This is a genomic window from Siccirubricoccus sp. G192, assembly GCF_019084075.1.
In the GTDB taxonomy this organism is placed as follows: domain Bacteria; phylum Pseudomonadota; class Alphaproteobacteria; order Acetobacterales; family Acetobacteraceae; genus G192.
This window is the reverse complement of the sequence record NZ_JAHREN010000001.1, coordinates 5,327,648-5,435,633: the sequence shown is the minus strand read 5'-3', so window position 1 is coordinate 5,435,633 and position 107,986 is coordinate 5,327,648. Positions and strand designations below refer to the sequence as shown.

General features: G+C 71.3%; 120 protein-coding genes and 5 pseudogenes (2 of these 125 cut by a window edge). 45 read left to right on the top strand and 80 right to left on the bottom strand.

Features of this window, described 5'->3' with window-relative positions:
• Together KSF81_RS26250 and KSF81_RS26245 are read right to left on the bottom strand one after the other, a co-directional pair.
• Window positions 1–417, bottom strand: the start of a protein-coding gene (locus KSF81_RS26250; RefSeq protein ID WP_217377210.1) for a tripartite tricarboxylate transporter substrate binding protein. 552 nt of this gene lie to the left of the window's left edge; 417 of the gene's 969 nt are visible here — the first part of the coding sequence; the start codon lies at window positions 415–417; its stop codon lies beyond the left edge, outside the window.
• The gene (locus tag KSF81_RS26245; RefSeq protein WP_217381471.1) at window positions 414–1,904 is read right to left on the bottom strand and encodes a hypothetical protein; all 1,491 of its coding nucleotides are present in this window, start codon (window positions 1,902–1,904) and stop codon (window positions 414–416) included. Before KSF81_RS26245 ends, KSF81_RS26250 begins: the two co-directional genes overlap by 4 nt.
• A 48-nt stretch (window positions 1,905–1,952) precedes the next feature.
• Here KSF81_RS26245 and KSF81_RS26240 point away from each other — a divergent pair, with 48 nt between their 5' ends.
• Complete coding sequence (locus KSF81_RS26240) at window positions 1,953–2,381, top strand: gamma-glutamylcyclotransferase family protein (RefSeq protein WP_217377207.1); 429 nt, start codon at window positions 1,953–1,955, stop codon at window positions 2,379–2,381.
• Window positions 2,382–2,409: 28 nt separating this feature from the next.
• Here the strand turns inward: KSF81_RS26240 and KSF81_RS26235 are convergent, their stop codons facing one another.
• Complete coding sequence (locus tag KSF81_RS26235; RefSeq protein ID WP_217377206.1) at window positions 2,410–3,543, bottom strand: M20/M25/M40 family metallo-hydrolase; 1,134 nt, start codon at window positions 3,541–3,543, stop codon at window positions 2,410–2,412.
• A 131-nt stretch (window positions 3,544–3,674) separates the two neighbouring features.
• Here KSF81_RS26235 and KSF81_RS26230 point away from each other — a divergent pair, with 131 nt between their 5' ends.
• Complete coding sequence (locus KSF81_RS26230; protein WP_217381470.1) at window positions 3,675–4,643, top strand: TauD/TfdA family dioxygenase; 969 nt, start codon at window positions 3,675–3,677, stop codon at window positions 4,641–4,643.
• 21 nt (window positions 4,644–4,664) lie between these two features.
• Here KSF81_RS26230 and KSF81_RS30610 read toward each other — a convergent pair whose 3' ends face one another.
• The 7 genes and pseudogenes from KSF81_RS30610 to KSF81_RS26200 form a co-directional block, all read right to left on the bottom strand.
• Window positions 4,665–5,159 carry a tripartite tricarboxylate transporter substrate-binding protein gene (locus KSF81_RS30610; protein WP_254453760.1) on the bottom strand — a complete coding sequence of 165 codons (495 nt, stop codon included), beginning with the start codon at window positions 5,157–5,159 and terminating at the stop codon, window positions 4,665–4,667.
• Window positions 5,160–5,193: 34 nt separating this feature from the next.
• Window positions 5,194–5,640, bottom strand: a pseudogene (locus tag KSF81_RS30605) (Bug family tripartite tricarboxylate transporter substrate binding protein); the annotation flags it as partial.
• A 71-nt stretch (window positions 5,641–5,711) separates the two neighbouring features.
• Window positions 5,712–6,593, bottom strand: coding sequence for a tripartite tricarboxylate transporter substrate binding protein (locus tag KSF81_RS26220; protein ID WP_217381469.1), 882 nt, complete (start codon window positions 6,591–6,593; stop codon window positions 5,712–5,714).
• A 108-nt stretch (window positions 6,594–6,701) separates the two neighbouring features.
• The gene (locus KSF81_RS26215) at window positions 6,702–7,700 is read right to left on the bottom strand and encodes a tripartite tricarboxylate transporter substrate binding protein (protein ID WP_217381468.1); all 999 of its coding nucleotides are present in this window, start codon (window positions 7,698–7,700) and stop codon (window positions 6,702–6,704) included.
• Between the two features lie 5 nt (window positions 7,701–7,705).
• Complete coding sequence (locus KSF81_RS26210) at window positions 7,706–8,698, bottom strand: tripartite tricarboxylate transporter substrate binding protein (protein WP_217381467.1); 993 nt, start codon at window positions 8,696–8,698, stop codon at window positions 7,706–7,708.
• A 116-nt stretch (window positions 8,699–8,814) separates the two neighbouring features.
• A complete protein-coding gene (locus KSF81_RS26205) occupies window positions 8,815–9,699 on the bottom strand; it encodes a tripartite tricarboxylate transporter substrate binding protein (RefSeq protein ID WP_254453759.1) in 885 nt (294 codons plus the stop codon).
• A gap of 61 nt (window positions 9,700–9,760) precedes the next feature.
• Window positions 9,761–10,759, bottom strand: coding sequence for a tripartite tricarboxylate transporter substrate binding protein (locus KSF81_RS26200; protein ID WP_217377199.1), 999 nt, complete (start codon window positions 10,757–10,759; stop codon window positions 9,761–9,763).
• A 426-nt stretch (window positions 10,760–11,185) separates the two neighbouring features.
• Between KSF81_RS26200 and KSF81_RS26195 the strand changes: the two genes are divergently transcribed.
• The 6 genes from KSF81_RS26195 to KSF81_RS26170 all read left to right on the top strand — a co-directional run bounded on the left by KSF81_RS26195 (window position 11,186) and on the right by KSF81_RS26170 (window position 16,799).
• Window positions 11,186–12,745, top strand: coding sequence for an ATP-binding cassette domain-containing protein (locus tag KSF81_RS26195; RefSeq protein ID WP_309139679.1), 1,560 nt, complete (start codon window positions 11,186–11,188; stop codon window positions 12,743–12,745).
• 174 nt (window positions 12,746–12,919) lie between these two features.
• The gene (locus tag KSF81_RS26190; protein WP_217377198.1) at window positions 12,920–13,354 is read left to right on the top strand and encodes a CBS domain-containing protein; all 435 of its coding nucleotides are present in this window, start codon (window positions 12,920–12,922) and stop codon (window positions 13,352–13,354) included.
• A gap of 91 nt (window positions 13,355–13,445) precedes the next feature.
• A complete protein-coding gene (locus KSF81_RS26185) occupies window positions 13,446–13,712 on the top strand; it encodes a hypothetical protein (RefSeq protein WP_217381466.1) in 267 nt (88 codons plus the stop codon).
• An 83-nt stretch (window positions 13,713–13,795) separates the two neighbouring features.
• Window positions 13,796–14,791 carry a TRAP transporter substrate-binding protein gene (locus KSF81_RS26180; RefSeq protein ID WP_217381465.1) on the top strand — a complete coding sequence of 332 codons (996 nt, stop codon included), beginning with the start codon at window positions 13,796–13,798 and terminating at the stop codon, window positions 14,789–14,791.
• A gap of 162 nt (window positions 14,792–14,953) precedes the next feature.
• Window positions 14,954–15,490, top strand: coding sequence for a TRAP transporter small permease (locus KSF81_RS26175; protein WP_217377197.1), 537 nt, complete (start codon window positions 14,954–14,956; stop codon window positions 15,488–15,490).
• Between the two features lie 4 nt (window positions 15,491–15,494).
• Complete coding sequence (locus tag KSF81_RS26170; protein WP_217381464.1) at window positions 15,495–16,799, top strand: TRAP transporter large permease; 1,305 nt, start codon at window positions 15,495–15,497, stop codon at window positions 16,797–16,799.
• Window positions 16,800–16,916: 117 nt separating this feature from the next.
• Here the strand turns inward: KSF81_RS26170 and KSF81_RS31215 are convergent, their stop codons facing one another.
• Window positions 16,917–17,726, bottom strand: a complete 810-nt coding sequence (locus tag KSF81_RS31215) for a peptidoglycan-binding domain-containing protein (RefSeq protein WP_217381463.1) — start codon at window positions 17,724–17,726, stop codon at window positions 16,917–16,919.
• Between the two features lie 387 nt (window positions 17,727–18,113).
• Here KSF81_RS31215 and mscL point away from each other — a divergent pair, with 387 nt between their 5' ends.
• Window positions 18,114–18,608: a large conductance mechanosensitive channel protein MscL gene (gene mscL, locus KSF81_RS26160; protein ID WP_217381462.1), complete on the top strand. Its 495-nt coding sequence runs from the start codon at window positions 18,114–18,116 to the stop codon at window positions 18,606–18,608.
• On the opposite strand, the gene KSF81_RS26155 is transcribed toward mscL, so the two are convergent.
• The 3 genes from KSF81_RS26155 to KSF81_RS26145 all read right to left on the bottom strand — a co-directional run bounded on the left by KSF81_RS26155 (window position 18,577) and on the right by KSF81_RS26145 (window position 22,201).
• Window positions 18,577–19,251: a CBS domain-containing protein gene (locus KSF81_RS26155; RefSeq protein ID WP_217381461.1), complete on the bottom strand. Its 675-nt coding sequence runs from the start codon at window positions 19,249–19,251 to the stop codon at window positions 18,577–18,579. The two genes, mscL and KSF81_RS26155, sit on opposite strands and share 32 nt — an antisense overlap.
• A gap of 71 nt (window positions 19,252–19,322) precedes the next feature.
• Window positions 19,323–20,975, bottom strand: a complete 1,653-nt coding sequence (locus KSF81_RS26150) for a Na+/H+ antiporter (protein ID WP_217381460.1) — start codon at window positions 20,973–20,975, stop codon at window positions 19,323–19,325.
• Between the two features lie 218 nt (window positions 20,976–21,193).
• Window positions 21,194–22,201 carry a tripartite tricarboxylate transporter substrate binding protein gene (locus KSF81_RS26145; protein ID WP_217381459.1) on the bottom strand — a complete coding sequence of 336 codons (1,008 nt, stop codon included), beginning with the start codon at window positions 22,199–22,201 and terminating at the stop codon, window positions 21,194–21,196.
• A 275-nt stretch (window positions 22,202–22,476) separates the two neighbouring features.
• Between KSF81_RS26145 and KSF81_RS26140 the strand changes: the two genes are divergently transcribed.
• From KSF81_RS26140 to KSF81_RS30595, 3 genes and pseudogenes are all read left to right on the top strand, one after another.
• Window positions 22,477–23,271, top strand: coding sequence for a hypothetical protein (locus KSF81_RS26140; protein WP_254453758.1), 795 nt, complete (start codon window positions 22,477–22,479; stop codon window positions 23,269–23,271).
• Between the two features lie 156 nt (window positions 23,272–23,427).
• A pseudogene (locus KSF81_RS32520) lies at window positions 23,428–23,562 on the top strand (hypothetical protein); the annotation flags it as partial.
• An 88-nt stretch (window positions 23,563–23,650) separates the two neighbouring features.
• Entirely contained in the window at window positions 23,651–23,854 is a 204-nt protein-coding gene (locus KSF81_RS30595; protein ID WP_254453757.1) for a hypothetical protein, read from the top strand.
• 142 nt (window positions 23,855–23,996) lie between these two features.
• Here KSF81_RS30595 and KSF81_RS26130 read toward each other — a convergent pair whose 3' ends face one another.
• Window positions 23,997–24,164 (bottom strand): hypothetical protein, encoded by a 168-nt coding sequence (locus tag KSF81_RS26130; RefSeq protein WP_254453756.1) that lies wholly within the window; start codon window positions 24,162–24,164, stop codon window positions 23,997–23,999.
• Between the two features lie 184 nt (window positions 24,165–24,348).
• Here KSF81_RS26130 and KSF81_RS26125 point away from each other — a divergent pair, with 184 nt between their 5' ends.
• Window positions 24,349–25,152, top strand: a complete 804-nt coding sequence (locus KSF81_RS26125; RefSeq protein ID WP_309139678.1) for an SDR family NAD(P)-dependent oxidoreductase — start codon at window positions 24,349–24,351, stop codon at window positions 25,150–25,152.
• 16 nt (window positions 25,153–25,168) lie between these two features.
• Window positions 25,169–26,176 carry a tripartite tricarboxylate transporter substrate binding protein gene (locus KSF81_RS26120; RefSeq protein ID WP_217381456.1) on the top strand — a complete coding sequence of 336 codons (1,008 nt, stop codon included), beginning with the start codon at window positions 25,169–25,171 and terminating at the stop codon, window positions 26,174–26,176.
• An 81-nt stretch (window positions 26,177–26,257) separates the two neighbouring features.
• Here KSF81_RS26120 and pcaB read toward each other — a convergent pair whose 3' ends face one another.
• The 11 genes from pcaB to KSF81_RS26075 form a co-directional block, all read right to left on the bottom strand.
• Window positions 26,258–27,613, bottom strand: a complete 1,356-nt coding sequence (gene pcaB, locus KSF81_RS26115) for a 3-carboxy-cis,cis-muconate cycloisomerase (RefSeq protein ID WP_217381859.1) — start codon at window positions 27,611–27,613, stop codon at window positions 26,258–26,260.
• Window positions 27,614–27,618: 5 nt separating this feature from the next.
• Window positions 27,619–28,773, bottom strand: coding sequence for an alpha/beta fold hydrolase (locus tag KSF81_RS26110; protein WP_217381455.1), 1,155 nt, complete (start codon window positions 28,771–28,773; stop codon window positions 27,619–27,621).
• On the bottom strand, window positions 28,773–29,981 hold the full coding sequence (pcaF, locus tag KSF81_RS26105) for a 3-oxoadipyl-CoA thiolase (RefSeq protein WP_217381454.1): 1,209 nt from the start codon (window positions 29,979–29,981) through the stop codon (window positions 28,773–28,775). The genes KSF81_RS26110 and pcaF overlap by 1 nt, the downstream gene beginning before the upstream one ends.
• A gap of 71 nt (window positions 29,982–30,052) precedes the next feature.
• A complete protein-coding gene (locus KSF81_RS26100) occupies window positions 30,053–31,378 on the bottom strand; it encodes a TRAP transporter large permease (protein ID WP_217381453.1) in 1,326 nt (441 codons plus the stop codon).
• Window positions 31,378–31,656 (bottom strand): TRAP transporter small permease subunit, encoded by a 279-nt coding sequence (locus tag KSF81_RS30590; RefSeq protein WP_375293358.1) that lies wholly within the window; start codon window positions 31,654–31,656, stop codon window positions 31,378–31,380. Before KSF81_RS30590 ends, KSF81_RS26100 begins: the two co-directional genes overlap by 1 nt.
• On the bottom strand, window positions 31,631–31,873 hold the full coding sequence (locus KSF81_RS30585; protein WP_254454297.1) for a hypothetical protein: 243 nt from the start codon (window positions 31,871–31,873) through the stop codon (window positions 31,631–31,633). Before KSF81_RS30585 ends, KSF81_RS30590 begins: the two co-directional genes overlap by 26 nt.
• An 8-nt stretch (window positions 31,874–31,881) precedes the next feature.
• Window positions 31,882–32,310: a hypothetical protein gene (locus KSF81_RS30580; RefSeq protein ID WP_309139676.1), complete on the bottom strand. Its 429-nt coding sequence runs from the start codon at window positions 32,308–32,310 to the stop codon at window positions 31,882–31,884.
• Window positions 32,255–32,929, bottom strand: coding sequence for a TRAP transporter substrate-binding protein DctP (gene dctP / locus KSF81_RS30575; protein ID WP_254453755.1), 675 nt, complete (start codon window positions 32,927–32,929; stop codon window positions 32,255–32,257). Before dctP ends, KSF81_RS30580 begins: the two co-directional genes overlap by 56 nt.
• Before the next feature lie 70 nt (window positions 32,930–32,999).
• Complete coding sequence (locus tag KSF81_RS26085) at window positions 33,000–33,623, bottom strand: 2-dehydro-3-deoxy-6-phosphogalactonate aldolase (RefSeq protein ID WP_217381452.1); 624 nt, start codon at window positions 33,621–33,623, stop codon at window positions 33,000–33,002.
• Entirely contained in the window at window positions 33,620–34,525 is a 906-nt protein-coding gene (locus KSF81_RS26080; RefSeq protein ID WP_217381451.1) for a 2-dehydro-3-deoxygalactonokinase, read from the bottom strand. Before KSF81_RS26080 ends, KSF81_RS26085 begins: the two co-directional genes overlap by 4 nt.
• Before the next feature lie 43 nt (window positions 34,526–34,568).
• Entirely contained in the window at window positions 34,569–35,645 is a 1,077-nt protein-coding gene (locus KSF81_RS26075; protein WP_217381450.1) for an LLM class flavin-dependent oxidoreductase, read from the bottom strand.
• A 190-nt stretch (window positions 35,646–35,835) separates the two neighbouring features.
• Between KSF81_RS26075 and KSF81_RS26070 the strand changes: the two genes are divergently transcribed.
• From KSF81_RS26070 to KSF81_RS26055, 4 genes are all read left to right on the top strand, one after another.
• Window positions 35,836–36,990 carry a YncE family protein gene (locus KSF81_RS26070; protein ID WP_217381449.1) on the top strand — a complete coding sequence of 385 codons (1,155 nt, stop codon included), beginning with the start codon at window positions 35,836–35,838 and terminating at the stop codon, window positions 36,988–36,990.
• Between the two features lie 182 nt (window positions 36,991–37,172).
• Window positions 37,173–38,027 (top strand): DMT family transporter, encoded by an 855-nt coding sequence (locus KSF81_RS26065; protein WP_217381448.1) that lies wholly within the window; start codon window positions 37,173–37,175, stop codon window positions 38,025–38,027.
• 67 nt (window positions 38,028–38,094) lie between these two features.
• Window positions 38,095–39,291 (top strand): LLM class flavin-dependent oxidoreductase, encoded by a 1,197-nt coding sequence (locus KSF81_RS26060; protein WP_217381447.1) that lies wholly within the window; start codon window positions 38,095–38,097, stop codon window positions 39,289–39,291.
• Window positions 39,292–39,425: 134 nt separating this feature from the next.
• Entirely contained in the window at window positions 39,426–39,734 is a 309-nt protein-coding gene (locus KSF81_RS26055) for a hypothetical protein (protein ID WP_217381446.1), read from the top strand.
• Between the two features lie 49 nt (window positions 39,735–39,783).
• Here KSF81_RS26055 and KSF81_RS26050 read toward each other — a convergent pair whose 3' ends face one another.
• Complete coding sequence (locus tag KSF81_RS26050) at window positions 39,784–40,755, bottom strand: 2-hydroxyacid dehydrogenase (RefSeq protein WP_217381445.1); 972 nt, start codon at window positions 40,753–40,755, stop codon at window positions 39,784–39,786.
• Between the two features lie 100 nt (window positions 40,756–40,855).
• Complete coding sequence (gene ggt / locus KSF81_RS26045; RefSeq protein WP_254453754.1) at window positions 40,856–42,550, bottom strand: gamma-glutamyltransferase; 1,695 nt, start codon at window positions 42,548–42,550, stop codon at window positions 40,856–40,858.
• A 247-nt stretch (window positions 42,551–42,797) separates the two neighbouring features.
• On the opposite strand from ggt, the gene pncA reads away from it, so the two are divergent.
• Window positions 42,798–43,457, top strand: coding sequence for a bifunctional nicotinamidase/pyrazinamidase (gene pncA / locus KSF81_RS26040; RefSeq protein WP_217381444.1), 660 nt, complete (start codon window positions 42,798–42,800; stop codon window positions 43,455–43,457).
• Here pncA and KSF81_RS26035 read toward each other — a convergent pair whose 3' ends face one another.
• Window positions 43,458–45,494: a TonB-dependent receptor gene (locus KSF81_RS26035; RefSeq protein WP_217381443.1), complete on the bottom strand. Its 2,037-nt coding sequence runs from the start codon at window positions 45,492–45,494 to the stop codon at window positions 43,458–43,460.
• Window positions 45,495–45,609: 115 nt separating this feature from the next.
• Entirely contained in the window at window positions 45,610–47,271 is a 1,662-nt protein-coding gene (locus KSF81_RS31210; RefSeq protein ID WP_305801212.1) for a DUF4214 domain-containing protein, read from the bottom strand.
• 193 nt (window positions 47,272–47,464) lie between these two features.
• On the opposite strand from KSF81_RS31210, the gene KSF81_RS26025 reads away from it, so the two are divergent.
• The 3 genes from KSF81_RS26025 to KSF81_RS26015 are packed head-to-tail and all read left to right on the top strand — an operon-like array spanning window position 47,465 to window position 49,085.
• Window positions 47,465–47,881: a rhodanese-like domain-containing protein gene (locus tag KSF81_RS26025; protein WP_217381441.1), complete on the top strand. Its 417-nt coding sequence runs from the start codon at window positions 47,465–47,467 to the stop codon at window positions 47,879–47,881.
• On the top strand, window positions 47,878–48,615 hold the full coding sequence (locus tag KSF81_RS26020) for a hypothetical protein (protein ID WP_217381440.1): 738 nt from the start codon (window positions 47,878–47,880) through the stop codon (window positions 48,613–48,615). The genes KSF81_RS26025 and KSF81_RS26020 overlap by 4 nt, the downstream gene beginning before the upstream one ends.
• Window positions 48,612–49,085: a DUF3237 domain-containing protein gene (locus KSF81_RS26015; RefSeq protein ID WP_217381439.1), complete on the top strand. Its 474-nt coding sequence runs from the start codon at window positions 48,612–48,614 to the stop codon at window positions 49,083–49,085. Before KSF81_RS26020 ends, KSF81_RS26015 begins: the two co-directional genes overlap by 4 nt.
• Before the next feature lie 9 nt (window positions 49,086–49,094).
• On the opposite strand, the gene KSF81_RS26010 is transcribed toward KSF81_RS26015, so the two are convergent.
• The 4 genes from KSF81_RS26010 to KSF81_RS25995 form a co-directional block, all read right to left on the bottom strand.
• Entirely contained in the window at window positions 49,095–49,775 is a 681-nt protein-coding gene (locus tag KSF81_RS26010) for an amino acid ABC transporter permease (protein ID WP_217381438.1), read from the bottom strand.
• Window positions 49,776–49,843: 68 nt separating this feature from the next.
• Entirely contained in the window at window positions 49,844–50,524 is a 681-nt protein-coding gene (locus tag KSF81_RS26005; RefSeq protein ID WP_217381437.1) for an amino acid ABC transporter permease, read from the bottom strand.
• Window positions 50,525–50,549: 25 nt separating this feature from the next.
• Complete coding sequence (locus KSF81_RS26000; protein WP_217381436.1) at window positions 50,550–51,320, bottom strand: amino acid ABC transporter ATP-binding protein; 771 nt, start codon at window positions 51,318–51,320, stop codon at window positions 50,550–50,552.
• The gene (locus tag KSF81_RS25995; RefSeq protein WP_217381435.1) at window positions 51,301–52,158 is read right to left on the bottom strand and encodes a transporter substrate-binding domain-containing protein; all 858 of its coding nucleotides are present in this window, start codon (window positions 52,156–52,158) and stop codon (window positions 51,301–51,303) included. The genes KSF81_RS26000 and KSF81_RS25995 overlap by 20 nt, the downstream gene beginning before the upstream one ends.
• A gap of 302 nt (window positions 52,159–52,460) precedes the next feature.
• On the opposite strand from KSF81_RS25995, the gene KSF81_RS25990 reads away from it, so the two are divergent.
• Window positions 52,461–52,688 carry a hypothetical protein gene (locus KSF81_RS25990; RefSeq protein ID WP_217381434.1) on the top strand — a complete coding sequence of 76 codons (228 nt, stop codon included), beginning with the start codon at window positions 52,461–52,463 and terminating at the stop codon, window positions 52,686–52,688.
• A 42-nt stretch (window positions 52,689–52,730) separates the two neighbouring features.
• Here KSF81_RS25990 and KSF81_RS25985 read toward each other — a convergent pair whose 3' ends face one another.
• The 5 genes from KSF81_RS25985 to KSF81_RS25965 form a co-directional block, all read right to left on the bottom strand.
• Entirely contained in the window at window positions 52,731–53,948 is a 1,218-nt protein-coding gene (locus KSF81_RS25985; RefSeq protein ID WP_217381433.1) for an OprO/OprP family phosphate-selective porin, read from the bottom strand.
• Window positions 53,949–54,029: 81 nt separating this feature from the next.
• Entirely contained in the window at window positions 54,030–55,127 is a 1,098-nt protein-coding gene (gene mtnA, locus KSF81_RS25980) for an S-methyl-5-thioribose-1-phosphate isomerase (protein WP_217381432.1), read from the bottom strand.
• Window positions 55,124–55,588: a hypothetical protein gene (locus KSF81_RS25975; RefSeq protein ID WP_217381431.1), complete on the bottom strand. Its 465-nt coding sequence runs from the start codon at window positions 55,586–55,588 to the stop codon at window positions 55,124–55,126. The genes mtnA and KSF81_RS25975 overlap by 4 nt, the downstream gene beginning before the upstream one ends.
• A 44-nt stretch (window positions 55,589–55,632) precedes the next feature.
• The gene (locus tag KSF81_RS25970; RefSeq protein WP_217381857.1) at window positions 55,633–56,154 is read right to left on the bottom strand and encodes a UPF0262 family protein; all 522 of its coding nucleotides are present in this window, start codon (window positions 56,152–56,154) and stop codon (window positions 55,633–55,635) included.
• A gap of 19 nt (window positions 56,155–56,173) precedes the next feature.
• Entirely contained in the window at window positions 56,174–56,626 is a 453-nt protein-coding gene (locus KSF81_RS25965; RefSeq protein ID WP_254453753.1) for a DUF983 domain-containing protein, read from the bottom strand.
• Between the two features lie 186 nt (window positions 56,627–56,812).
• Here KSF81_RS25965 and KSF81_RS25960 point away from each other — a divergent pair, with 186 nt between their 5' ends.
• Together KSF81_RS25960 and KSF81_RS25955 are read left to right on the top strand one after the other, a co-directional pair.
• Window positions 56,813–57,487, top strand: a complete 675-nt coding sequence (locus KSF81_RS25960; RefSeq protein WP_217381429.1) for an aspartate/glutamate racemase family protein — start codon at window positions 56,813–56,815, stop codon at window positions 57,485–57,487.
• Complete coding sequence (locus KSF81_RS25955) at window positions 57,487–57,699, top strand: hypothetical protein (RefSeq protein WP_217381428.1); 213 nt, start codon at window positions 57,487–57,489, stop codon at window positions 57,697–57,699. Before KSF81_RS25960 ends, KSF81_RS25955 begins: the two co-directional genes overlap by 1 nt.
• A gap of 3 nt (window positions 57,700–57,702) precedes the next feature.
• Here the strand turns inward: KSF81_RS25955 and KSF81_RS25950 are convergent, their stop codons facing one another.
• From KSF81_RS25950 to KSF81_RS25930, 5 genes are all read right to left on the bottom strand, one after another.
• Window positions 57,703–57,999 carry a hypothetical protein gene (locus KSF81_RS25950; RefSeq protein WP_217381427.1) on the bottom strand — a complete coding sequence of 99 codons (297 nt, stop codon included), beginning with the start codon at window positions 57,997–57,999 and terminating at the stop codon, window positions 57,703–57,705.
• A gap of 56 nt (window positions 58,000–58,055) precedes the next feature.
• The gene (locus tag KSF81_RS25945; RefSeq protein WP_217381426.1) at window positions 58,056–59,024 is read right to left on the bottom strand and encodes an N-carbamoyl-D-amino-acid hydrolase; all 969 of its coding nucleotides are present in this window, start codon (window positions 59,022–59,024) and stop codon (window positions 58,056–58,058) included.
• A 14-nt stretch (window positions 59,025–59,038) separates the two neighbouring features.
• On the bottom strand, window positions 59,039–59,986 hold the full coding sequence (locus tag KSF81_RS25940; RefSeq protein WP_217381425.1) for an N-carbamoyl-D-amino-acid hydrolase: 948 nt from the start codon (window positions 59,984–59,986) through the stop codon (window positions 59,039–59,041).
• Between the two features lie 3 nt (window positions 59,987–59,989).
• Window positions 59,990–61,375 (bottom strand): dihydroorotase family protein, encoded by a 1,386-nt coding sequence (locus KSF81_RS25935; RefSeq protein ID WP_217381424.1) that lies wholly within the window; start codon window positions 61,373–61,375, stop codon window positions 59,990–59,992.
• Between the two features lie 81 nt (window positions 61,376–61,456).
• Window positions 61,457–62,482, bottom strand: coding sequence for a YeiH family protein (locus KSF81_RS25930; RefSeq protein WP_217381423.1), 1,026 nt, complete (start codon window positions 62,480–62,482; stop codon window positions 61,457–61,459).
• Window positions 62,483–62,587: 105 nt separating this feature from the next.
• Here KSF81_RS25930 and KSF81_RS25925 point away from each other — a divergent pair, with 105 nt between their 5' ends.
• The 4 genes from KSF81_RS25925 (at window position 62,588) to KSF81_RS25910 (ending at window position 67,761) form a co-directional block, all read left to right on the top strand.
• Window positions 62,588–63,502 carry a LysR family transcriptional regulator gene (locus tag KSF81_RS25925; RefSeq protein WP_217381422.1) on the top strand — a complete coding sequence of 305 codons (915 nt, stop codon included), beginning with the start codon at window positions 62,588–62,590 and terminating at the stop codon, window positions 63,500–63,502.
• Window positions 63,503–63,575: 73 nt separating this feature from the next.
• Window positions 63,576–65,114, top strand: coding sequence for an MmgE/PrpD family protein (locus KSF81_RS25920; RefSeq protein ID WP_217381421.1), 1,539 nt, complete (start codon window positions 63,576–63,578; stop codon window positions 65,112–65,114).
• Between the two features lie 151 nt (window positions 65,115–65,265).
• Window positions 65,266–66,402 carry a bifunctional 2-methylcitrate synthase/citrate synthase gene (locus tag KSF81_RS25915; RefSeq protein ID WP_217381420.1) on the top strand — a complete coding sequence of 379 codons (1,137 nt, stop codon included), beginning with the start codon at window positions 65,266–65,268 and terminating at the stop codon, window positions 66,400–66,402.
• 705 nt (window positions 66,403–67,107) lie between these two features.
• Window positions 67,108–67,761 (top strand): hypothetical protein, encoded by a 654-nt coding sequence (locus KSF81_RS25910; protein ID WP_217381419.1) that lies wholly within the window; start codon window positions 67,108–67,110, stop codon window positions 67,759–67,761.
• 96 nt (window positions 67,762–67,857) lie between these two features.
• Here KSF81_RS25910 and KSF81_RS25905 read toward each other — a convergent pair whose 3' ends face one another.
• From KSF81_RS25905 to KSF81_RS25875, 7 genes are all read right to left on the bottom strand, one after another.
• Entirely contained in the window at window positions 67,858–68,070 is a 213-nt protein-coding gene (locus tag KSF81_RS25905) for a hypothetical protein (RefSeq protein ID WP_217381418.1), read from the bottom strand.
• 3 nt (window positions 68,071–68,073) lie between these two features.
• The gene (locus KSF81_RS25900; protein ID WP_217381417.1) at window positions 68,074–68,736 is read right to left on the bottom strand and encodes a nitroreductase family protein; all 663 of its coding nucleotides are present in this window, start codon (window positions 68,734–68,736) and stop codon (window positions 68,074–68,076) included.
• 18 nt (window positions 68,737–68,754) lie between these two features.
• The gene (locus KSF81_RS25895; protein ID WP_217381416.1) at window positions 68,755–69,390 is read right to left on the bottom strand and encodes an aldolase; all 636 of its coding nucleotides are present in this window, start codon (window positions 69,388–69,390) and stop codon (window positions 68,755–68,757) included.
• Window positions 69,387–70,637, bottom strand: a complete 1,251-nt coding sequence (gene otnK / locus KSF81_RS25890; RefSeq protein ID WP_217381415.1) for a 3-oxo-tetronate kinase — start codon at window positions 70,635–70,637, stop codon at window positions 69,387–69,389. Before otnK ends, KSF81_RS25895 begins: the two co-directional genes overlap by 4 nt.
• A 13-nt stretch (window positions 70,638–70,650) precedes the next feature.
• Window positions 70,651–71,127 carry a cupin domain-containing protein gene (locus KSF81_RS25885; RefSeq protein ID WP_217381414.1) on the bottom strand — a complete coding sequence of 159 codons (477 nt, stop codon included), beginning with the start codon at window positions 71,125–71,127 and terminating at the stop codon, window positions 70,651–70,653.
• A gap of 119 nt (window positions 71,128–71,246) precedes the next feature.
• A complete protein-coding gene (locus KSF81_RS25880; RefSeq protein ID WP_254453752.1) occupies window positions 71,247–72,560 on the bottom strand; it encodes a ferric reductase-like transmembrane domain-containing protein in 1,314 nt (437 codons plus the stop codon).
• Between the two features lie 337 nt (window positions 72,561–72,897).
• Window positions 72,898–73,101 carry a hypothetical protein gene (locus tag KSF81_RS25875; protein ID WP_217381412.1) on the bottom strand — a complete coding sequence of 68 codons (204 nt, stop codon included), beginning with the start codon at window positions 73,099–73,101 and terminating at the stop codon, window positions 72,898–72,900.
• 201 nt (window positions 73,102–73,302) lie between these two features.
• Here KSF81_RS25875 and KSF81_RS25870 point away from each other — a divergent pair, with 201 nt between their 5' ends.
• Window positions 73,303–73,737 (top strand): RidA family protein, encoded by a 435-nt coding sequence (locus KSF81_RS25870; RefSeq protein ID WP_217381411.1) that lies wholly within the window; start codon window positions 73,303–73,305, stop codon window positions 73,735–73,737.
• Window positions 73,738–73,752: 15 nt separating this feature from the next.
• Here KSF81_RS25870 and KSF81_RS25865 read toward each other — a convergent pair whose 3' ends face one another.
• From KSF81_RS25865 to fdhD, 15 genes and pseudogenes are all read right to left on the bottom strand, one after another.
• Window positions 73,753–74,019: a Txe/YoeB family addiction module toxin gene (locus KSF81_RS25865; RefSeq protein WP_217381410.1), complete on the bottom strand. Its 267-nt coding sequence runs from the start codon at window positions 74,017–74,019 to the stop codon at window positions 73,753–73,755.
• Complete coding sequence (locus KSF81_RS25860) at window positions 74,016–74,282, bottom strand: type II toxin-antitoxin system Phd/YefM family antitoxin (protein ID WP_217381409.1); 267 nt, start codon at window positions 74,280–74,282, stop codon at window positions 74,016–74,018. The genes KSF81_RS25865 and KSF81_RS25860 overlap by 4 nt, the downstream gene beginning before the upstream one ends.
• A gap of 26 nt (window positions 74,283–74,308) precedes the next feature.
• A complete protein-coding gene (locus tag KSF81_RS25855; RefSeq protein WP_217381408.1) occupies window positions 74,309–74,689 on the bottom strand; it encodes a GNAT family N-acetyltransferase in 381 nt (126 codons plus the stop codon).
• A 69-nt stretch (window positions 74,690–74,758) separates the two neighbouring features.
• Window positions 74,759–75,661 (bottom strand): class I SAM-dependent methyltransferase, encoded by a 903-nt coding sequence (locus KSF81_RS25850; RefSeq protein ID WP_217381407.1) that lies wholly within the window; start codon window positions 75,659–75,661, stop codon window positions 74,759–74,761.
• A 16-nt stretch (window positions 75,662–75,677) separates the two neighbouring features.
• Window positions 75,678–76,283, bottom strand: a complete 606-nt coding sequence (locus KSF81_RS30560) for a glycosyltransferase family 4 protein (protein ID WP_309139675.1) — start codon at window positions 76,281–76,283, stop codon at window positions 75,678–75,680.
• Window positions 76,199–76,729: a hypothetical protein gene (locus tag KSF81_RS30555; protein ID WP_254453750.1), complete on the bottom strand. Its 531-nt coding sequence runs from the start codon at window positions 76,727–76,729 to the stop codon at window positions 76,199–76,201. Before KSF81_RS30555 ends, KSF81_RS30560 begins: the two co-directional genes overlap by 85 nt.
• Entirely contained in the window at window positions 76,726–77,139 is a 414-nt protein-coding gene (locus tag KSF81_RS25840; RefSeq protein ID WP_217381406.1) for a 6-carboxytetrahydropterin synthase, read from the bottom strand. Before KSF81_RS25840 ends, KSF81_RS30555 begins: the two co-directional genes overlap by 4 nt.
• Complete coding sequence (locus tag KSF81_RS25835) at window positions 77,096–77,749, bottom strand: hypothetical protein (protein WP_217381405.1); 654 nt, start codon at window positions 77,747–77,749, stop codon at window positions 77,096–77,098. The genes KSF81_RS25840 and KSF81_RS25835 overlap by 44 nt, the downstream gene beginning before the upstream one ends.
• Window positions 77,719–78,117 carry a hypothetical protein gene (locus tag KSF81_RS25830; protein ID WP_217381404.1) on the bottom strand — a complete coding sequence of 133 codons (399 nt, stop codon included), beginning with the start codon at window positions 78,115–78,117 and terminating at the stop codon, window positions 77,719–77,721. The genes KSF81_RS25835 and KSF81_RS25830 overlap by 31 nt, the downstream gene beginning before the upstream one ends.
• Window positions 78,114–78,905, bottom strand: a complete 792-nt coding sequence (locus KSF81_RS25825; RefSeq protein WP_254453749.1) for a RibD family protein — start codon at window positions 78,903–78,905, stop codon at window positions 78,114–78,116. The genes KSF81_RS25830 and KSF81_RS25825 overlap by 4 nt, the downstream gene beginning before the upstream one ends.
• Before the next feature lie 163 nt (window positions 78,906–79,068).
• Window positions 79,069–79,584, bottom strand: coding sequence for a permease (locus tag KSF81_RS25820; RefSeq protein ID WP_217381403.1), 516 nt, complete (start codon window positions 79,582–79,584; stop codon window positions 79,069–79,071).
• The gene (locus KSF81_RS25815; RefSeq protein ID WP_217381402.1) at window positions 79,581–80,150 is read right to left on the bottom strand and encodes a permease; all 570 of its coding nucleotides are present in this window, start codon (window positions 80,148–80,150) and stop codon (window positions 79,581–79,583) included. Before KSF81_RS25815 ends, KSF81_RS25820 begins: the two co-directional genes overlap by 4 nt.
• 173 nt (window positions 80,151–80,323) lie before the next feature.
• Window positions 80,324–80,449: a hypothetical protein gene (locus KSF81_RS31030; protein ID WP_256444284.1), complete on the bottom strand. Its 126-nt coding sequence runs from the start codon at window positions 80,447–80,449 to the stop codon at window positions 80,324–80,326.
• A complete protein-coding gene (gene mobA, locus KSF81_RS25810; RefSeq protein ID WP_309139674.1) occupies window positions 80,446–81,114 on the bottom strand; it encodes a molybdenum cofactor guanylyltransferase MobA in 669 nt (222 codons plus the stop codon). The genes KSF81_RS31030 and mobA overlap by 4 nt, the downstream gene beginning before the upstream one ends.
• Window positions 81,111–82,026, bottom strand: a pseudogene (gene fdhD / locus KSF81_RS25805) (formate dehydrogenase accessory sulfurtransferase FdhD). Before fdhD ends, mobA begins: the two are co-directional and overlap by 4 nt.
• Before the next feature lie 83 nt (window positions 82,027–82,109).
• Here fdhD and KSF81_RS25800 point away from each other — a divergent pair.
• Together KSF81_RS25800 and KSF81_RS25795 are read left to right on the top strand one after the other, a co-directional pair.
• Window positions 82,110–82,652 carry a BON domain-containing protein gene (locus KSF81_RS25800; RefSeq protein ID WP_217381401.1) on the top strand — a complete coding sequence of 181 codons (543 nt, stop codon included), beginning with the start codon at window positions 82,110–82,112 and terminating at the stop codon, window positions 82,650–82,652.
• 280 nt (window positions 82,653–82,932) lie between these two features.
• A complete protein-coding gene (locus tag KSF81_RS25795; RefSeq protein ID WP_217381854.1) occupies window positions 82,933–83,304 on the top strand; it encodes a DUF4189 domain-containing protein in 372 nt (123 codons plus the stop codon).
• 39 nt (window positions 83,305–83,343) lie between these two features.
• Here KSF81_RS25795 and KSF81_RS25790 read toward each other — a convergent pair whose 3' ends face one another.
• The 10 genes from KSF81_RS25790 to KSF81_RS25745 form a co-directional block, all read right to left on the bottom strand.
• Window positions 83,344–84,132 carry an ABC transporter permease gene (locus tag KSF81_RS25790; RefSeq protein ID WP_217381400.1) on the bottom strand — a complete coding sequence of 263 codons (789 nt, stop codon included), beginning with the start codon at window positions 84,130–84,132 and terminating at the stop codon, window positions 83,344–83,346.
• Window positions 84,129–84,908 (bottom strand): ABC transporter ATP-binding protein, encoded by a 780-nt coding sequence (locus tag KSF81_RS25785; protein WP_217381399.1) that lies wholly within the window; start codon window positions 84,906–84,908, stop codon window positions 84,129–84,131. The genes KSF81_RS25790 and KSF81_RS25785 overlap by 4 nt, the downstream gene beginning before the upstream one ends.
• Before the next feature lie 42 nt (window positions 84,909–84,950).
• Window positions 84,951–85,364 carry a BsuBI/PstI family type II restriction endonuclease gene (locus tag KSF81_RS25780; protein ID WP_217381398.1) on the bottom strand — a complete coding sequence of 138 codons (414 nt, stop codon included), beginning with the start codon at window positions 85,362–85,364 and terminating at the stop codon, window positions 84,951–84,953.
• On the bottom strand, window positions 85,365–86,012 hold the full coding sequence (locus tag KSF81_RS25775) for a hypothetical protein (protein WP_217381397.1): 648 nt from the start codon (window positions 86,010–86,012) through the stop codon (window positions 85,365–85,367). It abuts the gene before it with no gap.
• A 29-nt stretch (window positions 86,013–86,041) separates the two neighbouring features.
• Window positions 86,042–86,944 carry a hypothetical protein gene (locus KSF81_RS25770; RefSeq protein WP_217381396.1) on the bottom strand — a complete coding sequence of 301 codons (903 nt, stop codon included), beginning with the start codon at window positions 86,942–86,944 and terminating at the stop codon, window positions 86,042–86,044.
• Window positions 86,871–87,083 carry a hypothetical protein gene (locus tag KSF81_RS25765; RefSeq protein WP_217381395.1) on the bottom strand — a complete coding sequence of 71 codons (213 nt, stop codon included), beginning with the start codon at window positions 87,081–87,083 and terminating at the stop codon, window positions 86,871–86,873. The genes KSF81_RS25770 and KSF81_RS25765 overlap by 74 nt, the downstream gene beginning before the upstream one ends.
• 7 nt (window positions 87,084–87,090) lie before the next feature.
• Window positions 87,091–87,804, bottom strand: coding sequence for a hypothetical protein (locus tag KSF81_RS25760; RefSeq protein WP_217381394.1), 714 nt, complete (start codon window positions 87,802–87,804; stop codon window positions 87,091–87,093).
• Window positions 87,805–87,992: 188 nt separating this feature from the next.
• Entirely contained in the window at window positions 87,993–88,145 is a 153-nt protein-coding gene (locus KSF81_RS25755; RefSeq protein WP_217381393.1) for a hypothetical protein, read from the bottom strand.
• 148 nt (window positions 88,146–88,293) lie between these two features.
• Entirely contained in the window at window positions 88,294–89,331 is a 1,038-nt protein-coding gene (locus KSF81_RS25750; RefSeq protein WP_217381392.1) for an ABC transporter substrate-binding protein, read from the bottom strand.
• Window positions 89,332–89,428: 97 nt separating this feature from the next.
• Window positions 89,429–89,878 carry a hypothetical protein gene (locus KSF81_RS25745; protein WP_217381391.1) on the bottom strand — a complete coding sequence of 150 codons (450 nt, stop codon included), beginning with the start codon at window positions 89,876–89,878 and terminating at the stop codon, window positions 89,429–89,431.
• Window positions 89,879–90,005: 127 nt separating this feature from the next.
• Here KSF81_RS25745 and KSF81_RS25740 point away from each other — a divergent pair, with 127 nt between their 5' ends.
• The 10 genes and pseudogenes from KSF81_RS25740 to KSF81_RS25690 all read left to right on the top strand — a co-directional run bounded on the left by KSF81_RS25740 (window position 90,006) and on the right by KSF81_RS25690 (window position 102,881).
• Window positions 90,006–91,544 (top strand): acetolactate synthase large subunit, encoded by a 1,539-nt coding sequence (locus KSF81_RS25740; RefSeq protein WP_217381390.1) that lies wholly within the window; start codon window positions 90,006–90,008, stop codon window positions 91,542–91,544.
• A gap of 220 nt (window positions 91,545–91,764) precedes the next feature.
• Window positions 91,765–93,162, top strand: coding sequence for an efflux RND transporter periplasmic adaptor subunit (locus KSF81_RS25735; RefSeq protein WP_217381389.1), 1,398 nt, complete (start codon window positions 91,765–91,767; stop codon window positions 93,160–93,162).
• A 113-nt stretch (window positions 93,163–93,275) separates the two neighbouring features.
• Window positions 93,276–94,997: pseudogene (locus KSF81_RS25730) on the top strand (efflux RND transporter permease subunit); the annotation flags it as partial.
• Window positions 94,886–96,424, top strand: coding sequence for an efflux RND transporter permease subunit (locus tag KSF81_RS25725; RefSeq protein ID WP_254454270.1), 1,539 nt, complete (start codon window positions 94,886–94,888; stop codon window positions 96,422–96,424). The pseudogene KSF81_RS25730 and the gene KSF81_RS25725, both read left to right, overlap by 112 nt.
• Window positions 96,421–97,922, top strand: a pseudogene (locus KSF81_RS25720) (TolC family protein). The gene KSF81_RS25725 and the pseudogene KSF81_RS25720 overlap by 4 nt, the downstream one beginning before the upstream one ends.
• A 34-nt stretch (window positions 97,923–97,956) precedes the next feature.
• The gene (locus KSF81_RS25710) at window positions 97,957–98,730 is read left to right on the top strand and encodes a short-chain dehydrogenase/reductase (protein WP_217381386.1); all 774 of its coding nucleotides are present in this window, start codon (window positions 97,957–97,959) and stop codon (window positions 98,728–98,730) included.
• 7 nt (window positions 98,731–98,737) lie between these two features.
• Window positions 98,738–99,904 (top strand): acyl-CoA dehydrogenase family protein, encoded by a 1,167-nt coding sequence (locus tag KSF81_RS25705; RefSeq protein ID WP_217381385.1) that lies wholly within the window; start codon window positions 98,738–98,740, stop codon window positions 99,902–99,904.
• Window positions 99,905–99,907: 3 nt separating this feature from the next.
• Window positions 99,908–101,041, top strand: coding sequence for an ATP-grasp domain-containing protein (locus KSF81_RS25700; RefSeq protein WP_217381384.1), 1,134 nt, complete (start codon window positions 99,908–99,910; stop codon window positions 101,039–101,041).
• Complete coding sequence (locus KSF81_RS25695) at window positions 101,038–101,928, top strand: succinate--CoA ligase subunit alpha (protein WP_217381383.1); 891 nt, start codon at window positions 101,038–101,040, stop codon at window positions 101,926–101,928. Before KSF81_RS25700 ends, KSF81_RS25695 begins: the two co-directional genes overlap by 4 nt.
• On the top strand, window positions 101,925–102,881 hold the full coding sequence (locus KSF81_RS25690; protein ID WP_217381382.1) for a tripartite tricarboxylate transporter substrate binding protein: 957 nt from the start codon (window positions 101,925–101,927) through the stop codon (window positions 102,879–102,881). The genes KSF81_RS25695 and KSF81_RS25690 overlap by 4 nt, the downstream gene beginning before the upstream one ends.
• A 49-nt stretch (window positions 102,882–102,930) precedes the next feature.
• Here the strand turns inward: KSF81_RS25690 and KSF81_RS25685 are convergent, their stop codons facing one another.
• The 3 genes from KSF81_RS25685 to KSF81_RS25675 form a co-directional block, all read right to left on the bottom strand.
• A complete protein-coding gene (locus KSF81_RS25685; RefSeq protein ID WP_217381381.1) occupies window positions 102,931–103,755 on the bottom strand; it encodes an amidohydrolase in 825 nt (274 codons plus the stop codon).
• Window positions 103,756–103,759: 4 nt separating this feature from the next.
• The gene (locus tag KSF81_RS25680; protein WP_217381380.1) at window positions 103,760–104,071 is read right to left on the bottom strand and encodes a putative quinol monooxygenase; all 312 of its coding nucleotides are present in this window, start codon (window positions 104,069–104,071) and stop codon (window positions 103,760–103,762) included.
• Window positions 104,072–104,255: 184 nt separating this feature from the next.
• On the bottom strand, window positions 104,256–104,969 hold the full coding sequence (locus KSF81_RS25675) for an amidohydrolase (RefSeq protein ID WP_254453748.1): 714 nt from the start codon (window positions 104,967–104,969) through the stop codon (window positions 104,256–104,258).
• Between the two features lie 641 nt (window positions 104,970–105,610).
• Here KSF81_RS25675 and KSF81_RS25670 point away from each other — a divergent pair.
• The 3 genes from KSF81_RS25670 (at window position 105,611) to KSF81_RS25660 (ending at window position 107,289) form a co-directional block, all read left to right on the top strand.
• Window positions 105,611–105,922, top strand: coding sequence for a hypothetical protein (locus KSF81_RS25670; protein WP_217381379.1), 312 nt, complete (start codon window positions 105,611–105,613; stop codon window positions 105,920–105,922).
• Window positions 105,919–106,650, top strand: coding sequence for a 2OG-Fe(II) oxygenase (locus KSF81_RS25665; protein WP_217381378.1), 732 nt, complete (start codon window positions 105,919–105,921; stop codon window positions 106,648–106,650). The genes KSF81_RS25670 and KSF81_RS25665 overlap by 4 nt, the downstream gene beginning before the upstream one ends.
• Before the next feature lie 132 nt (window positions 106,651–106,782).
• Window positions 106,783–107,289 (top strand): methylated-DNA--[protein]-cysteine S-methyltransferase, encoded by a 507-nt coding sequence (locus KSF81_RS25660; RefSeq protein ID WP_217381377.1) that lies wholly within the window; start codon window positions 106,783–106,785, stop codon window positions 107,287–107,289.
• 46 nt (window positions 107,290–107,335) lie between these two features.
• Here KSF81_RS25660 and KSF81_RS25655 read toward each other — a convergent pair whose 3' ends face one another.
• Window positions 107,336–107,986, bottom strand: the 3' portion of a protein-coding gene (locus KSF81_RS25655) for a YggS family pyridoxal phosphate-dependent enzyme (RefSeq protein ID WP_217381376.1). It continues 135 nt past the right edge of the window; only the last 651 of its 786 coding nucleotides appear in the window; its start codon lies beyond the right edge, outside the window; it ends in the stop codon at window positions 107,336–107,338.

Here is a 107,986-nt window from a genome sequence, read left to right as displayed (position 1 = left end):
TTTCACGTCCAGCCGGGAAGGGTTCACCGAAAGCACATTCGCCATGTCGGCGATGGTGCCGATGGTGGCGAAGTCCCGCACCGCATCGACGCCGGAATTGGCATAGAGCACCGGGTTCACCCCATGCGTCGCGGCGGTGCCGAGCAGCAGGGTATAGCCGTCCGGATCGGCCTGGGCCGCGGCCTGCACGCCGATATTGCCGCCGGCGCCGGCCCGGTTCTCCACCACCACCGGCTGACCGAGGCGCACCCCCAGCGGCTCCGCCATGATGCGGCCCATGAGGTCGGTCACGCCGCCCGGCGGATAGGTGACGATGATGCGCAGCGGCCGGTTGGGGAAGCCTGGCTGCGCATGCAGGGCGGGCGCGGCCAGCAGCCCGGCCAAGGGGGCACCGAGCAAGGCGCGTCGTGTGGTCATGTGTTCTTTTCCTCCCGGCGTCCACTGATAGAGACGTAGCGCGGCCGGCCTAGCGCAGCAACCACACCGCCAGCGAGCCCAGCCCCACCACCAGCGCCATCGAGGGCAGCAGCAGCCGCCAGATCTGCCCCGGCCGCGTCCCGTCGGCCAGCAGGCCGCAGATCAGGGCCAGCACGCCGACGCTCATGCCCGCGCCCGCGCCGCCGGCGAATGTGCAGGCCCGGCGCAAGCGCCGCCGGCAGGCCCGCCGCCTGGCCGAGCCCCGCCTGCACCGGCATCAGCGCCGCATTCGATCCTACATTGCTGCCGGTGATCATGCCGGAGAGCAGCCCCATCGGCGTGATCGCATAGGGCGCCAGCGGCCCGAGCCCCGCCACCGCCGCCGCCGCCAGCGCCGCCGCCGCGCCGCTGCCCGCCAGCACCCGCCCCAGCACCACATAGAGCAGCATGGCCAGCGCCGGCCGCAGCGCCCGCCGCAGCGCCGCCCCCGCCCGGGGCCCGCCATCCCGGTGCCGCAGCAGCAGCGCCGCCGAGACCAGCCACAGCACCACGGCCACATGGGTCAGCGGCAGGCCCGGGAATTCGGCGAAGGGCCGGAAGGCCGGCGCATCCCGCCAGAGCCGCGCCAGCAGCAGGCAGGCGGTGAGCAGCAGATAGGGCGCGGCGGCGCCGAGCGCGGCCACCAGGTCGCGCGGCGGGTCGGCCCGCCACAGCGCCCAGACCAGCACCGGGCCGCTGGCGAGAATCCCCGCCACCTCGAAGGGCAAAGTGAGGTTCGCCAGGATCAGCAGCGTGGCCATGCTGCCCAGCATGGCAAGCTGCACGGCGCGCTCCCGCCCCGCCACCGGCACCCCGGCCCGCGCCGAAAGCCCCCAGAGCACCGGCCCCATCAGCACCAGCCAGGCGGCATTCGGCCAGGCCGCCACCATTGCCACCTGCTGCGCCGGCACCCCCGCCAGCACCGCGCCGAGCGCTGTCCCCGGCCCCAGCCCGCCCCAGGGCACCAGCACCAGCGCCTGCAGGGCCAGCGCCCCGGCCACGGCGCCGGAGCCCGGCGGGTGCGGCCGGGCGCCATCGCGCCCATGGTCATCCGCCCCGATCCCCATGCCGCGCAGCGCCGTCAGCGCAAAGACCGCGCCCACCGCGAAGCCGGTCACGCTCTCCAGGAAGGCGCCCATGGGCAGGGTGACGGCGAAGACGCGGGCGGCGGTGGCGGGGCGGGGCGCCGGCGCCCCATCGCCCGAGACCGCGGCATGGAACAGCAACCCGCCCGCCACCACCGCCACCGGTTGCAGCGCCAGGAAGGCGCCGCGCAGCACCTCCATCGCCAGGAAGCCCGGCAGCGCCGTGCCCGCGGGCAGCGAGACCAGCGCCGCCGGCACCGCCGCCACCAACGCCACCAGGCAGGCACCGACCGGCCCGGCCCGGCCGCTGCCGAGCAGCAACAGGAGAAGCAGCAGGGGCAGGGCCTGGAGCAGCAGGGTCATGCCGGCATCCTTGCCGGGGCGGGCCGCTCGCGCCAGGGTGGGGCCTGCATGACAGCCCCGAGCCTCTATGCCGCCTATGGCAGCAATCTCTGGTATGCGCAGATGGCGCGGCGCTGCCCCGGCGCCACGGTGGCGGGGCAGGCGCTGCTGCCCGGCTGGCGCCTGGTGCTGCGCCGCTTCGCCCTGGTCGAGCCCGACCCCGCCGCCGCCTGCCCGATCGGGCTATGGCATGTGACGCCCGGGCACCTGGCGGCGCTGGACCGCTACGAAGGCCCGCATTGCTACCGGCGTGACAGGCTGGCCCTGCCGGCGCCCGTGGCGGGTCTCGGCGAGGCCTGGATCTATCACGAGATCATCGACCGCCCCGGCCCGCCAGCCGCGGAATACATCCGGCGCCTGCGCGACGGCTACCGCGACTTCGGCTTCGACCCCGCCCCGCTGGAGGCCGCGCTGGCAGCCGCGTGCCGCGTGGCATAGGCCGCGCTGCCCAGGGCCAGCCCTCCGCTCACGCCACCTGCAACAGCCCTGCCAGCAGCCGCGCCCGCGGCACCAGGCTGTCGAGGATCAGGTGTTCCTCCAGCGTATGCCCGCCGGCGCCCTGCACGCCGAGCCCGTCGAGCGTCGGCACGCCCATGGCGCCGGTGAAATTGCCGTCCGAACCGCCGCCGCTGCTCTGGCTGCTGATGTCGAAGCCGATGCGCTGGGCGATGCCGCGGGCGGTGGCGTAGAGCGCCATGCCCCGCTCGTCCGGCTCCCAGACCGGCCGCGTCACGCCGCGCGTCACCGCGAGCTGCACGTCGTTGCCGGTGGGGCGGAGCGAGAGCATGCGCTCCACCGCCTCATCGAGGTCCTCCTGGCGCTTGGCCATGGAGAGGCTCTCGGCGTCGCAATGGGTGGCGACGCAATTCACCCATTGCCCGCCATGGATGACGCCGATGGAATAGGTGACGGCATCCGAGGTCATCGCCTCGATCGCCACCACCTGGCGGCACATCTCGCGGATCGCGCTGCGCCCGTCCGCCAGGCGCGCCCCGGCGTGGCTCGGCTTGCCTGTCGTGCGCAGGTTGAAGCGGGCGATGGCGTAGCGGCCCGTCACCACGCCGCCATCCGGCCGCGCCGGCTCCGGCACCAGCACCACGGCATGGCGCGCCGCCTCGGCCTCAATCAGGTCGCGGGTGGAGGGGCTGCCGACCTCCTCGTCGCTGGTCAGCAGCACCGTCACCGGCCGGCTGGTGGCGATGCCGGCGCGCAGCAATTGCCGGATCGCCTCGATGGCGATGTAATTGCCGCCCTTCATGTCGTAGATGCCGGGGCCATAGACCCGGTTGCCCTCGCGCCGCCAGGGCAGCGGCCCCAGCGTGCCGATCGGGTGCACCGTGTCGAGATGCCCCATCACCAGGATGCCGGGCTCATGCGCGCGCGGATGCGGGAAGCTGGCGCGGAGGCAGGGGCCATAGCCCAGCCGGCCCGGGATGGTCTCGATCCGCGCGCCCATCAGCGCCAGGTCGCGCCCCGCGATCTCCATCATGCGGGCCACCGCGGCGGCATCGAAGGTCGGGCTTTCGCATTCCACCCAGCGGCGGAGGCCGGGCAGCATGGCCTCGGCATCGAAGGGCAGGTCGAGGGCGGGCGCGTCCATGCGGGATTTCCTCAGATACGGTCGGGCCGGCAGCCTGCGGCCGCAGGGCCGTTGCATCAAGGGTGCCCGGCCGGCCTTTCTTCCGCCTTCTTTCTCTGCCGGCCAGGCGCGGGCACTGATAGAATGGGTCCATGACCCCACCCCCCCGTCTCGTGCCCCAGGCCGGTCCCGCTGTCTGGACCGGCGCCTCGCTCTCCCCCGCCGATTGGATGCTGCCACTGGGCGCGGAGGCCGCAGCCGAGCTTGCCGCCACCGTCGCCGCCCTGAACAACCGCCGGCCGGAGCGGCCGGAGGATGCGCCCCTGCCGCATCTCGGCCCGATCCTGCAGGGCGTGGCGGAGCGGCTGGAAAATGGCCGCGGCTTTGTCCTGCTGCGCGGCCTCAGCCTGGAGCGGCTGGAGGCGGAGATGGCGGTGGAAGCGGCGCTGCTGGTCCTGGCCGCGCATCTCGGCACCGCCCTGCCGCAGGACGGGGACGGCACCCTGGTCGGCCGCTTGGCCGGGCCGACGGCGGAGGCGGAGGCGCCGGCCCGCTTCCATGCCGACCCCGCCGATGCGGTGGGGCTGTTCTGCCTCGGCCAGCCGCGCGAAGGCGGCAGCATCACCCTGGTTTCGGCCCCCGCCCTGCACAATGCATTGTTGAAGGCGGACCGCACCGCGCTGGCGGTGCTGCATGCGCCGCTGCCGCACCGCGCCCCGGAACCCGGTGCCGAGCCACGGCTGCTGCCGGTCTTCAGCACCACCAGCGGGTGTTTCGTCGGCCGCTACGACCGCGAGGCGATGCCCGAGACCCTGCCCGAGCCGGCCCAGATCGCGGCGCTGGCGGCGCTGGACGCGGCGGCGGCGGCGCCGGGCCAGGCGCTGTCGATCCCGCTGCATGCCGGCGACCTGCTGCTCTACAACCCGCAACTGGTTTGGAAGCGCGTCCACGCCGGCGAGGCCAGCGCCGCCGATGCGGCGGAGCGGACCCTGCTGCGCCTCTGGCTCGCCACCCCCTTCTCCCGCGCCCTGCCGGAGAGCTTCCGCGCGGTCTTCGGCGAGATCACGGCCGGCGCCACCCGCGGCGGCGTGCCGGCGGCGACGAAGATGGTGGGAGGCTGAGGCCGGCGGGCAGCGCCGCCGCTATTCCAGCTTCGCCCCCGAAATCCGCACCACTTCAGACCATTTCGCGTTCTCTTCCGCGATGTAGCGGCTGAATTCGGCCGGGCCGAGCGGCCGCGGCTCGCTGCCGACCTCGCGCAGCTTGGCCTGCACCTCGGGCTCGGCGATGGCGGCGAGCGTGGTGGCGGCGAGCTTGTCGATCACCGGCTGCGGCGTGCGCGCCGGCGCCTGCAGGCCGAACCAGGCCACCGCCTCGAAGCCGGGCAGGCCGGCTTCAGCCACGGTCGGCGTCTCCGGCACGGTGAACCAGCGGTCCTTCGAAGTCACGGCCAGCAGCCGCAGCGCGCCCGAGCGGAGATGCGGCAGATAGGCCGGCAGGTTGTCCACCGCCAGTTCCAGCCGCCCCGCCAGCAATTCCGGCAGCACCCCGCCGGTGCCGCGATAGGGCACGTGCTGGATATCGATCCCGGCGCGGCTTTTCAGCAATTCTGGCGCAGAGATGGCCGGAGGTGCCATTGCCGGGGGTGCCGTAATCCATGCCCCCCGGGTCCTTCTTGGCCAGCGCGATCAGCTCGGCCAGGGTATTCGCCGCCGTATTGGGATTGACGATGATCCCATTGGCCACCTGGTTCACCTGCGCGATCGAGGCCAGGTCCTTCTGTGGGTCGAAGGGCATCTGCTTGTAGAGGAACTGGTTGATGCTGGCGGTGCCGATGGTCGCCATCAGCAGGGTGTAGCCATCGGGGTCGGATTTCGCCACGGCATCGGCGCCGATATTGCCGCCGGCGCCGGCGCGGTTGTCCACCACCACCGGCTGGCCGAGGCTCTGGCCCAGCCGTTCCGCGATCACCCGCCCCGTGACATCGGTGGCGCCGCCGGCCTGGAAGGGCACGACGAGGCGGATCGGCCGGTTCGGCCAGGCGGCCTGGGCCCGGAGCAGGGAAGGGGCGGCAAGGAGGGGCAGGGCACCGAGGACGGCGCGGCGATGCAGTGGCATGGGGGGCCTCCATTGGCAGGGGATGGCCTGCCACCGTAGCCCCAACGCCGGGGCGGCCGCCACGCTTCCGCTCAATCCAGCTTTATGCCCGCCGCCCGCACCACCTCGCCCCATTTCGCGTATTCGGCAGCGATGTGGCGGCCGAATTCCGCGGTGCCGAGCGGCGCCGCCTCCACCCCGAGCCCGTGCAGCCGCGCCCGCGTCGCCTCGTCCCGGAAGCCGGCCAGGGTGGCGCGGGCCAGGGTCTCGATGATGGGCGCTGGCGTGCGGGCCGGCGCCTGCACGCCCCACCAGGGGGTGGCGACGAAGCCGGGCAGGGCGGATTCCGCCACCGTCGGCACTTCAGGCGCGGCGAACCAGCGCTCGGCGGAGGTGACGGCCAGCAGCTTGAGCTTCCCCTCCCGCACATGCGGCAGATAGGTCGGCAGGTTGTCGACGCAGAGGTCGAGCCGCCCCGCCACCAGGTCCGTGATGAGCGGCGCGGTGCCCCGGTAGGGCACGTGCTGCATGTCCAGCCCGGCCTGGGATTTCAGGTATTCCGCGGTGAGGTGGCCGGAGGTGCCGTTGCCCGGCGAGCCATAGGTGAGCTGCCCCGGCCGCGCCCTCGCCAAGGCGAGCAATTCGGGCAGGGTCTTCGCCGGCAGGTCCGGCCGGGCCAGGATGCCGTTCGCCACCAGGCAGGTCTGGGCCACCGGGATGATGTCCCGCACCGGATCGAAGCTCAGCCGCTGATAGAGATGCGGCGCCATGGCGGAGACGCTGATGACGGCGATGAGCAGCGTGTAGCCGTCCGGCTCGCTGCGCGCCGCCGCCTCGGCGCCGATATTGCCGCCGGCGCCGCCGCGATTCTCCACCACGAAGGGCTGGCCGAGTTCCGCGGCAAGCCGCTCGGCCGTCAGCCGCCCCACCGCATCCGTGGCGCCGCCCGGCGGGAAGGGCACAATGACGCGCACCGGTCGCGCCGGATAGGTGCCCTGCGCCCGCAGCAGGCCCGGCGCGGCCAGGCTGGCGAGGGCGCCGAGGGCGGCGCGGCGGGGGGAGGGTCATGCGGGGCTCCGGGATCAGTCCACCTTGGCGCCGGAGACCTGCACCACCTCCGCCCAGCGCGCAATCTCGGCCTTGATGAAGGCTTCGAAAGCGGCGGGGGTGGTGCCGCCTTCCGGCGTCAGGCCCGGCGGGTCGCCGCCCAATTCGGTGATGCGGGCGCGATAGGCCGGGGTCCGGGTGATGGCGTCCAGTTCCGTCCCCAGCCGCTCGATGATCGGGCGCGGAGTGCGGGAAGGGGCCTGCACGCCGAACCAGGCGGTGGCCTCGAAATCCGGCACGCCGGCTTCGACCAGCGTCGGCACATCGGGCAGGGCCGGGGAGCGGCCCGCGCTGGTCACGGCCAGCGCGCGCAGCCGCCCGTCGCGGATATGGCCGAGGCAGGAGGGCATGTTGTCGCAGCCGGCATCCAGCCGCCCCGCCACCGCCTCGATCAGCATCGGCCCGGCGCCGCGGAAGGGGACATGCACCAGGCTGGTGCCGGTGCGCATCATGAACATCTCCATGCACATATGCGGCGAGCCGCCGCTGCCGGCGCTGCCGTAATTCAGCGCGCCCGGCCGCGCCTTGGCTGCCGCCACCAATTCCTGGGCGGTGCGGATCGGGGATTCGGCGGGCACGAAGATCACGTTCGGCACCCGGATCAGCAGCGCCACCGCCGCCAGGTCCTCCGGCTTCACCTGCATCCGCGCGCCCCAGAGGGAATAGTTGATGGCGGCGGTGGAGATGGTGCAGCAGAGCAGCGTGTAGCCGTCCGGATCGCTGCGGGCGACATGCTCGGCGCCGAGATTGCCGGTGGCGCCGGAGCGGTTCTCCACCACCATCTGCTGGCCGAGCCGGGGCGAGATCATCTCCGCCGCGATGCGGCCGGTGATGTCGGTGGTGCCGGCCGGCGGGAAGGGCACCACCAGGCGCACCGGCCGGTTCGGCCAGGCGCTGCCCTGGGCATGGAGAAGCCCGGGGGCGGCAAGCAATGCCCCCCCGGCCAGCAGGCTGCGACGGGGAAAGGCTGCCATGGGCTCTACTCCACCTTGGCGCCGCTGCGGCGCGCCACATCCAGCCAGCGGGCCCGCTCGGCCGTGAGGAATTGCTCGAAGGCTTCGGGCGAGGTGCCGCCATCCGGCGTCAAGCCGGGCAGGTCGGCGCCAAGCTGTTCCATGCGGCTGCGGAAGGCAGCGTCCTTCGCCACCGCGTCCAGCTCCCGCCCCAGCCGGGCGATGACGGGCTTCGGCGTCTGCGCCGGGGCCAGCACGCCGAACCAGGCGGTGGCCTCGAAGCCCTTCACGCCCGCCTCGTCCAGCGTCGGCACATCCGGCAGCACCTTGCTGCGGCGGGCGCCGGTGGTGGCGAGCGCGCGCAGCTTGCCGTCGCGGATGAAGGCGAGGGAGGAGGGAATGTTGTCCATCCCCGCATCCACCCGCTCCGCCATCAACTCGGTCAGCATGGGCGCGCTGCCGCGATAGGGGACATGGGTCATGGCCGCGCCGGTCATCAGCTTGAACAACTCGCCGCAGACATGCGGCGAGGAGCCGATGCCGGCGGTGCCGTAATCCAGCCCGCCCGGCCGCGTCTTCGAGAGTGCCACCAGTTCCGGCACGCTGCGCGCCGGCAGCGAATTCGCGACCATCAGCACATTCGGCACGCGGATCAGCAGCCCCGCCGCCGCCAGATCCTCCGGCTTGTAGGGCATGCGGTCGCCATAGACGGCGAAATTGATGGCGCCGGTGCCGATGGTGGTGAGCAGCAGGGTATGGCCGTCCGGCTCGCTGCGGGCGACGAATCCCGCCCCCACATTGCCGCCGGCGCCGGGGCGGTTCTCCACTACCACGGAATGGCCAAGCCGGGCAGAAAGCTGCTCAGCGGCCAGCCGACCCACCAGATCGGTGGTGCCGGCCGGGGTGAAGGGGATGACCAGGCGGACCGGCCGGCTCGGCCAGGCCTGGGCCCGCGCCAGGCGCGGTGCGGCGAGCAGCAGGGTGGCGCCGGCCAGCAGCCGGCGGCGGGATGCATGCATGGCGGCGGCTCCCTATTCGATGGTCGCGCCGGATTTCCGCACCACCTCGCCCCATTTGGCGATCTCGGCCTTGATGAAGGCCTCGAAGGTTTCGGGCGAGGTGCCGCCATCCGGCGTCAGGCCGGGCGCCATGCCGCCCAATTCGGCGAATTGGCGCGGGTGGCCGGCTCCTTCGTCACGGCGTCGATGGCGGTGCCGAGGCGTTCGATGATCGGCCGCGGCGTGCGGGCCGGCACCTGCACGCCGAACCAGGCGGTGGCCAGGATCTCGGGGTAGCCGGCCTCGGCCGTGGTCGGCACATCGGGCAGGGCGGGGGAGCGGACCTCGGTGGTGACTGCCAGCGCCCGCAGCCGCCCGTCCTGGATATGGCCGAGCACCGAGGGCAGGTTGTCCACCGCCACCTGGATGCGGCCGGAGATCACCTCCTGCAGCATCGGGCCGGCGCCGCGGAAGGGCACATGCACCATCTCGATGCCGGTCACCGTCTTCAGCAGCTCGCCCGTCAGGTGCAGGCTGGTGCCGAGGCCGGAACTGCCGTTGTTGAGCTGCCCCGGCCGCGCCTTGGCGTAATCCACCAGCTCCTTCAGGGTATGCACCGGCAGGCTGTTGGTGACGAAGATCGCGTTCGGCACCTTCAGCACCAGCCCGGCCGCCGCCAGGTCCTCCGGCTTGTAGGGCATCCGCGCGCCATAGAGGCTGTAGTTGATGGCGCTGCTGCTGACCGTGCACATCAGCAGGGTGTAGCCGTCCGGCTCCGCCTTCGCGACCGCGTCCGAGCCGACATTGCCGCCGGCGCCGGGCCGGTTCTCCACCACCACCTGCTGGCCGAGCCGCTGGGTCAGCCGCTCCGCCAGGATGCGCGCCGCGATATCGGTGGTGCCGGCCGGGGTGAAGGGCACGATCAGCCGGACGGTGCGGTTGGGATAGGCGGGCTGGGCGTGCAGGGCAGGGGCTGCCAGCAGGCTGGCGCCGGCGGCGAGGGTGGCGCGGCGGGTGATCATGGCGTGGAGGCTCTCCCGGGATTGCTTTGTTCGGCCTGTAGCATGGGCGCGGAGCGCCGGGTCAGTCCACCCTGGCACCGGAGCGGCGAATGACCTCCGCCCATTTCACGCTCTCGGTGCGGATGTATTCGGCGAAATCGGCGATGGAGCCGCCGCGCATCCGGGCGCCCACCTGCTCCAGCCGCTCCCGCGCCATGGGGTCGGCGACGATGCCATTCACCTCGGCGTTCAGCCGCTCGATCACCGGCTGCGGCGTGTGGACCGGCACCTGCAGGCCGAACCAGGCGGTGGCGGCATAGCCGGGCAGGCCGGATTCGGCGACCGTCGGCACATCGGGCAGGGCCGGCGTGCGCTCCGGCGAGGTCACCGCCAGCGCCCGCAACTGGCCGGACCGGATCAGGGTGATGACCGAGGGCAGGTTGTTCATGCCGATATCGATCCGCCCACCCAGGATCTGGTTCGCGGTATCGGCGCCGCCGCGGAAGGGGACATGCAGGATATCGACGCCGGCATCCGCCTTCAGCATCTCACCCGAGAGGTGCAGGCTGCTGCCGCTGCCGGAACTGGCATAGGTCAGTCCGCCCGGCTTCGCGCGCGCCGCGGCCAGCAGGGCATGCAGGCTGTGCCAGGGCGCGTCGCGCCGCACCACGATCACATTCGGCAGATCGGCGAAGAGCGCCACCGGCACCAGGTCCTCCGGCCGGTAGCTCAGCCGCTGGTGCAGGTTGGCATTGATGGAGGCGGTGCCGATCGAGGCGAAGAACAGGTTGTAGCCATCCGGCTCGGCGCGGGAGGCGAGTTCGGCGGCGATGACGCCGGCCGCGCCACCGCGATTCTCCACCACCACCGGCAGGCCGAGCCGGGCGCCCAGACGCTCGGCCATCACCCGCGCCAGCAGGTCGGTGGCGCCACCGGTCGGGAAGGGCACGATGAGGCGGAGCGGCCGGCTCGGCCAGGCCGGCTGGGCCCTGGCGGGCAGGAGGCCGGTCGCCGCGGCCAGGCCGAGGGCAATGCCCGGCAGGGCGCGGCGCGACGGGAACCCGATCGGGTCACGCGGCATTCTCGGCTGGTCTCCTTCCTGGCCGCGGGAACTCTTGTCCCGCTGGGCCGATCTTTCCCTGTTCCTGCCGCATCGGGCCGGCGCATGGCAAGCCTTGCCGGAGGGCGGGGCGGGCCTGTACGGACGGCTCTCACCCGCTCCGGCGCCGGCCGGGTGGGTATTGTCCGGGGAATTCGGGCAAGGGAGGCCATCGGGGGCGCGGCCGGATGCAGTTTCTGAAGCTCTATGGGCGGGTTCTCGGGCTCCTGGCGGCGGATCGCTGGGTGGCGATCGGCCTTACCGCCGCGAATGTCGCGCTGGCCGGCTTGCAGTTCCTGGAACCGGTGCTGTTCGGCCGGGTGGTGGACGTGCTGTCCCATGCCGCCGGCATGAGCCGCGATGCGGTCTGGGCGGAGGCGCTCTCCCTGCTGGCGCTCTGGGGGGGCGGTGGGCCTGTCCGGCATCGGCGCCAATGTCGCCGTCTCGCTGCTCTCGGACCGCATGGCGCATCGCAACCGGCTGATCTGGATGCAGCGCTATTTCGAGCATGTGCTGGCCATGCCGCTCTCCTTCCATGGCGACATCCAGTCCGGCCGGCTGATGAAGGTGATGCTGGTCGGCATGGATAACATGTTCGGCCTCTGGCTGGCCTTCTTCCGCGACCATCTGGTGACCTTCATCGCCGCCATCGTGCTGCTGCCGCTGACGCTCGCGATGAACTGGCGGATGGGCCTGCTGCTGATCGGGCTGGTGGTCTTCTTCTCCATCCTCACCGCCTTCGTGATCCAGCGCACCGAGACGGCGCAGAGCGTGGTCGAGCGGTTCCAGACGCGCCTCGCCGGCAATGCGCAGGACGCGCTCTCCAACGTGATGGTGGTGCAATCCTTCACCCGGCTGAACAGCGAGGCGCGGCTCTTCGGCGACATCGTCCGGCAGGTGCTGGACCACCAATTCCCGGTGCTGAACTGGTGGGCGGTGGTCTCGGTGCTGACCCGGGCCGCCAGTACCGTCACCGTCATCGCGATCTTCGTCCTCGGCACCGTGTTGCACCTCGATGGCAAGGCGACGGTGGGCGAGATCGTCAGCTTCATGGGCTTCGCCACCCTGCTGATCGGCAAGCTGGAGGGGGCGGTGGCCTTCGTCTCCCGGCTGGTCTTCCAGGCGCCCTCCATCGTCGAATTCTTCGAGGTGCTGGACGCCCGCAGCAGCGTGCCGGAGCGTCCCGGCGCGCTGACCCTGGACCGTGCCATCGGGGCGGTGGAGTTCGACCGGGTGGCCTTCGCCTATCCCGGCGGCACCCGCATCCTGACCGACATCTCCTTCGAGGCGCCGCCCGGCCGGACCCTGGCGCTGGTCGGCCAGACCGGCGCCGGGAAATCCACCGCCATGGCGCTGCTGCAGCGCCTCTGGGACCCGGTGGAGGGCCGCATCACGCTGGATGGCCATGACCTGCGCGACGTCACCCTGGAAAGCCTCAGGCGCAATATCGGCGTCGTCTTCCAGGAGAGCATGCTGTTCAACCGCACCATCCGCGACAACCTGCTGATCGGCCGCGCCGAGGCGACGCAGGAGGAGATCGAGCGCGCCTGCCGCATGGCGGAGGCGCATGACTTCATCCAGCGCCAGCCCCAGGGCTACGACACCATGGTGGGGGAGCGCGGCGCCAGCCTCTCCGGCGGCCAGCGCCAACGCCTGGCCATCGCCCGCGCGCTGCTGAAGGACCCGCCGGTGCTGATCCTGGACGAGGCCACCAGCGCGCTGGACGCGGCGACCGAGGCGCGGGTGCAGAAGGCGCTGGCCGCGCTGATGGCGGGCCGCACCACCTTCGTCATCGCGCACCGCCTCTCCACCGTGCGCGATGCCGACGAGATCCTGGTCTTCGAGGGCGGCCGCATCGCCGAGCGCGGCAGCTTCAACGACCTGGTGCAGCAGGGCGGCCGCTTCGCCGAACTGGTCCGCACCCAGCTCACCGGCCAGACCGCGGAGCCGGCCCAGGCGGCCGAGTAATGCCGGCGGAGTAGCACCGGCGGCGTATCGGCCGCCCACCGATCCTTGAGGCGGGACGGCAGCGGCTTTTGCTTGCCCGGCGGCCCGGACGGGGCGCAGGCTTCATGCGACGGCAGGTTCTTCGTGCCTCGCGCACGGTGCCACCGGCCAAGAAGGGCCCAAGGAGGGCAGCCCATGCTCATCGCCGCGATCCTCAAGCACAAGGGCACGGAGGTCGTGTCCGTCGCTCCGGCCGACCGGGTGGTGGACGTCGTGCGCATCCTGGATCAGCGCCGGATCGGCGCGGCGCTGGTGCGCGATGCCGAAGGCCGGATCATCGGCATCATCAGCGAGCGCGACATCATCCGCGGCATGGCCGGGCACGGCCAGGGCACCTCGCAGCTGCCGGCTGAGCAGCTCATGACCCGCGACCTCGTCACCGTCACGCCTGAGACCCTGGTGGTGGAGGCGCTCGGTCTCATGACCAACCACCGGGTCCGGCACCTGCCGGTGCTGGTGGACGGCCAGCTTGCCGGCCTGGTCTCGATCGGCGACCTGGTGAAGGCGCGGATCGAGGAGGCGGAATACGAGACGGAGACGCTCAAGACCTACGTCGCCTCGGCGGGGTGAGCGACTGCCGTTCATTGATCTGCCGCAAGGACATGGCGGCGCGGCGGCGCTCCACTGCCGCGCAGGCAATCCTGCCCGGAGCACCGATGCCATGAACCATCGCCACCGCAAGACGCTGCATGCCCTCTTCGCCCATCCCGTCAGCAGCAATATCGACCCGAAGCTGGTGCATGCCGCGCTTGCGGATCTGGGCGCCGAGGTGGTGCATGGCGGGCACGGCCAGGTCGTGGTGAAGCTGAAGGGCCACACCCAGGGCTTCCACGACACCCGCCACAGCCTCTCCAAGGAGGAGGTGGGCGGGCTCAGGAAATTCCTGGAAGCCGTCGGGGTGGACCCCGCGCGCGACTATCCGCTGTAGCGGGCCGCAAGCTTCCGCTTGCCGCGACGGGGCGACCCCTGCATCAATCGCAGAGGACAATGAAGGACAGGGGGCTTCCCGCCATGCCGATCACCCGCCGCGCCGCGCTCGCGGCCCCGGCCTTCCTGCTTGCGGGCCCAGTCCTGGGGGCGGGCGCGCATGCCCAGGCGCCGACCCGCTGGCAGATGGCCACGCCCTATCCGGACGGGAATTTCCAGACCCGGAACATCCGCGAGATGGCGGCGGAGATCGAGCAGTCCTCGGGTGGCCGCCTCGCCCTCCAGGTCCACAGCAATGCCAGCCTGCTGCCCATGGCGCAGATCAAGCGCGGCGTGCAGACCGGCCAGGTGCAACTCGGCGAGGTCCTGCTCACTGCCTATTCCAACGAGGACCCCTTCTTCGACGCCGACGCCATCCCCTTCCTGGTGCGGGATTTCGCCGAATCGAAGCGGCTGGCGGAATTGCAGAAGCCCTATATCGAGGCGCGCCTCCAGCGCCAGGGCCTGGCGCTGCTCTATACCGTCGCCTGGCCCGCGGCGGGCTTCTATACCCAGGTGCCGCTGAACAGCCTGGATGTGCTGCGCGGCAGCCGCTTCCGCACCTTCAGCCCGATGACCAACCGCTTCGCCGCGCTGGTCGGCGCCAATCCGGTGCTGGTGCAGCAGGCGGAGCTGGCCCAGGCCTTCGCCACCGGCATCGCCACGGCGATGGTGACCTCGGCCCAGACCGGCGTCGATACCTCGGCCTGGGACTATGCCAAGGTCTTCACCCCGGCCACCTTCTCCATGACCAAGAACGCCGTGCTGGTCTCCCGCCGGGCGCTGGAGGCTTTGCCGGCCGACCTGCGGGAGGTGTTCCTGGCCGCCACCCGCCGTGCCGAGGAACGCGGCTGGCGCTATGCGGAGGAGGCGCAGAAGGCCGCCGAGAGCCGGCTGGCGGAGAAGGGCCTCATCATCGGCACCATCCCGCCCGATGTCATGGCCGCGCTGCGCCAGGTCAGTGCCACCATGACCGAGGAATGGATCGCCAAGGCCGGCGAGGACGGCCGGAAGCTGATCGAGGCCCTGCGCGCCGGGTAGGGTTGTCCTCCGGCCGGGCCGCCACCCGCCGATCGCCCCTTGCGCCGCCCGAAGCCGGCGGCGCATGGTTTTCCCTGGAACGAATCACCAGGGGACTTCCGGCATGGCGCTTTTCCGCCGCATGCAGCTTGCGGTTGTCTCCGGCCGGGCCTTCCGGGCCGCATGATGCGCCGACTGCTGGATGCGCTCTACACCGCTGCGGCCGGCCTGGCGGCGCTGTCGCTGCTCGGCATCTTCCTGGTGATGATGGCGCAGGTGCTGCTGCGGGAGCTGCGGATGCAATTGCCGGCGGCCGATGACGTCAGCGCCTATCTCTGCGTCGCCACCACCTTCTTCGCCCTCGCCGCCACCTTCAAGCGGGGCGAGCTGATCCGGGTCGGCATGGTGATCGACCGCCTCCGGCCTTTCCCCCGCCGGGTGATGGAGGCGCTGGTGCTCGTGATGGCCGCCGTCATCATGGCCTATGTCACCTGGTGGACCGGCCAGGACATGCTCTTCTCCCTGGAAATCGAGGAGGTGGCGCAGGGCACCGTGCCCATCCCGCTCTGGATTCCGAAGCTCGCCATGCCGCTCGGCGCCGGGCTGCTGCTGGTGGCGATCCTGGACGAGCTCGTCACGGTGCTGCGCGGGGCCAAGCCGAGCTATGTCGTGGCGGCGGAGGAACGCGCGGCCTCCGGCGACTTCTCGGCGGAGCTCTAGGGGCATGGAACTGCTGAGCTTCGCCCTGCTGCTGCTGGTGGTGCTGTGCCTGCTGCTCGGCACCGGGCTCTGGATCGCCATGTCGCTTGCCGCGGTGGGCTGGCTGGCCATGGTGGTGGTGCATCCGAGTCCCGGCCTCTTCCTCGCCTCCGCCTTCTGGGAGGCGACCGGCTCCTGGACCCTGGCGGCGCTGCCGATGTTCATCTGGATGGGCGAGATCCTGTTCCGCACCCGCCTCTCGGAGGAATTGTTCAATGGCCTCGCCCCCTGGGTGCGGCGCATCCCAGGGCGGCTCCTGCATGTGAACATCCTGGCCTGCGGCATCTTCGGCAGCGTCTCCGGCTCCTCCGCCGCCACCTGCGCGACGGTGTCGAAGATCGCGCTGCCGGAATTGCGCCGCCGCGGCTATGACGAGCGCACCGCGATCGGCAGCCTGGCCACCGCCGGCACGCTCGGCATCATGATCCCGCCCTCCATCATCATGGTGGTCTATGCGGTGGCGGCCGAGGTCTCGATCGTGCGGGTCTTCATCGCCGGGCTGATTCCCGGGCTCCTGGTGATGGCGCTGTTCAGCCTCTACATCATCACCTGGGCGCTGCTCCGTCCCTCGAAGCAGCCGCCGGTCGAGCCGGGCATGCCCTTCGCGGCCAAGCTGCGGCAGAGCGCGCAGCTCATCCCCTGCGGACTGCTCATCATCGCCGTCATCGGCACCATGTTCGCGGGCTGGGCCACGGCGACCGAGGCCGCGGCCTTCGGCGTGCTGGGCAGCCTCATCCTGGCGGCGGTGACGGGCGCGCTCACCTGGCAGAACTTCCTGGACAGCCTGAAGGGCGCCACGCGGCTGTCCTGCATGATCATGTTCATCCTGGCCGGCGCCGCCTTCCTTTCCAAGGCCATGGCGCTGACCGGCATCCCCGCGGCGCTGGCCGCGGCGGTGGTGGCGCTGGATCTCGGGCCGTTCGGCATCATCGCCATGCTGACGGTGGTCTATATCGTGCTCGGCACCGCGCTGGATGGCGTGTCGATGATCGTGCTCACCACCTCCATCGTGGTGCCGATGGTGCAGCATGCCGGCTTCGACCTGGTATGGTTCGGCGTCTTCATCGTGCTGCTGGTGGAGATCGCCGAGATCACCCCGCCGCTCGGCTTCAACCTCTTCGTCATGCAGACCATGACGGGCAAGGAACAGGGGGAGATCGCGATGGCCTCCCTGCCGTTCTTCCTGATGCTGGTGCTGACGGTGGTGCTGATCACCCTGTTCCCGGTGACGCTGGTCACCGGGCTGGCGGACCTGCTGCTCTCACGCTGACGCAGATCGCGTGACTCCGGACCACAGGAGCCATCCGCCATGGCCTTCGTCCACGTCTGGACGAAAACCGCGGAAGGGTCGCGCCGCCGGGCGGAATCGGCGGCGCGGCCTGCCGGTTCAGCGCGGCGTGGTGCCGCCGGTGCCCGGCTGGGTGCCCGAGCCGACGCCGCCCATGGAGCCCGGGCCCGTCGTCGTGCTCGACCCGATGCCGCCGCCACCGACCCCCGGATTGCCGGTCGAGGTGCCGGTACCCATGGTGCCGGTGCCCGTGGTGCTGCGGGTATCGTTCATGCCCGGACCGCCGCTGCCGGTGGGCCCGGTGGTGGTGGTGGAGCCGGTCGCGCGATTGTCGGTGCCGGTCGTGCCGCCGCCCATATAGGCGCGGTTGCGATCGTCGCGCCGCTGCGCCGTGCTGCTGCGGCTCGCGTCCATGTTGAGCGCCTGCATGGTGCGGGAATCGAGGCGCCCGGTGGGATCCAGGTTGTTCGCCCGCTGGAAGGCCATCGCGGCCTGCGATGTCTGCGGCCCCCAGACCCCATCGGCGGAGCCGGCATTGAAGCCGCGCTGATTCAGCTCCCGCTGCGCCTGCTGCACGCTGCTCGAACCTGCATGGTCACGCCGTGCCGAGCGCGTTCCGGCCCGGCTGCTCCGGTCGTTGTCGAGCGGGGTCCGCACCTCGGGGTTGCTCCAGGGCGGCTCGCCGAGATTGACATCACGTGGGCTCGTGGCAGCGCCGGTCGCGGCACCGGCGCCGGCGCCGATCGCGGCACCCGCCAGCGCGCCGACCGGCCCACCCAGCGCCCCGATGCCCGCGCCGGTCGCGGCACCCGCCGCAGCGCCGCCGGTGGTGCGTTCCCGCGGTTCGGTGCCGCAGGCCGTAACGGCCAGGGCCATCACCGCCACACCGACCAGTTTCCAGGTCATCATCGCCCTCCTCATCCTGCGGCGATGCAGCGTTCGACCGGTCCCATGGGGATCGGCGCGCTCCCGCCTGCGCCGACCGGAACGTCCCCGGCCAGGGATGGTTGCGCGGACGGGATCGATCTCCCGGGGTCGGCAGGGCTCGCGGCGCCGGTCTCCGGCAGGGTGCCAGCCGGGTCGCGGAAGCAGGAATGCAACCTGCCGCCGGGTGCGGCAGCAGGCCGCCACAGCCGGGCCTCAGGGTCGGCACGGCGCCTTCCTGCGGCCGCGAGATATCCGCCTTGCGCGGGCCGCCTGCCTGCCGATCAATTGTTCCGGTTGGGCTGTGCCGCAGCATTCCTCCGGCAGGCGGGGGCGGCCTAAGCTGGCGGCAGCACGGGGGAGAGTCGCCGCATGTCCACCAGCCTCATCCGCGAGCCCGCCTGGATCAGGGAATTCAAGGCCTTCCTCATGCGCGGCAGCGTGGTGGACCTGGCGGTGGGCCTGGTCGTCGGCGCCGCCTTCACCACCATCGTCACCTCGCTGGTCGAGGATCTGATCAACCCGCTGATCGGCCTGGCGGTCGGCGGGGTGGATTTCTCCAACATCTTCCTGGTGCTGAGCGGCGAGCGCCGCGCCTCATTGGAGGCCACGCGCGAAGGTGGCGCGGCGGTGCTCGCCATCGGCAAATTCCTCAACACCATCATCAAATTCGTGATCGTCTCCTTCGCCATCTTCTGGGTGGTGAAGGCGCTGTCGCGGCTCCGGCTCAACGAGATCGGCAAGGCGCCGCCGGTGGCGACGCCAAGCGAGAAATTACTGGCCGAGATCCGCGACGAATTGCGCGCCCAGCGGCCCGGGCCTGCCCAGGCCGAGCTCAGAACTCCCGGTTCAGCGGCGCCTCCGTGATGCGGTCCTGCACCGCCTTCACCCCCGGCAGGCCGGCGGCGATGGTCGTTAGGCCGCGGCGCACCGCCGGGGAATGGCAGAAGCCGTGGAAAGTCACCGTGCCGCCCTGCACCTCGACCAGCACATAGGGTGCATCGGCCCAGGGCAGCCGGGCCATCTCCTGCCGCAGCGCGGCGCGGATCGCCGCATCCGAGACGTCCTCGGCCGGCGCCAGCATCGCCCGCAGCAGGTCGGCGCGGGAAAGGATGCCGACCAGCATGCCGTCCTGCACCACCGGCAGCCGCCGCACCGCATGCGTCTCGATCAATTGCGCGGCGTCCTCGGCGGTCATGGTCTCGGTCGCCGTCACCAGCTTCCGGGTCATGATGTCCTCGGCGGTCGCGCCATGCGCGCGGGTATAATCCGCCGCCGCCCGGTCGCGGTTGTAGAACAGCCGCTGCGTCAGGCCCACCTCCGGCGCCGCGCCGGTGGCCAGCCGCCGGATCAGGTCGGCCTCGGAGACGATGCCGAGCAGCATTCCCGATGCATCCGTCACCGGCACCGCGGAGACGCCACGCTCCGCGAGCAGCCGCGCCACGGCCAGCGCCGGCGTGTCCGGCGGCACGGAAATCACCTGGCGGGTCATGATGTCACCGACCTTCATGTTGCGGCTCCTGCATCCCTGGTTTCATCCCGAGGATACAGGCTGCACCGCGGCCCTGCCTCGACAGGGGGTCAACTCTGCGCGAAGAAGGCGGCCCAGCCAGTCTGCTCGCGCCGGCGCTGCTCCGCCGCGCGCCGTTCCGCCTCGGTCCGCTCGTCGCCCAGCGCCTGGCGGACGCGCAATTCCTCAAGGTCGAGCTCCAGTTCCAGCCGGGCCAGCCCCTCCTCATGCAGCCGGCCCTGGCGGTGCTGCTCGATCAGGCTGGCCCGCGCCGCTTCCAGCGAATCGAGGCGCAGCCGCCGCCGCGCCGCCCGTTCCGCCGCCACCGCGCCGCGATTCTCGGCAGTGCGGTGCAGATGGCGGGCGCGGTCGCGGAATTCCGGCACCAGATCGGCGGCGATGGCACCCTCCAGTGGGTCGGTCAGCCGCCGCTCGATCTCATCGAGTGCGGCCCGGGCGGAGAGGTGGCGCGCCTCCGCCTCCTCCGGGTCGATGCCGCCCGCATGCGCCGGCACCTCGGCGTGCAGCCGGCGGATCAGCCATTCCAGCGTCGTGCCCTGCAGCACCAGCGTCGCCAGGATGGCGGTGAAGGCGAGGAACACGATCAGGTCGCGCTGCGGAAAATCCATCGGCAGGGCCAGCGCCGCCGCCAGGCTCACCACGCCGCGCATCCCGGCCCAGGAGATGATCGTCGCCTCGGCCCAGGGCTGAATCGGGACGTGCCGGCGCACCGCCGGGATCAGCCGCGGCAGCCAGGTGGCGGGAAAGACCCAGAGGAAGCGGGAGAGGATGAGGGCCGCCGCCAGCGCCAGGGCGATGCCCACGATCTCCCACCAGGGGCGCCCGTCCAGCCGGCCGAGGATGTCGTTCAACTGCAGCCCGATCAGGATGAAGACCAGGCTGTTCAGGATGAATTCCAGGAAATCCCAGACCGCCCGCCCCGCCAGACGGCTGCGCGGGCCGGCGATGCGGTGCTGCGCCCGGCCCATCGCCAGGCCGGTGGTCACTACCGCGATCACGCCCGAAAGATGCAGCGCCTCCGCCGCCAGGTAGCTTGCATAGCAGGCGAGGAAGCCCAGCGCCGTCTCCAGCAGCGTGTCCTCCAAGCGGGCCTGGACCCAGATGGCGGCGCGGCCCACCACCCAGCCCATCGCCACCCCGCCGGCGGCCAGCAGCAGGAATTCTCCTATCCCGTCCCAGGGTGCCAATGCGCCGGCGCCCACGGCCGCCACGGCGAACCGGTAGAGCACCAGGGCCGTGGCATCGTTCACCAGGCTCTCGCCCTCCAGCACCGTCACCAGCCGGCGCGGCAGCCGCAGGCGGGACAGCACCGCGCCCGCCGCGACGGCATCCGGCGGCGCGACGATGGCGCCGAGCGCGATGGCCGCGGCCCAGGGCAGTTCCGGCACCAGGTATTTGGCCAATGCCCCGATGCAGAGGGCGGTGAAGACCACGCAGCCCACCGCCAGCAGCAGGATCGGCCGCAGGTTGCTGCGGAAGCTGCGCCAGTCCGTGCGGAAGGCGCTGGCCTGCAGCAGCGGCGGCAGGAAGAAGGCCAGCGCCAATTCGGGGTCGAGCCGCACCTGCGGCAGGCCGGGGATGAAGGCCAGCGCCATGCCGCCCAGCACCAGGATCACCGCATAGGGCAGGCGCAGCCGGCGCGCGAGCAGGGCGAAGCCGATGCAGGCCGCGATCAGGGCAAGGACGGCTTCGACGAGCGGCATGTTTCGGTCCTAGTGGCCTGATTCCGAAGTCCTTTGGCCTTCGTTCTCAGGCCACTAGCCTTTGTTTCCAGTGGCCTGCTGATCCGCTTCCTTCGCTGGTGATCCAGCGAACTTCGCGGGCAGGACACTACGGGGTTTGCCGCCCGGGTCAGCCACGCAACCCTCCCCGGGGCATGCATGCCCAGCCGGCCCGGCCTGACGTGCGCGGCCCGGCTGCTTCAGATGAGCCCCAGGCGCCGCGCCAGGTCCCGGTAGAGCGCCACCTGGCCGCGGAGGAATTCGCGGGTCTGGGCCGGCGGCAGCACCCGCGGGATGCCGCCGACGCGGCGCGTCGCGGTGATCCATGCGCGATCCTCGGCCAGCGCCGCCAGGGCCCGCACCCAGGCATCCGCCACCGGTTCGGCCAGGGCCGGCGGGCCGAACAGGGCGTTCCAGCCGGTGATCTGCGCCAGCGCCTCGACCTCCGCCTCCTTGGCGGTGGGCACGCCGGGCAGGGCGGGCAGCCGCTCCGCCGTGCCGACCACCAGCGCCCGCAACTGGCCGGAGGCGATGGCGCCGAAGGTGTCGGTAAGGTTGTTGCCGATGAACTGCGCTTGGCCGGAAACCAGAGCCATCACCGCCTCGCCACCGCCGCGGAAGGGAATGGCGACCCCGGCATCGATCGGCAGGCCGCTGGCCGCGAAGAGGTGGCGGATGCCGAGATCGAGGATGGTCGCCGGCCCGGTGGTGGCGAAATTCAGCCGCCCCGGATTCTCCCGCAGGGCGGTGAGCAACTCGCCCAGGTTCCGCCAGGGCGCCTCGGCGCGGACGCAGACCACGAAGGGGTTCTCGTCCAGCAGGCCGAGCATGGTGAACTCGTCCCAGGCATAGGGGGTGCGCGGATCGGTCGCCGGCAGGATGGCGGAGGAGCCGACCCGGGCCAGCAGCAGCGTCTGCCCGTCCGGCTTGGCGCGCGCCACATACTGGGTGCCGACCGCGCCGGAGGCGCCGGTGCGGTTCTCCACCACGATGGTCGCGGCCGGGTTGGGCAAATGGCGTGGCGCATGCGCGGCCAGGATGCGGGCGGCGATATCGGCCGCGCCGCCGGCCGAGAAGGGCGCCACCAGCGTGACCGGGCGATCCGGATAGGCGGGCTGGGCCCGCGCGGGGCGAAAGGGCAGGCTGCCGGCCAGGGGAGCGAGCATCGGCAGGCCTGCCAGGACGGCGCGGCGAGGGGGGCGGCGCATCGGCATCTTCTCTCCGGCCTGAAAGCGGTTGCGTGCAAATCTGGCCGCGGGCGCGGCGCGCCGCCACCGGTTTCTGCGCCCGGCGGCCCCGGCCTGCCCCCGCAGCTTGCCCCGGTCGTTCCACGCATGCTAACGAAACCGGGATGACGTCCGCGAACGGTACGCCGGTGGCAAGACCCCGGCGCCCCTCAGCGGCGTTCCCGCGCGTGGCGCGGGGCGCCCTCCCTCCGGGGCTCGAGGCCCGTGCCGCGCCCGCGGCATGGGCGGCGCGTGCCTTGCCGGTCGGCGCGGTTCTCGCCGCCCTGCTGGTGGTTGCCCTGCCCGGCGCCGCGAGGCCGCGGCTTCCCGATGCGCCGCAGGAATTGCTGCCGCCGCAGGCCACCGAGGCGGCGACCCGCCAAGCCGCTTCGCCCCGCGGGGCCTGCCTCGATGCCGCCCGCCGGGCGGAGCGCATCCATGGCCTGCCGCAGGGCCTGCTGGTCGCCATCGCATTGTCCGAGAGCGGGCTGCATGCCCATGCCCTCAGCATCGGCGGCCGCGCCCATTACCCGGAGGACCTGGCCACGGCGCGGCGCCTGCTGCGCGCCGCCGGCGGCGCGGCCATGGCCGGCTGCGTGCAGGTGAATGCCGGGGTGCATGCCCGCGGCTCCGACTGGCCGCTGGATGCGGAGCGCTCGGCCGATTGGGCGGGCGGCCTCCTGCGCCGCTGGTTCATGGAGACGGGCAGTTGGGCCGCGGCGCTGCGGCGCTGGCATGGCGGTTCCCCCGCCAGCAGCCGCCATGCGATGTGCCGGGTCCGGGCCAAGCTGGAGGTGACCGCCCCCCGGCTCCGACCTGCTGCGGGACCAGGCCTGCGCCAGCGCCGAGGCGGCGCGCCTCCGCCGCAATGGCGAGGCGCTGCTGGAAGTGGCGGAGATGCCGGGCCGCTGAGCCGCGGCCGGGCCGCTGGCCAGCGTTCTTGTGATCCGCTGCCGGTTGGCCACGTAACGAACACATCCGCGCGCCCCATGAGGGCTGCCGCCGGCAACCCTTGGCTGCCGGTTCCCGGAAATCCGGCCGAAATACCGTGAGAGGCCCGGAGCGGCACCGGCGCCGCCGACCGGCATTGAAGACAGCACAGTATCGTTACGCAGAATCCATGGAAGGGTCACGGACTCGTCACCCTTGCCGGCGGCAACGCCCGATCCTGCCAAGGCTTGTTGAGTCCGGGGGAAGGAACTCTTTGCATGGACTCAGAACCGCCGGTGCTGCTTGTCGTTGAGGACGATTTTCTTGTGCGGCTGACGCTTGTGGATGCGCTCAGCGATGATGGCTTCGAGGTTCTCGAAGCCGCCGATGCGCAGGAGGCGCTCGACCATGTCTGCGGACGCAGCGACATTGCTGCCATGCTGACGGATATCAATCTTCCAGGGGGGATCGGACGGCTTCGCGCTCGCGCGGGCGGTGCGGGTGCTGCGGCCGGGGCTGCCGGTGGTCTATGCCTCGGGACGCTACACCATGCCGGATTCCGGCAAGGTGGTGCAGGGGGCACGCTTCCTGGCGAAACCCTTCACGCCATCCCTGGCGGCCGCGGTGATCCGCGACCTGATGGCGCCAGAGCCGGCCGAACCGGCCTCACGCCACCGCGGCTTCGACGCCGACCGCCGCCTCTAAAGCGTGATCGCTTGAGGTGCCCGCACCAAAAAGCGTGAATCACGCGATCAAACAAAGGCCTGGAGCATGATGCGTGAACGAAGGTGAACGCATCATGCTCTGAAGGCCAAGCCGGCGTCGTTCCAGGTTGCCGAGGGGGCGATCAGTTCACCGCGCGGTCTACCGAGCGGCCCAGCCGCTCGACCGGACCGCGCGGCGGATCGACCGTATCACGGAGGTTCTGGCCGGCGCGGTCGAGACTGCGGCCGGCCCTTTCGGCCGGTCCCTCCTGCTGGCAGGCGGCAAGGCCGAGGAGGAGCAGCGCGGGCATCAGCAAACGAAGCGACATGGAAATGGATGGCATGGGTTCTCTTTTGTGAGGTCTGCCTGTTTCAGCGCGGGACGGCCGCCTGGGTTCACTGCCGCCCCGATCGCGCCGCTGTCGCTTGCCCCCCCGGATTTACCCCGCCCCGCCACCGCCATAGGCTGCCTCCAAAGCAATGGAGGGAACGGGCGTGTTCAGCCTGGTAGGCAAGGTGGCGATCGTGACGGGGGCCGGCTCGGTCGGTCCCGGCTGGGGCAATGGCAAGGCAACCGCCGTGGTGCTCGCCCGGCAGGGCGCTGCCATCTTCGCGATCGACGTGAACGAGGCGGCGGTGGAGGAAACCCGCGCCTTCATCGAAAGCGAGGGCGGCACCTGCGTGACGCGGCGCTGCGACATGCTGGCGGCGGAGGAGGTGCAGGCCGCGGTCGCCGCCTGCATGCAGCGCTTCGGGCGCATCGACATCCTGGTGAACAATGTCGGCGGCTCGCATCCCGGCGGGCCGGTGGACATGCCGGAGGAGGTCTGGGACCGGCAGATCGACTTCAACCTGAAGACCGCCTTCCTCGGCTGCAAATACGTCATCCCGGTGATGGAGGCGGCGGGTGGCGGCGCCATCGTCAACCTCTCCTCGGTTGCCGGGCTGCGCATGGGCGGCGCGCGGGTGCATTCCGCCTATAGCGCCAGCAAGGCCGGGGTGATCGCCTTCTCGAAATCCGTGGCGCTCGGCTATGCCAAGAAGGGCATCCGCTGCAACACGGTGGTGCCGGGGCTGATGCATACACCGCTGGTGGAGCACCGGCTGGTGCGCCAGCTCGGCGCCAATGACGCGGAGCGGCTGATCGCCGAGCGCCACGCCAGGGTGCCGGTCGGGCATATGGGCACCGGCTGGGACATCGCCCATGCCGTGCTCTTCCTGGTGAGCGAGGAGGCGAAATACATCACCGCGACGGAGATCGTGGTGGATGGCGGCCTGACCGCCTCGGCGCCGGTCTGAGGGGAGGGCAGGACCAATGACAGGCATAGGCCGCACCGGCATAGGCCGCACCGGCCGCCGCCCGCTGCTGCGCGGGCTGCTGGCCGCCCCCGCCCTGGCGCTGCCCGGCCGCGCCTTCGCGCAGGAGTTGCAGAACCGGCCGGTGGTGCTGGTAGCCGCGGCGCCCGCCGGCGGCGGCACCGATTTCAGCGCGCGGCTGATCTCGGACCCGCTCTCGGCCAGGCTCGGCGTGCCGGTCGTGGTGGAGAACCGGCCGGGCGGCAATGGCACCGTCGGCATGATGCCGGTCATCCGCGCCAGGCCGGACGGGCATGTGCTGATGGTGGGCTATTCCGGGCAGATGACCGGCAAGCCCGCGGTGGAGGGCATCGGCGAGATCGATCCCCGCCGGGACTTCACCTGTATCGCGCAGATCACCGACACGCCGCAGGTGATGATGGTGCACCCTTCCGTGCCGGTGCGGACGCTGCAGGAATTCGTGGCCTATGCGAAGGCGCGGCCGGGGCAGCTCAATTACGCTTCCGCCGGCAATGGCTCCCTGCATCATCTGGGCGGCGAATTGCTGAAGCAGCGCACCGGGATGGATCTGGTGCATATCCCCTATCGCGGCACCGGCGAGACCATGGCGGATCTCGTGGCCGGCCGGGTGCAGTTCTACATGAACTCGCCGCCGCCGGTGATCAGCTTCATCCGCGACGGGCGGCTGCGCGCCATCGCCACCACCGGGCAGCAGCGGCACCCGGCGCTGCCCGATGTGCCCTCCCTGCCGGAATCAGGGCTCAGCAACTATCCCGTGGATGTCTGGTATGCGCTCTATGGCCCGGCGCGGATGCCGGCGCCGCTGGTCGCGCGGCTGCAGCAGGAGGTGCAGGCGGTGCTGGCGGACCCCGCGGTGCAGCGCCGCGCCGAGGAGGCCGGCACCTTCGTCCGCTATACCGATGGCCGCGCGGTGTCCGAACGCCTGCACCGCGAGATCGATGCCTGGACCGAGGTGGTGCGGACGGTCGGCATCAAGCCGGATTGAGGTGGCGGTCCGATGACCGGCGGGCCTTGGCCCAGAGGTCTGAACCGGACCGCAAAAGGCCGCCTGGTGGCCGGCACCGCCTCAGGCGGCGGTGCCAAGCCGGGCCAGCACCTGGTCGATGAAGGCTTCCGTGCTGCCGAGATAGCCCGCCGGGTCGGTCAGCCGCTCGATCTCCGCGCGCGGCAGCTTCGCCGCCACCTGCTCGTCCCGCAGCAGCGCATCGGCCAGCGGGATGCCCATCTCCAGCGCCACGTCGCAGGCATGGTGCACCACATGATGCGCCTGGCCCCGGCCGAGCGCCGGGGCCAGGCCCATCATCACATGCTCGGACATGATGAGCCCGCCGGTGCTGTCGAGGTTGCGGCGCATCCGCACGGCATCCACCGTCAGCCCCTCGGCGATGCTGCGGGCCTGGGTCAGGGCGCCATGCGCCAGCAGGAAGGCCTGGCCGACCGCCAGCGGCTCCGCCTGCCAGGGCCCGGTGCCACGCTCCTGGTCCTGCGCCATGGCGGCCAGCATCTGCGGCACCAGGGCCTGCACGCCGCGCGTCTGCGCCAGGATGTATTCGCAGGCAATCGGGTTGCGCTTCTGCGGCATGGTGGAGGAGCCGCCGCGGCCCTCCTCGTGCGGCTCCGCTACCTCAGCCACCTCCGTCTGCATCAGCAGCATGACATCGGTGGCGAGCTTGGACAGCGTGCCGGTGAGCAGGCCGAGCCAGCACACCGCCTCGGCGATGCCGTCCCGCGCCACATGCCAGGGGATATCCGGCAGGGCGAGGTCCAGCTCCCGCCCCAATTCCCGCTGCACCGCGATTCCCTGCGGCCCGAGCGAGGCCAGGGTCCCGGCGGCGCCGCCGAATTGCAGCCGCAGCGCGCGCGGCCGCAACTGCGCCAGCCGCTCCCGCATGGTGATGAGGGGCGAAAGCCAGACCGCCACCTTGTAGCCGAAGGTGACGGGCAGCGCGTGCTGCAGATGCGTGCGCCCGGCCATGAGCGTGCCGCGATGCGCCTCCGCCATGCGCGCCAGCCCGGCAATCACCGCGGCCAGTTCGGCCTCCAGCAGCGCGAAGCCGTCGCGCATCTGCAAGACCACGGCGGTGTCCATGATATCCTGGGTGGTGGCGCCCCAATGCGTCCAGCGCCCGGCTTCCGGCCCGGCGAGGGCGGAGAGCTGCTTCACCAGCCCGACCACCGGATAGCCGGTATTGCGGGTGGCGGCAGCCAGCGCCGGCAGGTCCAGCCGCTCGGCCCGCGCCGCTTCGGTGATGGCCCGGGCGGCCTCCGCCGGCACGATGCCCAAGCGCGCCTGGGCCCGGGCGAGGGCGGCTTCCACGTCCAGCATATGCTGGAGCCAGGCCATCTCGCCCATGACGGTGCGCATCGCATCGGTGCCGTAGAGGGCGCCCAGGACCGGGGAATCGGCGGGGTTCACGGGCATGGTGGTCACGCTTCCCCCATCTCCCGCAGGGTCGCCTTGGCGATGCGGAGCGCGGTATTGGCGGCGGGCACCCCGCCATAGGCAGCGACCTGCAAGAGCACCTCCGCGATCTCCTCCGGCGTCACGCCGGTATTGCGCGTGGCGCGCACATGCAGCCGGAATTCCTCCTCATGGCCCAAGGCCGAGAGGATGCCGAGGCAGAGCAGGCTGCGGTCGCGGTAGGAGAGCCCCGGCCGGGTCCAGACACGGCCCCAGACGCCCTCCAGGATGAAGTCGCGGAAGGGCGCGTCGAGCGCGGTGAGCGCCGCCTCGGACCGTGCCACATGCGCGTCCCCGAGAATTCTCCGCCGCACCACCATGCCGGCTTCCGCGGCATCCGTGGGCAGCGCCACCTGCGCTTCCAGATGCGCCAGGATGGCCGCGGTGACGTGGTGTTCCTGCTCGAAATTCGGGATATGCGCCGCCTCCGGGATCACCACCAGGCGGCTGCCGGGAATCGCCTCATGGATTGCCTGCGCGGCGGCGGGCGGGGTGGAGGCATCGCGCTCGCCCACCAGCACGGTGGTGGGGCAGGTGATCCGCCCCAGCAGTTCCGCCGCCCGGCAATCCCGGAGCGCGGCGCCGCAACCCGCATAACCCACCGGGTCGGTGCCGAGCAGCATCCGCCGCAGCCCGTTGGAGGAGGCCAGCGACTGGTCCAGCACCCAGCGGCCCATGACCGCATCCACCACCGCCGCCATGCCGCCTTGCGCGACCGCATCCATCCGCTGCTGCCACATCTCCGGCGGGCCGAATTCCAGCGCGGTGTCGCAGGGCATCAGGGAGAGGGCGCGGCCGGGTGCCATCGCCGCCATCGCCATGGCGATGCGCCCGCCGATCGAGACGCCGCCGAGATGCGCCGCATGGATGCCGAGCGCATCCAGCAGCGCCAGCGCGTCCCCAGCCAGCATCGCCATGCTATAGGGGCCATGCGGTGCCTCGGTCAGCCCATGGCCGCGCATGTCCATGCGGATGATGCGGAAGCGCCGGGCCAGCGCTGCCGCCTGCGGGTCCCACATCTGCAGGGTGGTGCCGAGGGAATGCAGCAGCAGGACCGGCGGCGCATCCGCCGGCCCCTCCACCTGCGCATGGACCGTGATGTCGCCGAGCTGGAGAAACATCAAACCCGCTCCAGCACCATCGCGATCCCCTGGCCGACGCCGATGCACATGGTGGCCAGCGCGTAGCGGCCCTGGCGCCGGTGCAGTTCATGCACCGCCGTCTGCACCAGCCGCGCGCCGGACATGCCGAGCGGATGGCCGAGCGCGATGGCGCCGCCATTCGGGTTCACATGCTCGGCATCATCCGGCAGGCCGAGGTCGCGCGTCACCGCCAGGGCCTGGGCCGCGAAAGCCTCGTTCAGCTCGATCACGTCCATGTCGGAGAGGCTGAGCCCCGCCTTCTCCAGCACCCGCCGCGTCGCCGGCGCCGGGCCGAAGCCCATGATGCGCGGCGCGACGCCGGCCGTCGCCACCGCGACGATGCGGGCGCGGGGCGTGAGGCCGTGCTTCCGCGCCGCCCCTTCGCTGGCGACGATGATGGCGCAGGCGCCGTCGTTCACGCCGCTGGCATTGCCGGCCGTCACGCTGCCGCCCTCCTTGCGGAAGGGCGTGGGCAGCTTCGCCAGCGCCTCCAGCGTGGTGTCGGGGCGGAGGTGCTCGTCCTTCTCCACGCGGAGGGGGTCGCCCTTGCGGCGCGGGATCGTCACCGCGACGATCTCCTCGGCGAAACGGCCGCTGGCCTGCGCCTTGCCGGCGCGCTGCTGGCTGCGGAAGGCGAAGGCATCCTGGTCGGCGCGGCTGATCTGGAAGTCCTGCGCCACGTTCTCGGCGGTTTCCGGCATGGAATCCACGCCATGCGCGGACTTCATCTTCGGGTTGACGAAGCGCCAGCCGATCGTGGTGTCGAAGATCTCGGCCTGGCGCCCGAAGGCCTCGGTCTGCTTGCCCATGACGAAGGGGGCGCGGGTCATGCTCTCGACCCCGCCGGCCAGCATGAGGTCGGCCTCGCCCGCCTTGATGGCGCGGCCGGCGATGCCCACGGCATCCATGCCGGAGCCGCAGAGCCGGTTCACCGTGCTGCCGCCGATGCTGTCGGGCAGCCCGGCCAGCAGCAGGGCCATGCGGGCGACGTTGCGGTTGTCCTCGCCGGCCTGGTTGGCGCAGCCGAAGATCACATCCTCCACCGCCGCCCAATCGACGCCCGGGTTGCGCTCCTGCAACGCCTTCAGCGGGATGGCGCCGAGGTCGTCCGCGCGGACCGGGGCCAGGCCGCCGGCGTAACGGCCGATGGGGGTGCGGACGGCGTCGCAGATGAAGGCGTCGGCCATGGGGGGCGCTCCTCTCCGGGCAGGTTTGGCCGGACAGTCGCGCGCCGACTAAGCCGGGTCAACGGCCGCCTTCAGGCGAGCAGCCGCACCAGCCAGAGGCTCAGCGCCGGGAAGGCGGCCAGCAGCACCAGCCGCAGCAGGTCGGTGGCGATGAAGGGCAGCACCCCGCGATAGGTCCGGGCGATCGGCACGTCCCGCGCCAACGAGGAGACCACGAAGACATTCAGCCCGATAGGCGGCGCCGCCAGCCCGATTCCCACCACGACCAGCACCAGGATGCCGAACCAGATGGCGGTTTCCTCCTGGCCCGCCAGGCCGAAATCCAGCGCGGTGACGACCGGGAAGAAGATCGGCAGGGTGAGCAGGATCATCGCCAGCTCATCCATCACCGCGCCCAGCACGATGTAGGAGAACAGCAGGATCGCCAGCACTCCATAGGGCGGGAAATCCTGCTCGGTGATCCAGAGCGCCAGCAGGTCCGGCGCCTGGCTCAGCGCCAGGAAGGCGTTGAAGACCTCGGCGCCGAGCAGGATGACGAAGATCATCGCCGTGGTCTCGGCGGTGGCCAGCAGCGCGTCCCGCACCTCCCGCGCCCGCAGCGTGCCGCGCAGCAGCCCGACCGCCAGCACCGCGATGCAGCCGATGGCGGCGCTCTCGGTCGGGGTGAAGATGCCGCCATAGATGCCGCCCAGCACGATGAGCGCGATCAGCAGCACCGGGACGGTGTTCAGCATCGCCTCGCGCCGTTCCGAGCCGCTTGGCCGGGCGGCCGCCGGCACCAGCGCCGGGCGGCGCCGCGCCACCAGGGCGATCGCCAGCACGTAGCACAGCACCGCCAGCAGCCCGGGCACCAGCGCCGCCATGAAGAGCTTGGCGATGTTCTGCTCGGTGCTGATGGCATAGACCACCAGGATGATGGAGGGCGGGATCAGGATGCCGAGCGTGCCGCCCACCGCGACGGTGCCGGTGGCGAAGCCGGGGTCGTAGCCGTAGCGGCGCAATTCCGGCAGGGCGGCGCGGCCGATGGTGGCGGTGGTGGCCACGCTGCTGCCGCAGACCGCGCCGAAGCAGGCGCAGGCGCCGATCACGCTCATCGCCATGCCGCCGGGCCGGTGCCCGACCAGCGCATTGGCGGCAGCGAACAGGTCCCGCGCCAGCCCGCCGCGTTCCGCCAGCGCGCCCATCAGGATGAAGAGCGGGATGATCGACAGCGTGTAGCTGGCGAAGAGGTAATAGGGCGTGGTCTTCAGGTAGTTCAGCAGGGTCGCCGCATCGACGACCCAGAGATAGCCGCCGGCGCCGACCAGCAGCATGGCCAACCCGACCGGCGCGCGCAGCGCGATCAGCCCCAGCAGCGCCGCGAAGCCGGTGGCGGCGAGGGCGAATTCCGGCGCCATCAGCCGCCTCTCCGGATCAGCCGCACCGCCCAATACAGGGCCGCCAGCGCCGTCCCCGCGAAACCCAGAGCGCCGATGCCGACCGCCCACCAGGTCGGCAGGCCAAGCTGCATGGTGGTGGTGCCGGAGGCCAGCGTCTCCCGCGCGCCGACCCAGAGCCGCTCCGCCAGCACCGCGGCGACCACGGCCCATACCAGATTCCAGAAGGCATCCACCGCGCGCGTCACGCCGCGCGGCAGCCGGGTGGTGAAGCTATCGACGATGATGTTGGTCCGCATCAGTGTGCCATGGGCGAGGAAGCCCAGCACCGCGAGGCCGGAGCCGAGCGAGACCAGCTCGAAATCCCCCCGGCACCGGCTGGCTGGTCAGCCAGCGCTTCACCACGCTGGTGGTGGTGAGCAGCGCGGTCGCCAGCAGTACCAGTCCGCCGGCGAAGGCCAGCGCGGTGCCGAGCCTGGCGATGGGGCCGCGCGGCGGGCCCGGCTGGCCGGGCATGGCAGGCGTCAGTCCTGGCCCTCGCCGTGCTTCGCCACCAGCGCCCGCGCCTCGGCCAGCAGCGCGGCGCCGTCGAAGCCGCGGGCCTGGGCCAGCCAAGCCTCCTCCACCGGCCTGGTCGCCTGCACCCAGCGCGCCTTCTCCGCCTCGGTGATGGTGATGATCTGGTTGCCGCGCTTGCGCACCATCTCCTCCACCACGGGGCCGCGCTCGTCCCAGGGCCTGGCCGCCATTTCGGCCGCCGCCATGCCGCTATTGGCATCCAGCACCTGCCGCAGATCGGCCGGCAGGCCCTCGTATTTCGCGCGGTTCATGCCGAGAATGAAGGTGGTGATGTAGAGGGTCGGGCTGCCGGGCACCTCCGTATGGTTGCGCACCAGCTCATGCAGACGGATGGAGGGCACCACCTCCCAGGGCACCACGGCGCCGTCGATCACCCCCCTGGCTCAGCGCCTCCGGCACCTGCGGCACCGGCATGCCGACCGGCGCGGCGCCGAGCGCGCGCAGCGCCTCGCCGTTCAGGCGGGAGGGGAAACGCAGCTTCAGGCCGCGCAGGTCCTCCATGCTGCGGACCTCGCGGCGGGAATGGATCAGCCCCTCGCCATGGCCCCAGATGCAGAGGGGATGCACCTCGCGGAATTCCTCGCGCAGGTGCCTGTCGGCATATTCCTGCACCGCCTTGCAGTTCACGATCGCCCGCTTGTGCGAGACGAAGGGCAGTTCGAAGACCTCGATCCACGGGAAGCGGCCGGGGGTGGAGCCGGGCAGGGTCCAGGTGATGTCCGCCACGCCGTCCCGCGCCTGGTCGTAGAGCTGCGGCGGGGCGCCGCCGAGCTGCATCGAGGGGAAGATCTGGATGCGCAGCCGCCCGCCGCTCTCGGCCTGGATCTTCTGCGCCCAGGGGTTCAGGAAGAAGCGCTGCACATTGGAGACCGCCGGCAGGAAGTGGTGCAGCCGGAGCGTCACCTCCTGCGCCGCGGCGCGCGGGATGCGGAGCAGCGTGGGCGCGGCCAGCGCGGCGGCGCCGAGGGTGAGCAGGCGGCGGCGGTCGGGCATGGCGGTTCCCCCAATTCGTTCTGGGCTGTTTGTTCTTGGTTATGGGCGCGGCGCCCGATGGTTGCCCATCTCAACCGATATCGAGCGCCCGGCGCAACTCCCTCGCGCGGGCGCCCACCACCTCCGGCGCATCGCCCGGCCGGTAGAGCGCGCCGCCGATGCCGAAGCCGGCGGCCCCGGCAGCACGCCAGGGAGTGATCGTATCCGCCGCCATGCCGCCCACCGGCAGCACCAGCGTGCCTTTCGGCAGCACCGCCAGCAACGCCTTCAGCACGGCGGGGGAGGCGGCCTCGGCGGGAAAGAGCTTCAGCGCATCGGCGCCGGCGGCGAGCAGGGAGAAGGCTTCCGCCGGGGTGAAGAAGCCGGGCGCGGCGAGCATCCCGGCGGATTTCGCGGCGCGGACCAGGGCCGGGTCGGCATGCGGCGTCACCAGCAGCCTGCCGCCGGCCGTGGCGATCTCCGCCACCTGGCGCTCCGTCATCACCGTGCCGGCGCCGACCAGTGCCCGATCGCCGAGATGCGCGGCGAGGCGGCGGATGCTCTCCACCGGCTCGGGCGAGTTCATCGGCACTTCCAGCAGGGTGATTCCGGCACCGACCAGCGCCTCGCCCATCGCCACCGCCTCCTCCGGGCGGAGGCCGCGCAGGATGGCAATGAGGGGGCAGCGGGCAAGCCATTCGGCGAGGGTGGTCATGCAAGGGTCTTCCCGATCAGAGCCAGGCCGGCGGCGGCGATATCAGGGTCGTGCTGCCGGTGCGCCAGGCCGAATTCGCCGAAGGCCAGCGCATAGAGGCGGCAGAGGGTTTCCGAGCCGGCCAGATGCACCGGACCTTCCGGCATGCCTTCGGCCAGCGCCGCCCCCACCTCATGGCCGATCAGCAGGCCGGAGAGGTAGTCGTCCGTATCCTCGGCCGCCAGCTCGCCCATCAGGCCGAGCGCGCGGGTGCCGAAGAGGTGGTGCAGCAGCCCGCCCGGCTCCCGGGCGCGCCGCACCCCGCGCAGGAAGGCCGCATCGCCGCCGTTTCCAGGCCCGGCGAGGCGGCCGAGGATGCTGTGCTCCAGCAGCACGGCGCGGGTCTCGCCGGTCATCCGCGTGGCGAAGCCGGTGATGCGGCCGCCGCCGATCCGCGCCCATTTGCTGTGGGTGCCGGGCAAGCAGAGCAGCGCCGCCCTATCGCCAAGCTCGGCCAGCAGCCCGACCAGCTTGGTTTCCTCGCCGCGCATCACATCCGGCACGCCGGCGGCGTCGCGCGTGGTGAGGCCGGGCACCAGCAGGCAGCGGGCGCCGGGGAAATCCAGTGGCACCAAGGCCCCGGCAATCTCCGCCGGACCGGCGGGGCAGGCGAGGTAGGGCACTTCCTGCCAGCCCTGGCGGCTGCCGACCATGCCGCAGAGCAGCACGAGCGATTCGCCGGCCTCCAGCCAGGGGCGGATTTCCTGGTCCAGGATCGCCGGGAAACCGCCCGGCTCCACGGCGAGGATGCCCTGCGGGCTCTCCCGCCGGTCGAGGATGGCGCCGGCGGCATCCAGCCGATAGGCGCGCAGGCTGGTGGTGCCCCAATCGATGCCGATCATGGCGGCAGAGGTAGCAGGCACCGCCGCCGCCCGCATCCCGGCAATGCCGCCATCCCGATCACGGTCAGCCCATCGCCGCGCCCCCGGCCCCGATCCGCTCCAGCGGCCCCACCGCCCGTTCCAGCAGCGGCCGCACGTCGCGGGCGAAACGCTCGATGGAGCGCAGCGCCAGCGGCAGGGAGGAGCCGCCGGCCTGGGATTGCAGCAGGTAGTGGCAGGGCTCGGCGCGGCGGATCTCCTCCGCCATGCGTTCGGCGATCATCTCCGGGGAGCCGACCAGCATATGGCCGGCCATCTCCTCCAGGCTGGCCTCGCCGGGCCAGGGCTTCTCCACCAGCATGCTGCCCGCCATGGCCTGCTCGCGGTGACGGAGGCTCTGGGAGAGGCGGATCTGGTGGCGGACCTCATCGAGGAAGCCCGCCGCCTCGGCGCGGCTGTCGGTCACGCAGATATGGCGCAGCGCGGCGAAGCGCATGCGGCGGGGGTCCTGGCCCGCCTCGCGGTAGGTCGCCTCGAAGCGCTGGCGGGCGGCGGCCAGCATCTCCGCGGTGAAGTGCCGCGGCGTCACCATCACCACATACCCGCGCCGCGCCGCCAGCCGGTGCAATGCCGGGTTGTCGCCGGCCACCCAGACATCCGGCAGGCCGGCCATGGGGCGGGAAGCCACATGCGTCTCCGGCATCCGCAGATGGCGGCCCGCATAGCTGAAGGTCTCCTGCCCGACCGCCAGCTCCAGCATCTCCATGAATTCCAGCAGCTTTTCGGTGGAGTGGGAGAGGTCCTCGCCGAAGCGCTCGAATTCATAGGGCTGGTAGCCGCTGCCGATCCCCAGCACGAGCCGGCCATGGGTCAGGCTGTCCACCATGCCGATCTCGGAGAGCAGCCGCGCCGGCTGGTAGAGCGGCACGATCACCACGCCGCTGCCGAGCCTGATGCGGCTGGTCTCCCCGGCGCAGCGCGCCACCATCATCAGCGGCGAGGGGCAGACCGAGTAGTTGGAGAAATGGTGTTCGGCGAACCAGGAGATCGCGAAATCCGCCTGCTCCGCCGCCTTCACCTGCGCCACGGCGGCATCATAGATCTCATGCGGCGGCGTGCCCGGGCGGCGGTATCCCATGAGGTTGAACTGGCCGAAATGCATCCCTGGGCTTCCTCGGTTCCTGGTGATGGGCCTTGGCCGGGAGTGTCCGGCAAACCCCCCCGGCACCTCAACCCCGGGCGCCTCCGAAGCAGGTCGGGGCCGGGTCGTGATCCGCTGGCGCTTGCGCTCGGCCCCGCGCCGGGCCGACACTCCCCCTGCGGGCCAATGATGCCCCAAGGGAGGAGCCGCCATGAAACGCCTGCTGCTGGCCAGCGCCGGCCTCGCCGCGCTCACCGTTGCCGCCCGCGCCGAACTCGCGCTCTCGGTCAACGACAACAAGCTGGTGCTGGAGAATGGCGTGACCCGTGTGGTGCGCGACGCTGCGCCGGACACGCTCTCGGTCATCGATCTGGCGGCCAACCCGCCGGCGCTGCGCGCCGAGATCCCGGTACCCTCCAGCGTGGTCGGCCCGCCGCTCTCGGTCGCCATCACGCCGGATGAGCGGATGGCGCTGGCCACCGCCAACCAGCGGCCCGACCCGGCCGATCCCGGCAAGATGGTTCCCGGCATCACCATGGCGGTGATCGACCTCACCGCCAATCCGCCCCGCATCACCGCCACCGTGCCGACCGGCACCGCGCCCGCCGGCGTCTCCATCAACCGGGCCGGCACCATGGCGCTGGTGGCGAACCGGGCGGAGGGCACGGTCAGCATCTACCGCATCCAGGGCGGCCAGGTGACGCCGGCCGGCAAGGTCGAGATCGGCACCGTGGGCTCCGAGGTCAGCCATGTCGCCTTCACCCCGGATGGCCGCCATGCGCTGGTGACGCGCTATGGCGACCACATGGTCAATGTGCTGCAGATCGACGGCGATCGCGTCACCAAGCTCGACCGCCAGATCACCACGGGCGTCCGCCCCTATGGGCTGGCGATCACGCCGGATGGCCGCTGGGCGGTGGTGGCGAATATCGGCCGCGGCACCGGCGATGCCGATACGGTCAGCCTGATCGACCTGCAACGCGAGCCCTTCCGCATCGTCGATACCGTCAGCGTCGGCCAGACGCCTGAGGGCATCATGACCAGCCCGGACAGCCGCCATGTCGCGGTCACGGTGATGAATGGCTCCAACAAGCCCGCCGACTCGCCCTTCCACGGGCCGGGCCTGGTGAAGATGCTGCGGATCGACAACGGGCGGCTCTCGGTGGTCTCCGAGGCGCAGGTCGGCACTTGGTCCCAGGGCACCGCCTTCTCGCAGGACGGCCGCACCCTGCTGGTCGGCAACATGGTGGAGCGGAACGTGCAGGTGCTGCGGGTGGGGGAGGATGGCAAGCTCACCGATACCGGCACCCGCATCGGCGTCTCCGGCGGCTCGGCGGCGCTGCGGACCGCCGAGCGGGCCCGCTGAAACCCGGTGCGCCGATCCCGAAGCCCGCCGGGCAACGGGATCGTACTGGCGCACCGGACCTCATGGCCTGCCTGCCCCTGGCGCTCGCCGGTGACGTACAGGAGGCAGGATGCCAGCCGGTCGTGAGCGGCCGCCTCGCCACGCGGCCGCGGTATCGGTGAGGGCGGGTGCGCGCGGATGCCATGCTGCGCCGGTTCGGGCCTTTCGTCTTCGTCGGGCTCTGGTCCGGCGGCTTCACCGCGGTGCGGCTCGGCCTCGAACATGCCGAGCCGCTGACCCTGCAGGCGCTGCGTTACCTGGTGGTGGTGGCGGGGCTGCTGCCGCTGGCGGCGCTGCTGCGGCTGCGCCCGCCGCGGGGCGCGCTGTTGCGGCACCTGCTGCTGATGGGGCTGGTGGTGCAATTCGGCTATTTCGCCGCCTGCAACCTGGCCCAGTTCTGGGGCATGACGGCGGGCGGGCTGGCGCTCCTCATCGCCCTGCAACCCGTGCTGGTGGCACTGCTGGCGCCTGGGCTGGCGGGGGAGGCGGTGGGCGGCCGCGCCTGGGTGGGGCTGCTGCTCGGCCTCGCGGGGGCGGCGGCGGTGATCCTCAGCGGCTCGGCGGTGCGGGCGGAGGGCTGGCTTGGGCTCGGCTTCGCAGTGGCGGCACTCGGCACCATGACGGCGGGGGCGCTGCTGGAGAAGCACGGCGGCCAGCCCTGCCATCCGGTGATGGCCAATCTGGTGCTCTATGCGGTGGGGTTGCTGGCCACCCTGCCGGTCGCGGCGTTGACCGAGACTATGCGTGTCGATTGGGCGCCGGGGCTGGTGCTGCCGCTGGCCTATCTGGTGTTGGCCAATTCTCTCATCGCCACCAGTCTGCTGCTGGCGATGATCCGGCATGGCGGGGCGGCGCGGGTCTCCGCCCTGTTCTTCCTGGTGCCGCCGCTGGCGGCGCTGATCGCCTGGGGTGTGCTGGGGGAGGTGATGGCGCCGCTGGCCTGGGCCGGCACCGCGCTGGCGGCGGTCGGCGTGGCGCTGGCGCGGCGGGCCGGTTGACCGGCGGGGGCGCTGGTCCCTAGCCTCGGCCGGGGAACAACGGGTCCGGGAAAGGCATCCTCCAACCATGGCTCATCGTGGCTTGCGCTTCGGCATCTTCCTCGCGCCCTTCCACCGGGTGGGCGACAACCCGACCCTGGCGATCGCCCGCGACCTGGAACTGGTCACCTGGCTCGACCAGCTCGGCTATGACGAGGCCTGGATCGGCGAGCATCATTCGGCCGGCTGGGAGATCATCGCCAGCCCCGAGATCTTCATCGCCGCCGCGGCGGAACGCACGAAGCACATCATGCTCGGCTCCGGCGTCACCTCCTTGCCCTACCATCATCCGCTGCTGGTGGCGCAGCGCTTCGTGCAGCTCGACCACATGACGCGCGGCCGCGTCATGCTGGGCTGCGGCCCCGGCGCGCTGGTCTCCGACGCCTATATGATGGGCATCGATGCCGAGCAGCAGCGGCGCATGATGGATGAGAGCCTCGGCGCCATCATGCGGCTGCTGGCCTGCGACGAGCCGGTGACGATGAAGACCGATTGGTTCGAGCTGCGCGAGGCGCGGCTGCACCTGGCGCCCTATACCTATCCGCGCTTCCCGATCGCCGTCGCCTCCGTCACCACCCCCTCCGGCGTGCTGGCGGCGGCCAGGCACGGGGTTGGCATGCTCTCGATCGGCGCCGGCCTGCCCGGCGGGCCGCAGAAGCTGGCGGAGCATTGGCGGCTCGGCGAGTCCGAGGCGGCGAAGCACGGCAAGGTGATGGATCGCGCCGGCTGGAAGCTGGTGGTGAACATGCATTGCGCCGAGGATGACGAGACGGCGATGCGTGAGGTCCGCCATGGCGAGCGGCTGGAGACCTTGAGCTATTTCAGCGAGACCCTCGGCCGCCCGCCGATGCGGAGCGAGGACCCGCTCACCGATGGGCTGCGCGCCGGCACCACCCTGGTCGGCAGCCCGGAGACGGTGGCGAAAGGCATCGAGCGCATGCTGGCATTCACCGAGGGCGGCGCCGGTGGCGTGCTGTTCCGCAGCCATGAATGGGCCAACCGCGAGCAGACCATGCGGAGCTACGAGATGTTTGCCCGCTGGGTCATGCCGCGCTTCCAGCATTCCGTGGAGACCACCATCGGCTCCCGCGAATGGTGCAGCGAGAACCGCACCGGGATCTTCGGCCCGAGCATGGGCGCGCTGCGGAAAGCCTTCACCGATGCCGGGCAGGAGGTGCCGGACCACATGCGGATGCGCCTGCATACCGGCAAGGTGGAACTCTAGAGCGGATCGCCGCAGGGCAGAACCGCCCGGAGGCGTGAATCCGCTCTACAAGCAACGGACTACAGCGGCGTGCCGAACCATCAGTTCGGCACGCCGCTGTAGGACGCGCCCGACGCGCGACAAGGAGCACGGCGATGCGGAACTGGCTTGCGGTTGCGGCCCTGGGATCGGCCCTGGCCCTGCGTCCTGCGCCGCTCATCGCGCAGCCGCAGCAGGTGGCGGTCTGCCCCACCATGGCCCTGGTGCAGCAGACCCTGCAGAATCCCGGCGGCCCCCTGCCGGAGGGCTGCCGCTTGGTCACCGTCCGGCGGGTGGACTCGCCCGCCGGGCCGCTCTGCGCCGTCGATTTCAGCGAGGAGGGGCAGGGGCTTCTCGGCGACATCATCGACAGCGCCGTGCAGACCCGATGGTGGGCCGCCTGCGCCACCCTGAACCTGTCCTGAGCGGGGTTGGCGCCTGAACGCACCAGCGTCCGGGCGCCCGCGATCCGATCTACCCTGCCAGTTCCGGGATCACCCAGAGCGGCTTCTCGCCGCGCGTCACCCGCTGGCAATTGTCGAAGGCGTTGCGGAAGCGCGCCTGTTGGTTGTCCCAGGTGGGGCCGGCGAAATGCGGGGTCAGCACCACATTGTCCAGGCGGAACAGCGGGTTGTCCGCCTCCGGCGGTTCCTGGTCGAAGACATCGAGGCCGGCGCCGGCGATGACCCCCTGGGCCAGCGCCTCGGCCAGCGCCACCTCATCCACCACCGGGCCGCGGCAGGTATTGATGAGATAGGCGGTGGGCTTCATCTGCCGCAACTCCGCCGCGCCGATCATGTGGCGGGAGGCCGCGGTCAGCGGCACGTGGAGGGAGACGATGTCGGAGGTCCGCAGCACCTCGTTCATCAGCCGGAACCGCACCTCCAGCGCATCCTCCGCATCCTCGGAAAGCCGCGCCAGGTCGTAGTACTGCACCGCCATGCCGAAGGCATTGCCCAGCCGCGCCACCTTCTTGCCGATGGCGCCAAGCCCGATGATGCCGAGCGTCTTGCCGCGCAGCTCACACAATTTCGTGCCCGCCAGGTCGTTGCCGCGCCAGCGCCCGGCGGCGACGTTGCGGTGCTGCCAGACCAGCCGCCGGCAGACCGCCAGCATCAGCATGATGGCGTGTTCGGAGACGGCGGTGGGATTGGCGCCGCCATTGTTGCAGATCGGCACGCCGGCGCGGCGCGCCGCCTCGATGTCGCAGCGGTCGTAGCCGGCCGAGAGCAACTGCACCAGCTTGAGCTTCGGCGCCGTGCGGTAGAAGGCATCGTTGATCGCCGGGTCGCCGAAGCCGACCAGGCAATCCGCCTGCGCCGCGGCGGCGGCGAATTCCGGGCTGCCGGGCTTGGCCACCACCAGGTCGCAACCGGCCGGCAGCATCTCCCGCGCGATCTCGGTGGCGCTCAGCGCGCTGTCCATCATGATGATCCGGGTGGTCATGCGTTTCCTCCAGCTTGATGGCCGTGCGGCCCATTGCAGGGCATCCGCGCGATGCTGGCAATCCGGCCGCATCCCGTCTGCCCGGAGGCAACCGCGGCGGTCAGCCCCGCACCCGGTCCGACCAGAACCGCACCCCCTCGCGCGCCAGCCCGCCGCCGAGGCCGATCGCGGTGCCATCGGCGCGCCAGCAGGCGGCGCCCTCCAGCATGCCATCCGCATGGAAGCGGATGGCGCACATGCCGCCCGCCACATGCGGTAGCGCCACCACCTCATGCCCCATTCCGCGCAGCGCCGCCCGCACCGGCTCCGGCACGCCGGCCTCCACCTCCAGCGCCTGGCCCTGGGTCCAGACTCGCGGCGCCTCCACCGCCTCCTGCAGGCTCATGCCGTGGTCCAGCAGGTTCAGCAGCGCCTGCATGGCGGAGCCGAAGATGCGCAGCCCCCCGGGCAGGCCGAGCGCCACCAGCGGCTTGCCTTCCCGCAGCGCGATCAGCGGCGCCTGGCTGGTGCTGATGCGCTTGCCCGGCGCGATGGAGAGCGCATGGCCCGGCCGCGGGTCGAACAGCGCCATGTAGTTGTTGGGGATCAGCCCGACGCCGGGGACCAGGAAGCGGGCGCCGAACAGGCTGTTGATGGTATGGGTGGCGCAGACGATGCGGCCCTCGGCATCGGCCACGGTGAGATGCGTGGTATTGGGGCTCTCCCCTGCCGCGACGCCGGCGCTCCAGGCACGGGCGCGCGCGGGGTCGAGCAGGGCCCGGCGCTCCAGGGCATAGGATTTGGATAGCAGCCGCGCCACCGGCACCTGCACGAAATCCGGGTCGGCGGTGGCGGCGGCGCGGTCGGCGAAGGCCATCTTCAGCGCCTCGGCCAGCAGGTGCAGCGTGGGCGCCGTGCCGAAGCCGAGCGCGCCGAGGTCGAACCCTTCCAGCAGGTTCAGCATCTGGATCACGTGCACGCCGCCAGAGGAGGGCGGCGGCGGCCCCACCACCTCCACGCCGCGATAGGTACCGCGCACCGGCTGGCGCTCCACCGTCCGGGCGTCGCGGAGGTCGGCCTCGTCCAGCACGCCGCCGAGCCGCGCCACATGGGTGGCGACGGCGGCGCCGATCGACCCGCCATGCAGCGCGCCGGGGCCTTCCCGCGCGATGCTCCGCAGCGTCTCGGCATAGTCGCCCTGGACCAGCCGGCTGCCGGGCCGCAGCGGCGCGCCATCGGGCAGGAACAGCGCCGCGATGGCGGCATCGCGCGCCAGGTCCGGCGCCGCATCGGCGGCGCATTCGGCGAGATAGGGCGTGGCCGGGAAGCCCCTCGCGGCGAGGCGGATCGCCGGCTGCATCACATCGGCCAGTGGCAGGCTGCCGAAGCGCGCCAGCGCCTCGCACCAGGCCAGCAGGTTGCCGGGGGTGGCGACGGAGCGGGCGCCGACCGCATTCTCCCGCCCCACCGTCTCCAGCGCCGCCGGCCACTCCTGGGAGACCGGGGTGTACATGTCCGGCCGCCCCGCCGCCGGCACGGTGGAGAGCCCGTCGATGACGGTGTGGCTGCCATCCGGCAGGCGGAAATGCGCCATGCCGCCGCCCAGCAGCCCCACCATCATCGGCTCCACCACCGTCAGCGCGAAGAGCGCCGCCACGGCGGCATCCACCGCATTGCCGCCGCCGGCCAGCATCTCGGCCCCGGCGGCGGAGGCGAGCGGGTGGTTCGTCACCACCATGCCGCGGGAGCCGGTGGCGGGGCGCTTCTCGCAAGTGAAGGGGCTGCCGGCGCGGGCGCGCCAATCCGTCTCGGGCATGGGCAAGGTCATCCAGGGTTGCGGGGGAGGAGCCTCGCCTCACCCGGGGCGCCGCGCAAGCCGGCGGACGGATCGCGCGGGCTTTCCTGGCCGTGCCCCTCCCGCCGCGATACCCTTGCGCCGAATTGCGGGAGGCCGCCATGCCCCGGCCCGTCCCCCGCCGCACCGCCCTGGCGCTCCCCGCCGCGACGCTGGCGGGGGGGCGGTCCTGGCGCAGACCGGCCCCATGCCAGGACAAGGAGAGGCCATGGCCGGCAATATGATCGATCCTGCCACCGACATGCTGGGCGTGGTGGATGTGCAGCCCACCTTCATGCCGGGCGGCGAGCTTCCCGTGGTGGAGGGCGATGCGGTGGTGCCGGTGATCAACCGCCTGCTCGCCGGTCCCTTCCTGCACGCCTTCGCCACCCAGGACTGGCATCCGCGCGGGCATCTCTCCTTCGCCAGTTCGCATCCCGGAAGGAAGCCTTTCGAGAGCATCGAGGCCTCCTACGGTCCGCAGACCCTGTGGCCCGATCATGCCGTGCAGGGCAGCGCCAATGCCGCCCTGCACCGCGACCTCGACCAGAGGCGGATCGAGTTGATCGTCCGGAAAGGCTTCCGGCGGGAGATCGACAGCTATTCCACTTTCCTGGAGAACGACCGCAGGACCGGTACCGGCCTCGATGCCTGGCTGAAGGCGCGTGGCGTGACGCGACTGTTCCTCTGCGGCCTCGCTACGGATTTCTGCGTCGCCTGGTCAGCGGAGAATGCGGTGCATTTCGGCTTCACCACCATCGTGGTGGAGGATGCCTGCCGCGGCATCGGCCTGCCGCTGCCCTCCGGCGGCACCACCATGGATGCGGCGCGGACGCGGCTGGAGGGACTCGGCGTGCGCTTCGTCACCAGCCACGACCTGCTCGCCTGATCAGAAGGCGCGGCTCAGCCCGGCGAAGACCCCGCGCCTGGTGCCGAATTGCGGCGCGCCGACGCCGATGCCGCTGCCATCGCGCAACTGGTAGCGCTCGTCGAACAGGTTCACCACGTCGAGCCGCGCGGTCCAGCGCCCGCCATCGGGCAGGTCGAAATCCTGGCTCAGGCCGAGGTTGAAGGTGGCGTAGGGCGAGAGCTTCTCGCTATTGGCGAAGCCGCGCCGCAGCCCGTTGCCATAGAGCATGGTGGCGGAAAGCCGCGTGCCCTCGGTCGCCCGCCAGACCGCGCCGGCCGAGCCGGTGATGAGCTGGTCATGGTCGGTGCGGACGTATTTGCGGCTGATATGGTCCAGCTCCTCCGGCTCGAAGAGGTATTGCGCGGAGCGGATGTCGCGCCCGGCGGAGCGGCTGAGCGCCAGGTTGCTATAGAGCAGCCAGCGCTCGCTCCGCCAATTGCCGGAGAATTCCACGCCATAGACCCGCCCCTGCCGGTAGTTGAAGGGCGTGAAGATCAGCGCCTTGCCGAACTGCCCGTAATCCAGCAGGTCCTGGACGTCCTTGTAATAGGCATCGACGCCAAGGGTCAGATGCTCCCCCAGCCGCTGCGAGGCGCCGATATCGAAGCGATGCGCGCGTTCCGGGCGCACCGGGTCGTTCTGCAGGCTGAAGGGCGCATTGGTGGTGTTCTCGAATTGCTGCAGCGTGGGGGTGGTGACCAGCTCCTGCTGCGGCGGCGTGAAGGTGCGGGCATAGCCGGCATGGAAGCTGGTGCCGGGGGCCGGGCGCCAGACCAGGTTGGCGCGCGGCGAGAGCTGCCCGGCCACCACATACTGCACCATCTGGTCCGCCCGCAGGCCGAGATTGAGCGTCAGGCTTTCGCTGATCCGCCATTCGTCCTGCACATAGGCGCCGTAGAGCCAGCCCACCCGGCTGCTGCGGTCCACCAGGGTGAAGGGATCGTCCAGCGCATCCCCGTTCGCATCCAGCGGCAGCACCGTGGTCTGGCTATGGGTGCGGCTGCTCTCACGCGAGGCCAGGAAGCCGGCGCGCAGCGTATGGGTCGCGCTCGCCCGCCAGGCGGCATCGGCCTGCGCCCCGGTGGTGAGGCTGGCGCGCAGCACATCGGAGGCGACGCCGTTGAACAGCATCTCCCCCACCACGCTCGGCACGTAATGGATCGAGCTGTAGCGGGTGAAGCCCGCCAGTTGCAGGTCCAGATCGCCGAGGGATTTCTGCACCGCCGCGACGCCATACCAATTGCGCTCCCATTGCCGGGCGCGGAGATCGGTGCTGTCGAAGGTGGATTGGCCGAAGGCGGTGAATTCCGGTTGCAGCCCGGGCGTATTCGGGATGCGGAAGCGGTTCAGCGAGGTGCCGGCGATGACCGAGAGCCGGGTGGTCTCGTCCAATTGCCGCGCCGCATAGGCGAGGCCGCGGGTCTGCTGCGTCTGGTCGTTCAGCGCGGTGCGGCTGCCGGTCGGGTTCTCGATCCCCTGGTCGCTGCGGAAGAAGGACCCGGTGGCGAAGACATCCCAGCCCTGCACCACCCCGGCCCAGCCCGCATGCGGCTGGATGGTGCCGCGCGAGCCGCCATAGACCCCGATGCTGCCGCCGGGATCGAGCGCGCCGCTGCGGGTCTCGAGGTCGATCACCGCATTGGTGCGGAAGCCGAATTGCGCGGGCAGGGCGCCGGTCAGCACCGCGACGCTGCGCAGCGACCGGGCATCCAGCACTTGGCCGAAGCCGGAGAGCCCCTCCGGCAGCACCACGCCGTTCAGCCGATATTGCAGGTTGCGGTGCTCGCCGCGCACATGGATGTCGCCGAAACTGTCCTGCACCACGCCCGGCGTCTGCAACAGGACTTGATTCAGCGGCGCATTGCCGCCCTGCGGCAGCGCCTCGATCGTCTCGCGGTCGATCTGCACCTCGCGGGCGCCGAAGCGGGTCAGGATATCCTGCCGGGCGGCCACGGCGCGCTGCGCCTGCACCACCAGCTCCGGCAGGACGGCCTCGGTCCCGGCCGGCTGGGCCATAGCGGGAGGCGCGAGAAGCAATGGGACGAGGGCAGGCGTGATGCGTCGCGGCATGCCGTATTGTTATGATATAACGTATCACAAAGGCAAGCCGGCCCCGCCTCATGCCACGGCCTCAGGCATAGAGGATGCCACCCTCCACCACTGGCACCCATTTCGCCCGCGCCATCTCGGTTTCGGCCAGGGCGACCAGCAGGCCCGGCGCCTCCAGGCCCTCCGCCACCTGGTCCAGCCAGGGCGAGGCCTCCGCCGCTGTCGCTTCCCGGCCCAGCAATTCGCCGAGCAACCGCGGCACCAGCGCCGACGCATCGGGGCTGCCGTGCCGGGCGTGGAATTCGGCGCCGTCGAGCAGCCCGGCGGCGACCGCCTCGGCCTCCATCCCCTCGGCCCGCAGCACGGTCCAATGCGTCCAGCCCGCCGCATCCGGCGAGCGGCCGAGCGCCAGATGGAACAGCAGGGCGATCTCGCCGGCATGGTCGTGCTGGTCCCAGACCCCGGCGGCGAGGTCGGCGGCGGTGGCGCGGCGGGCGGCCCAGCCATCGGCCACCTCCGCCAATGCCTCGGCGCGGCTGGCGCCGGCGGCCAGCGCGTCCAGGATATCGGTGACCAGGGTGGGGGCCAAAGCGGGGGCGCCGAGATGGCCGGCCACCAGCGCGGCGAAGCCGGCATCCTCCAGCGGGCCGAAGCGGAGGACGAATTCGGCGCTTTCCAGGAAGCCGCCCGCCAGCGCCTCCAGCTTCGCGCCCGCGGTCATCGCCAGGGTCCAATGGGCGAGGCCGGCATCATCCGGCAGCCGACCGAGCGCCGCGCGATAGAGGCGGAAGACCTGCGCGGCCAGGTCATCCGCCTCCAGCACCAGGCGGCCATCGGTGAACTCGATCACCTCGATGCTGCTGAAATGGTCCATGCCATCGGGGGCAGCCGCGGTACCGGCGCCGAGGTCCAGCACCACCTCGGCGCGGGCGGCATCGAGCCGCAGCGTATCGGTGCCGGCGCCGCCCTCCAGCGTGTCGTCGCCGGCGCCGCCGATGAGGGTGTCGTTGCCCGCCATGCCGAGCAGCAGGTCGTTGCCGGCGCCGCCAAGGAGGCGATCGGAAAGATCGGTCCCGATCAGGCGATCCGCGCCCGCCGTGCCCTCGCCGCGCACGGCGCCCTCCGCCCAGGACCAGTGCAGGCCGAGCGCCTGTTCCGCCGCCTCGGTCCCGTAGAGCGCCTCCGCCGCCAGCGCGTCCAGCGCCCGTGGCGCGGCGGGCAGGGCCAGGCGGCCGGGGGTGCCGGACATCACGGTCACGTCGCGCGTATCCTGCCCCGGCGGCACCAGGCCCTCCGCGGGATGGCCGAGGCCGATGGCATGGCCGATCTCGTGCAGCAGGGTGGCGAAGCCGATGCGGCTGGCGGAGGGCGCCAGGCTGTCACCCCGGAACAGGCCGAGGCTGAGCGCGATATCGCCCTCCGGCGGCGCCCAGGCACGGCCGAGGATGCCGGGGCCGCCGAGATCCTCCAGCCGGAACCGCAGATCGATGCCGGCGCCGCCCACCAGGTCCGGCACTTCCAGGAAGGAAAGGCCCGAGACGGCGGCCCAGTCCGCCAGTGCCAGCCGCGCCGCTTCCTGCTGCGCCAGGGAGAAGGGCGCCCAGGCCCCTTCCGGCAGGAGGTTGCCGACCGCATCCGCCGCATCCCCGGCGAAGGAGAAGGTGAGCAGCAGCGGGCCGCCGCCGCGCCAGAGGCTGCCGCCGGCCGGGAGCAGGGCGCGGGGATCGGGTGCGGCGGTGGCCATGGCGGTCATTCCCGGTGGGTTGCGCCGTGATGGCGCCGTTCCCCGGAGATAAGCCCACCGTTAACGCCGTATCAATAAAAAAACATTCCATTAACCATATTATTGTGCCGCCGGCCCGCGACAGGGTAGCGGCCCGCATTGCCGCCCCGGCCCCGCCACCCCATTCTGCCGGCAAGGACGAGGAGAGTGAGCCATGACCGGCGTGCCCGATATCAGCCCCCGGGACACCTGGGAGGCCTTGCGGACCGACCCCGAAGCCGCCCTGGTGGATGTGCGGACCGATGCCGAGTGGAATTTCGTGGGCCTGCCCGACCTGGAGGAGGCGGGGAAGCAGGCGGTGCTGATCCCCTGGCAGGTCTACCCCTCCATGCAGGTCAATGGTGCCTTCGCGGAGCATCTGCGGAAGGCTGGGCTGACGCCCCTGCACAAGCTGTTCTTCATCTGCCGCTCCGGCGCGCGCAGCCTGGCGGCGGGCCAGGCGGCGCAGGCCGCCGGCTTCCCCCATGCCTTCAACGTGGCGGATGGTTTCGAGGGGCCGGTGGATGCGGCAGGGCATCGCGGCTCGGTGGCCGGCTGGAAGGCGGAGGGGCTGCCCTGGCGGCAGCGGTGAGGCTGGCCCTCCTCGCGCTGGCCGGCAGCCTTGCCGCGGGCCAGGCAGCGCTGGCGCAGCAGCGCGACTGCCTGGGCTTCGGTGATCTCACCGCGGAACTCGCCATCGGCACCGTCACCGCCGGGCCGCGGGCGTATTTCCTGCGCGGCGACCGAGCCAGCCCGGATTGCCCCGCCGAGACCCCGGCCTGCCAGGAACGCGCCTATCTTGTGCCGAGCGATCAGGTGATCCTGGGCGGCGCCAGCGCACCGGGCTTCGCCTGCGCCCTCTATGTCAACCCGCGCGGCCTTGCGCGCGCCGGCTGGCTGCCGGAGGCCGCTGTGGCGCGGCAGCCGCCCGGCCCGGCCGGGGTGCCGGAGGACTGGCTGGGCGAATGGCGCGGCGGGCCGGAGCACCGCATCTCCATCCGCCGCGGCCCCCGGCCCGGCACGCTCCGCATCGAGGGCGAAGCCACCTACGGTGCGCAGGATCCGGATCGGGTGCGCCGCGGCGCGGTGAACATGGGCGAGATCGCGGCCGAGGTGGGGCCGAAGGGCCCGCTGCTCGGCTTCACCATGGGCATGGGTGGGACGCAGCCCTATGAGGCCGGCGAGCCCACGGATTGCCGCGCCAGGCTGCGCCTGCTTGGCCCCTGGCTGCTGGCCGAGGACAATGGCGCCTGCGGCGGCATGAATGTCAGCTTCTCCGGCGCCTATCGCCGGGCGCCGCCGAACCCGGGAGGAAAGAGCCGATGACCGCCACGCCGCTGCCGCTCGAGGGCGAGTTCCTGTTCCGCCTGGCGCTCTCCGCCGGCGCACCTGAGATGAGCGCGCCCGGCCGGGGCGGCGAGCTGCGCGTGATCCCGGTGACACGAGGCAGCTTCGAAGGGCCGCGCCTCAAGGGCGAGGTGGTGCCGGGCACCACCGCCGACTGGCTGCGGGTGGAGGCCGATGGTACCTCCCATATGGATGTGCGGCTGGTGCTGCGAACGGATCGCGGCCAGGACATCTATATGAACTATATGGGCGTGCGCACCGGCGCGCCGGAGGTGCTGGCGCGGCTTGGCCGCGGCGAGGCGGTGGACCCCGGCGACTATTATTTCCGCATCGCCATCCGCTTCGAGACCGGCGATGCGGAGCTGGCTTGGCTGAACCGCGTGCTGGCGGTGGGCGTGGGGCAGCGGCCGCCGACCGGGCCGACCTATGACGTGTATGTGGTGCGGTAGCGCGGGCCGCTACCGCCGCCCCGCCAATTGCCGGTTCTCCAGCCGCGACAACAGCCGCACCACCGGCCAGAGCAGGATGAAATACATCACCGCCGCCGCCACGATCGGCGTGGCGTTGTAGGTCACGCTCTGCGCCTGGCGCGCCTGGAACAGCAATTCCGGCAGGGCCACCACGGAGGCGATGGAGGTGAGCTTCACCACCTCCAACGTATTGCTGATGAGGTCCGGCAGCACGTTCCTGACCGCCTGCGGCAGCACGACATAGCCCATGGCCTGGCCGCGCGTCAGGCCGGTGCTGCGCGCCGCCTCGACCTGGCCGGCGGGCACGCTCTCGATCCCGGCCCGCAGGATCTCGCCGTAATAGGCGCCGGTATTCAGGAAGAAGCCGATCGCCACCGCCCCGATCGCCGAGACCTCCAGCCCCGCGAAGGGCAGGCCGGCATAGACGAAGACCAGCAGCACCAGCGGCGGCAGGGCGCGGAACAGATCCACCCAGGCCATCACCGGCCAGCGCACCAGCGGATGCCGCACGGCCGAGAGCAGCGACAGGATCACCCCGCCCAGCAGCCCGAGCGGCACCACGATGGCCGAGAGCAGCAGCGTCTGGATCAGGCCCGCAAGCAGGATCGGCCAGGCCTGCCGCAGGATGTCGAGCGAGAAGAAGGCCAGCAGGAAATCATCGAAGGTCATGGGTTATGCCTGGCCATCCGATTCACGCTCCGGTCCTTGCTGCGCTGCGGTCCTCCGCGATCGCATGGCTAGCGCTTCCACGCGAAGCGGGTCTCGATCCAGCGGCCGAGGATCACCACCGGGATGAACAGCACCAGATAGGCCAGCGCGCCCATGGTCAGCGGCGTCGGGTTGAAGCTGAAGGAGACGCCGGCCTGCGCCGCCCCCAGGATCTCCGGCACCGCCACCACCGAGCCGAGCGCGGTGCCCTTGGTGATGGCGATGGTGCGGTTGGTGAGGGGCGGGATGGTCATCCGCAGCGCCTGCGGCAGCACCACCTGGCCGAGGGTCTGGGCGAAGGAAAGGCCGGTGCTGCGCGCCGCCTCCCATTGGCCCTTCGGCACCGCGGTGATGCCGGCCCAGAAGATCTCCTCGGTGAAGGCCATCAGCACCAGCGACAGCGCCAGCCAGGTGGAGGCGAAGCCGCCCAGCGAGAGCCCCGCCGCCGGCAGGCCGAAATAGAACAGCACGATCACCACCAGCGGCGGCAGCGCGCGGAACAGGTCCACCGTGAAGATGATGAGCCAGTTCAGCGGCCGGAGGCCGAGGCTGCGGACCACCGCCAGCAGCAGCCCGGCGGCGATGCCGGTCAGGATGATGCAGAGCGCCAGTTGGATGGTCACCCAGAACCCGTCGATGATCTTCGGCAGGTAGTCCGCCGCGACCCGCAGGTTGAAGAAGCTGTCGAGGAATCTTTCCCAATTGGTCATGTGCCGCGCACCGCCATCCGGGCCATCAGTGGCGGTCGATCTGGCGGATGAAGGCGCGCGTCCGCTCCTGCCGCGGGTTGCCGAACAGCGCCTCAGGCGGGCCTTCCTCGACGATCAGCCCATCCGCCATGAAGACCACCCGGTCGGCGGCGGCCTTGGCGAAGCCCATCTCATGGCTGACCACCACCATGGTCATGCCGTCCTCCCGCAATTCCCGCATCGCCGCCAGCACGCCGCCCACCAATTCCGGGTCGAGCGCGCTGGTGGGTTCGTCGAACAGCATCACCCGCGGTTCCAGCGCGATGGCGCGCGCGATCGCCACGCGCTGCTGCTGGCCGCCGGAGAGCTGGCCGGGATAGTGGCCGGCGCGGTCATCCAGATGCACCCGGCCAAGCGCCGCCCGCGCCCGCGCCTCGGCGGCCGCGCGATCCAGCCCCTGCACCTTGCGCAGCGCCAGCGACACGTTCCCGAGCGCGGTCATGTGCGGATAGAGGTTGAAGGACTGGAAGACCATGCCGATCCGCTGCCGCGCCCGGTTGATGTCGGTCCGGCGGTCCAGCATGTCGATCCCATCCACCAGGATGGTGCCGCCGGAGGGTTCCTCCAGCCGGTTCAGGCAGCGCAGCAGGGTGGACTTGCCGGAGCCCGAGGGGCCGATCACGAAGACCAGCTCCCGCTCCGCCACCACCAGATCGACGCCCCGCAGCACGTGCAGGTGGCCGAAATGCTTGTGGATGCCGCGCGCCTGGACGATCGCTTCCGCCACCTGCCCGGCCCTAGCCGCAGTGCGGCTCATGCGGGGTCGGGTCGTAGCCGGGCAGGCCGGGCGGGCCATAGCCGGGGAAGACCACCCGCTCGGCATCGTCCTCCTTCGGCGCGGCGCCGAACCAGCGCTCGGAGAGCCGGGCGATGGTGCCATCCCGCTTCATGCACTCGATCACCTCCTCCACCTGGTTCCGCAGGGCGCCGCTGTCCTTGCGGAAGGGCGTGGCCCAGTGGAAGCGCGTGCCGGGCAGCACGAAATCGGCGACGTATTGCGGCGCGCGGGAGGCCGAATACTTGATGACCGTATTGCCCGAGAGGTTGGCATAGGCGCGGCCCTGCAGCACCGCCTGCACCGCATCCGGCTGGGTGTCGAAGGCGAGCAGCGTCAGGTTCAGCCGCTCGGCGTTGCGGGTCACCCATTGCTCATAGGGGGTGCCCTTGTTCACGCTTATGGCCTTGCCGCGCAGGTCCTCCTCCGAGCGAATCGGCGGGGTGCCGCGGCGGATGCCGAATTGCAGCTCGGTCCAGAGATAGCCCTCGGTGAAGAGCAGGTTGGCCGCGCGTTCCGGCGTCACCGTGGTGGGGGCGCAGAGGAAGTCGTAGCGGCCCGCGTTCAGCGCCGGGATCAGGCCGGAGAAGCTGGCGGAATCGATGGTGATGCTGCGCCCCATGCGCTTCGCCACTTCCTGGAACAGATCCACCTGGAAGCCCTGGATGCCGCCATCGAGTCGCGGGAAGGCATGCGGGGCGAAGGTGCCGTCCGCGGCGCAGCGCAGCGGCGGCTGCGCATCCGCTGCGGGGGCGGTCTGGGCCGTGGCGGCACCGGCCATTCCGGCTGAAAGCAGCAGGGCGGCAAGCAAGGGGCGCATCGTGGCGTCTCTCCCGGTCACATGAAACGCGGCGACGATCCTGCATTCGCGGCGGGTGCGCAACCGTCGCCCATCCGGTCTCCGGCCAGGGCGGACCGTGACCTGCCTCTTCCACGAGCGGCAGCGGCCTGGCTGCGCGGGCGGCAGGCAGGCGCAATACACGCAATGGTTGTGATGCCGGACAGTTTTGCCACAATATCGCCGCAAGCTCGGCCCGAAGCCGCCGCGTGTCCGGTGTTGAATGCAATGCGGCGGGTCGCTGACCCTGTCGAGTGGCAAAACGGGTCGGGGAGCCTCGCCCTATGCAACGCATCGCCTGCACCCTCATCGGCGGCGCCCTCGCCGTGATCTGCGGCCTGGTCGCCCTGCTGCTGAGCGACGCCCTGGCGCCCGGCCGGATCTCGCCGATGCTCGCCTTCTACGCCGCCTGCCTGGCCGGGGTGCTGCTGATCCTGGGCCTGGCCCTGCTGGAGCGCCGCGGCGCTCCGCATGGGATGACGCTGGAGGCGCGTCAGCCCTTCTCGGGGTAGGCGGGACGCGAAGGGCTTCCGGCGCCCTGATCCTCCGGCTCGTCAGAGATTGAAGGCCAGTCGCATGCCGACGGCCTGGAAGTCGCGATCGGGTCCGTCGAGGGCGATCCTGCCGTTCATGTACTGGGCCGTGAGGCGCAGCCTGGATGTCGGGTACCAGTTCAGCGCCGCGGTCCAGATCCCCTGGCGCCCGCCGCGGGTCAGGCCGTCATTGAGGTCGATCGCGCTGTAGCGGCCGGCGAGTTCAAGGGCGCCCCAGGTCCCTGCCGCCGGATTGAGATCCTCGGCGCGGCCCTTGGCCCAGGCACCCCGTTTCGCATCGCGCCGTCGTGGCTCGCCGAGCAGGGGATAGGCCAGCGCGGCGTACCAGCCATCGAAGCCGCGGTCTCCGCCGCTGCGGGCATCCACGCCGACATGGTAGTATTCGGCGGCGAAGTGCAGCGGCCCGACCATGCCGGAGACTTCGGGGCCAATGCTCCATCCGGCACTGGCAGGAATGGAGCCGGTGTCCACGAAGCGCTGCGGATCGAGGCGCAATTCGGGGTAGTCGCGCAGCCGGACGCTTTCCAAGGAATTGGGGCCGGGACGGAACTGGTACACGCCGCTCAGGCCGACCTGCAGCTTCACGGTGTCATCCAGCGCCAGCCATGCCGCACGGCCGACCACCCCGCCCTGGCGGTCGTCATGGAGCGTGGAAAGCACGCCATCGCTGAGATAGAAGCTGGCGAACCACCTCTCCCCGCGCGCCTCCACGCCCGCCGCAAGCCGGGTAGTGCCGGACGCCATGCTGGTGGCGAGGGTCACGATGGAGGCCCGCTCCATGAACAGCGTCTCGAAGGAACTGCCCGAGAATTCCAGGGTATGCAGAAGGGTGAAGGCACCGACCCGGAAGGTCGCCCATTTCAGGCCCTCATAGGCCGCCTGCAACTCGAAGATGCTGCCGCCATTGGATTGGCCCTGCGGGCTGGAAGGGGCGAAATCCCAGGTGAAATTGTAGCTGAAGTCGCGCAGGAAGGTTCCCTGCAGGCCGAGCCGGCCCCGCCGGACATTGACCCCGCTCCCGAACCCGCCCGGCTCTGCCTGGCCCCAGAAGGAGCCACCGTCGAGATCGAGGCGAAGGACCGGCCGGACCGTCAGATTGCCATCCGCGAGGTTCAGCGTCGGGCGCCCGCTCTGGAAGGAAAAGACCGGCTGCTCGGCGGGCTGGGCGTTTGCCTGTCCGGCAATCAGCAGGGCGGCGGTGATGATGGCCATGCGCATGGGCAGGAACTCCATCCCCGGGTTCGACAGGGTTCTGTGCGGATTCTGAGCAGGGTCGTTGTTGCGGGTCGGGGGCGTTATCTAGCCGTCCTTCTCCGGATAGAGCGCGCGCAGCCCGGCCTCGGAGGCATCGCAGCGGCCGCGCTCGGTGATGAGGCCCGTCACCAGCCGGGCGGGCGTCACGTCGAAGGCCGGGTTGGCGGTGGGGCTGCCCTCGGCCACCACGCGCACCGTCTCCAGCCGGCCATCCCGGGTGCGGCCGGTGAGTTCCGCCACCTCCGACCCCGCGCGCTCCTCGATCGGGATCTCCGCCACCCCGTCCCGCACCCGCATGTCGAGCGTCGAATGCGGCAGCGCCACCCAGAAGGGGATGTTGTTGTCCCGCGCCGCCAGCGCCTTCAGGTAGGTGCCGATCTTGTTGGCGACATCGCCCTGGCGGGTCACCCGGTCGGTGCCCACGATGCAGATATCCACCTCTGCATGCTGCATCAGGTGGCCGCCGGCATTGTCCGCCACCACCGTATGCGGCACGCCATGGCTGCCCAGTTCCCAGGCGGTGAGCGCCGCGCCCTGGTTGCGCGGCCGGGTCTCGTCCACCCAGACATGCACGGGAATGCCCAGGTCATGCGCCTGGTAGATCGGCGAGAGCGCGGTGCCGTAATCCACCGTGGCGATCCAGCCGGCATTGCAATGGGTCAGCACGTTCACCGGCTCGCCCGGCGCCTTCCGGGCGGCGATCTCCTGCAGCAGCGGCAGCCCGTGCTCGCCGATGCGGCGGCAGGTCTCGACATCATCCTCGGCGATCGCCGCCGCCTCGGCATAGGCGGCGGCGACGCGCGCCTCGGGCGGCTGGTTGTGGAGCGCGGCGCGCATCCGCTCCAGCGCCCAGCGGAGATTGATGGCGGTCGGCCGCGTCTCCCCCAGCATCGCCACCGCGCGGTCCAGACTGGCGGTGGAGGCGTCGCGACGCAGCGCCAGCGCCACCCCATAGGCGGCGACGGCGCCGATCAGCGGCGCGCCGCGCACCTGCATGGTGCGGATGGCCTCGGCCACCTGGTCCTCGTCGGTCAGGCGCGGCACTTCCAGCGCCCAGGGCAATTTCGTCTGGTCGATGATGCGCAGCGACCAGCCATCCTCGTCCAGCCAGACGCTGCGATAGGGCTTGCCGTCGATCTTCATGGCCTGTCGGTCCCGTGCCGCTCCGTGCCGAGGACGGATAGCACGGAGAGGCTGAAGGCAAGGAAGGTGAGAAGGGCGTTCACGGCATGGCCGTATTCCCAGTGCCGCCGCAACGCCTCCCAGCCCGGCGGCGCCTGGGTCCAATTCGCCGTCGCGACATTGGCCGGATAGACCCAGGTGAAGAAGATCGCCAGGGTCAGGCCGATCAGCAGCCCGGCCCCGAGCGCCAGCCCGGCCGCCCCCCGCTGCCGCCGGAGCGTCACCGCCAGCGCCAGGTTCGCGGCCAGGGCACCGAAGAGGGCGAAGCCGAACAGCGCCCAGCCGCGATAGAGGCCCTGGGCGATGAAATAGGCCTCCCGCGGCAGCCCGATCTTGTTCGGCAATTCGAACAGATGCGCCCCGGCCGGCACCAGGGAAAGCGCCGTCAGCAGCACGGCGGCGAAGCGCAGGAGGGTCAGCATGGCGGCCGGAACGGCGCCGCCCCCGGCTGGTTGCCGCCCTCGGCCTACATCCGCTGGTGCAGCGCGCAGACCAGGGTGAAGAGCCGTCGCGCCGTCTCGAAATCCAGCGCGATGCGGCCTTCCAGCCGCTTGGCCAGCAGTTCCGCGCCTTCGTTGTGCAGCCCGCGCCGGCCCATGTCGATCGCCTGGATGCGGGCTTCCATGCCGCCTTCCAGCACCGCCCGCTCATGGCTCTCCACGATCATGTGGTAGTCCTTGATGAGCCGGCGGAAGGGGCCGAGCGCCAGCAGGATGGCGCGCAGCGGCGCATCCGCCGCATCGCGGATATCGAAGGCCAGCCGCCCGTCCCGGACGCAGAGATGCAGGGTGAAGGGGCCGCCGGGCACGCCCTGCGGGTCGAAGTGGTTGCCCGCCAGCAGGTCGGCGACCGCCTGGCTGCGATCCGCCTCGGCATAGGCGGAGGGCAGGGGGGTCGCGTCCGGCAGTTCGATCCGTGTCAGCCGGCGCGCGGCATCCGGCCCAGGGGGCGATCCATGGGCCGACCCATTGGCCGGGGCGGGGTCCATGGCCGGCGGCGTGGCCAACTCAACCATCCATGCGGCCCGGCGCCGGCATGGGGATCGGGCCATGCTCCTCGCCGGTGAAGCCGAGCGTGACCATCCAGCCGACCACCGCACCCTTCACCGGCCGCAGCACCAGCGTACACAAGATGGTGAACAACGGCAGCCATACCGCCATGTGCAGCCACATGGCCGGCTCCCAGACCTTCTCCACCCAGAGCACGCCGGGCACCAGCAGGTGGCCGACCAGCAGGATGGTGAAATAGGGCGGCGCGTCATCCGCCCGCAGCCGGCCGAGCGGCGTGCCGCAATGGCCGCATTCCGGCACCACCCGCAGAAACCCCTGGAAGACAGGCGCCTCGCCGCAGACCGGGCAGCGGTTCCGCAGCCCACGCCCCACGGCGGTGAGGAAGGAGGGCAGGCCCTGCGAGGCCCGTCCCTGCATCGATGCGGCGAAGCTGTCGGGCTCCCATTTCATCCGGCGATCCTCTTGTTTCATGGGGCGGCCGCGCCGCGGGCCGCCGGTCATCCTGCCGGGCGGGACGCATTGCCGTATTGTGCGGTGCAATATCACCCTTCCAGGCACCCGGATCAAGCGCCGCATCACAGCCCCGCGTTCCGCACGGGACTTGCATGGCGCGTCCCGGCGGGTGAGGCTTTTCCCATGTCAGAGCGCATCCTGGTCATCAACCCGAACGCCTCGCTCTCCTGCACCCAGGGGATCGCCACTGCCCTGGCCCCCTTCGCCGCGCCCGGCCTGCCCCGCTTCGAGGTGACGCGGCTGGCCGAGGGGCCGCCCGCTATCGTCACCTGGCGCGACTGGTACGGGGTGGCGGAGCCGCTCTGCCGCCTGGTGGAGCAGGAGAAGGCGGCGGCCTATGTCATCGCCTGCGTCTCCGATCCCGGGCTGGAAGCGGTGCGGATGGCGACCGACAGGCCGGTGCTCGGGATGCTGCGTTGTGCCGTCGCCGCCGCGCTGACCCGGGCGGAGCGCTTCGGCATCCTCGCCTTCATGGAAACCAGCCGGCCCCGCCAGTTGCGTGCCTTGCAGGCCATGGGGGTGGAGGCGCGGCTCGCCGGCTATGAACCGCTGAACCTGCCGATGGAGACGCTGACCGACCCCATCGCCCCCCGTGCCCGCATCCAGGCGGCGGCCAAGGCGCTGGCGGCAGGGGGTGCGCAGGTGATCGTGCTGGGCTGCGCCGGCCTCGCCGGCCATGTCCGCGCCGCCGAGGATGCGGCGGGGGTGCCGGTGGTCGAGCCCTGCCAGGCAGCCGGCGTGATGGCGCTGCTGGCGGTGCAGGGCGGCCAAGCCCTGCCGCGGCAGGTGGCCGCCTGATGCCGCAGCGCGGGACCGGGCTGCTCGGCACCACGCTCGGCCTGATGGCGGAGATGCGGCCGGGCGAGGGCGCGGGCGGCGCCGCCGGCTATGAAGGCGCGGCCCGGATGCTGGAGGCGGCGCTGCTGCGTGCCCCGCGGGAGCCGGCCCTGCTGCCGCAGCTTGCGGCGGCGCTCGGGCGACTGGGCCAGGTGCCCGCCGCGGGGCGGTAGCAGTCAGCGTTGCGGGTTCTGGCCCATGCCGGTGGCGCCGCGCGTCCCATCGGCGGCGGAGCCGGCCCCTTCCTCCGGCCGGCCCACATCCGGTTGCAGCGTGCGGCGCTGCGGCTCGAATTGCCGCACCTCGGGCGGAGCCGGGCGGGGATCGCCGCGCGCATCCCGCGCCGCGTCGCGCAGCCGGTCGGCGTCCACCCCCTGTTCGAGCCGGCGGGAAGCCTCCGCGGCCGGGGTTTGTGCCGCGGCCGTGCCGGCCAGCAGCGCCATTGCCAGTGTCGCTCCCACTATCGCTTGCAAGATCGGGCCCTCCGGAACCGGAGCGCCCGAGGCGGGTTGCCGGTTCCGCCGCGCGGCTACTTCCCCTGGCCCGGCACCCAGGCCGGCGGCGGCTCGCTGCCCACCTGCGCGGTGATGCGGCCATAGGCTTCCGGCCGCCGGTGCCGGGCGAAGTCGAAGATGGTGCTGCGGCCGAGCCGGCACATCTCGAGGTCGCAATCCGCGACGATCAGCTCATCCCCCCAGGAGGTCGCCTGGGCCATGATCTCGCCCTGCGGGTTGACGATGATGGAATGGCCGAACAGCTCATGCCCATCCTCGGTGCCCGCCTTGGCGACGCCGGCGGCGAAGCAGGCATTCTGGTAGCAGCCGGCCTGGATGCTGAGATGCGAGTGGAAGACGCGGAGGTGATGCGCCTCGAAGCCGCGATTCTCCATGTTGAGGCTGGGCGTGTTGTAGCCGAGCATGACCAGCTCCGCCTGCTGCAAGCCCAGCACCCGCCAGGCCTCGGGCCAGCGCCGGTCGTTGCAGATCAGCATGCCGATATTCACCTGGTTCTCGCCGAGCGGCGCGCGGACCACCGGGAAGCCGAGGTCGCCCACCTCGAAATACCGCTTCTCCAGGTGCTGCACCTTCCGCTGCGGGTCGTATTCCGCATGGCCGGGCAGATGCACCTTGCGGTATTTCAGTACCACCTCGCCGCTGGGATGCACATAGACCGCGGTGTTGAAGCGGCGGCCCTCCGGGGTCTTCTCGGCATAGCCGAGATGGAAGCCGATGCCGTAGCGCCGCGCCGCCTGGAACAGCGGCGCCGTGGCGGGGGAGGGGAGGCTCTGCTCGTACCAATGGTCGGCGGCGGCCAGGTCCTCCTCGTACCAGCGCGGGAAGAAGGTGGTCAGCGCCAATCTGGGGAAGACCACCACCTCGGCGCCGCGGCGATAGGCGGTCTCCATCAGCCGGACCATGCGGCCGACGGCGACCTCGCGGCCCTCGGCACGCTGGATGGGGCCGAGCTGGGCGGCGGCGAGGGTCAGGGTGCGGGGCATGGCGATCTCCCGTCTCAGTCCGGGGCCACGGCGCCGGTCTGCTCCACGATCGGCCCATACCATCGCGGCCGGCGGTGCGCGGCGAAATTGAACATCTTCTCCTTGCCCTGACGGCAGGCGTCGAAATCCACATCCGCCAGGATCACCTCATCCGCCAGCGTCTTCGCCTGCGCCACCACGATCCCGTTCGGATCGACGATGCAGGAGCCGCCGATCAGGCCGGAGCCGTCCTCCACCCCCGCCTTGGCCACCGTCACCGCCCAGGTGGCGTTCATATAGGCATTGGCCTGGGCCACCAGCGTCGAGTGGAAGGTGCGCAGCGCCGCATCCTCGGCGGTGCCGCCATTGGGGTCGTAGGCCGCGGAATTGTAGCCGATCAGCATCAGCTCCACGCCTTGCAGCCCGAGCACGCGCCAGCCCTCCGGCCAGCGGCGGTCGTTGCAGATCAGCATGCCGAGCACCGGCGCGTTCCAGCTTGCCGGGCCGCGGAAGGCCGGGAAGCCGAGGTCGCCGTATTCGAAGTACCGCTTCTCCAACTGCTGGTATTGCTGCCCCGGCCGGAAGTCGGTCGAGCCCGGCAGGTGCACCTTGCGGTACTTGCCGAGGATCGCGCCGTCAGGCCCCACCGTGACGGCGGTGTTGTAGCGCTTCCCCGCCGGCGTCAGCTCGGCATAGCCGAGATAGAAGCCGACCCCGAGCGCACGCGCCCGGTCGAACAGCGGCTGCACCGCCGGATTCGGCATCGCGCGCTCGAAATTCCCCAGGAATTCCGTGTCGTCCTCGGCGATCCACCAGCGCGGGAAGAAGGTGGTCAGCGCCAATTCGGGGAAGACCACCAGCTCCGCCCCCTGCGCCGCGGAGTGCTCCAGCAGGGCGATCATCCGGTTGAGGGTATGGGTGCGGGTATCGGCGCGCTGGGTCGGCCCCATCTGGGCCCCGGCGACGCGCAGGCGGCGCGGCATGGTCTAGTCCTCTCCGAGATAGGTGTCGCGGTGCTGGCGCGGGACGAAGCGGCCGGTGCCGGGCCTGGCCAGCACCTCCGCCCCGTTCCAGATGCAGGCGCCGCGGAGATAGGTGGCGGCGACCCGCGCCTGCATCGCCCGCCCGTTATAGGGCGACCAGCGGGCATCCTCGCGGTCGCGGATCTCGCGCTCGTCGAAGGTGAAGCGCCCCTCCTCCAGCACCAGCAGGTCGGCGTCGCTCCCCACCCGGATGGCGCCCTTCTTCGGGAAGAGGCCATGGAAGCGCGCCGGGCGTTCCGCGCAGTAGCGCGCCATCAGTGTCACCGGCAGCCCGCGCTCCGCCAGCAGGGAGAACATCAGCGGCGCGAAGCTCTGCAAGCCCGTCAGCCCGGCGCCGGGGGCGAAGATGTCGCCGTCATAGCGCTTGCGCTCGCGCGGCCAGGGGGCGTGGTCGGTGGAGACATAGGCGACCTTCCCGGCCTGGAAGGCGCCCCACATCCGCTCCACCTCCGCGGCCGAGCGGAAGGGCGGGTTGCATTTGCCGAAGCCCTGCAGCCGGGGCAGGTCCTCCTCGGTCATGCAGAGATACTGGATGCAGGCCTCGCCGCTGCTGCGGGCGCCCTGGCGGCGGAACAGCTCGGCCAACTCGAAGCCCCGCGCCAGGGAGGAATGGGCGATATGCACATGCGCCCCGGTTTCCAGCGCGATCTCGAAAATCTCCAGATCCGCCATGCTCTCGGCCAGCGGCGGGCGGGTGCGGCAATGCATGATGGGGTCGGTGCGGCCGGCCGCCTTCGCCTCCTCGGTCAGGCGCTGCACCAGCTCCTGGTCCTCGTTGTGGATCGCCACCATCAGGCCGGTTTTCGCGATCTCCCGGAAGGCGGCGACCATGGTGGGGTGGTCGATGCGGGGGAAGCGCACCGGGTCGTATTCATAGGTGGAGAGCTTGAAGGAACAGGCCCCGGCCTCGGCCAAGCCCGGAATCGCCTCCAGCCCGCCGGTCTTCAGGATGGTGCCATAGAGCGCCATGTCCACATGCGAGGTCCGGTTCACCCATTCCACCTTCTCGCGGAAGATGGCGGCATCCGTCACCGGCCGCGGCACGTCATAGGGCATGTCGACGCAAGTGGTGACGCCGCCCGCCGCCGCGGACATGGAGGCACCCTCGATCCCCGGCCAGCCGGCGCTGCTGCTGGTATGCATATGGCCGTCCACCAGCCCGGGCAGCACCAGCTTCCCCGCATGGTCCGCCACCTCCGCCGCCGGCGGCGGCGCGCCCTGGCCGATGGCGGCGATGGTCTCGCCCCGCACCGCGACCCAGCCGTCACGGAGGATGCCGTCGGGCAGCACCAGCTCGCCAAGGATGATCCGGTCATAGGGTGTCTGCATGGTCGGCATCCAGCACGGGTTTCAGGATGCGGCAGCCTATGCCGCCGCGCCCGCCGCGCCAACCAGTGCCGGTTCTGGGGTTCAGGCGATATGCAGCACCCGGATCAGCACCAGGCTCATCCCCAGCAGGAGCAGCAGCGACAGCACCGCCGCGGCGGTGACCCGGGCGCCGGCCCGCGCCACGCTCCGCACATCCACGCCGAGCCCGAGCGCCGCCATGGCGAGCACGGTGAGGAGATCGGCCACCGCCGCCGCCGGCGCCAGCACCGCCTGCGGCACCAGCCCGGCCGAGCGGAGGCCGGCGAGGAGGAGGAAGCCGATGATGAACCAGGGCACCATCCGGTGCAGCGGCGGCCGTTTCCGCTGCGCCGCCGCGTCGCCCTCACGCGCCGCGATCAGCGAGAGCAGCAGCACGGCGGGGCCCAGCATCAGCACCCGCACCAGCTTGACCAGCGTGCCGACCTGGGCGCTGAGCATGCCGACCGGCACCGTCGCCGCCAGCACCTGCGGCACCGCATAGACGGTGAGGCCCGCCACCACCCCGTATTGCGTCTCGGTCAGCCCCCAGAGCGTCACCAGCAGCGGCAGGGTCAGCACCACCACCACGCCGAGCACGGCGGTGAAGGCGATGGAGGCCGCCACATCCTTGCCCGTGGCGCCGATCACCGGCGCCACGGCGGCGATCGCGGAATTGCCGCAAATGGAATTGCCGCAACCGACCAGGATCGCCATCCGCCGCGGCAGGCCGAGCCCCCGGCCGATCAGGTAGCTGGCGCCGATCGCCACCACCACCAGCGCGGCGATGCCGAGCAGCAGGCCGGGCCCCACGGCGAGCAGGGCGGCGAAGCTGACCGACAGCCCGAGCAGCAGCACCGCCACCTCCAGCAGGGTCTTCGCGCCGAAGCCGATGCCAGGACCGTACTGGTCGCCGGGCCGCCAGAGCGAGCGGACCGCCGTGCCGAGCAGGATGGCCAGCACCAGCGCCTCCAGCCAGGCGCGGCCGAACACCGCTTCCTCGACATGTTCCAGGGCGAGCGCGGCCAGGGTGATCGCGAGACAGAGAAGAAGGCCCGGCAGCAGCCGCCGGACCGTGCGAAGCGGGAACATGATGTCCTCGGATGGGAAGGGGCCTACCGCCCGTCCCGGCAGGCGCTACACCCGCGGCCTGCATAACTCGAATACATTTATCCCATGCAGGCATAGGCTGTGGTTATGGCCATCAACCTGCATCTGCTCCGCCTCTTCGCCATGGTCGCGCGGCACCGCAGCTTCTCCCGTGCTGCCGAGGCGCTGCATGTCAGCCAGCCCTCCGTCTCCAAGGGGGTGCGGGAGCTGGAGGCGCAGCTCGGCAGCCGCCTGCTGGAACGCGGCGGGCCGGGCGGCGTGACCCTGACCGAGCCGGGCCGCATCCTGGCCGGCCATGCCGCCACGCTGTTTGGCGCGGAACGCGCGGCCGAGGAGGATCTCGCCGCCTTCCGGGGCCTGCGCCGCGGTACGCTGGCGATCGGCGCCAGCACCACCATCGCGACCTATTTGCTGCCCCGCGCGCTCGGCGCCTTCCACCGCCAGCACCCCGAGGTGGAATTGCGGCTGACGAGCGCCAATACCCGCGCGATCGTGGACCTGCTGCTGGCGCGGGAGCTGGACATTGCCCTGGTCGAAGGCCCGGTGGAGGAGCCCGGCCTAGTGGTGGAGCCCTGGCGGGAGGACGAGATGGTGCTGGTCGCCAGCGCGACCCATCCGCTCGGCGCGGAGGCGGTCCTGCCCGATGCCCTCGCCGGGCAGATCGTCATCATGCGCGAGCCTGGCTCCGGCACGCGCGATGTCGGCTTCGAGGCCCTCGCCGCCTGGGGTGTGCGGCCGCGGCGCACGCTGGAGGTGGGCAGCACCGAGGCGATCAAGCAGCTTGTCGCCGCCGGTGTCGGGGTGGCGATCGTCTCCGCCGCGGCGGCGGCGGACCAGATCGCGCTCGGCCGGCTGCGGGTGCCGCGGCTCCGCTCCGTCTCCGGGGGCCAGGTCACGCTGCGCCGGATGCTGAGCCGCCTGATCCTGCCGGGACGCCGGCCGAGCGTGGCGGCCGCGGCATTCGAGGCGCTGCTCGGCCTGCCGCCGGAAACCCGCGGCTGAGCGCCCGGCATGGACGCTGCGCGCGGGAGGGGGCAAAACTCCGCCGGCCCGAACCATACGGAGAACGCCGACGATGCAGATGCACGCCGTGAAGGTCCACCCGTCCAAGGCGCTGCTGAAGCGCGAGGACCAGCTCGCCTGGAAGATCGCCGGCGTCGCCGCCGACAAGGTGGCCGTCCAGAAGGACGTGGCCGAGATGATCGTCAACCGGATCATCGACAACGCCTCGGTCGCCATCGCCGCCATCAACCGCAAGCCGGTGGTTTCCGCCCGCGCCATGGCGCTGGGGCACCCGCGCAAGGGAGGCGCCACCATCTTCGGCGTTCCCACCGCCAAGGGCTTCTCGCCGGAATGGGCGGCCTGGGCGAATGGCACGGCGGTGCGCGAGCTGGACATGCACGACACCTTCCTGGCCGCCGACTACTCGCACCCCGGCGACAATATCCCGCCGATCCTGGCGGTGGCCCAGACCATGGGGAAGTCCGGCCGCGACCTGATCCGCGGCCTCGCCACCGGCTACGAGATCCAGATCGACCTGGTCCGCGCCATCTGCCTGCATGAGCACAAGGTGGACCATATCGCCCATCTCTGCCCCTCCGCCGCCGCCGGCATCGGCACCCTGCTCGGGCTGAAGCAGGAGGTGATCTTCCAGGCGGTGCAGCAGGCGCTGCATGTCAGCGTCTCCTTCCGCCAGTCCCGCAAGGGCGAGATCAGCTCCTGGAAGGCCTTCGCCCCCGCCCATGCCGGCAAGCTGGCGGTGGAGGCGGTGGACCGCGCCATGCGGGGCGAGGGTGCGCCGAGCCCGATCTACGAGGGCGAGGACAGCGTCATCGCCTGGGTGCTGTCGGGCCGCACGCAGGCCGACAAGGAGGGCCGCGAAACCGTCTATGGCCCGGACTACTACCAGGTGCCGCTGCCCGGCCTCGGCGAGGCCAAGCGCGCCATCATGGATAGCTACACCAAGGAGCACTCGGCCGAGTACCAGAGCCAGGCGCTGATCGACCTCGCCTTCCGCATGCGGGAGCAGGTGCCGGACACCGATGCGATCGAGCGGATCACCATCCACACCTCCCATCACACGCATTACGTGATCGGCACCGGCGCCAATGATCCGCAGAAGATGGATCCGAAGGCCAGCCGGGAGACGCTCGACCATTCCATCATGTACATCTTCGCCGTCGCGCTGCAGGACGGGCGCTGGCACCACGTGGACAGCTATGCGCCACGCCGCGCCGGGCGGGCCGATACGGTGCGGCTCTGGCACCGGATCGAGACGCGCGAGGACCCGGAATGGACCCGGCGCTACCATTCCAAGGACCCGGACGAGCTGGCCTTCGGCGGCAGGGTCGAGATCGTCCTGAAGGACGGCACCCGGCTGGTGGATGAGCTCGGCGTCGCCAATGCGCATCCGAACGGCGCCAGGCCCTTCGGTCGCGAGGACTACATCAACAAGTTCCGCATCCTGACCGAGGGCACCCTCTCGACCCGCGAGGCGAACCGCTTCCTGGAGGTGGTGCAGGACCTGCCGCGGCTGACCGCCGGGGAGCTCGGCCTGCTGAACGTCGCGCTGCCGGCGGGCGCGCTGGCGGAAGGCAAGCCCGGCATCTTCTAGCGTGGGTCGTGGCGGCGAGGGGAGGCCCCTCGCCGCCGATGCGGCCCCGGGCTGGCGGCGGCGCGGCGCCGGGGGCAGGCTGCCCGGCGCCGAAGCCTCACGGCCCGGGCCGGAGGACCACAAGGACAACCAACAGCACAGGAGCGAAAGCATGAGCCAGAGCAACCAGCCCGACATTAGAAAGGGTCTCGTCGGCGTGCTCGCCGATGTCTCCGCCGTCTCCAAGGTGATGCCGGAAACCAACAGCCTGACCTATCGCGGCTATGCGGTGCAGGACCTGTGCGAGATGTGCAGCTTCGAGGAGGTGGCCTACCTGCTCTGGAACGGCGAGCTGCCGAACCGCGACCAGCTTGCGGAGTTCAAGGCGGCGGAAGCGGCGGAGCGGGAGATCAGCCCGCCGCTGCATGAGGTGATCCGGGCCTTCCCGCATGACGCCCACCCGATGGATGCCATCCGCACCGCGGTCTCCTTCATGGGCATGGAGGACCCCGAGGCCGCCGATACCGGGGAGCCGGCGACGCGGCGCAAGGCGCTCCGGCTGCTGGCGAAGATCCCGACCGCCATCGCCGCCGCGCACCGCGCCAGCAAGGGCCAGGTGCCGGTCGCGCCCAACCCGGCGCACAGCTTCGCCGAGAATTTCTTCAATCTGGTGTTCGGCAAGGTGCCGCAGCCGGAGGTGGTGCGCGCCTTCGACGTCTCCCTGATCCTCTATGCCGAGCACACCTTCAACGCCTCCACCTTCACCGCCCGGACCGTCACCTCCACCGGCGCCGACATCCATGGCGCCATTACCGCCGCCATCGCCGCCCTGAAGGGGCCGCTGCATGGCGGCGCGAACGAGGCGGTGATGCACATGCTGACGGAGATCGGCGAGCCGGCGAAGGCGGCGGCCTGGCTGGAGGGCAGGTTCGACCATCGCGCGCTGGTGATGGGCTTCGGCCACCGCGTCTACAAGTCCGGCGACAGTCGCGTGCCTACCATGACCAAATACGCCGAGAAGATGGCGGAGGTGGTGGGCGACCGCCGCTGGATGGAGATGAGCCGCATCCTCGCCGCCGAGATGCTGCGGCAGAAGAACATCCACCCGAACCTCGATTTCCCGGCCGGCCCGGCCTACCACCTGATGGGCTTCGACATCCCGCTCTTCACCCCGATCTTCGTGGCCTCCCGCGTCACCGGCTGGGCGGCGCATGTCATCGAGCAGGCGGCGGACAACCGGCTGATCCGCCCGCTCTCGGTCTATACCGGGCCGGAGCAGCGCCCCGTGCCGCCCATGGCGGCACGCTGAGCAAGGGCGTGCCGCCGATGTCGGAGCGCTGAACCAGGGCGTGGCGCCGATGGCGGCACGCTGAGCAAGGGCATGGCGCGGCAGGTTTCGCGCCGTGCCGATCCCGCTTCCAGACGGCCGCCGGCGCATCCGGCGGCCGTTGTCTTTCGCGCCTCATGCCACGATGCGCTTGCCGTCCTGCATCGCCGCGCGCCATGGATCGCGCATCCTTCCAGGCCGGGATGCGGCGCGGCGGAATGTCGCGCGGTGTCGTGCGCAGAAAAGCGTGGCTGCAATTGCGGTTTCTGTTGACACGCCACATGGCTGTGCAGATAGCGTGATTCGCGCGCACCTGTCGCACGCGATTCGCTTGCATGGAAATCCAGCGAACGCGTCGACGAAGTGCCGCAGCAGGGAAGGACGGTCCATGGACCGCAGGCATGACGGGGTGGCGGCAGCGAGTTCCGCCGGGCATCCCGCACTGCCGCAGGGCGCCAGCAGCGCGCCCCGCGATGGAGACGCGGCCGAGGGAGTTGCGATGCGGCGTGCCGCCGATCGCCCGCTGCCGATGTCTGCCTGCATGGCCTGGACGGCGATCCGTCCGGCGCCGCGCGCCACGGGATCCGCGCGCCGCCGCCGTCGCACGACCGAATCCTGCACCACCCGGGCCGGCCGCCCCATGGCAGCGGCCCGTTCCCCCACGGAACGCGCAAGGAGATCCTGACCGTGACCGACACCACCGAAACGCCGAACGCCCAGGCGATGGCCATGTCCACCACCCGCCGCACGGCGAAGAAGCCCGCCACGGCCCGCGCCCGCGCCGCAAGCAAGACGCCGGCCGCCCGCAAGCCGGCGGCGAAGAAGACGGCGGCGGCGAAGAAGCCGGCCGCGCGCAAGCCGGCGGCGAAGAAGGCCAGCACCACCGCCCGCAAGCCCGCGGCCCGCAAGACGGCGACCACGCGCAAGGCGACCACCACGGCCCGCAAGCCGGCCGCCCGCAAGGCGACCACCACGGCGCGGAAGCCTGCCGCCCGCAAGACGGCGACCACGCGCAAGGCAGCCACCACGGCCCGCAAGCCGGCCGCGCGCAAGGCGACCACCGCGGCGCGGAAGCCCGCCGCGCGCAAGGCCACCGCGACCGCCACGACCCGCAAGCCCGCGGCCCGCAAGGTTGCCGCCCGCAAGCCGGCGGCCCGCAGGACCACGGCAGGGACCGCCGCGCCGCGCCGCGCCGCGGCAGCGAAGACCGCCACCTCGGCCCGTTCCGAGGCGGCGAAGAAGGGGGCCGCGACCCGCGCCGCGAAGCGCGCCGCCGCTGCCGCCGCAACGCCTGCCGCAGTGCCGGAGGCGACTGAGGGCGGCGAGTCCTCCAACGACTGAGTCCGCCGCAGATCCCGGCGAGAGGGCGCCGTCTCGCAGGGGGCGGCGCCCTTTTCGCGTGGGGCGCCGGGCCGCGATGGGCCAGCCCCCGCCTGGCTACGCCCCGTGCGGCCCGCCCGCCAGCCAGCGCGCGCCGTGGGCATGGAGCGCCTCCACCTCCGGCCCGTGCAGCCCGGGCATGTCGGTCTTCACCGCATAGCCGATGCCGGTCTGCAGATAGGCCAGATGCCGGTAGCCTTCCGGGAAGCGCGCCAGCAGCGCCGGGTCGAGCGCTCGGATCGCCGGCCGGTCGAGCATCTCCTGCTCCATGCCTCAGCCGCCCCATTTGCCGAAATAGGCGAATTCCGCCACCGGGCGGCGCGCGCGTGGCGCCGTCTCGCGCTGCCGCAACGCCTCCGGCAGGGCATCGGCGCTGCCGGGATGGCCGAGCGCGATGGCCGCGGCGGGGTCGTATTCAGCCGGGATGGCGAAGACCTCGCGCGCGCGGGCCGGGTCGAAGCCGGCCATCTGGTGCAGTTGCAGCCCGAGCGCGGCGGCCTGCAGCGCCATCTGCGCGCTGGCCGCGCCAGTGTCGTGCCAGCCATGCCGGTTCGGGTTGCCATTCGCCGGGAAGGTGGTGCGCGCCACCGAGAGCATCAGCACCGGGGCGTGCTTCGCCCAGCCCTGGTTGTTCGGCGTCAGGCAGCCGAGCAGCGCCTCGAAGGCAGCCGCATCCTCCTGCCGCCGGGCGATCAGGTAGTGCCAGGGCTGGGCGTTGTTGCAGCTTGCTGCCCAGCGCGCAGCTTCCAGCAGGGTCTCCAGCGCGGCGGCGGAGACCGGCTGGTCGGTGAAGCTGCGCGGGCTCCAGCGGCGGCGCAGCAGCGCCTCGATCGGGCGATCGGCCGGCGCTTCGTGGTCCGGCGGGGTGGTGGGGGGGCATGGCTCGCTCCTTCTGTTGCTGCGGAATGCCGGCGCTCGCCTGCAAGGGCCGAGCACGGGCGATCTCCTCGCTAATCAGCCGAAATGCCCGAGCAACTCGTCCACCTCCGCCGGGGTCAGGGTCCGGGCGGGCTGGCCGCGCAGCATCAGGGCCAGCTTCGCCGCTTCCTCCAGCTCCTCCGCCGCATAGACCGCATCGTCCAGCGTCTTGCCGCTGACCACCGGCCCGTGATTCGCCAGCAGCACCGCGCGTGCCTCCCGCGCCCCCGCGGCGATGGCCGGCTCCATCGCCGGGTCGCCCGGCCGGTAGTAGCGGATCACCGGCAGCGCGCGGCCGATGCGCATGACGAAATAGGGCGTCAGCGGCGGGATCGGCGCCGTCTCCCCCGGCGCCGCCAGGCAGGCGATGGCGGTGGCATGGGTGGAATGCAGATGCACCACCGCTCCCGCCTCTGGCCTCGTGGCCAGGAAGGCGCGGTGCATGAAGACCTCCTTGGAGGGCTTGTCGCCGGCGACATGGCGGTATTCCAGGTCGAGCTTGCTGATCCGCGCGGGATCGAGCCGGCCGAGGCAGGAATTGGTGGGGGTGATGAGGAAGCCATCCGGCAGCCGGACGCTGATATTGCCGGCGCTGCCCACCGAGAAGCCGCGGCCAAACAGCAGCCTGCCATGCGCGGCGATGGCCTCGCGGAGTTCGGATTCCGTGCTCATGCCCCGAATGCCTTCAGGAAGAAGTCGCGCCCGCCGAAATTGCCGGATTTCAACGCCAGGTGCAGTCCCACGGGCTCCGCATAGGTCCAGGGCACGCCGGGGTCGATCTCCGGCCCGATGCGCAGCGCCTTGACGCCGAGCCGCGCCACCACGGCGCCCGAGGTCTCGCCCCCTGCCACCACCAGCCGGCCGACGCCGCGCGCCACCAGCCCCTCCGCGATGGCGGCCATGGCCTGCTCCACCAGCGCCCCCGCCGCCTCGCGCCCGAGCCGTGCCTGCAATGCCGCCACCCGGTCCGGCGGCGCCGAGGCGGCGATCACCAGCGGGGTTTCGCCGAGCCTGCCCGCCGCCCATTCCAGCGCCTGCGCCGCCAGCGCTGCGGCATCCGGCAGGGCCAGCGCGTCCAGTTCCAGCACCGGCACATGATTCCGCGCCAGGCCAATCTGCCCAAGCGTGGCGCGCGAGCAGGAGCCGGCCAGCACCACGGCATGGCCCCGCATCGGCGGCAGCACGGCGGCATCGCCGCGCTCCGGCAGCAACCCGGCGCGGCGGAAATTCGCCGGCAGGCCCATCGCCACGCCGGAGCCGCCGGTGATGAGGGCGTGGTGCTCCGCCGCCTCGCCGATCGCCAGCAGATGCGTATCCGTCACGGCGTCCACCACGGCATAGCGGCGGCCGCTTTCCTTCAGCACGGTCATGGCGCGGCGGATCGCGCTCGCGCCCTGCTCCACCGTGGCGAAGGGCACCAGCCCCACCGCGCCATCGGTCTGCCGCCCGAGCACGCGCACCAGGTTGGCGTCCCGCATCGGCGTGAGGGGGTGGTCCTGCATGCCGCTCTCGTTCAGCAATTGCGCGCCGACGAAGAGATGCCCCTGGTAGACGGTGCGGCCATTGGTCGGGAAGGCCGGGTTCGCCAGGGCGAAGCCGCAATCGAGGCGGCGCACCAGCGCATCCGCGACCGGGCCGATATTCCCCTGGTCGGTGCTGTCGAAGGTGGAACAGTATTTGAAGAAGATCTGCCGCGCGCCCTCCGCCAGCAGCGCCTCGCAGGCGGCCAGGCTCTCGGCCACGGCCTGCTGCACGGGCGCGGTGCGGGACTTCAGCGCGATGACCACCGCATCCGCCTGGGGGAGCGGGGCATCGGGCACGCCGATCACCTGCACCGCGGACATGCCGCCCCGCACCAGCGTATTGGCGAGATCGGTGGCGCCGGTGAAATCATCGGCGATGCAGCCAAGGAGCGGCATGCGGAAAATCCTTCTAGAGCGGGGTGCCATTCTTGCGGAGAAAGCGGGCGCGGCCCTCGGCATCGGGCCGGACCATCAGGTCGTCATCGGGGTAGTCCACGGAATCGCCGCGCGTCCGGTCGCCGACCTCAAGATAGACCACATCCTGCGCGCTCCGGTTCACCAGATGATGCGCGTTCCCGGTGCCGCAGGGGAAGCCCGCGCAGATGCCGGGCGCAAGCGGCGTCTCCCCGGCATCCGTCACCAGGACTGGCGTGCCTTCCAGGATGTAGACGAACTCGTCCTGCAGGGCATGGGCATGGCGCAGCGCGGAGGCGGTGCCGGGCGGCAGCCGGGTGAGGTTCACGCCGAAGTTGCGGAGGCCGAAGAACTCGCCGAGCGGGTGCTTCTCCCGCGCGCCGATCCTGGCCACCAGGTCTGGCGGGTAGTTGCTCGGGCGGGCGCGGGGCGGCGCATCCTTGGCGCGGATCGCGATGGGCTTGTCCGGCATCGTCTCCTCCTGCCACGGCGTTCGGGCTGCCGGGACAAGCCCCGAAAGGCATTCGTCCCGCCGGCACCGGGAGAACAATGCGACGGTCTGCCGGTCGATAGCCAGCCGGGAGCTCCAGGTCATCGCATGGAGAACAATTCCCGATGGAACCGCGTCGTGACCGGCAGGCCGTGGCTGGCGAAGTCCTTGCTGAGCGCGTCGCCGAAGCCCGCCGGGCCGCAGAACCAGACGCTGGCTTCCTGCCAGTCCGGCACGGCCTCGCGGATGCGGTCGCCGGTGAGCCGGCCATCACGCGTGTCGTGGAGTACGTGCAGGCGTACGCCTGCGGCCTCTGCATCGGCCGTGAGCTTGCCGATCGCCTCCTCGCTATAATCGGCCGTGGTGTGGAAGAGATCGATTGCCTGCGAGCGCGGCCGGCCGGAATAGGCCTGTCGATCCATCGCGAGCTGTTTCATGCGGGCGATGAAGGGCGTGATGCCGATGCCGCCGCCGATCCAGATCTGCCGTGTGCGGTTGTCATCGAAGGTGAAGCAGCCATAGGGACCCTCGACCTTCACCGGTTGACCGACCCGCAGCGCCTCGGGCAGGCGCCGTGTAAAGTCGCCCAGCTCCTTGGTAATGAACGTCAGCCGATGCTCGGAAGGGTTCCAGGCGGAGGCGATTGTACATGGGTGCGCCTCCTCGGCTTCGTCCCAAGTGACGAAGGCGAATTGTCCAGGCTTGTGCCCGGGCCAGCCCTGCAGGGTGTCGACCTCGCCTTCGAGCACGCGAAGGCTCGGAAAGTAATGCAGCCGCGTGGTTGTGCCGTCCACCTTCCGGCTCGCACCGACACGGCGCACGAGCACCACAATCGCGGCCCATGTTCCGTAAGCCAGGAGAACCGCCATGACCACGCCGAGCGGTGAAGCCCAGTAAGGGAAGTTCATCAGCACGAGGCTGTGGAAGACCAGCACCAGGTAGGCGACCGCGAGGAGGCGGTGCGTCTTGTAGAAGATGCGATAGGGGATGCGGTGGATCAGCGCCACCGCGATCAGGAGCACCGAGCCGTAGAAGGCCCACTCGCCAAGCCCTTCGGCCACGCCGCGCTGCGAAAGCAGGAATTGCTCGACCCCTTCGACGGCCGCCCTCGGTCCGCGTTGCGGCCGCTCCAGCCAGCCGAGGCCGACGGCCCATTTCGGACCCTTTGCCCACAGCCAGTGGGCGATCGCCAGCACCAGCCCGCCGATGCCGAGCCATTTGTGCAGGCGGTACATCTTGTCGAGCCCGCCGAACCACCTTTCCGGCCAGCGCGGCCGCATCGCGAGGATCATGGCGAGGCTCATGCAGCCCATCGCAAGGATGCCGCTGTACTGCACCATGGAGTCGCGGAACGCGAAGAAGCTGGCTGGCGCCAGTGCGCCAGGATTCGCCAGAAGCCACAGGCCGCTGAGCAAGACGATCCCACCCCAGAATGTCAGCTGTATACGTCCCATCACAAGGCCCTTGCGCCGCCGCCTTCAGATCGAAGAAAGAAAAAATTTCACCCTGGTCTTGGTGTGCCGAGAAGATGCCGTGGCTTCTTTGATCTTTGTCAAATCCGGTTGGCAGAAATTGTTTCACAAGGTAAGCGCGTCCTGCCGATTGCTTCGTTTGTGACAGGGCGATGGCATGCATGGAGTGCTGCTACCTCAATCGAACCGCAGGCCGCACCCCGACCCGCCAAGCCGGGCCGGGTTGCCGGCCAGCGCATCGAGCCCCAATCCTTGCCGACGTCATGCGTGCATCAACCAGTCAGCGCGATGATATTCGTTTCGTGCGCCGGCCGGAGAAACCTGGTCCATGGTCGGCATCATCGCCGCCATCGGCCAAGGCTTCGGTCATCACGCCCCACAGGCCGGAAGTGGTCCCGCGGCGGAGTGGCGGAATGCCGAGCTCCGCCGGCAGGTGACGCCACGGCGCGCCGATGCGCGCAATCCAGAAGATCGCGCCCAGCACCCGCCGATGGCCGCGGGCTCGCGGACACCACGAATGGCTCGAAGACTGCCCAAGCCTTGTCGGCCGCTCACGGATCAACGCCGATCTCCATGCCAGAGATCGGCGTCGAATCACGGCCCGGCGCCTCAGGGAGTCCCCCCTTCGCTGGTTTGGCCGCGTGGCCTAGCATTCCCTGTCGCATCCGAGGATGGGAGAGGAAAGATGGAGAAGCAGGTGATCCAGGCGGGGGTGCCGGAGACGGGCGGCCCCTTCAACCTCTGCGTCCGGCACGGCGACATGCTCTATGTCTCCGGCCTGCCGCCCTTCGAGGAGGAGTATTGCGCCGCGCTCCGCGCCGCCCGTGCCCGGGGCGAGCCGCCGCCGCCCTTCCCGGACCTGCCCTTCGAGCGCCAGGTGCGGATCGTCATGGACCACCTGAAGCGGCTGGTGGAAGCGGCGGGGTCGAACATGGACTGCCTGCTGAAGGTGATCGTCTGGCTCAAGGACCAGCGCCAGCAGGAAGCCTTCGACCGCATCTACCGCAGCTATTTCACCAGCGCCGAGACGCTCCCCGCCCGCACCCGCATGCAGGCCGGCCGCACGCCCATGGATTGCGCGCTGGAGGTGGAGGCGGTCGGCTACGTGCCGCGGCCGTGAACCGGTCCCGTTTCCTCAATAGTGCATCCGGCAGGAGGCGATCTCGATCCGCTGCTCCTCGCCCACCCCCGCCACCCGGTACACCAGCCGATGCTCTCGGGTGATCCGGCGGGACCAGAACCCCCGCAGGGTGGCTTTCAGCGGTTCCGGCTTGCCCAGCCCCTCGAAGGGAGTCCTGCGGGCCGACTCGATCAATTCGTTGATCCTGAGCAGTACCGCCTGGTCCGTTCGCGCCCATTCCATGTACGAGGCCCAGGCTTCGGACGCGAACACGACCCTCATCGGCGCGGGGTGTCGACCAGTTTCCGTTCCTCACCCTCGCCGGCATCGAGTTCTGCGATGGAACGCATCAGATGCGCGGCATTCTGCGGATTGCCGAGAAGATGCACCGTCTCCTGCCAGCCCGCGAATTCCTCCTCGGACATGACCACGACATTGCCCTTGCCGCCCTGGCGGGTCACGAGCAGGGGCGCGCGGCTGTTCACCACCTCGTCCATATGCGTGGCGAGGTTGGTGCGGAACTCGGTGTAGCTGACCTGCACCATCCTCGACGCCTCCAATCCGTACGGATTTAAGTACAGATCGCGCCTGGTTCAAGCCAGCCGCTTGCGCAGGAAGATCCGTTCCCCCTTCGGCGGATAGTCCAGCCGGCCAAGTCGGCGAAGCCCTGCTTCAGGTAGAAATCCGGCGCCTGGAAGCTGAAGGTATCGACCGTGGCCGAGTGGCAGCCGCGCGCCCGCGCCCGCTGCTCGGCCTCGCGGATCAGCAGGCTGCCGATTCCCTGGCGGCGCAGCGGCTCGGCGATCCAAAGATAGCGGATGAAGAGCCAGCCGGCGTAGCTCTCCCCCCGCCAGGCCCGCCACCACCCGCGCGCCCTCGCGGAGGAAGACGCCGAGCGGCTGCCAGGGCTGGTGCCCCGGCCAGTGCTGCTCGTTATAGGCTTCCAGCCCATAGGGCAGCACCTCGACATCCGCCTCGGCCGGCTTGTCCTCGACCGAGAGGCTGAGCCCCGGCGGCAGCATCATGCGCGCTCTCCCGGCAGGGCCAGCACATCGCGGTGGCCGATCCGCAGGGCCAGGCGCCGCTCCGCGACCTGGCCGAGCCGCGCTGCGCTCCAGCCCGCGATCCGCGCCGCGCCGCGCGGGTCCTGCCGCTCCGCCGATGCGGCATGGCCCATCACCAGCTCCGCCAGGAATTGCGCGGAGCGGTCGCGCAGCGAGGGATGCGCCAGGCCGCCACGGCCACGCGCCACCCAGTCGCTGGCGGCGCTCTCCACCGTGAAGCCGCGGGCGCCGAAGATGCGGGCGATCGCCGCCGGCGCGGCGGGGCCGAGCGCCGCGCCGCCGAAGCCCTTGTCGCGGATCTGGTCGCGCCGGAAGCCGGCCGCCACCCGCGCATCCGCGGGATGCGGCGGCGTGAAGCGGTCCCGCCCATCGACGCAGAGCGCGGCGTAGAAAGGAATGCGCAGCGCCGTCGCCATGTCCTCCAGCCAGGGGGTGGAGACCAGGTCGCAGAGCGCCGAGCTGAGCACCGCATCGGCATTGTGCAGCGGCAGGTTCTCCGGCGCCTCGGCGAGATCCGCGGCCAGCGCCTCCACCCGCCAGGCGCCACCTGGGGCATGCACCAGCAGGGTCTTGCGGTTGGGGAAGCTGATCTTCAGGCCGATCGCCTCGGCCCGGTCGGCGATGGTGTCGAAGGCGGCCTCGGCCATCTCGCGGTCCGCATCCACCAGGGTCCAGGCCTGGGCCCGGCCGATGCGCGGCGCCAGCCAGCGGAACAGGCTGCCGGTGCCGGCGCCGAGGTCGAGCAGCCGCGGCCGTGCCGGCAGCCGCGCCAGCAGCCGCGCCGCCAGCGCCTCCGACCGTGCCAGCGCATCGAAGGGCTCGCGCAGGTCGAGCCAGTCGAGGCTGAATTCCTCGGTCATGCGCGCCTCCGGCGCATCACGCCGCCGTCTCCGCGGCGCGTTCCAGCTCGGCGGCGAAGGCGGCGGCGCGGTCGGGCCAGCGCGGCAGGCGCTGGCCGGCGGCCCAGGCGGCCTCGGCCATTTCCTGGCGCATCTCGGTATCGAAGACCAGCCGCCGCAGCGCCTTGGTCAGCGACACCACATCGCCGGGTGGCGAGACGATGCCCGCCTCCATCGGCACCACCTCGGCGATGGCGCCGCCGGCGGTGATGGCCACCGGCAAGCCATGCGCCAGGGCTTCCGCCGCCGCCATGCCATAGCCCTCCCACCAGGTTGCCAGGGCGAAGGCATCGGCGCCGTCGTAGAGTGCCGCCAGCGCCGGCGCATCCACCTCGCCCAGGAAGCGCACGCGCTGCGCGATGCCGAGCGTCTCGGCGAGGGCGCGCAGCCCGGTCGCATGCACCGGGTCGCGTGCGCCGCCGGCGATGCCGAGCGTCCAGTCGAGGTCGGGCAGCCCGGCCAGCGCGCGCAGCAGCACGTCATGCCCCTTGCGCGGCGTCACCGCGCCCACCGAAAGCAGCGCCACGCCGGGGCCGCCCGAGCCGCGCGCGCGCGGCGCCGGATCGGTGCCGGGCTCGACCACGCCGATCCGGGCGGGATCGGCGCCGAATCCTCCGGCAGGCGCCGCGCCGTCAGGGGCGAGGTGGCGACCAGCCGCGCCATGGCCGGGAACAATACCCGCTCGCGGGCTTTCAGCGCGGCGCGGTCGGCATCGGGGAATCCGGTCTCCAGCGCGGTCGGGTGGTGGATCAGCGCCACCGCGCGGCGGCGCGCCAGTTCCTTGGCCAGCGGCGCGAAGGCGGGCAGGCCAAGGCCGTCGATCACCAGGCGCCAGTCCTCGGGCACCGAGTCCAGCGCTGCGTGCGCCGCGGCCTCGGCCGCCGCATCGGGCAGCGGATGCCGCCCGGCAAGCTCCACCACGCGCAGCTCATGGCCGAGCGCGCGCAGCCCCTCGGCCAGCCGGCGGTCATAGATATAGCCGCCGGAGACGGCGTCGAAGGGGCCGGGGACGAGCAGCGCGATCCTCAAGCGGCGATATCCCGCACCGGACCCTCGAAGGCGGCCCAGGCATTCGGGCTTTCGCGCAGCAGGATCTTCATGCCGCTGACCCCCGCGCTGCCAGGGCCGAGCCGCCCCTCGCGCAGCGCCGCCGAGAGCAGGCCATGGATGTGGCAGGCGAGGAATTCCGTGGTGGTGTTGCGCCCGGCCAGGGCCGGCTCCGCATCCAGGTTGCGGTAGTCGAGCGTATCCAGCACGCGGCGCAACTCGGTCTTCGCCAGGCCGATATCGATCAGCAGATGCAGGCTGTCCAGCCTGGGCGCGCGGAACTCCGCCTCCACCACGAAGGTGGCGCCGTGCAGCCGCTGCGCCGGGCCGAATTCCTCGCCGCGGAAACTATGGGCGATCATGATGTGGTCGCAGACCGTCAGGCTGAACATCGATTCCACACTCTATATATAGGTGACGACGGGGCAGGGGGGGCGCGCCGGCCCCGAGCAGCGCCGGCAGCGCCCCCGGCAGATCCTCGAACCGCACCGGCGGGCCGAGCAGCGCATCCAGCCGCGCATCCTCCAGCAGGGCGAGGGCGAGGGCCAGCCGCTCGGCATGGCTGCGCCGCCCGCGCATCGCCGGCGCGACCTGGCCGACCTGGCTGGAGAGGATCGAAAGCCGCCGCGCATGGAAACCCTCGCCGAGCGGCAATGCCGCCTCGCGGTCGCCATACCAGCTTGCCTCGATGATGCGGCCCTCGAAGCCTGCGCGGGCGAGGGCGAGGCGTAGCCCCGCCGGATCGGCGCTGGCATGGATGATGAGGTCGCGTCCCTCGGGCGCGTCATCGGGCCGGCAGAAGCGGGCGCCGAGCGCCGCCACCAGGGCAGCGCGGCCGGGATCGAGGTCGCAGACCACAGGATCGAGCCCCGGGATGCGCGCCAGCAGCGCCGCCGCCAGCAGCCCGACCACCCCGGCGCCGATCACCAGCACCCGCTCGCCGACCAGCGGCCTCGCATCCCAGAGGATGTTCACCGCCGTCTCCATATTGGCGGCGAGCACGGCGCGGTGGTCCGGCACCGAATCGGCACGGGAATGCACATGGCGGCGGGCGCGAGGAACAGGTCCTGGTGCGGATACAGGCAGAAGACGCGGCGGCCCTGCAAGGCTGTCGGCCCCTCCTCCACCACGCCCAGCGCGGCATAGCCGTATTTCACCGGAAAGGGGAATTCGCCTGCCATCAGCGGCGCCCGCATCGCGCCCCATTGGCTTTCCGGCACGCGGCCTTCCAACACGAGCCGCTCGGTGCCGCGGGAGATGCCGCTGGCCAGCATGCGCACCAGCGCCTGGTTCGGCGCGCGCGGCGGCAGCGCTTCCTCACGGAGCTCCGTCTGGCCCGGCGCCACGCTCCAGAGCGCTCGTGCCTTCATCGGCAGACCTGCGGCCGGGCGCGGTCGAGCGGGATATCGAAGAGCACGTCGGGGTCCAGCGCATGCACGGTCCAGGCGAAGCGCAGCCCATCGGCGATGCGCGCCGCCTCCGGCAGGGTGAAGGCCGGGATGCCGGAGCCGAGCAGCACCGGCGCGACCGTCACATGCAGCCGGTCCAGGCAGCCGGCGGCGAGGAAGCGGCTGACGGTGACGCCGCCGCCCTCCACGAAAAGCCGCGTCAGCCCGCGCCCCGCCAGCAGCCGCAGCAGCGAGGGGAGGTGCAGCCCGCCCCGAAGCGGGTCGCGCGGCAGGCGCAGCACCTCCGCCCGGCCCAGCCGATCCGGCCCCGGCGCATCCTCGGCGCAGAGCAGCAGGGTGGGTGGCGCTTCCTGGAACACGCGGTAGTCGGGGCCGAGGCGGCGGTCGGTATCCAGTACGACGCGCACCGGGTCTGCGCCTGGGCATTCCCGCGTGGTCAGGCGCGGGTCGTCATGCCGCACCGTGCCGGCGCCGATGACCACCGCATGGCAGAGCGCCCGCAGCCGGTGGGTGTGCAGGATATCGCCCCGCCCACCGATCCATTGGCTGGAGCCGGAGAGGGTGGCGATGCGCCCGTCCAGCGTCTGCGCCAGCCGCCCCACCACCAGGCAGCCATCCTCGGCGCGCGGCGGCGCGAGCAGCGGCGCGAAGAGCTTCGCCAGGGGGCCGCATGGCGGCGCGGCGGCGCCGCCCGCGTCCCGCAGGGCGAGCAGCGCCTCCCATTCCGATCCGCTCCGCATGCCGTCCATGATGCGCCGCACCTTGCCGCAAGGCCCCGAGGGATGCCAGGGCGCCGCGGCTTTTTCAGGGCCCCGATTGAGGCGAGGGCACGCGGCCCTTTTCAGGGCCCAACGGGGGCAGAGCACGCGGCCCTTTTCAGGGCCCCAACGGGGGCAGAGCACGCGGCCCTCTTCAGGGCCGCGGCAGGGCGTGCGGAAACAGCGGCAGCAGCGCCGCCGCCAGCAGCCCCGCCAGCACCGGCAGAATGATGCTGGAGAGCATGCGGACCGCCACGAAGCGGCCGCCCAGCACCGGCCATTCCCAGGCGATGACGCGATGGAAGCCGAGGATGGCCCAGCCGGTGATCAGCGCCACCATCTGCGGTCCGCCGGCCCCCGCCTTGAGGAAGCTCAGCACCAGCGGGAAGGAGACATAGGGCCCGCCCGGGATGAGGCCGCCGGCCAAGCTGGCGATGAGGATGCCGGTGAGCCCCGATTCCACCCCGAGCCAGCCGCTGGCAATATCGGCTGGGATGAGTTCCGAGAGGAAGGCCGCCATCGGCATCGCCACCAGCAGCAGGGGCAGCACCCGGCCGATGCTCTGCCCGGTCTCGCGCAGCGCCCGCTTCGCCGTCGGCACGCCGCGCCTGAGCGCCAGGCCGAAGGCGCCGAAGGCGACCAGGAAGAGCAGGATCAGGCTCGGCGTCACGCGCGGCGCCCGATGGCGGGTGCGGCGGGCGGCGCGCCCGTATCGGGCGGGCTCCAGTCGATCGGCACCCGCCGCGCCAGCCAGCCGGCGACGAAGCCAAGCGGCAGGCCGCAGAGGAAGCGCAGCAGCGCGAAATCGGCGCCGAGCAGCGGCACTTCCCAGACCAGCACGCGCTGGAAGCCGTTCAGCCCCCAGGCGACGATGAAGGCGATCAGCGCGCCGCGATCCGCCCCCGCCTGGGCCAGCACCAGCACCAGCGGAAAGGCCGCCATCGGCCCGCCCGGCGTCGCCATGCCGGCGACGGTGGCAACGCCGAGGCCCCACCAGCCGGACTCCGCGCCCATCCATTTGGCCAGCGCCCCGGAGGGGATGATCTGCTTCAGGCTGCCGGCCAGCAGCAGCCCCGCCAGCATGGCGGGCAGCACCGCCAGGAAGATATCGAGGGCGACCCCCAGCGCACGGGCGAAGCCCTCCGGCCCGTGCAGCCAGCGGACCAGCCCGCCTGCGATCAGGCTGATGCCGCCGAGGAGAAACACGCTGGAGTGGCGGCGAAGGAGGTTGCGCATGCGCGCGCAAGCTGCCCGTGCCGGGCGCCGCGGGCAAGCGGCCTTGCAACAGTCCCGACCGGAAGGCGTTCCGGCCCGATGCGATAGGGCCGCCTATTCCCCGCGGTCCGATTCACGGCTCCGGACGCAGGCACCCTTCGCCGATCGGGCCGCTCACCTGCGGGCCGCCCCGTTCAGAGCCGCACGCCCTCGGTCTGGTAGTGCTCGGTGGCGGAACGCTGCACGCTGGTATCGAGGATCACCGCGGCGGCCACGGCCAGGACGGCCGCGGCCAGGATGCCGGCGAATATGGCCTTCAAGACGGTGTCCTCCCGGTGGTTGCATTGCCAATTCGTATGGGTCCGCCGTCGCCGGCTTGCAAGAGCGCTTCCGCTTCCGCCAGGTCCTCCGGTGCATTGGCGTTGAAGAAGGGGTCGATGGGGGCGCTTGGCCAATCCGCATGGGCGCAGCCGAAGCGGGCGGTCCAGCGGTCGATCTTGCGCTCCCCGGCCAGCAGCGCCGCCCGCAATCCGCCACGCAGCGCCACCGGCCAGAGCCCCACCGGCGGATGCGCCTGGCCGCCGGAGCGGGCGCAGGCCAGCGGCACCCCCGCCGCCTGCCGCGCCGCATGCAGCGCCGGCGCGAGGTCGGCCGGCAGGAAGGGACAGTCGCCGGGAACCGAGAGCACCCAGGGCAATTCCAGCCGCTCCGTCGCCGCCCAATCCAGCGCCGCCAGCACGCCGGCCAGCGGTCCCGGGTAGTCGGGCAGCCCATCCGGCACCACCGGCAGGCCGTAACCGGCGAAGCGCGCCGGGTCGCCATTGGCATTCAGCACCACCGCGGCGACCTGCGGCGCCACCCGTTCCAGCACATGCGCCAGCAGCGGCCGCCCGGCCAGCATCCTCAGCGGCTTGTCGCCGCCGCCCATGCGTCGCGCCAGGCCGCCGGCCAGCACCACGGCCAGCGTATCATGCGCCGGATTCACGCCTCGCGCCCTTCGGCGCCCTGCGATCCGGTTGCGTTGGCTTCCCGGCTGTTCTTCCGCCAGTGCTTCGCGCTTTCCTCCTCGACATAGGCGAGATCGGCGTCGAAGACGATGCGCTGCTCGCCGGCCAGCGCCACGAAGCGCTTGCCCTTGCAGCGGCCGATCAGGGTCAGCCCGACCTGCTGCGCCAGCTCCACCCCCCAGGCGGTGAAGCCGCTGCGCGAGACCAGGATGGGAATGCCCATGCGCACCGTCTTGATGACCATCTCGGAGGTCAGGCGGCCGGTGGTGTAGAAGATCTTGTCCGTCGCCGGGGTGCCGGTGCGGAACATCCAGCCGGCGATCTTGTCCACCGCATTGTGCCGGCCGACATCCTCCATATAGACCAGCGGCCGGTCCCGCACGCAGAGCGCGCAGCCATGAATGGCGCCGGCCTCCAGATAAAGAGTCGGCAGGGTGTTGATGCGGGCGAGCAGGCGGTAGAGCCAGGAGGTGCGAATCTCGGCTGCCATCGGAAGCCGAGCCGCGGAAAAATCCTCCATCAGGTCGCCGAAGGCGGTGCCCTGGGCGCAGCCGCTGGTGAGCGTCTTCTTGCGCAGCTTGGCCTCGAAATCGGTGCGCGCCTCGGTCCGCACCACCACCACCTGCAGATCGTCGTCGTATTCCACCGCCGTCACGCGGTCGTCCTGCTTCAGCATGTTCTGGTTCAGCAGGTAGCCCAGCGCCAGATCCTCCGGCCGGTCCAGGATCGTCATCATGGTGACGATCTCCTGGCCGTTCAGATAGAGCGTAAGGGGGGCGTTCCACCGTCACGCTGGTCTCGATGCGGGCGCCGGTATGGTCGATGCCGGCGACGCGGCGGGTCAGGCGTGGATCGGCGGGGTCGGGCTGGACCAGAAGCGTCTCTTCCATGGCGGAAGGGTGGGGCTCCCAGGCGCTTTCCGCAACCGGCACGGCCCGCCGCACGTTGCCTGGGGGCGCGCATGGAATTCCCGATGACAACCTACCATTTCCCAATCGAGGCCGGCGCCGCCATCGCCGGCAGCCCGCCCAACGCTCATGCCATAACCGGGATGCTGGACCGCTTTGGCCTGCCCGCGGCGGGGCTTCGCATCGGCTGCAGCGGCAGCGTCGCCACCCTCGAAGGCAGCGTGCCGGACGATTCGACGCGGGAGCGGGTGGTGCTGGCGGTCGGCAACCTCCAGGGCATCGAACAGGTGGATGACCGGCTGACCGTGGCGAAACCTACGGGCCTGCTGGACATGCTGGGCAGCTTCGCCCGGCTGCCGGCCGGGGCGGCGAGCACCGAGGCGGCGGAGACCGCGGTGCATCGCGCCACGCCCGAGCCCGGCACTGTCTTCGGCCCCGCCGGCAGCCTGCTGCACACGGTGCAGCCCGGGGAGACGCTGGCGGATATCGCAAGCCGGCATTACGGCGGACCCGGCGAGACGCGCCGCATCCTGGAGGCGAATGCGCCGATCCTGGCGGATGCCGGGGCGCTCCGGCCGGGCATGGTGCTGCGCCTGCCGCCGCGTTGAGGGCGCCGGTTCCGGCACCCGGTATTGCTTCCGCATCGCGCCTGCCGCCCGGGCTGAAACGGCTTTGCAGGGGCGGCGACATCGCCGTGAAATCGCCCGCCTCCAGTCTGCCTGGCAGCCGGCCTTCCCCCCATCGCCGGCATCGGAGAGCCAGCGATGTCCCATCCCCGAGTCCTGCGTGGCGCCGGCCGCCTTGCCGCCCTTGCGCTGCTGCTGCTGCCGGTGGCCGGCTCGGCCGCGCCCGACGAAGGCCAGAGCCTGGCGATGCTGACCCCCCCGCATCGCCCCCCAGCCCGCGCCGCAGCCGCAGCCCGGCTGGGGCGCGCTCTACGCCGCCGGCGCCGCGCATGGGCTGGCGGTGGGCCGCGCCGACCGGGCGGAAGCGCTGGGCGCGGCCGCGGCGCTCTGCGCCCGCCGGAGCCTGGATTGCCGCCTGGTGGCGGAATTCACCGGCCGCTGCGGCGCGGTGGCGCAGGCGGTGGACCGCGAGGTGCTGGTCGCGCTGCGGCCCCTCGGCCCCGCCTCGATCATGGCCACCGCCGCCGGCGCCGGCCCGACGCGGGAGCAGGCGCAGCGGGCCGCCCTGGAGAATTGCAGCCGGCAGGGCAGCGGCATCTGCGTCCTGGTCGCCGGCGCCTGCAACGAGCGCTGAAGCCGCCAGGTACGTCCAGACTAGGGCGGGCGCGGAGGGCTACCCCTCCGCCCGCAGGGCGCTTTCGTGCCAGCGGCGCAGCAGCAGGTGCTGCACCAGCCCCAGCACCGCGAAGATCGCGACCCCGCAGGCCGAGATCAGCGCCAGCGCCGCGAACATGCGCGGGATCTTCAACTGGTAGCCGGCCTCCAGGATGCGGAAGGCGAGGCCGGAGCCGGTGCCGCCGGCGCCGGCCACGAATTCCGCCACCACCGCGCCGATCAGCGCCAGCCCGCCCGCCACCCGTAGCCCCGCCAGGAAGAAGGGCAGGGCCGAGGGCAGCCGCAGCAGCCAGAGCGCCTGCCAGCGCGTCGCGCCATGCAGGCGGAACAGCTCCACCAGGTTGCGGTCGGCCGAGTTCAGCCCCAGCACGGTATTCGACAGCACCGGGAAGAAGGCGACGATCCAGGCGCAGATCAGCAGCGCGACGGTGACATCATTCACCCAGATCAGGATCAGCGGCGCGATCGCCACGATGGGCGTGACCTGCAGCACCACCGCATAGGGGAACAGCGCCCGCTCCAGCCAGCGCGACTGCGCGAAGACCACCGCCAGCAGCCCGCCGAGCCCGACCGCCAGCAGCAACGCCAGCAGCGCGATCCGCAGCGTCACCAGCAGCGAGGCCGAGAGCAGCGGCCAATCCGCCACCAGCGCAGCCAGGATCGCCAGCGGCCCCGGCAGCACATAGGCGGGTACGGCGTAGAAGCGCGTGAGCCCCTCCCATGTCGCGAGCACCAGCAGCCCGAGCAGGGCAGGTGCCACCCAGCCGAACAGGCCCTCGGGCTTCATGCGCGCGCCGCCCCCTCCAGCGCCAGCAGGGCGGTGCGGCAGAGCGCCGCATAGGTCGTGGAGGTGCGGAAGCCAGGCTCGCGCGGCACCGGCGCCGTGACCGGCACCTCCGCCACTACCCGGCCCGGCCGCGCCGCCATGATGACAACGCGGGAGGAGAGATAGACGCTCTCGAAGACCGAATGCGTCACGAAGACCACCGTCATGCCGCTGCCGGCCCATAATGCCAGCAGGTCGTCGTTCAGCCGGTGGCGGGTGAGCTCGTCGAGCGCGGCGAAGGGCTCGTCCATCAGCAGCAGCGAGGGCCGCGTCACCAGGGCGCGGGCGATGGAGACGCGCATCCGCATGCCGCCCGAAAGCTCGCGCGGCCGGGCCCGCTCGAAGCCCGTGAGCCCTACCGCGGCCAGCGCCGCCGCCGCCCGCGCCTCGCCCTCCGCCCGCGGCAGGCCGTGCAGGCGGAGCGGCAGCCGCACATTGGCCAGTGCCGTCGCCCAGGGCATCAGGGTCGGGTCCTGGAAGACGAAGCCGATATCCCGCCGCGGCGCCGTGCCGGCGGCGAGGGTGAGGCGCCCCTCCGAGGGTTCGGTGAGCCCGGCCAGCAGCCGCAGCAGGGTGGACTTGCCGCAACCGGAGGGGCCAAGGACGGCGAGGAACTCGCCCGCGGCGATGCGGAGATCGACGCCGGCGAGGGCCTGGGTGCCGTTCGGGAAGCGCTTGCCGAGGCCGGCGAGGGTGGCGAGGTATTCGCGCGGCGCGGGTGGGGGGAGGTTACTCATGCGCCGCCAGAATGGGTGCGGCGCGGTGAAGGGGGCAAGGGGTTACAGGAGCGCGGCGAGGCGCTTTGCCGCAGTGGTCCCGTCATGCAGTTGCAGCAGCCTGTCGGGTTCGGAGACGAACCAGGCGAAGGACCGCCAGGCCAACGCCGGCAGGGTGCGGCGCGCGGGATCGCCGCCACGGTCCATATAAGCGGTGACGAAGGCGGCATCCTCGGGCCGGTAGCGGCGCGGGCTGGCGGCGATCAGGTCCAGCAGCGCGCGTTGCCGCTGTTCCGTGACCGGCCCATCAGAAGCCACCACCTCAACGAAGACCAATAGAACCTCGCCCGGCCGTCCCGGCGGATCGAGGTCCACCAGCACCACATCGGGCAGCAGCGTGGCGGCATCGAGGGTGATGCCGAGGGCGCGTTCCAGCGGCGCGTCGCGGAAGGGCTGCTTGCTGGCGCTGTCGCTCACTCAGGCAACGCGCGGGTTGCCGAGGAAGGCCGGGGCGAAAACCTCAATGACGGCCTTGGTGATGGTCGGGCTCGGGCCGGGAGGCAGGATGATGGAGGAACCACCAGGGCATTGCACCGCGATATTGGCGCTCGCCGTGCTGGCGCTGGCCCGCATCAGGGCAGCACGGGCGCGGGCGGCGGGAGAAAGGTTCCGTTGCCGCCATGATGCCGCTTCGGCTTCAAGCTGCGCGGCGTCCAGGCCGGGCCGGAACAGCGCCGCGAAATTGGCCTGCAGGGCGTAGCGGCTAAGAGGTGACGTGGTCGCCAGCCCCGCTCGCTCCACCACGGCATTGACCGGCACCAGGCCCTGACGGATCACCTCATCCCGCAACGGCTCGCGCGTGTTCTCCGCATACCATCGGCCCTCTGGAGACGGCGCCTTCGCTGCGCTCATGGCCGCGTGGTAGGCGGTGCGCTCGGCCTCGCCCTCCTGCGCCGCCTGCGCGTCGCTCATGCGGACCACATGCCGAGGTGCGATCCAGCGATCCGCGCCCGCGATGGCACCGACATAGAGAGCGGTGAAGACTGTCTTCGCGGTGGCCTCGCGCACGAGATAGCCGCGGTCTGGCATGCCTTCGGGGAAGATCACCAACAGCCGCTCGCGCATTTGCTGCCATGGGATCAGCGGCGGCAGGCTCATTCCGGAAGGCCGTAGAGGCGCCGTACGGCCGCTTCCAGGTCTGCCTCGGCCAGCGCCGCGACAATCCTCTCGGCCGCGGGCAGCGGCATGGCCTCCAGTTCCGACGCGCTCACCGCAACAGAGGCGTTGATGCAGCGGAGGACCCGATCCGCAGTCGCGGTGCCGAGGAAGGCGGCGACCGCTGCCACTGGCAATTCCGGCTCGGCTGCGATGGGACGGATCATGTTTAGGTGGTTCTCGACCGTCACCTTGCCGTGACGAGCGATCACCTCGGCCGGCATCTCGGCACAGATCAGGCGGCGGTGCTGTTCCTTCGCGGTGGTCCGCTGCACCAGCACGCAGGGCCGGGAGACGAGATTCGGGTCGCGCTCGCCTCTTGGCTCGAACCAGGGCGCGTGGTTGCGCTTCGTCGCCTTGAGGACGAAGCGGCCGTCCTGGGTTACGGCCTCGGCCCAGACCACCGGCACGCGGCCTGGCCCCGGCTTGTCATGCAGGCGCGGCCTGTGCCGGTTCCATACCAGTGGCCCGGTGGACACCGCATAGCCCCAGTCGGCCAGCCGTGCGGGCATCTGCCGCATGCGCTCGACAAAGGCAGCATCCTCGGCGCTTCGCGGCAGCATCCAGGGGGCTTCCGGGTCTTCTGGTAGAACCAGTCTTCCGGTGGGCTGCACCGCCAGCCCGTCGCGCTCGGCGATCACCACGGCGCATTCGGCGCTCCGCCCGGTGCGCCCACGCCGGAATGTGGAGAGCGCCACCTCCTGCAACACCTCCGCGAACACATCCTTGCGGCTCTCGACGAGATCGAGGGTGACGGGTGGGGCGTGCTCATGCAGCAGCCGGCGCAGTGCCTTGAAATAATGCCCGGCGAGGAAGCTGGCGGGCGTCAGGTAAGCCACCACGCCCCCCCGCCGGCTTGGCGAGATGCACCGCGAGGTCGGTGAATAGCCCGTAGAGGTTCGGATGCCCGTGCAGGCTGCGCGCGAAGCGGGCGCGGATGACCGCCGTGTCCTTCACCTTGCCGAAGGGTGGGTTGCCCATCACGAGATCATATTGCCCGGCTGCGTCCTCGAATCCCGTGAAGGCGTCGCGTGCCTCCGTCACCACGCCGAGGCGCCGACCGCTGGCCGCAACAAGGGGCAGTGCGACCACCTCGACCGACAGGTTTGCCAACCATGCGGAAGGGGTCCAGGTCCCATCCGCGCAGCCGGGACGCAAGCGCGGCGAGGATGATGGCAGGATCGGCATCGGCCAGCGCAGCTACCATGCGCGATGCGGCTTCCACCAGAAACGCGCCGCCGCCGCATGAGGGATCAATGGCGCGGCCTGTGCGCCACGCGTGGCCCGCGCGCTCCGCCTTGTCCAATAGCCGGCGGACCAGGGCGGGCGGGGTGTAGAAGATGCCGTGCGCCGTGCGGTGCGCGGGCGGCAGGGCCTGCGTGTAGAGGCGGCCGAGGACGGCATTGGCCTCCGCCACCGGTAGGCTGGCGAGGTCGCGCCCGAAGGCCCGCGCATCGGCAGCAACGAGGGTAGAGACCGCAGCGACGGCAAGGTCGGATGGCAGGGTGGGGACGGGGTGGTGACCGGTCCCCTGTGCCTCGCCTGCCGCATGCCACCAGCCAAGGGCGGCAGCATGCGCGACGGCGCGTGCCGCCTCGATGGAGGCGTGACTTCCCGTCGTGGCGAGGGTGCGTTCGCGGCCGCGGAGGGATGCGGCCACCGAGGCGCCCGCATTTTCAGGATTTCGGGCGAATCGAACCATGTCGGAAGCATAGCCGACCGACAGCCGAATGACCGCTACTCGAATCCATCCTTGCCTCCGCTTGCCCGCGATGCTATAGGAATATCGTCAACTCCCCGTCTTCCCCTCCGCCTTCTTGGCCCGCCTCGCGTCGAGGATGCGGATCGCCTGCCACAGCACCTCCGCGGTGACGCCCTCGGCACCCCATTTCAATCGCCCGCCGCCGGGTTGTCCGCTAGGATCGGCCGCAGTACCAGCGCCTCCCGCTCGATCCGCGCTTCCATGCGCCGGACATCGCCAAGCCGCGCCCGCAGCGCCCTGGGGATGGTGACCTGGCCCTGCGGGGATACCTTGATGATCATGCGCCGCCTCGTCCGGCTGGAATGGCCGAGGCAGGATTTAGGCATAAAAACCTAAAAATGTAAAGCCGGAACGGCCGGGAAGCGCGGCTGGCCGGGCAGCCGCGCGCCCCGCCGCAAGCGAGCCTCAACTCCTCAAACCCAAAATTCCTCAAACCCGGCCGATCCCCTTGTTCACCAGGCCGAGGTCGAATGCCTTCCGCCAATCAAGCTCCCGCGGCAGCACCCCCACCGCAGCGACGGCGGCGTGGAAGCTTTGCCAGCGCGCCTCGGTCATGGCGCCGATGCCGAGTGTCGCGGCATCGCCGGAGCGCACGATGCCGGCCTCGTTCATCATGCGGGTGCCGAAGGCGATGACATCCTCGCCCATCTCGGGGTTCTGGGCGCGGATCAGCGCATTGGCCCCGCCGGTGTCGAAGCCGCCGGCCGGGCCCTTCAGGTACTGGTCCCAGCCCTGCATGGTGGCGTCGATGAAGCGGCCGATCACCTCGCGCCGCTCGGCCAGGGTCTTCGCGCCGATATTGATGGTCGTGCCGTAATTCTCGAAGCCGGCGTCATGGATCAGCAGCGTGTCCGGGGTCACGCCGGCCTGGCGGAGGGAAAAGGGCTCGCTGCCGAGGTAGCCCTGCTGCACCAGCATGCGGTCGGCCAGGAAGGGTTGCAGGTTGAAGGTATAGGGCCGCACCTGCTCGTCCCGCAGCCCGTATTTCTCGCGCAGGTACGGCCACCAGGTAACGCGCGCCTCGGCGCCGACCAGCAGCGTCCGGCCACGCAGCGCCTCGAACCGGGTGAAGCCGGTGCCGGGATGCGCGATCAGCACCTGCATGTCCTTCTGGAAGATCGCGCCGATGCAGAGGAAGGGGATGCCCTCGCGCACGAAATTCAGCGCCGCCAGCCCATTGCCCATGGACATGTCCACCCGGCCGCCGATCAGCAATTGCGCCGGGTTGATCTGCGGCCCGCCGGCCCGCAGCTCCACCTCCAGCCCGGCGGCGCGATAGAGGCCGGCGGCCTGCGCCTGGTAGAAGCCGCCATGCTCGGCCTGGGCGCGCCAATTGGTGACGAAGCTGAGGCGGTCGAGCCGCGGCTGCGCCCGCACCGGCCCTGGCGCCGCCACCAGCAGCGGCGCCCCGGCGCCGAGCAGGCCGAGCGCCGCACGGCGCGATACGGTGAAGCGTTGAGCCGGCATCCCGGTCCCCTCCATTCCTGAACGGGGCGCCTGCGGCCGGTGCCCCGCGACAAACTGGCACGGTGCCAGCCCGGCGCAAATGCCGCCGGCGGGCAGCTCAGCGCAGGCGCAGCAGGGGCCGCAGCAGAAGCGCGGTGCCCCAGCCCCAGGCGCCGTTCAGCAGCCCGGCCCGCAGCCAGGCCTGGAGGTTGCCTCCGGCGAAGACCGGCACGCCCCGCAGCCGGGCGACCAGGGTGAAGCCCACCAGCGTGGCGGCGACGGCGCCGAAGAGGAAGCCGATCAGCAGGTCCGACCATGGCCTGCGGCGGATCAGCCCGGCCAGCAGGATGCCCCAGACGCCGCCCCAGAAGGCCAGCGAGATCACTCGCGGCACGCCGAAGGGCGGCACCCCCGCCATGCTGAAGGCCGGGCCGGCCGTCCGGCCCAGCACCCGCACCACCGCCGGGACCGCATTCCCCCAGTGGTGGAGCAGGAAGACCGTGCCCTGGTGGAAGACCAGCACCGCCAGGAAGCCGGCGAGGAAACCGAGAAGGATCGTCTTGCCCATGCATCGAAACTAGACCGGGCCGGCCATGCCGCGCCACCATCCCGTGCGCGCATCGATCTTGCCATCTTGCAGCGCCGGCCCGGGCCGCGCACTTTGCGGCCCGGAATTTCAGAGGGAAGGAAACGCCGTGAACGGAGCCGAAAGCCTGGTCCATACGCTGCTCGGGAGCGGCGTCGACGTCTGCTTCTCCAACCCCGGCACCAGCGAGATGCATTTCGTGGCCGCGCTCGACCGCATCCCGGGCATGCGCTGCATCCTCGGCCTGCAGGAGAATGTCGTCACCGGCGCCGCGGACGGCTATTGGCGCATGGCGGAGAAGCCCGCCTGCACCCTGCTGCATTGCGGCCCCGGCCTCGCCAATGGCCTGGCCAACCTGCACAATGCCCGCCGCGCCCGCAGCGGCATCGTCAATATCGTGGGCGACCAGGCGGTCTACCACCGGCCCTTCGACGCGCCGCTGACCGCGGATACCACGGGCTGGGCGCAGGGCGTCTCCGCCTTCGTCCGCACCTCCACCCGCGCCGAGGATGTGGGCGCCGATGCCGCGGTGGCGGTGCAGGCGGCGCGGACCTCGCCGGGCCAGGTGGCGACCCTGATCCTGCCCTCCGACAGTTCCTGGAACGAGGGCGGCGTGGTGGCCAAGGCGCTGCCGGTGCCGGCGGTGCCGGAGGCCGACCCGCATGCGGTGCGCCAGGTGGCGCAGGTGCTGCGCGGCAAGCGCAACGTGCTGCTGCTGCTGGGCGGCCTGGCGCTGCGGGAGGGCGCGCAGCAGCAGGCCCACCGCATCGCCGCCGCGACCGGCGCGAAGCTGATGTGCGAGGGCTCCAGCGCCCGCGTCCAGCGCGGCCGCGGCCGGCTGCCGCTGGACCGCGTGCCCTATGTGGTGGAGCAGGCGACCGAGGCGCTGAAATGGGTGGAGCACCTGGTCCTGGTGAATGCCAAGGCGCCGGTCGGCTTCTTCGGCTATCCCGGCAAGCCGAGCATCCTCTACCCCGCCGGCGCCGAGGTGCATGTGCTGACCCGGCTCGACCAGGATGCCGAGGCGGCGCTGGCCGCCCTGGCCGATGAGTTGGGCGCGCCGAAGGCGGCCATCCCCGATCCCGGCCCGCGCCCCGAGGCCGGGCGCGGCGCCCTTTCGCCGGAGGGCCTGGCGCAGACCGTCGCCGCGCTGATGCCGGAAGGCGCGGTGGTGGTGGATGAGGCCGTCACCTATGGCCGCGGCTTCTTCCCGCATACCAATGCCGCCCCGGCGCATGACTGGCTGCAGAATTGCGGCGGCGCCATCGGCTATGGCCCCGCCGCCGCCACCGGCGCGGCACTTGCCGTGGATGGGCGCCGGGTGATCGCCCTGCAAGCGGATGGCAGCGCCATGTATACGGTGCAGGCGCTCTGGACCCAGGCGCGGGAACGCCTGCCGGTTACGACCGTTCTGCTCTCCAACCGCAAGTACCAGATCCTGCTCGGCGAATACCGCAATGTCGGGGCCAATCCGGGGCGGACGGCGATGGACATGCTGGACCTCGGCAACCCCGACCTCGACTGGGTGCGGCTGGCGAATGGCATGGGGGTGGAGGCGGCGAAGGCGGAGACGCTGGACCAATGCGCCGATCTCATGGCGCAGTCCTTCGCACGGCCGGGACCGTTCCTGATCGAATTGCTCATTTGAGCGTAACTTTGGATCGGTGCTGTTGGAAATGCGACGATCCCCGCGGATTTAGCTTTCCCAGGTTTCAGGTTTCGGGATAGCTACGGGTAAGCCGGGAGCGTGCAAAGTGCCTGGTATCGGGGCGGGCAAACCGCCTCTTTCCGTTCCGTCGTCCAGGCTTGGCAGCCCGGACGGCGCGCGGCACCGGGGAGCTGCAGCGCTTGGTCCGTTTTAAGAAGCGATGAACGTCATTCATCAGCCGCCACAGGCGGAGGCCGGTTCGCCTCCGCGCGCGCTGTCCCTGCCGATCCAGCCGGCGCGGCAGCCGGATTCCGGCCAAGTGCCTCCCTTGCAGTCGCTGCCGGCCCAGATCGGGCCGGGCGAAGCCCCGCCGCTTGGCGACCAGGCGCCGGAGCAGCGGAAACCCCGGTCCCGCCTCTGGGTCCTGGGTGCGCTCGCCCTGGCCGCCGCCGGTGGCTTTGCCGTCTACGAGCACCTGACCGCCGAGCGGCCGGTGCCGCACTCGCCGGCCGCGAGCGTGGACGAGCCCCTGTCGCAGGGCGAGTTCCGGCTCTCGGATGTCGAGATGCGGGCGTTGCGAATCGAGGTGATGGGCCTGCACGACTTCCGTGCCGAACGGGTCGCCGAAGGCCGCATCGCCTATAACGAGGACCGCGCGACCCCGATCTTCTCCCCCTATAATGGCCGCGTGCTCCGGGTCATGGCCCGGATGGGCGACCAGGTGGAGCCCGGCGCCACCCTTTTCGAGATCGAGACCACGGACCTGGCCGGCGCCGCCAACGACCTGCTTGCGGCGGTGGATTCGGCGAACAAGGCGCGCGCCACGCTCGACCAGGCGCGGCGGGAGGAAAGCCGGCAGAACAGCCTCTTCGCCGCCCGCGCCACCTCGCAGCGGGATGTCGAGCAGGCGCGCGTCGCCACCCAGGCCGCCCTCGCGGACCAGCGCAGTGCGGAAGCCAGCCTGGCGGCGGCGCGGGACAAGCTGCGGGTGCTCGGCCGCTCGTCCGAGCAGGTCCGCCGCATCGAGGAGACGCGGCAGGTGGATGCCGTGGTGCCGGTGACGGCGCCGATCGGCGGCACCGTGGTGCAGCGCCGGATCGGCCCCGGCCAGTGGCTCTCGACCGGCGCGGGCGAGCCGGTCTTCACCATCGCCGACCTCTCGACCATGTGGCTGGTCGCCGCGGTGCGGGAGCTGGATGCACCGCTGATCCGCGTGGGCCAGCAGGTGGCGGTCACGGTCGGCGCGCTGCCGGGCCGGACCTTCGATGCGCGGATCACCACCGTGGGCGCCGGCCTCGACCCCGCCACACGGCGCCTGACGGTCCGTGCCGAGGTGCAGGACCCGGACCGGCTGCTGAAGCCGGAGATGTTCGCGACCTTCCGCATCCAGGTGGGCGAGGGCCAGCAGGCGGTCGGCGTGCCGGTCAATGCGGTGATCTATCGCGGCCCGGAGGCGAGTGTCTGGGTGGCGCTGGAGGGCAACCGCTTCATGCTCCGGCGCATCACCCCAGGCATCCGTGCCGGCGACCTGCTGGAGGTGACGGAGGGGCTGAAGCCCGGCGAGCGGGTGGTGACCGGCGGCGCGCTGTTCATCGACCGGGCGGCGCGAATCGACTGAGCCGCGGCGCCGCGGTGGAGCCGCGCGCGATCACAGTCGGCTAGAGTATCGGAGCAGCTTGACTATCGGGGCAGGACGCCTGCGGAAGCGCGGCGCCGCCCCTGGAGAGTTCCATGCGTCAGATCGTCGCCTTCGCCCTGCAGCGCCGGCCGCTGGTCATCCTGCTGTTCTTCGTCTTCATCGTGGTGGGGCTGGTCGCCTTCACCAAGCTGAACATCGAGGCCTATCCGGACCCGGTGCCGCCGCAGGTCGTCATCATCACCCAGAACCCCGGCCAGAGCGCCGAGGAGATCGAGCGCTATGTGAGCATCCCGGTCGAGGTGGCGATGGCCGGGCTGCCCAATCTCACCTCGGTCCGCTCCACCAGCCTCTTCGGCCTGTCGGATGTGCGGGTGCAGTTCAACTTCAACTTCACCTATGAGCAGGCACTGCAGCAGGTGCTGAACCGGCTAGGCCAGTTGGAGGGTCTGCCCGAGGGAGCGCAGCCCACCATCTCGCCGCTCTCGCCGATCGGCGAGATCATGCGCTACCGGCTGGTCGGGCCGCCCGGCTATTCGCTGACGGACCTCAAGACCCTGCAGGACTGGGTGCTGGACCGCCGCTTCAAGCGGGTGCCGGGGGTGGTGGACGTCACCTCCTTCGGCGGTCACACGAAAAGCTACAACGTGGTGGTGGACCTACGCCGGATGGCGGCGCAGAACCTGACCCTGCCGCAGGTGATCGCGGCGGTCCGGGCCGGCAATGCCACGGTCGGCGCCGGCACCATCCGGATCGGGCCGCAGGCGGCGGTGGTGCAGGGCATCGGCCTGATCCACGGCCTCGACGACCTTCGCAATGTGGTGGTCTCGGCCGAAGGGGGCGTGCCGGTGCTGCTCTCGGACATCGCCACGGTGGAGGTGGGCAGCCTGCCGCGGCTCGGCATCGCCGGTCATGCGGAGGATGACGACGTGGTGCTGGCGACGGTGCTGATGCGCCGCGGCGAGCAGACCCTGCCCACCATCCGCGGCGTGCAGCAGGAGGTGGCGCGGATCAATGCCGGCGGCGTGCTGCCGCCCGGGGTCAAGATCGTGCCGCTCTATGACCGCGAGGACCTGGTGAAGATCACCACCAAGACGGTGGTGAAGAACATCATCGAGGGCGTGGCGCTGATCCTCATCATCCAATGGCTGTTCCTGGGCGATTTCCGGGGCGCGATGGTGGTGGCGGCGACGGTGCCCTTCGCCTTCCTCTTTGCCATCCTGCTGATGATGGCGCGCGGCGAGAGCGCCAACCTGCTCTCGCTCGGGGCGCTGGATTTCGGGCTGCTGGTCGATGCCACGGTCATCATGGTGGAGAATATCTACCGGCATCTCGGCCTCGCCCGCACCCATACCCACCGCTACACGCCGCCCGCCGGCTCCAAGGGATTGTCGGGCCTCTCGCTGACCGTGCTGCGGGCGGCGGGGGAGGTGGACAAGGCGATCTTCTTCTCGGCCCTCATCATCATCGCGGCCTTCATCCCGCTGTTCACCCTGGGCGGGATCGAGGGGCGGATCTTCGGCCCGATGTCGAAGACCTATGCCTATGCCATCATCGGCGCCTTGCTGGCGACCTTCACCATCACCCCCGCGCTGGCCGCGGCGCTGCTGCGGGAAGACAGCCGGGAGCGCGACACGCCGCTGGTGCGGGCGCTGCGCTGGGGGCACCGCCGCCTCTATGCGGCGGCGATGCGGATGCGGGCGCTCTGCCTGCTGGCGGCGGCGGTGCTGTTCGGCGCCTCGCTGTTCCTGATGTCCACGCTCGGCGCCGAATTCCTGCCGACCCTAGAGGAGGGCAATCTCTGGGTCCGCGCCACCATGCCCGGCACCATCTCGCTGGAGGAAGGCAATGCCACGGTCAACCGCATCCGCGGCGTGCTGATGGGAATTCCCCCGAGGTCATCACCGCCACCTCGCAGCAGGGGCGGCCGGATGACGGTACCGACAGCGCCGGCTTCTTCAATGCCGAGTTCTTCCTGCCGCTCAAGCGGCCGCAGGACTGGACCACCGCGCACAACCGCGACGGGCTGGTGCATGCCATGCAGGCGCGGCTCTCCCAGGAATTCGTCGGCATCGAGTTCAGCTACGCCCAGGCGATCAGCGACAACGTGCAGGAGGCGGCCTCCGGCGTGAAGGGCGCCAATGCCATCAAGGTCTTCGGCCCGGAACTCGACATCCTGGCCCGCAAGGCGGAGGAGATACGGCAGGTGCTGGCGGGGGTTCCCGGCATCGCCGACCTCGCGGTGTTCCGCTCGCTCGGCCAGCCGACGGTGGCCGTGCAGATCGACCGGGCGCGGGCGGCGCGCTATGGCCTGGCGGTGGACGACATCAACCAGGTGATCCAGGCGGCGATCGGCGGGCGGGAGGCCGGGCGGCTCTACGAGCCCGGCGGCGACCGCAATTTCCCGGTCATGGTCCGGCTCGACGCGCCCTATCGCGACAGCCTGGAGGCGATCGGGCGGATCCCGGTCGGCGGCCCGCGCGGCGCCACCCTGCAGGATGTCGCGAATATCCGCCTGGTTTCCGGCGTCAGCTACATCTACCGTGAGGATGCCAGCCGCTACGTGCCCATCCGCTTCAGCGTGCGCGGCCGCGACCCGGCGAGCACGGTCGCGGAGGCGCAGGCACTGGTCGAGCAGCACGTGCACCTGCCGCCCGGCTACCGCCTGGACTGGGTCGGCGAATTCCGCAACCTGCAGGAGGCGATCGGCCGGCTGATGGTGGTGGTGCCCGCCGCCTTCGCCCTCATCCTCGTGCTGCTCTATGTGCAGTTCAACACCCTGCGGGAGACGCTGCTGGTCTTCGGCATCGTGCCAATGTCGATCACAGGCGGCGTGGTGGCGCTGGCGGTGGCGGGGCTGAATTTCAGCGTGCCGGCAGCGATCGGCTTCCTGGCCCTGTTCGGCATCACGGTGATGGAGGGGATCATCATGCTGTCGCACTTCAACCACCTGCGGCATGAGGGGATGCCCTGGCGGCAGGCGCTGGACCAGGCCGGCAGCGACCGCATGCGGCCGGTCTTCATGACCTGCTTCGCCAGCTTCGCCGGGCTGCTGCCGATGGCGCTGGCCACCGGCATCGGCGCCGACGTGCAGAAGCCGCTGGCGCTGGTGGTGGTGGGCGGGATCGGGCTGGTGCCGATCTTCATCCTGGTGGTTTTCCCGGCGATGATCGACCTGCTCGGCCGGCCGCGGCATGTTCGCCAGGCGGAACGGGCGAATCCCGGGTTGGGTGCGCCGGCATGAGGCTGGTTCCGCTGCGGGCCGGGCTGCTTGGCCTCGTCCTGCTGGGCGCGGCGCCCTTGCCGGCCCGGGCCCAGGGGCCAACCGCCGCGCCGGCCGCCGTGCCGCTGCCGGTCGGCGCCCGCGCCCAGCCGCTGACGCTCGACCAGGCGGAGCGGCTGCTGGTGGAGAACAACCTGGCCCTGCTCGCGGCCCGGCGCGGGGTGGATGCGGCACGGGCGCAGCGCCTGGTCGCCTCCTCGCTGCCGCCGCCGGAGGTCAGTGTCGGCAATACGCTCGGCCAATTCACCGAGACCTCGAAGGGGGCGCTGCGCGGGGCGCGGTTCTACAGCCCGGCCAACAACATCTCGGTCGGCCTGCAGGTGCTGATCGAGCGGGGCGGCAAGCGGACGCTGCGCACCCGCGTGGCGGAGGCGCAGATCGGCATGGCCGAGGCGCAGGTGCTGGACGCGCTGCGGCTGCAGCTGTTCCAGCTTCGCCAGGGCTTCCTCGGCGCCCTGCTGGCGCGGGCCAATCTGGAGGTGGCGCTGGCCAACCGCGCCAGCCTCGACCGGACCGAGGCGCTGCTGCGCCGCCAGCTCCGCGATGGCGCCATCCCCGAGGGCGACCTGCTGCGCTTCCAGGCCAGCCGCCTGAGCTTCGAGGGCGATGTCACCGCCAATGCCCAGGCCTATGCCGCGGGGATCGCCGCGGTGGCGGCGCTGCTCGCCACCGACCCGGCCGCCTTCCAGCCGGGGGCGGGGCAGGCGGCGGCGCTCGGCCTGAATCCGCCGGCGGGGCGCGGCCGTGCCGCCGAACGGGCCCCGGCCGGCCCCGCTTCGGCCCCGACCACGGTGCGGACCATCCTTTCGCCTGTCGCCTTCGACCTGCGCGGCCGCTTCGATGCGGTGCCCGAACTCGGCATCGGGCGGGAGGCACTGGCGCAGGGGGTGGCGAGCCGCGCCGATGTGGTGGCCGCCGCGCGCCAGGCCAGCGCCGCCAGCGCCAACCGGGCCCTGGCCGAGGCGGGGCGGTCGCGCGACGTGACGCTCAATGGCAGCTTCGGCCGGTCCCGCCTCTCGCAGGACCTGCCGTCTTCGAGTGATCGGCTGAGCGCCGTCGACCAGTTCGGCCTGTCGCTCTCGGTGCCGATCTTCACCTCCCGCATCGTCGAGGGGAATATCGGTATCGCCCAGGCGCAGCAGGCCCAGGCGGAGTTGCAGGCCCACGCCGCGCTGCTCCAGGCCCGCGCCGAATCGCCGCCGCCTGGGCCGGCTACGAACAGGCCCGCGCCCTGCTGAGCCTCTATACCGGCGGCGCGCTGAACCGCGCGGAGGAAGCCTTCCGCAGCGCCGAGCAGGCCTATCTGGCCGGTGGCCGGACCCTGCTGGACGTGCTGGATGCGACGCGGGTGCTGAATGCCACCCGCATCCAGGCCAACCAGGCGCGCCATGCCTATCTCCTGGCGCTGGCGGCGCTGGAACAGGCAACCGGGGTTTCCGGGGTGGCGCCGCGGCTCTAGCATCCCCCCGGGAACATCCCGGGGGGAACGCCAGATGGATATGGACATCGCCGGCAAGCGCGTTTTGGTCACCGGCGGCTCGAAGGGCATCGGCCTCGCCTGCGGCGCCGCCTTCGCGGCAGAGGGTTGCGACGTGATCCTCGCTTCCCGCGATGCGGCGGCGCTGGAGGCGGCTGCTGCCGGCATCCGGGCGCGGCACAATGTCTCCGTCACCATCCATGCCGCCGACCTGTCGGATGCGGCGGCGCGGGAGGCGATGCACCGGGCGCATCCGGAGATCGACATCCTGGTCAACAATGCCGGCGCCATCCCGGGCGGCACGGTGCAGGACATCTCCCTGGCGCGCTGGCAGGAGGCCTGGAGCCTCAAGGTCTTCGGCTATATCCACCTGACCCAGCTTTACCTACCGGGGCTGGAGGCGAAGCGGGCCGGCGTCATCGTCAATATCATCGGCATGGCGGGGCGGGCACCGCGCGCCGACTACATCTGCGGCGCCGCCGGCAATGCGGCACTGATCGCCTTCACCGCGGCGCTGGGCGGCCGTAGCACGGACAAGGGCGTGCGGGTGGTGGGCATCAGCCCGGGCGCGACAAAGACGGACCGCATCGTCCAGCTCTCGAAGAGCCGGGCGAAGACCAGATTCGGCGATGAGAGCCGCTGGGAGGAGATGCTGAGCGGCCTCGCCCTCGGCCGCCCGGCGCATGCGGAGGAGATCGCCGATCTCGCGGTGTTCTGCGCCAGCCCGCGCGGCGGCTATCTCAGCGGCACGACGCTGGATGTGGATGCCGGCGCGCAGTTCCGGGGCTGACGCGGCGATGGATTTCCGCCTGACGGACCAGCAGCGCCAGATGGTCGCCAGCGTGCGCGACCTGGCGCAGGGCAGATTCCGCCAGCGCGCGCTGCGCTGGATGGACGGCACCTTCCCCTGGGAGAATATCCGCGACCTGGCCGGGCTCGGCGTGCTCGGCATGACCGTGCCGGAGGAATATGGCGGCCTCGGCCTGCCGGTCTTCGAGACGGCGCTGGTGCTGGAGGAGATCGCCAAGGTCTGCTACCCGACGGCCATGGCGGTGCTGGGCGAGGCCGGGGTGCAGACCCGCGTCATCGCTGCCTATGCGCCCGAGAGCATCCGCAGCCGCATCCTGCCCGCGGTCTGCACCGGCGACTGCATCCTCTCCATCTGCATGACCGAGCCGCATGCGGGGACCGATGTGGCGGCCTACCGCACCAATGCCTGCATCGCCGGCGACCGCGTGGTGGTGAACGGCACGAAGACGCTCATCAGCCGCGCCGAGGAGGCGGGGATGTTCGTGGTCTTCACCCGCATCGACGGCAGGCCGGGCCGCGAGGGCATCGGCTGCGTGCTGATCGAGCGCGGCACGCCGGGGCTGGAAGTGACCGGCACCTACCACACCATGGGCGGCGAGAACCTGCATGAGGTGCAGTTCAACGACGTGGACCTGCCGCTGGAGAACCTGGTGATCCGGGAGGACGGCTTCCGCAGGCTGCTGACCGCCTTCAATACCCAGCGCTGCCTGAACCCGGCCATCTCGCTCGGCCTGGCGGAGGGCGCCTTCGACGAAACGGTGAAATACGTCCGCGACCGCACCGTCTTCGGCAAGCCGATCGGCGATTTCCAGGGCGCCCGCTGGAAGCTGGCCGACATGTACAAGGATATCGAGGCGGCGCGCGGGTTGCTCTATCGCGCCTGCTGGACCGCCGATCCCTTCCCGGATCCCTTCCTGTCCGCTACCGCCAAGGTCTTCTGCAACGAGATGGCGATCCGCGTGACGAATGAGGCGGTGCAACTGCATGGCGGCTTCGGCTTCACCGATGAATATCCGGTCTCGCGGCTCTATCGCGGCGCGCGCTACGGCTCGCTCGGCGGCGGCGCCTCGGAGACGCTGCGCGACCTGATCGGCAAGCGCATCATGGGCGGCGACCTGCCGGCGGATGGCATCTTCGGCATGGGCGGGTTCTGACCCGTGCTGCTCATCGAGGCGGATGGGAAGGCACTGTTCCGCGATTACGGCTTGGTGGTGCCGAACGGCGTGCTGGTGACGGAGCGCGGCGGCCTCCCGGCCAGCCTGCCCGGCCCGCTGATGGTGAAGGCGCAGGTCCCGGCCGGCGGCCGCGGCAAGGCCGGCGGCATCCTGCGCTGCGCCGATACGGCGGCGGCGGCAGGGGCGGTGGACCGGCTGCTGGGCACCAGCCTGCGCGGCCATGCCGTCGAGGCCTGCCTGGTGGAACCCGTTGCCAGTGGCCGCGAATGCTATCTTTCCGTCATGCTGGATGCCGCGGCGGGCGCGGCGCGCATCACCTTCCTCGCCGAGGGCGGGGTGGAGGTGGAATCCCAGGCGGCGAGCCTGGGGCCGGAGGCGACGCGGCTCTGCGCGCTGGATGCGACGGCGATGCGCATGGCGCTGGAGGCGGTGACGGCCGGGCTGCCGCCGCTGGAGGCCGCTGCGATTCGCCAGGCCGGGCAGGGCCTGATCCACCTGTTCCTGGAGCGCGAGCTGATGCTGGTGGAGGTGAATCCACTCTTTCTCACCGTAGAGAGCTGCATCGCCGGCGATGCGAAGGTGGTGCTGGACCTCAACGCCATCCACCGGCAGCCGGCGCTGGAGGCGATGATCCTGGCGCGCCCGCGCCTTTATGCCGATGCCTGCCGCAAGCTCACCGAGGGTTTTGATTATGTCGAGCTGGATGCCGAGGGGCGCATCGGCCTCATCACCACCGGCGCCGGGCTTTCCATGATGCTGGTGGATGAGCTGGTGGCGCGCGGCGCACGGCCGCTGAACTTCCTCGATATCCGCACCGGCCAGTTGCGCGGCAGCCCGGCGCGGCTGATCCGCGTGCTGGACTGGATCGCGGCGAGGCCCTCGGTGCGCGTGCTTTTCGTGAACATCTTCGCCGGCATCACCGACCAGCGCGAATTCGCCATGCTGCTGGCAGAGGCGCTGGCGGCGAATCCGGTGCGCGGCGTGCCCGTGGTGGCCCGGCTGGTCGGCAATGGCGCGGCAGAGGCACGGGCGGCGCTGGCGGAGCGGCGGCCTGACATCCTGCTCTTCGAGGATCTGGAGGCGGCCATGGCACGCGCCGCGGCGCTGGCGGCATGAACCACCCGCTCGCCTCGCTGTCCCGCGCGACCCCCGTGCTGGTGCAGGGCGCCAGCGGCCGCATGGGCCGGCGGCATATGCTGCTGATGCGGGACTATGGCACCCGAATCGTCGCCGGCACCTCGGCCCGCGAGGCCGGCGGCAGCATCGAGGGCATCCCGCTCTTCGCCGGTTGCGCCGAGGCCGTGGCGGCGACCGGCGCCATCGCCTCGGTCTGCATGGTGCCGCCGCTGGAGGTGCTGGCAGCGGCCACGGAGGCGATCGCGGCCGGCATCCGCCTCATCGTCACCATTGCCGAGGGCGTGCCGGTGCATGACGCGGTGCGGCTGCGCGGCCTGGCCCGGGCGCAGGGCGCCATCTGGCTCGGCGCCTCCACGCCGGGCTGCGCGATTCCCGGCCAGGTGAAGCTCGGCTTCCTGCCGGATGTGGCGCTGCGGCCTGGCCCGGTGGCGCTGCTGACCAAAAGCGGCACGCTGTCCTATGAGGTGGGCTATCGCCTGGCCGGCATCGGGCTCGGGCAAAGCCTCTGGATCGGCGTCGGTGGCGATGCGGTGAAGGGCACCCGCTTCGCCGAATTGCTGCCCGTGCTGGCGGCCAGCGCGGCGACCGAGGCGGTGGTGCTGATCGGCGAGGTCGGCGGCACGGAGGAGGAGGAATTCGCCGCGGCGCTCTCCCGCGCCCCGCTCGGCCGCCCGGTCCTGGTGCTGCTCGCGGGCCGCGAGGCGAAGGAGGGCGTTGCCATGGGCCATGCCGGCGCGCTGACCTATGGCGGCATGGGCAGCCTCGCCTCCAAGGCCGCAAGCCTGGCGACGGCGGGGGTGGAGGTTTGCGGCTCGATGCAGGCGCTGGTCGATCGCTGCGCGGCATTGCTGGGGAGGCGGGGATGAGGCGACGCGGGCTTCTTGCCGGTGCATTGCTCGGCGCAACCGGTGGGGCCGCGGCGCAGGAGGGGTGGCCGGCGCGGCCGGTGCGCCTGGTGATCCCCTTCGCGCCGGGCGGCAGCAATGACGTGATCGCCCGCGCCCTCGGGGACCGGTTGCAGGCGCGGCTCGGCCAGCCCTTCGTGGCGGAGAACCGGGCCGGCGCCGGCGGCGCCATCGGCGCGCAGCATGTCGCCGGGGCGCCGGCGGATGGCTATGTGCTGCTGATCGCCTCGATGTCCATCGTCACCACCGCGGCCACCCAGCGCACCGGCTTCGACCCGGCCGCGGGTTTCGACGCGGTGGCGCGGCTCGCCGTGGCGCCGCTGGCGGTGGTGGTGGCGCCGATGCTGCCGGCGCGAAGCATCCCGGAGCTGGTGGCGCTGGCGAAATCCCGCGCCCAGCCATTGCGCTACGGCTCCGCCGGGCCGGGCGCGATCAATCACCTGGCGGGCGCGCTCTTCGAGCAGGTGGCGGGCATCGGGATGGAGCATGTGCCCTACCGCGGCATCGGCCCGGCGGCGATCGACCTCATCGCCGGGCGGATCGACCTGCTGATCACCAGCCCGCCGGCGGTGGGCGGCCCGCTCCGCAGCGGTCAGATCCGCCTGCTCGCCACCACCGGCGCCACCCGCGCCGCCGGTTTCCCTGACGCGCCGACGGTGCGCGAGGCCGGCTACGACTACGAGATCGGCTTCTGGTGGGGCATCCTCGGCCCACGCGGGCTGCCGCCCCAGGTGCGGCGGGTGCTGGAAGGCGCGATCGGCGAGAGCCTCGCCGACCCCGCCTTCGCCCGCTTCTTCGAGGGGGAGGGCGCCACCGCCGCCTTCCTGGGCGGCGAGGAATCCGGCCGCATCGTCGCCGCCGACCTCACGCGCTGGCGCGGCGTGGCGGCGGCTTCCGGCATCCGCATCGAGTAGGGCGCGTCCCGCCCCTGTCGAGGGCATTGTCCGGTGCCCTCGCCGGGTATCAGTCGAAGGGGAGCTTCCAGCCGATCCAGTCGCAGACCGCCCGGCCCATCACCAGTTCCAGGTCCCGGCCGGAGAGCCAGGGCAGCTCCTCGGTGAACATGGTCACGCATTGGCGGTAGGTGCAGGGCATGCGGGTGATGTCGGTGCCCCAGAAGAAGCGCTGCGGCCCATAGGCATCGTAGATGCGGTGCAGCCCCTCATGGATGTTGCGGAAGGGGTAGCCGGCGGTGGAGTAGCCTGGCGCGCCGGTGGCCTTGATCGCCACATTGGGCAGCTTCGCCAGCGCCAGGAGCGCATCGAGGTTGGCGAAGGCGGCCTCGTCCTGCCCGGACCGCACCAGGCCGAGATGGTCGATGATGAGACGCAGATTCGGGTGGCGCTCGGCGATGCCGCGGAACACCGGCAGGAAGCGCCCGGCCATGGTGGCGACCGGCAGTCCTGCCTGCTCGGCCGCCGGCCAAAGCCAGTCCATCGTGCCGTCGATGTGCCAGCTCTGCTGCTCCGGGCGCACCAAGGGGTAGCGCAGCCCCATCATGCCCGGCAGCTCGCGCCAATGGTCGAGGCGCGCCCGGCTTTCCGCCGGCTGGTCGAGCGGCACCTGGCCGAGCACGGCGAAGCGGTCCGGGTAGCGCCGCGCCGCCTCGATCGCCTGCTCGTTCGAATCCGGGTCCCAGCTCACCGGCGGATGGATCACCGCCGCATCCACGCCGGCTTCGTCCATCTCCGCGAGCAATTCCTCGGCGGTGAAGACCGGCACCTGACGGTGATGGCCGCTCGGCGTGCCGCTGGACCAGAGATGCACCTGCGCGTCGACGATCCGCATGGCTTCAGCCGGCAGGCGACAGGACGTGGATGACCCGGCTGGCGATCATGTCCTTGGTCTTCGCGGCATAGGCGGCCATGTGCGGCGCGGTGGCATGCGCCTTCAGCGCCTCCGGGCTTTCCCATTTCTCGATGACCACGAAGCTGTCCGGGCCGAATTGCGTCTGGGATTTGCCGATGCCCTCGGCATCAGTCGCGGGGCCGTATTCGATGCACCCCTGCTCGGCCCGGACCGCGGGCATGTTCGCCCGGAACTCCTTCAGGATGGCGTCCCGCATGCCGGGCTTGGCGGTGATGATGGCGATGACATGGATCATGGCGGGCGCTCCTCGGCCGTTGGTGGCTTGGGCTGTTCCTGGCGGCAGCCCTTCGCGGGGTGATTGGCTGCGGGAAGGGTAGACTGGCCACCGTGATCCGCCAACCATGGAGGATCACCGGGCCGGTGGCTTTCCCGCCCCCGGCCCATGGCATTTCAATGCCGTGCCCGGTCCCGGGTGAATTTCAGCCGCGTGGGAAGCCGTAGAGTTCGGCAGGGTTGTCGACGAGAATGCGGTTGCGCGTGCCGGTATCGGGCACCCATTCAGCCAGGAGATCGAACAGCACCGCATCGTCGGGCTTCTTGTCCGCGGCCTCGGTCGGGTGCGGCCAGTCGGTGCCCCAGACGCAACGCTGCGGCGCCGCCTGCACGAATCCGCGGACCACCGGGGCATTGTCCGCATAGGTCGGTGCGCCGGTCTTGCTCTCGAAATAGGCACCGGAGAGCTTCACCCAGGTATTGCCCTTGTCGAGCAGCCGGCGGACCAGCGCGAAGGTCGGGCTGTTCACGCCCTCCGGCTGCGGCACATGGGCGATGTGGTCGAAGACCAGCTTGCCGGGGAGACGGAGGAAAAGGTCCTGCGCCTCGACGATCCTGCGGCCGTCCATATTGACCTGGCAGTGCCAGCCCATCGGGTCCACCCGGCGCGACAGCGGCTCGATCATGTCGATCGTCGTCGCGCCGGCCTGGGCGCCGAGGTTGAAGCGGATGCCGCGCACGCCGGCCTCGTGCATGCGTCGCAAATCCTGGTCCGCCACCGAGGGGTCGACCACCGCGACCATGCGCGCGCGCTCGGCGCCGCCAAGTGCCGGAAGCAGGCCAAGATAGGCGCGGTTGTCGGTGCCATAGGTGGAGGGCTGGACCAGCACGCAGCGCGTCAGGCCGAGGCGGCGCTGCAAGGCGTGGTAATCCTCCACCGAGGCGGTCGGCGGCTTCCAGGCTGGCGCTGGCTGCCACGGGAAAACGGTCGTCGTAGATGTGGAAGTGGCAGTCGGTCGCGTTGGGAGGGGCCGGCGTTCGGGGGGCGGCGGTGCCGGCGGACCAGCGGACATTGTGCTGGGCGCGCGCGCTGCCGGCGGCGCCGAGGATCGCGGTGGTAGCGGCGAAGGCCGCCGCGCCGCGCAGCACCCGGCGGCGGTCGTGCATGGCTTCGATCATGTTTTCCTCCCATCGCGCCCGTTGCGGGCACGGTGAAGGGTAGAGCGCCAGCCGATGGGCGGGCGAGGATAAACTGGTGGGGCGCGTGACCGCCGCCGCGGAGTTGCGTCGCGGGGCCGCATACGCTCACGCCCCTCCGTCGTCGGGCCAGGCCGTTGTCCCCGGTCGCGCCCAGCCTGGCGCATCCGCTTCCGCAGCGTCGCGGCCGTGCAGCCGATGCGGGTAGCCTGATCGTCCGCCTCGCCGCGCGTGAGGCGTTCCACCTCGACAACGAGGGTGTCGCCCGGATCCAGGCCGCGAATTCGAAAGCAAGCGACGGAGTGTGATCGGGGCGCGCGGCGCCTAGATTTGGGCCATGACATCAGGTGAAGGGGATCGGGACATGGATCTCGCCAGGACGGAAGGGGCGCCCGCGGTGGCCGGGACGGACCCGCGCTGGGAGGCAACCCTTTGGCGCGATGCGGCGCGGGACTGGGACTTCGTCCACGTGATGCGCAGGGCTGGCGCCCGTTGCCGCATGATCGAGGCGACGGAGGAGACGTCCAGGCTGGAGGCGCTGTCCGCGGCCGTCGGCATGGGCCCGTTCCACTTCCACCGCATATGCCGCGCTGCCACCGCGCGCCACGCCTTGTCGGGCTACCGCTGGGGCGTAGCCCGCAAGCGCGCCCTGCTGGCGAAGGAGGCGCGGGCATGACCGTGCAGGCGCGAATCGACGAGCCGGTGGAGCCGCGCGTGGCTGGCTATGACTGGGACGCGCTCGGCGCCGAATTGGACGGCTTCGGCTGCGCGGTGCTGGGCAAGCTGCTGACACCGGCGGAATGCCGGGAAATCGCGGCCCTCTACCCACAGGAGGAGCATTTCCGCAGCCATATCCACATGGCGCGGCACGGCTTCGGCAAGGGTGAATACCGCTACTTCCGCTATCCGCTGCCCGATCTGCTCGCGTCCCTGCGCACCGCGCTATACCCGCGCCTCGCCGCGGTGGCCAATGACTGGAACGCGCGCATGGGGATCGAGACGCGCTACCCCGCGCGGCACGAGGTGTTCCTGAAGGCATGCCATGAGGCCGGCCAGACCCGCCCCACGCCGCTGCTGCTGCAATATGTGCCGGGCGACTACAACTGCCTGCACCAGGACCTCTACGGCGATCTCGCCTTTCCGTTGCAGGTCGCGATCCTCCTGTCGGAGCCGGGCAGGGACTTCACGGGCGGCGAGTTCGTGCTGACCGAGCAGCGCCCGCGCATGCAGAGCCGGGCCGAGGTCGTTCCGCTGCGCCAGGGCGACGCGGTCGCCTTCGCCGTGCACAACCGGCCGGTGCAGGGGAGCCGCGGCACCTATCGGGTCAACCTGCGCCACGGCGTCAGCCGCGTCCGCTCGGGGCTGCGGCACACGGCGGGCATCATCTTCCATGATGCCAGGTAGCGGCACCCCGGCGCGGTTGGGCGCGGCCATCATGGCGACGCCGATCGGCGGCCTCATGCTCGTTGCCGATGCCGGAGGCCGGTTGCGCACGGCCTATCCGATGCGCCGAGGCTTGATGGGAAAGGCAGGATCATGTTCGACCGCATCCGCTACGCGACGAGCGACAGCTCGCTCGGCCCGATCATCGCCGCCGTCTCGGACCGCGGCCTCGTTGCCTTCGAATTCGCCGGGGGACCGGCAGAGCTGCGCGCCCGCTTCCCCGAGGCCGAACTGATCGAGGATGCAGCGGGCCTCGCCGACACGCTGCACAGGCTTGCCGCGCTGGTCGATGCGCCGGCCTCATCACCATCCATCCCGCTCGACATGCGCGGCAGCGACTACCAGAAGCGCGTGTGGGACCTGCTGCGCGCCATTCCTGCCGGAGAGACCAGGAGCTACGGCGCCCTTGCCGCGCAGCTCGGCACGCGGGATGCACGCGACGTCACCGACGCTATCGCCGCCAACGGCATCGCCATCCTGATTCCCTGCCATCGGGTTGTGAAGAAGGATGGCGCACTCTCCGGCTATCGTTGGGGCGTGGCGCGCAAGCGGGCCTTGCTCGCCCGCGAACAGGAAGCCGCGCCGTTCCGCCTGGCATGATCGTGGCGGCCATGCTTGCCCCTGCGCCGAGCGAGGATTCACATCGCTAGGTCGGCGCGACCTCGGGAAACAGGCCGGGCCAGTAGATTCCGTCCTTCGTGGGCCGCGTGCCGAAGATCGCGGTGCCGATGCGCACGACGGTCGCGCCTTCCTCGATCGCGGCCTCGAAATCGCCCGACATGCCCATTGACAGATGCGCGAGTCCGGCGCCGGCCGGTGTGGCGCGCAGCGTCTCGCGCAGCTCCCGCAGCAGGCGGAAGCAGGCGCGCACCCGCTCTGTCTCGGCGCTGAAGATCGCGAGCGTCATCAGCCCCACTGGCCGCAGCGAAGGGAAGTCCGGCAACCGCGCCACCAGCCCGGCCGCCTCTTCCGGCGCCACCCCGTATTTGCTCGGCTCGCCGGAGGTGTTCACCTGCACGAATACGTCGAGCATGCGGCCTTCCGCCCGCAACCGCGCGTCCAGCGCCTCGGCCACCCGCAGGCTGTCCAGAGCCTGGAACTCGCTGGCGAAACGGGTGAGGTGCTTCACCTTGTTTGTCTGCAGATGGCCGACGATGCTCCAGCGCACCGGCAGGTCGGCAAGCGCTTCGGCCTTGCCCATCGCTTCCTGCACCTTGTTCTCGCCGAACATGTCGAGCCCCGCCGCCGCGGCGTGACGCAGCACCTCGGCGGGCACCGTCTTGGTGATCGGCAGCAG

Bases quoted from the DNA above. Each gene is read 5' to 3' on its own strand.
- KSF81_RS25860 (WP_217381409.1), bottom strand. From the start codon at position 74,282: ATGGTGCAGGTCAGCTACACCGAGTTCCGCACCAACCTCGCCACGCAT.
- KSF81_RS25755 (WP_217381393.1), bottom strand. From the start codon at position 88,145: ATGATCATCAAGGTATCCCCGCAGGGCCAGGTCACCATCCCCAGGGCG.
- KSF81_RS25660 (WP_217381377.1), top strand. From the start codon at position 106,783: ATGTTCGACCGCATCCGCTACGCGACGAGCGACAGCTCGCTCGGCCCG.
- KSF81_RS25985 (WP_217381433.1), bottom strand. From the start codon at position 53,948: ATGCGCATGGCCATCATCACCGCCGCCCTGCTGATTGCCGGACAGGCA.
- KSF81_RS30585 (WP_254454297.1), bottom strand. From the start codon at position 31,873: ATGCCCGGCCAGCCGGGCCCGCCGCGCGGCCCCATCGCCAGGCTCGGC.
- otnK (WP_217381415.1), bottom strand. From the start codon at position 70,637: ATGCCGCTCCTTGGCTGCATCGCCGATGATTTCACCGGCGCCACCGAT.
- KSF81_RS25750 (WP_217381392.1), bottom strand. From the start codon at position 89,331: ATGCCGGCTCAACGCTTCACCGTATCGCGCCGTGCGGCGCTCGGCCTG.
- KSF81_RS26060 (WP_217381447.1), top strand. From the start codon at position 38,095: ATGGCTCATCGTGGCTTGCGCTTCGGCATCTTCCTCGCGCCCTTCCAC.
- KSF81_RS26205 (WP_254453759.1), bottom strand. From the start codon at position 9,699: ATGATCACCCGCCGCGCCACCCTCGCCGCCGGCGCCAGCCTGCTGGCA.
- KSF81_RS26235 (WP_217377206.1), bottom strand. From the start codon at position 3,543: ATGGACGCGCCCGCCCTCGACCTGCCCTTCGATGCCGAGGCCATGCTG.
- KSF81_RS31215 (WP_217381463.1), bottom strand. From the start codon at position 17,726: ATGATGACCTGGAAACTGGTCGGTGTGGCGGTGATGGCCCTGGCCGTT.
- KSF81_RS26215 (WP_217381468.1), bottom strand. From the start codon at position 7,700: ATGGCAGCCTTTCCCCGTCGCAGCCTGCTGGCCGGGGGGGCATTGCTT.
- KSF81_RS25745 (WP_217381391.1), bottom strand. From the start codon at position 89,878: ATGGGCAAGACGATCCTTCTCGGTTTCCTCGCCGGCTTCCTGGCGGTG.
- KSF81_RS26025 (WP_217381441.1), top strand. From the start codon at position 47,465: ATGACCGGCGTGCCCGATATCAGCCCCCGGGACACCTGGGAGGCCTTG.
- KSF81_RS25940 (WP_217381425.1), bottom strand. From the start codon at position 59,986: ATGCCGCGCCGCCTGCGCGTCGCCGGGGCCCAGATGGGGCCGACCCAG.
- KSF81_RS26170 (WP_217381464.1), top strand. From the start codon at position 15,495: ATGGAACTGCTGAGCTTCGCCCTGCTGCTGCTGGTGGTGCTGTGCCTG.
- KSF81_RS25695 (WP_217381383.1), top strand. From the start codon at position 101,038: ATGAACCACCCGCTCGCCTCGCTGTCCCGCGCGACCCCCGTGCTGGTG.
- KSF81_RS25665 (WP_217381378.1), top strand. From the start codon at position 105,919: ATGACCGTGCAGGCGCGAATCGACGAGCCGGTGGAGCCGCGCGTGGCT.
- KSF81_RS26240 (WP_217377207.1), top strand. From the start codon at position 1,953: ATGACAGCCCCGAGCCTCTATGCCGCCTATGGCAGCAATCTCTGGTAT.
- KSF81_RS31210 (WP_305801212.1), bottom strand. From the start codon at position 47,271: ATGGCCACCGCCGCACCCGATCCCCGCGCCCTGCTCCCGGCCGGCGGC.
- KSF81_RS25685 (WP_217381381.1), bottom strand. From the start codon at position 103,755: ATGCGGATCGTCGACGCGCAGGTGCATCTCTGGTCCAGCGGCACGCCG.
- KSF81_RS25850 (WP_217381407.1), bottom strand. From the start codon at position 75,661: ATGACCGAGGAATTCAGCCTCGACTGGCTCGACCTGCGCGAGCCCTTC.
- KSF81_RS25765 (WP_217381395.1), bottom strand. From the start codon at position 87,083: ATGGGCAACCCACCCTTCGGCAAGGTGAAGGACACGGCGGTCATCCGC.
- KSF81_RS26010 (WP_217381438.1), bottom strand. From the start codon at position 49,775: ATGACCTTCGATGATTTCCTGCTGGCCTTCTTCTCGCTCGACATCCTG.
- KSF81_RS30610 (WP_254453760.1), bottom strand. From the start codon at position 5,159: ATGGCACCTCCGGCCATCTCTGCGCCAGAATTGCTGAAAAGCCGCGCC.
- KSF81_RS25930 (WP_217381423.1), bottom strand. From the start codon at position 62,482: ATGTTCCCGCTTCGCACGGTCCGGCGGCTGCTGCCGGGCCTTCTTCTC.
- KSF81_RS25960 (WP_217381429.1), top strand. From the start codon at position 56,813: ATGTCAGAGCGCATCCTGGTCATCAACCCGAACGCCTCGCTCTCCTGC.
- KSF81_RS26005 (WP_217381437.1), bottom strand. From the start codon at position 50,524: ATGACCAATTGGGAAAGATTCCTCGACAGCTTCTTCAACCTGCGGGTC.
- KSF81_RS25990 (WP_217381434.1), top strand. From the start codon at position 52,461: ATGCAACGCATCGCCTGCACCCTCATCGGCGGCGCCCTCGCCGTGATC.
- KSF81_RS25760 (WP_217381394.1), bottom strand. From the start codon at position 87,804: ATGGTTCGATTCGCCCGAAATCCTGAAAATGCGGGCGCCTCGGTGGCC.
- KSF81_RS25825 (WP_254453749.1), bottom strand. From the start codon at position 78,905: ATGGACGGCATGCGGAGCGGATCGGAATGGGAGGCGCTGCTCGCCCTG.
- KSF81_RS25920 (WP_217381421.1), top strand. From the start codon at position 63,576: ATGCAGATGCACGCCGTGAAGGTCCACCCGTCCAAGGCGCTGCTGAAG.
- KSF81_RS30590 (WP_375293358.1), bottom strand. From the start codon at position 31,656: ATGCGGACCAACATCATCGTCGATAGCTTCACCACCCGGCTGCCGCGC.
- KSF81_RS26155 (WP_217381461.1), bottom strand. From the start codon at position 19,251: ATGAAGGTCGGTGACATCATGACCCGCCAGGTGATTTCCGTGCCGCCG.
- KSF81_RS26110 (WP_217381455.1), bottom strand. From the start codon at position 28,773: ATGTTTCTCCAGCTCGGCGACATCACGGTCCATGCGCAGGTGGAGGGG.
- KSF81_RS25935 (WP_217381424.1), bottom strand. From the start codon at position 61,375: ATGCAGACACCCTATGACCGGATCATCCTTGGCGAGCTGGTGCTGCCC.
- KSF81_RS25965 (WP_254453753.1), bottom strand. From the start codon at position 56,626: ATGAAATGGGAGCCCGACAGCTTCGCCGCATCGATGCAGGGACGGGCC.
- KSF81_RS25800 (WP_217381401.1), top strand. From the start codon at position 82,110: ATGACAACCTACCATTTCCCAATCGAGGCCGGCGCCGCCATCGCCGGC.
- KSF81_RS25670 (WP_217381379.1), top strand. From the start codon at position 105,611: ATGGATCTCGCCAGGACGGAAGGGGCGCCCGCGGTGGCCGGGACGGAC.
- KSF81_RS25705 (WP_217381385.1), top strand. From the start codon at position 98,738: ATGGATTTCCGCCTGACGGACCAGCAGCGCCAGATGGTCGCCAGCGTG.
- KSF81_RS25915 (WP_217381420.1), top strand. From the start codon at position 65,266: ATGAGCCAGAGCAACCAGCCCGACATTAGAAAGGGTCTCGTCGGCGTG.
- KSF81_RS26150 (WP_217381460.1), bottom strand. From the start codon at position 20,975: ATGCCGCTCGTCGAAGCCGTCCTTGCCCTGATCGCGGCCTGCATCGGC.
- KSF81_RS26035 (WP_217381443.1), bottom strand. From the start codon at position 45,494: ATGGCCCAGCCGGCCGGGACCGAGGCCGTCCTGCCGGAGCTGGTGGTG.
- KSF81_RS26130 (WP_254453756.1), bottom strand. From the start codon at position 24,164: ATGCCCGCGCTGCTCCTCCTCGGCCTTGCCGCCTGCCAGCAGGAGGGA.
- KSF81_RS26075 (WP_217381450.1), bottom strand. From the start codon at position 35,645: ATGCATTTCGGCCAGTTCAACCTCATGGGATACCGCCGCCCGGGCACG.
- KSF81_RS25975 (WP_217381431.1), bottom strand. From the start codon at position 55,588: ATGCTGACCCTCCTGCGCTTCGCCGCCGTGCTGCTGACGGCGCTTTCC.
- KSF81_RS25815 (WP_217381402.1), bottom strand. From the start codon at position 80,150: ATGCGCAACCTCCTTCGCCGCCACTCCAGCGTGTTTCTCCTCGGCGGC.
- KSF81_RS25905 (WP_217381418.1), bottom strand. From the start codon at position 68,070: ATGGAGCAGGAGATGCTCGACCGGCCGGCGATCCGAGCGCTCGACCCG.
- KSF81_RS26015 (WP_217381439.1), top strand. From the start codon at position 48,612: ATGACCGCCACGCCGCTGCCGCTCGAGGGCGAGTTCCTGTTCCGCCTG.
- KSF81_RS26070 (WP_217381449.1), top strand. From the start codon at position 35,836: ATGAAACGCCTGCTGCTGGCCAGCGCCGGCCTCGCCGCGCTCACCGTT.
- KSF81_RS25690 (WP_217381382.1), top strand. From the start codon at position 101,925: ATGAGGCGACGCGGGCTTCTTGCCGGTGCATTGCTCGGCGCAACCGGT.
- KSF81_RS25925 (WP_217381422.1), top strand. From the start codon at position 62,588: ATGGCCATCAACCTGCATCTGCTCCGCCTCTTCGCCATGGTCGCGCGG.
- KSF81_RS25775 (WP_217381397.1), bottom strand. From the start codon at position 86,012: ATGCGCGAGCGGCTGTTGGTGATCTTCCCCGAAGGCATGCCAGACCGC.
- KSF81_RS26210 (WP_217381467.1), bottom strand. From the start codon at position 8,698: ATGCATGCATCCCGCCGCCGGCTGCTGGCCGGCGCCACCCTGCTGCTC.
- KSF81_RS26120 (WP_217381456.1), top strand. From the start codon at position 25,169: ATGACAGGCATAGGCCGCACCGGCATAGGCCGCACCGGCCGCCGCCCG.
- pncA (WP_217381444.1), top strand. From the start codon at position 42,798: ATGGCCGGCAATATGATCGATCCTGCCACCGACATGCTGGGCGTGGTG.
- KSF81_RS26245 (WP_217381471.1), bottom strand. From the start codon at position 1,904: ATGACCCTGCTGCTCCAGGCCCTGCCCCTGCTGCTTCTCCTGTTGCTG.
- KSF81_RS25680 (WP_217381380.1), bottom strand. From the start codon at position 104,071: ATGATCCATGTCATCGCCATCATCACCGCCAAGCCCGGCATGCGGGAC.
- KSF81_RS25955 (WP_217381428.1), top strand. From the start codon at position 57,487: ATGCCGCAGCGCGGGACCGGGCTGCTCGGCACCACGCTCGGCCTGATG.
- ggt (WP_254453754.1), bottom strand. From the start codon at position 42,550: ATGCCCGAGACGGATTGGCGCGCCCGCGCCGGCAGCCCCTTCACTTGC.
- mscL (WP_217381462.1), top strand. From the start codon at position 18,114: ATGTCCACCAGCCTCATCCGCGAGCCCGCCTGGATCAGGGAATTCAAG.
- KSF81_RS25785 (WP_217381399.1), bottom strand. From the start codon at position 84,908: ATGAGTAACCTCCCCCCACCCGCGCCGCGCGAATACCTCGCCACCCTC.
- KSF81_RS25830 (WP_217381404.1), bottom strand. From the start codon at position 78,117: ATGAAGGCACGAGCGCTCTGGAGCGTGGCGCCGGGCCAGACGGAGCTC.
- KSF81_RS26190 (WP_217377198.1), top strand. From the start codon at position 12,920: ATGCTCATCGCCGCGATCCTCAAGCACAAGGGCACGGAGGTCGTGTCC.
- KSF81_RS26085 (WP_217381452.1), bottom strand. From the start codon at position 33,623: ATGACCACCCTCGCCGAATGGCTTGCCCGCTGCCCCCTCATTGCCATC.
- mtnA (WP_217381432.1), bottom strand. From the start codon at position 55,127: ATGAAGATCGACGGCAAGCCCTATCGCAGCGTCTGGCTGGACGAGGAT.
- KSF81_RS25970 (WP_217381857.1), bottom strand. From the start codon at position 56,154: ATGGACCCCGCCCCGGCCAATGGGTCGGCCCATGGATCGCCCCCTGGG.
- KSF81_RS26055 (WP_217381446.1), top strand. From the start codon at position 39,426: ATGCGGAACTGGCTTGCGGTTGCGGCCCTGGGATCGGCCCTGGCCCTG.
- KSF81_RS25885 (WP_217381414.1), bottom strand. From the start codon at position 71,127: ATGCCGGACAAGCCCATCGCGATCCGCGCCAAGGATGCGCCGCCCCGC.
- KSF81_RS25855 (WP_217381408.1), bottom strand. From the start codon at position 74,689: ATGGGCTGGAAGCCTATAACGAGCAGCACTGGCCGGGGCACCAGCCCT.
- KSF81_RS26230 (WP_217381470.1), top strand. From the start codon at position 3,675: ATGACCCCACCCCCCCGTCTCGTGCCCCAGGCCGGTCCCGCTGTCTGG.
- KSF81_RS26180 (WP_217381465.1), top strand. From the start codon at position 13,796: ATGCCGATCACCCGCCGCGCCGCGCTCGCGGCCCCGGCCTTCCTGCTT.
- KSF81_RS26100 (WP_217381453.1), bottom strand. From the start codon at position 31,378: ATGGCGCCGGAATTCGCCCTCGCCGCCACCGGCTTCGCGGCGCTGCTG.
- KSF81_RS25895 (WP_217381416.1), bottom strand. From the start codon at position 69,390: ATGAGCACGGAATCCGAACTCCGCGAGGCCATCGCCGCGCATGGCAGG.
- KSF81_RS26200 (WP_217377199.1), bottom strand. From the start codon at position 10,759: ATGCCGCGTGACCCGATCGGGTTCCCGTCGCGCCGCGCCCTGCCGGGC.
- KSF81_RS25870 (WP_217381411.1), top strand. From the start codon at position 73,303: ATGGAGAAGCAGGTGATCCAGGCGGGGGTGCCGGAGACGGGCGGCCCC.
- KSF81_RS25865 (WP_217381410.1), bottom strand. From the start codon at position 74,019: ATGAGGGTCGTGTTCGCGTCCGAAGCCTGGGCCTCGTACATGGAATGG.
- pcaF (WP_217381454.1), bottom strand. From the start codon at position 29,981: ATGGCCGACGCCTTCATCTGCGACGCCGTCCGCACCCCCATCGGCCGT.
- dctP (WP_254453755.1), bottom strand. From the start codon at position 32,929: ATGCCCGACCGCCGCCGCCTGCTCACCCTCGGCGCCGCCGCGCTGGCC.
- KSF81_RS26000 (WP_217381436.1), bottom strand. From the start codon at position 51,320: ATGAGCCGCACTGCGGCTAGGGCCGGGCAGGTGGCGGAAGCGATCGTC.
- KSF81_RS26065 (WP_217381448.1), top strand. From the start codon at position 37,173: ATGCTGCGCCGGTTCGGGCCTTTCGTCTTCGTCGGGCTCTGGTCCGGC.
- KSF81_RS26050 (WP_217381445.1), bottom strand. From the start codon at position 40,755: ATGACCACCCGGATCATCATGATGGACAGCGCGCTGAGCGCCACCGAG.
- KSF81_RS26175 (WP_217377197.1), top strand. From the start codon at position 14,954: ATGATGCGCCGACTGCTGGATGCGCTCTACACCGCTGCGGCCGGCCTG.
- KSF81_RS25790 (WP_217381400.1), bottom strand. From the start codon at position 84,132: ATGAAGCCCGAGGGCCTGTTCGGCTGGGTGGCACCTGCCCTGCTCGGG.
- KSF81_RS25710 (WP_217381386.1), top strand. From the start codon at position 97,957: ATGGATATGGACATCGCCGGCAAGCGCGTTTTGGTCACCGGCGGCTCG.
- KSF81_RS25735 (WP_217381389.1), top strand. From the start codon at position 91,765: ATGAACGTCATTCATCAGCCGCCACAGGCGGAGGCCGGTTCGCCTCCG.
- pcaB (WP_217381859.1), bottom strand. From the start codon at position 27,613: ATGCCCGTGAACCCCGCCGATTCCCCGGTCCTGGGCGCCCTCTACGGC.
- KSF81_RS26145 (WP_217381459.1), bottom strand. From the start codon at position 22,201: ATGCGCCGCCCCCCTCGCCGCGCCGTCCTGGCAGGCCTGCCGATGCTC.
- KSF81_RS26185 (WP_217381466.1), top strand. From the start codon at position 13,446: ATGAACCATCGCCACCGCAAGACGCTGCATGCCCTCTTCGCCCATCCC.
- KSF81_RS25840 (WP_217381406.1), bottom strand. From the start codon at position 77,139: ATGTTCAGCCTGACGGTCTGCGACCACATCATGATCGCCCATAGTTTC.
- KSF81_RS25945 (WP_217381426.1), bottom strand. From the start codon at position 59,024: ATGCCCCGCACCCTGACCCTCGCCGCCGCCCAGCTCGGCCCCATCCAG.
- KSF81_RS25995 (WP_217381435.1), bottom strand. From the start codon at position 52,158: ATGCGCCCCTTGCTTGCCGCCCTGCTGCTTTCAGCCGGAATGGCCGGT.